General features: G+C 29.0%; 106 protein-coding genes and 2 tRNA genes. 58 read left to right on the top strand and 50 right to left on the bottom strand.

Features of this window, described 5'->3' with window-relative positions; translation table 11 throughout:
* Window positions 1-635: alkaline phosphatase PhoX (locus tag QOR43_RS02810; protein WP_283571418.1), on the bottom strand; the 635-nt coding region annotated here is incomplete at its 3' end.
* 152 nt (window positions 636-787) lie between these two features.
* On the opposite strand from QOR43_RS02810, the gene gspG reads away from it, so the two are divergent.
* From gspG to QOR43_RS02765, 9 genes are all read left to right on the top strand, one after another.
* Window positions 788-1,195 (top strand): type II secretion system major pseudopilin GspG, encoded by a 408-nt coding sequence (gspG, locus tag QOR43_RS02805; protein ID WP_265134341.1) that lies wholly within the window; start codon window positions 788-790, stop codon window positions 1,193-1,195.
* On the top strand, window positions 1,170-1,550 hold the full coding sequence (locus QOR43_RS02800; protein ID WP_283571417.1) for a type II secretion system protein: 381 nt from the start codon (window positions 1,170-1,172) through the stop codon (window positions 1,548-1,550). Before gspG ends, QOR43_RS02800 begins: the two co-directional genes overlap by 26 nt.
* 32 nt (window positions 1,551-1,582) lie before the next feature.
* A complete protein-coding gene (locus QOR43_RS02795) occupies window positions 1,583-3,082 on the top strand; it encodes an RNA-guided endonuclease InsQ/TnpB family protein (protein ID WP_265134343.1) in 1,500 nt (499 codons plus the stop codon).
* On the top strand, window positions 3,079-3,618 hold the full coding sequence (locus tag QOR43_RS02790; RefSeq protein ID WP_265134344.1) for a prepilin-type N-terminal cleavage/methylation domain-containing protein: 540 nt from the start codon (window positions 3,079-3,081) through the stop codon (window positions 3,616-3,618). The genes QOR43_RS02795 and QOR43_RS02790 overlap by 4 nt, the downstream gene beginning before the upstream one ends.
* Window positions 3,615-4,520 carry a type II secretion system minor pseudopilin gene (locus QOR43_RS02785; RefSeq protein WP_265134345.1) on the top strand — a complete coding sequence of 302 codons (906 nt, stop codon included), beginning with the start codon at window positions 3,615-3,617 and terminating at the stop codon, window positions 4,518-4,520. The genes QOR43_RS02790 and QOR43_RS02785 overlap by 4 nt, the downstream gene beginning before the upstream one ends.
* 1 nt (window position 4,521) lies before the next feature.
* Complete coding sequence (locus QOR43_RS02780; protein ID WP_265134346.1) at window positions 4,522-5,640, top strand: hypothetical protein; 1,119 nt, start codon at window positions 4,522-4,524, stop codon at window positions 5,638-5,640.
* Complete coding sequence (locus QOR43_RS02775) at window positions 5,637-6,107, top strand: hypothetical protein (protein WP_265134347.1); 471 nt, start codon at window positions 5,637-5,639, stop codon at window positions 6,105-6,107. The genes QOR43_RS02780 and QOR43_RS02775 overlap by 4 nt, the downstream gene beginning before the upstream one ends.
* Before the next feature lie 86 nt (window positions 6,108-6,193).
* Window positions 6,194-6,778 (top strand): hypothetical protein, encoded by a 585-nt coding sequence (locus QOR43_RS02770; RefSeq protein WP_283571416.1) that lies wholly within the window; start codon window positions 6,194-6,196, stop codon window positions 6,776-6,778.
* A 142-nt stretch (window positions 6,779-6,920) separates the two neighbouring features.
* Window positions 6,921-7,271 carry a CPBP family intramembrane glutamic endopeptidase gene (locus tag QOR43_RS02765; RefSeq protein WP_283571415.1) on the top strand — a complete coding sequence of 117 codons (351 nt, stop codon included), beginning with the start codon at window positions 6,921-6,923 and terminating at the stop codon, window positions 7,269-7,271.
* On the opposite strand, the gene QOR43_RS02760 is transcribed toward QOR43_RS02765, so the two are convergent.
* A complete protein-coding gene (locus QOR43_RS02760) occupies window positions 7,251-9,056 on the bottom strand; it encodes a S8 family serine peptidase (protein WP_283571414.1) in 1,806 nt (601 codons plus the stop codon). The genes QOR43_RS02765 and QOR43_RS02760 overlap by 21 nt on opposite strands.
* Before the next feature lie 120 nt (window positions 9,057-9,176).
* Between QOR43_RS02760 and QOR43_RS02755 the strand changes: the two genes are divergently transcribed.
* Both QOR43_RS02755 and QOR43_RS02750 read left to right on the top strand, forming a co-directional pair.
* A complete protein-coding gene (locus QOR43_RS02755) occupies window positions 9,177-10,328 on the top strand; it encodes a hypothetical protein (RefSeq protein WP_265134450.1) in 1,152 nt (383 codons plus the stop codon).
* Between the two features lie 153 nt (window positions 10,329-10,481).
* A complete protein-coding gene (locus QOR43_RS02750) occupies window positions 10,482-11,327 on the top strand; it encodes a metal ABC transporter substrate-binding protein (protein WP_265134451.1) in 846 nt (281 codons plus the stop codon).
* A gap of 4 nt (window positions 11,328-11,331) precedes the next feature.
* On the opposite strand, the gene leuS is transcribed toward QOR43_RS02750, so the two are convergent.
* Window positions 11,332-13,149 (bottom strand): leucine--tRNA ligase, encoded by a 1,818-nt coding sequence (gene leuS, locus QOR43_RS02745; RefSeq protein ID WP_265134531.1) that lies wholly within the window; start codon window positions 13,147-13,149, stop codon window positions 11,332-11,334.
* A 13-nt stretch (window positions 13,150-13,162) separates the two neighbouring features.
* On the bottom strand, window positions 13,163-14,845 hold the full coding sequence (gene carB / locus QOR43_RS02740; protein ID WP_265134452.1) for a carbamoyl-phosphate synthase large subunit: 1,683 nt from the start codon (window positions 14,843-14,845) through the stop codon (window positions 13,163-13,165).
* 98 nt (window positions 14,846-14,943) lie between these two features.
* On the opposite strand from carB, the gene QOR43_RS02735 reads away from it, so the two are divergent.
* The 25 genes from QOR43_RS02735 to QOR43_RS02615 all read left to right on the top strand — a co-directional run bounded on the left by QOR43_RS02735 (window position 14,944) and on the right by QOR43_RS02615 (window position 31,088).
* Complete coding sequence (locus QOR43_RS02735; RefSeq protein ID WP_265134453.1) at window positions 14,944-15,246, top strand: nucleotidyltransferase domain-containing protein; 303 nt, start codon at window positions 14,944-14,946, stop codon at window positions 15,244-15,246.
* Entirely contained in the window at window positions 15,243-15,695 is a 453-nt protein-coding gene (locus QOR43_RS02730; protein ID WP_265134454.1) for a hypothetical protein, read from the top strand. Before QOR43_RS02735 ends, QOR43_RS02730 begins: the two co-directional genes overlap by 4 nt.
* 12 nt (window positions 15,696-15,707) lie before the next feature.
* A complete protein-coding gene (gene gmhB / locus QOR43_RS02725; RefSeq protein ID WP_265134455.1) occupies window positions 15,708-16,256 on the top strand; it encodes a D-glycero-beta-D-manno-heptose 1,7-bisphosphate 7-phosphatase in 549 nt (182 codons plus the stop codon).
* Window positions 16,257-16,301: 45 nt separating this feature from the next.
* Entirely contained in the window at window positions 16,302-16,691 is a 390-nt protein-coding gene (rplS, locus tag QOR43_RS02720; protein ID WP_265134456.1) for a 50S ribosomal protein L19, read from the top strand.
* Between the two features lie 33 nt (window positions 16,692-16,724).
* Window positions 16,725-17,309, top strand: a complete 585-nt coding sequence (locus QOR43_RS02715) for a ribonuclease HII (RefSeq protein WP_265134457.1) — start codon at window positions 16,725-16,727, stop codon at window positions 17,307-17,309.
* A complete protein-coding gene (locus QOR43_RS02710; protein ID WP_265134458.1) occupies window positions 17,302-17,652 on the top strand; it encodes a YraN family protein in 351 nt (116 codons plus the stop codon). Before QOR43_RS02715 ends, QOR43_RS02710 begins: the two co-directional genes overlap by 8 nt.
* Window positions 17,649-18,509, top strand: a complete 861-nt coding sequence (locus tag QOR43_RS02705) for a polyprenyl synthetase family protein (RefSeq protein ID WP_265134459.1) — start codon at window positions 17,649-17,651, stop codon at window positions 18,507-18,509. The genes QOR43_RS02710 and QOR43_RS02705 overlap by 4 nt, the downstream gene beginning before the upstream one ends.
* A gap of 4 nt (window positions 18,510-18,513) precedes the next feature.
* Window positions 18,514-18,885, top strand: coding sequence for a preQ(1) synthase (gene queF / locus QOR43_RS02700; protein ID WP_265134460.1), 372 nt, complete (start codon window positions 18,514-18,516; stop codon window positions 18,883-18,885).
* Between the two features lie 126 nt (window positions 18,886-19,011).
* Window positions 19,012-19,389, top strand: coding sequence for a HEPN domain-containing protein (locus tag QOR43_RS02695; protein WP_265134461.1), 378 nt, complete (start codon window positions 19,012-19,014; stop codon window positions 19,387-19,389).
* Entirely contained in the window at window positions 19,373-19,612 is a 240-nt protein-coding gene (locus QOR43_RS02690) for a hypothetical protein (RefSeq protein ID WP_265134462.1), read from the top strand. Before QOR43_RS02695 ends, QOR43_RS02690 begins: the two co-directional genes overlap by 17 nt.
* Before the next feature lie 279 nt (window positions 19,613-19,891).
* Window positions 19,892-20,293, top strand: a complete 402-nt coding sequence (gene atpC, locus QOR43_RS02685) for an ATP synthase F1 subunit epsilon (RefSeq protein ID WP_265134463.1) — start codon at window positions 19,892-19,894, stop codon at window positions 20,291-20,293.
* Window positions 20,290-21,024 (top strand): tRNA1(Val) (adenine(37)-N6)-methyltransferase, encoded by a 735-nt coding sequence (locus tag QOR43_RS02680; protein WP_265134464.1) that lies wholly within the window; start codon window positions 20,290-20,292, stop codon window positions 21,022-21,024. Before atpC ends, QOR43_RS02680 begins: the two co-directional genes overlap by 4 nt.
* 252 nt (window positions 21,025-21,276) lie before the next feature.
* Window positions 21,277-21,888 (top strand): 2,3-bisphosphoglycerate-dependent phosphoglycerate mutase, encoded by a 612-nt coding sequence (locus QOR43_RS02675; protein WP_265134465.1) that lies wholly within the window; start codon window positions 21,277-21,279, stop codon window positions 21,886-21,888.
* Window positions 21,888-22,640 (top strand): triose-phosphate isomerase, encoded by a 753-nt coding sequence (tpiA, locus tag QOR43_RS02670; RefSeq protein ID WP_265134466.1) that lies wholly within the window; start codon window positions 21,888-21,890, stop codon window positions 22,638-22,640. The genes QOR43_RS02675 and tpiA overlap by 1 nt, the downstream gene beginning before the upstream one ends.
* A 3-nt stretch (window positions 22,641-22,643) precedes the next feature.
* The gene (secG, locus tag QOR43_RS02665) at window positions 22,644-22,940 is read left to right on the top strand and encodes a preprotein translocase subunit SecG (RefSeq protein WP_265134467.1); all 297 of its coding nucleotides are present in this window, start codon (window positions 22,644-22,646) and stop codon (window positions 22,938-22,940) included.
* Window position 22,941: 1 nt separating this feature from the next.
* Window positions 22,942-23,529: a dephospho-CoA kinase gene (coaE, locus tag QOR43_RS02660; RefSeq protein ID WP_265134468.1), complete on the top strand. Its 588-nt coding sequence runs from the start codon at window positions 22,942-22,944 to the stop codon at window positions 23,527-23,529.
* Complete coding sequence (locus tag QOR43_RS02655) at window positions 23,498-23,887, top strand: cupredoxin domain-containing protein (RefSeq protein WP_265134469.1); 390 nt, start codon at window positions 23,498-23,500, stop codon at window positions 23,885-23,887. The genes coaE and QOR43_RS02655 overlap by 32 nt, the downstream gene beginning before the upstream one ends.
* An 87-nt stretch (window positions 23,888-23,974) precedes the next feature.
* Entirely contained in the window at window positions 23,975-24,526 is a 552-nt protein-coding gene (gene thpR, locus QOR43_RS02650) for an RNA 2',3'-cyclic phosphodiesterase (protein WP_265134470.1), read from the top strand.
* Window positions 24,523-25,356, top strand: coding sequence for a pantoate--beta-alanine ligase (gene panC, locus QOR43_RS02645; RefSeq protein WP_265134471.1), 834 nt, complete (start codon window positions 24,523-24,525; stop codon window positions 25,354-25,356). Before thpR ends, panC begins: the two co-directional genes overlap by 4 nt.
* A complete protein-coding gene (locus tag QOR43_RS02640; protein ID WP_265134472.1) occupies window positions 25,357-26,268 on the top strand; it encodes an AAA family ATPase in 912 nt (303 codons plus the stop codon). It begins immediately after the preceding gene.
* Window positions 26,269-26,384: 116 nt separating this feature from the next.
* Window positions 26,385-27,131: a DUF58 domain-containing protein gene (locus QOR43_RS02635; RefSeq protein WP_283571413.1), complete on the top strand. Its 747-nt coding sequence runs from the start codon at window positions 26,385-26,387 to the stop codon at window positions 27,129-27,131.
* The gene (locus QOR43_RS02630) at window positions 27,118-29,007 is read left to right on the top strand and encodes a transglutaminase TgpA family protein (RefSeq protein WP_265134474.1); all 1,890 of its coding nucleotides are present in this window, start codon (window positions 27,118-27,120) and stop codon (window positions 29,005-29,007) included. Before QOR43_RS02635 ends, QOR43_RS02630 begins: the two co-directional genes overlap by 14 nt.
* 59 nt (window positions 29,008-29,066) lie before the next feature.
* A complete protein-coding gene (locus QOR43_RS02625) occupies window positions 29,067-29,330 on the top strand; it encodes a ribbon-helix-helix protein, CopG family (RefSeq protein WP_265134475.1) in 264 nt (87 codons plus the stop codon).
* Window positions 29,320-29,748 (top strand): type II toxin-antitoxin system VapC family toxin, encoded by a 429-nt coding sequence (locus tag QOR43_RS02620; RefSeq protein WP_265134476.1) that lies wholly within the window; start codon window positions 29,320-29,322, stop codon window positions 29,746-29,748. Before QOR43_RS02625 ends, QOR43_RS02620 begins: the two co-directional genes overlap by 11 nt.
* Window positions 29,749-29,783: 35 nt before the next feature.
* Window positions 29,784-31,088 carry an amidohydrolase gene (locus tag QOR43_RS02615; protein WP_265134477.1) on the top strand — a complete coding sequence of 435 codons (1,305 nt, stop codon included), beginning with the start codon at window positions 29,784-29,786 and terminating at the stop codon, window positions 31,086-31,088.
* 3 nt (window positions 31,089-31,091) lie between these two features.
* Here the strand turns inward: QOR43_RS02615 and QOR43_RS02610 are convergent, their stop codons facing one another.
* The 3 genes from QOR43_RS02610 to metE are packed head-to-tail and all read right to left on the bottom strand — an operon-like array spanning window position 31,092 to window position 34,438.
* Entirely contained in the window at window positions 31,092-31,436 is a 345-nt protein-coding gene (locus tag QOR43_RS02610; RefSeq protein WP_283571412.1) for a helix-turn-helix domain-containing protein, read from the bottom strand.
* 28 nt (window positions 31,437-31,464) lie between these two features.
* Window positions 31,465-32,112, bottom strand: a complete 648-nt coding sequence (locus tag QOR43_RS02605; RefSeq protein WP_265134479.1) for a lytic transglycosylase domain-containing protein — start codon at window positions 32,110-32,112, stop codon at window positions 31,465-31,467.
* Window positions 32,113-32,128: 16 nt separating this feature from the next.
* The gene (metE, locus tag QOR43_RS02600) at window positions 32,129-34,438 is read right to left on the bottom strand and encodes a 5-methyltetrahydropteroyltriglutamate--homocysteine S-methyltransferase (RefSeq protein ID WP_265134480.1); all 2,310 of its coding nucleotides are present in this window, start codon (window positions 34,436-34,438) and stop codon (window positions 32,129-32,131) included.
* A gap of 130 nt (window positions 34,439-34,568) precedes the next feature.
* Here metE and QOR43_RS02595 point away from each other — a divergent pair, with 130 nt between their 5' ends.
* Both QOR43_RS02595 and QOR43_RS02590 read left to right on the top strand, forming a co-directional pair.
* A complete protein-coding gene (locus QOR43_RS02595; RefSeq protein ID WP_265134481.1) occupies window positions 34,569-35,204 on the top strand; it encodes a bacterio-opsin activator in 636 nt (211 codons plus the stop codon).
* Between the two features lies 1 nt (window position 35,205).
* A complete protein-coding gene (locus QOR43_RS02590) occupies window positions 35,206-36,087 on the top strand; it encodes a KaiC domain-containing protein (RefSeq protein WP_265134482.1) in 882 nt (293 codons plus the stop codon).
* Here the strand turns inward: QOR43_RS02590 and thiL are convergent.
* The 7 genes from thiL to QOR43_RS02555 form a co-directional block, all read right to left on the bottom strand.
* Window positions 36,084-37,013, bottom strand: a complete 930-nt coding sequence (gene thiL, locus QOR43_RS02585) for a thiamine-phosphate kinase (RefSeq protein ID WP_265134483.1) — start codon at window positions 37,011-37,013, stop codon at window positions 36,084-36,086. The two genes, QOR43_RS02590 and thiL, sit on opposite strands and share 4 nt — an antisense overlap.
* A 2-nt stretch (window positions 37,014-37,015) precedes the next feature.
* Window positions 37,016-37,984 (bottom strand): Ppx/GppA phosphatase family protein, encoded by a 969-nt coding sequence (locus QOR43_RS02580; protein ID WP_265134484.1) that lies wholly within the window; start codon window positions 37,982-37,984, stop codon window positions 37,016-37,018.
* Between the two features lie 10 nt (window positions 37,985-37,994).
* Window positions 37,995-38,993 (bottom strand): agmatine deiminase family protein, encoded by a 999-nt coding sequence (locus tag QOR43_RS02575; protein ID WP_265134486.1) that lies wholly within the window; start codon window positions 38,991-38,993, stop codon window positions 37,995-37,997.
* Between the two features lie 11 nt (window positions 38,994-39,004).
* Window positions 39,005-39,886: a carbon-nitrogen hydrolase gene (locus QOR43_RS02570; RefSeq protein WP_265134487.1), complete on the bottom strand. Its 882-nt coding sequence runs from the start codon at window positions 39,884-39,886 to the stop codon at window positions 39,005-39,007.
* A gap of 2 nt (window positions 39,887-39,888) precedes the next feature.
* On the bottom strand, window positions 39,889-40,290 hold the full coding sequence (locus tag QOR43_RS02565) for a secondary thiamine-phosphate synthase enzyme YjbQ (RefSeq protein ID WP_265134488.1): 402 nt from the start codon (window positions 40,288-40,290) through the stop codon (window positions 39,889-39,891).
* A 96-nt stretch (window positions 40,291-40,386) separates the two neighbouring features.
* Complete coding sequence (locus QOR43_RS02560; protein ID WP_265134489.1) at window positions 40,387-40,758, bottom strand: hypothetical protein; 372 nt, start codon at window positions 40,756-40,758, stop codon at window positions 40,387-40,389.
* Window positions 40,751-41,785, bottom strand: coding sequence for an AAA family ATPase (locus QOR43_RS02555; RefSeq protein WP_265134490.1), 1,035 nt, complete (start codon window positions 41,783-41,785; stop codon window positions 40,751-40,753). Before QOR43_RS02555 ends, QOR43_RS02560 begins: the two co-directional genes overlap by 8 nt.
* A gap of 72 nt (window positions 41,786-41,857) precedes the next feature.
* Here QOR43_RS02555 and QOR43_RS02550 point away from each other — a divergent pair, with 72 nt between their 5' ends.
* The 6 genes from QOR43_RS02550 to QOR43_RS02525 are packed head-to-tail and all read left to right on the top strand — an operon-like array spanning window position 41,858 to window position 49,039.
* Window positions 41,858-43,855 (top strand): proton-conducting transporter transmembrane domain-containing protein, encoded by a 1,998-nt coding sequence (locus QOR43_RS02550; RefSeq protein ID WP_265134491.1) that lies wholly within the window; start codon window positions 41,858-41,860, stop codon window positions 43,853-43,855.
* Between the two features lie 10 nt (window positions 43,856-43,865).
* Entirely contained in the window at window positions 43,866-44,801 is a 936-nt protein-coding gene (locus QOR43_RS02545; protein ID WP_265134492.1) for a respiratory chain complex I subunit 1 family protein, read from the top strand.
* An 8-nt stretch (window positions 44,802-44,809) separates the two neighbouring features.
* Entirely contained in the window at window positions 44,810-45,460 is a 651-nt protein-coding gene (locus QOR43_RS02540; protein ID WP_265134493.1) for a hydrogenase, read from the top strand.
* A 1-nt stretch (window position 45,461) separates the two neighbouring features.
* Window positions 45,462-46,937, top strand: a complete 1,476-nt coding sequence (locus tag QOR43_RS02535; protein ID WP_265134494.1) for a hydrogenase 4 subunit F — start codon at window positions 45,462-45,464, stop codon at window positions 46,935-46,937.
* Window positions 46,934-48,511, top strand: a complete 1,578-nt coding sequence (locus QOR43_RS02530) for a hydrogenase large subunit (RefSeq protein WP_265134495.1) — start codon at window positions 46,934-46,936, stop codon at window positions 48,509-48,511. Before QOR43_RS02535 ends, QOR43_RS02530 begins: the two co-directional genes overlap by 4 nt.
* Window positions 48,512-48,520: 9 nt before the next feature.
* Entirely contained in the window at window positions 48,521-49,039 is a 519-nt protein-coding gene (locus QOR43_RS02525; protein ID WP_265134496.1) for an NADH-quinone oxidoreductase subunit B family protein, read from the top strand.
* Here QOR43_RS02525 and rdgB read toward each other — a convergent pair.
* Window positions 49,029-49,646, bottom strand: coding sequence for an RdgB/HAM1 family non-canonical purine NTP pyrophosphatase (gene rdgB / locus QOR43_RS02520; RefSeq protein ID WP_265134497.1), 618 nt, complete (start codon window positions 49,644-49,646; stop codon window positions 49,029-49,031). The genes QOR43_RS02525 and rdgB overlap by 11 nt on opposite strands.
* A 114-nt stretch (window positions 49,647-49,760) precedes the next feature.
* On the opposite strand from rdgB, the gene hemH reads away from it, so the two are divergent.
* From hemH to QOR43_RS02500, 4 genes are read left to right on the top strand one after another with little or no spacing between them, the layout of a single operon-like run.
* The gene (gene hemH, locus QOR43_RS02515; protein WP_265134532.1) at window positions 49,761-50,768 is read left to right on the top strand and encodes a ferrochelatase; all 1,008 of its coding nucleotides are present in this window, start codon (window positions 49,761-49,763) and stop codon (window positions 50,766-50,768) included.
* Entirely contained in the window at window positions 50,759-52,000 is a 1,242-nt protein-coding gene (locus QOR43_RS02510; protein WP_265134498.1) for a DNA methyltransferase, read from the top strand. Before hemH ends, QOR43_RS02510 begins: the two co-directional genes overlap by 10 nt.
* Entirely contained in the window at window positions 51,978-52,643 is a 666-nt protein-coding gene (locus QOR43_RS02505; RefSeq protein WP_265134499.1) for an MjaI family restriction endonuclease, read from the top strand. Before QOR43_RS02510 ends, QOR43_RS02505 begins: the two co-directional genes overlap by 23 nt.
* Window positions 52,643-54,466, top strand: a complete 1,824-nt coding sequence (locus QOR43_RS02500; protein WP_265134500.1) for a menaquinone biosynthesis decarboxylase — start codon at window positions 52,643-52,645, stop codon at window positions 54,464-54,466. The genes QOR43_RS02505 and QOR43_RS02500 overlap by 1 nt, the downstream gene beginning before the upstream one ends.
* Here the strand turns inward: QOR43_RS02500 and QOR43_RS02495 are convergent.
* Complete coding sequence (locus QOR43_RS02495; protein WP_283571411.1) at window positions 54,463-54,981, bottom strand: KdsC family phosphatase; 519 nt, start codon at window positions 54,979-54,981, stop codon at window positions 54,463-54,465. The two genes, QOR43_RS02500 and QOR43_RS02495, sit on opposite strands and share 4 nt — an antisense overlap.
* 25 nt (window positions 54,982-55,006) lie before the next feature.
* On the opposite strand from QOR43_RS02495, the gene QOR43_RS02490 reads away from it, so the two are divergent.
* Both QOR43_RS02490 and QOR43_RS02485 read left to right on the top strand, forming a co-directional pair.
* Window positions 55,007-55,300, top strand: a complete 294-nt coding sequence (locus QOR43_RS02490) for a cupin domain-containing protein (RefSeq protein ID WP_265134503.1) — start codon at window positions 55,007-55,009, stop codon at window positions 55,298-55,300.
* A 2-nt stretch (window positions 55,301-55,302) separates the two neighbouring features.
* Complete coding sequence (locus QOR43_RS02485) at window positions 55,303-56,025, top strand: YdcF family protein (protein ID WP_265134504.1); 723 nt, start codon at window positions 55,303-55,305, stop codon at window positions 56,023-56,025.
* Here QOR43_RS02485 and QOR43_RS02480 read toward each other — a convergent pair.
* From QOR43_RS02480 to QOR43_RS02465, 4 genes are all read right to left on the bottom strand, one after another.
* Window positions 56,004-56,324 (bottom strand): nucleotidyltransferase domain-containing protein, encoded by a 321-nt coding sequence (locus tag QOR43_RS02480; protein WP_265134505.1) that lies wholly within the window; start codon window positions 56,322-56,324, stop codon window positions 56,004-56,006. The genes QOR43_RS02485 and QOR43_RS02480 overlap by 22 nt on opposite strands.
* Window positions 56,317-56,736, bottom strand: coding sequence for a nucleotidyltransferase substrate binding protein (locus QOR43_RS02475; RefSeq protein ID WP_265134506.1), 420 nt, complete (start codon window positions 56,734-56,736; stop codon window positions 56,317-56,319). Before QOR43_RS02475 ends, QOR43_RS02480 begins: the two co-directional genes overlap by 8 nt.
* A gap of 16 nt (window positions 56,737-56,752) precedes the next feature.
* Window positions 56,753-56,824, bottom strand: a tRNA-Cys gene (locus QOR43_RS02470).
* 49 nt (window positions 56,825-56,873) lie between these two features.
* Complete coding sequence (locus QOR43_RS02465) at window positions 56,874-57,776, bottom strand: lytic transglycosylase domain-containing protein (protein WP_265134507.1); 903 nt, start codon at window positions 57,774-57,776, stop codon at window positions 56,874-56,876.
* 93 nt (window positions 57,777-57,869) lie between these two features.
* On the opposite strand from QOR43_RS02465, the gene QOR43_RS02460 reads away from it, so the two are divergent.
* A tRNA-Ile gene (locus QOR43_RS02460) sits at window positions 57,870-57,943 on the top strand.
* 31 nt (window positions 57,944-57,974) lie between these two features.
* A complete protein-coding gene (locus tag QOR43_RS02455; protein ID WP_265134508.1) occupies window positions 57,975-58,685 on the top strand; it encodes a zinc ribbon domain-containing protein in 711 nt (236 codons plus the stop codon).
* On the opposite strand, the gene QOR43_RS02450 is transcribed toward QOR43_RS02455, so the two are convergent.
* The 21 genes from QOR43_RS02450 to QOR43_RS02350 all read right to left on the bottom strand — a co-directional run bounded on the left by QOR43_RS02450 (window position 58,670) and on the right by QOR43_RS02350 (window position 79,549).
* Window positions 58,670-58,900 carry an AtpZ/AtpI family protein gene (locus tag QOR43_RS02450; protein WP_265134509.1) on the bottom strand — a complete coding sequence of 77 codons (231 nt, stop codon included), beginning with the start codon at window positions 58,898-58,900 and terminating at the stop codon, window positions 58,670-58,672. The genes QOR43_RS02455 and QOR43_RS02450 overlap by 16 nt on opposite strands.
* On the bottom strand, window positions 58,897-59,700 hold the full coding sequence (dapB, locus tag QOR43_RS02445) for a 4-hydroxy-tetrahydrodipicolinate reductase (RefSeq protein ID WP_265134510.1): 804 nt from the start codon (window positions 59,698-59,700) through the stop codon (window positions 58,897-58,899). The genes QOR43_RS02450 and dapB overlap by 4 nt, the downstream gene beginning before the upstream one ends.
* Before the next feature lie 157 nt (window positions 59,701-59,857).
* The gene (locus QOR43_RS02440; protein WP_265134511.1) at window positions 59,858-60,160 is read right to left on the bottom strand and encodes a hypothetical protein; all 303 of its coding nucleotides are present in this window, start codon (window positions 60,158-60,160) and stop codon (window positions 59,858-59,860) included.
* Between the two features lie 55 nt (window positions 60,161-60,215).
* The gene (elbB, locus tag QOR43_RS02435; protein ID WP_265134512.1) at window positions 60,216-60,872 is read right to left on the bottom strand and encodes an isoprenoid biosynthesis glyoxalase ElbB; all 657 of its coding nucleotides are present in this window, start codon (window positions 60,870-60,872) and stop codon (window positions 60,216-60,218) included.
* 4 nt (window positions 60,873-60,876) lie between these two features.
* Window positions 60,877-63,804, bottom strand: a complete 2,928-nt coding sequence (locus QOR43_RS02430; protein WP_265134513.1) for a valine--tRNA ligase — start codon at window positions 63,802-63,804, stop codon at window positions 60,877-60,879.
* 16 nt (window positions 63,805-63,820) lie between these two features.
* Complete coding sequence (locus tag QOR43_RS02425) at window positions 63,821-65,020, bottom strand: argininosuccinate synthase (RefSeq protein ID WP_265134514.1); 1,200 nt, start codon at window positions 65,018-65,020, stop codon at window positions 63,821-63,823.
* Between the two features lie 519 nt (window positions 65,021-65,539).
* A complete protein-coding gene (locus tag QOR43_RS02420; protein WP_265134515.1) occupies window positions 65,540-65,872 on the bottom strand; it encodes a type II toxin-antitoxin system PemK/MazF family toxin in 333 nt (110 codons plus the stop codon).
* Window positions 65,857-66,054: a hypothetical protein gene (locus QOR43_RS02415; protein WP_265134516.1), complete on the bottom strand. Its 198-nt coding sequence runs from the start codon at window positions 66,052-66,054 to the stop codon at window positions 65,857-65,859. Before QOR43_RS02415 ends, QOR43_RS02420 begins: the two co-directional genes overlap by 16 nt.
* 60 nt (window positions 66,055-66,114) lie before the next feature.
* Entirely contained in the window at window positions 66,115-66,576 is a 462-nt protein-coding gene (gene ybeY, locus QOR43_RS02410) for an rRNA maturation RNase YbeY (RefSeq protein WP_265134517.1), read from the bottom strand.
* On the bottom strand, window positions 66,569-67,543 hold the full coding sequence (locus QOR43_RS02405) for a PhoH family protein (protein ID WP_265134519.1): 975 nt from the start codon (window positions 67,541-67,543) through the stop codon (window positions 66,569-66,571). The genes ybeY and QOR43_RS02405 overlap by 8 nt, the downstream gene beginning before the upstream one ends.
* 34 nt (window positions 67,544-67,577) lie before the next feature.
* The gene (rimM, locus tag QOR43_RS02400; RefSeq protein ID WP_265134520.1) at window positions 67,578-68,060 is read right to left on the bottom strand and encodes a ribosome maturation factor RimM; all 483 of its coding nucleotides are present in this window, start codon (window positions 68,058-68,060) and stop codon (window positions 67,578-67,580) included.
* A gap of 1 nt (window position 68,061) precedes the next feature.
* Entirely contained in the window at window positions 68,062-70,770 is a 2,709-nt protein-coding gene (locus tag QOR43_RS02395) for a tetratricopeptide repeat protein (RefSeq protein WP_265134521.1), read from the bottom strand.
* Entirely contained in the window at window positions 70,754-71,677 is a 924-nt protein-coding gene (locus tag QOR43_RS02390; protein ID WP_265134522.1) for a bifunctional riboflavin kinase/FAD synthetase, read from the bottom strand. Before QOR43_RS02390 ends, QOR43_RS02395 begins: the two co-directional genes overlap by 17 nt.
* Entirely contained in the window at window positions 71,677-72,087 is a 411-nt protein-coding gene (locus QOR43_RS02385) for a regulatory protein RecX (RefSeq protein ID WP_265134523.1), read from the bottom strand. The genes QOR43_RS02390 and QOR43_RS02385 overlap by 1 nt, the downstream gene beginning before the upstream one ends.
* Window positions 72,084-73,199: a type IV pilus twitching motility protein PilT gene (locus QOR43_RS02380; protein WP_265134524.1), complete on the bottom strand. Its 1,116-nt coding sequence runs from the start codon at window positions 73,197-73,199 to the stop codon at window positions 72,084-72,086. Before QOR43_RS02380 ends, QOR43_RS02385 begins: the two co-directional genes overlap by 4 nt.
* Window positions 73,189-74,193 carry a recombinase RecA gene (gene recA / locus QOR43_RS02375; RefSeq protein WP_265134525.1) on the bottom strand — a complete coding sequence of 335 codons (1,005 nt, stop codon included), beginning with the start codon at window positions 74,191-74,193 and terminating at the stop codon, window positions 73,189-73,191. The genes QOR43_RS02380 and recA overlap by 11 nt, the downstream gene beginning before the upstream one ends.
* A gap of 69 nt (window positions 74,194-74,262) precedes the next feature.
* A complete protein-coding gene (gene gatC / locus QOR43_RS02370; RefSeq protein WP_265134526.1) occupies window positions 74,263-74,559 on the bottom strand; it encodes an Asp-tRNA(Asn)/Glu-tRNA(Gln) amidotransferase subunit GatC in 297 nt (98 codons plus the stop codon).
* A 178-nt stretch (window positions 74,560-74,737) separates the two neighbouring features.
* Complete coding sequence (gene topA, locus QOR43_RS02365) at window positions 74,738-76,792, bottom strand: type I DNA topoisomerase (RefSeq protein ID WP_265134527.1); 2,055 nt, start codon at window positions 76,790-76,792, stop codon at window positions 74,738-74,740.
* A complete protein-coding gene (gene queC, locus QOR43_RS02360; protein WP_265134528.1) occupies window positions 76,785-77,459 on the bottom strand; it encodes a 7-cyano-7-deazaguanine synthase QueC in 675 nt (224 codons plus the stop codon). The genes topA and queC overlap by 8 nt, the downstream gene beginning before the upstream one ends.
* On the bottom strand, window positions 77,452-78,555 hold the full coding sequence (prfB, locus tag QOR43_RS02355; protein WP_265134529.1) for a peptide chain release factor 2: 1,104 nt from the start codon (window positions 78,553-78,555) through the stop codon (window positions 77,452-77,454). The genes queC and prfB overlap by 8 nt, the downstream gene beginning before the upstream one ends.
* Before the next feature lie 46 nt (window positions 78,556-78,601).
* Window positions 78,602-79,549: a mechanosensitive ion channel family protein gene (locus QOR43_RS02350; protein ID WP_283571410.1), complete on the bottom strand. Its 948-nt coding sequence runs from the start codon at window positions 79,547-79,549 to the stop codon at window positions 78,602-78,604.
* A 156-nt stretch (window positions 79,550-79,705) separates the two neighbouring features.
* Here QOR43_RS02350 and QOR43_RS02345 point away from each other — a divergent pair, with 156 nt between their 5' ends.
* Together QOR43_RS02345 and tsaD are read left to right on the top strand one after the other, a co-directional pair.
* On the top strand, window positions 79,706-80,932 hold the full coding sequence (locus QOR43_RS02345) for a S41 family peptidase (RefSeq protein ID WP_265134969.1): 1,227 nt from the start codon (window positions 79,706-79,708) through the stop codon (window positions 80,930-80,932).
* Window positions 80,932-81,948, top strand: coding sequence for a tRNA (adenosine(37)-N6)-threonylcarbamoyltransferase complex transferase subunit TsaD (tsaD, locus tag QOR43_RS02340; RefSeq protein ID WP_265134968.1), 1,017 nt, complete (start codon window positions 80,932-80,934; stop codon window positions 81,946-81,948). The genes QOR43_RS02345 and tsaD overlap by 1 nt, the downstream gene beginning before the upstream one ends.
* 35 nt (window positions 81,949-81,983) lie before the next feature.
* Here tsaD and atpD read toward each other — a convergent pair whose 3' ends face one another.
* The 6 genes from atpD to atpF are packed head-to-tail and all read right to left on the bottom strand — an operon-like array spanning window position 81,984 to window position 87,377.
* The gene (atpD, locus tag QOR43_RS02335; RefSeq protein ID WP_265134967.1) at window positions 81,984-83,408 is read right to left on the bottom strand and encodes a F0F1 ATP synthase subunit beta; all 1,425 of its coding nucleotides are present in this window, start codon (window positions 83,406-83,408) and stop codon (window positions 81,984-81,986) included.
* 20 nt (window positions 83,409-83,428) lie between these two features.
* Window positions 83,429-84,304, bottom strand: coding sequence for a F0F1 ATP synthase subunit gamma (locus tag QOR43_RS02330; RefSeq protein WP_265134966.1), 876 nt, complete (start codon window positions 84,302-84,304; stop codon window positions 83,429-83,431).
* An 11-nt stretch (window positions 84,305-84,315) separates the two neighbouring features.
* The gene (atpA, locus tag QOR43_RS02325; protein ID WP_265134965.1) at window positions 84,316-85,830 is read right to left on the bottom strand and encodes a F0F1 ATP synthase subunit alpha; all 1,515 of its coding nucleotides are present in this window, start codon (window positions 85,828-85,830) and stop codon (window positions 84,316-84,318) included.
* A gap of 11 nt (window positions 85,831-85,841) precedes the next feature.
* A complete protein-coding gene (gene atpH, locus QOR43_RS02320) occupies window positions 85,842-86,390 on the bottom strand; it encodes an ATP synthase F1 subunit delta (protein ID WP_265134964.1) in 549 nt (182 codons plus the stop codon).
* A gap of 1 nt (window position 86,391) precedes the next feature.
* Window positions 86,392-86,940 carry a F0F1 ATP synthase subunit B gene (locus tag QOR43_RS02315; RefSeq protein ID WP_265134963.1) on the bottom strand — a complete coding sequence of 183 codons (549 nt, stop codon included), beginning with the start codon at window positions 86,938-86,940 and terminating at the stop codon, window positions 86,392-86,394.
* The gene (gene atpF, locus QOR43_RS02310) at window positions 86,937-87,377 is read right to left on the bottom strand and encodes a F0F1 ATP synthase subunit B (RefSeq protein ID WP_265134962.1); all 441 of its coding nucleotides are present in this window, start codon (window positions 87,375-87,377) and stop codon (window positions 86,937-86,939) included. The genes QOR43_RS02315 and atpF overlap by 4 nt, the downstream gene beginning before the upstream one ends.
* Before the next feature lie 102 nt (window positions 87,378-87,479).
* On the opposite strand from atpF, the gene QOR43_RS02305 reads away from it, so the two are divergent.
* A complete protein-coding gene (locus QOR43_RS02305; protein WP_265134961.1) occupies window positions 87,480-87,689 on the top strand; it encodes a MoaD/ThiS family protein in 210 nt (69 codons plus the stop codon).
* A complete protein-coding gene (locus QOR43_RS02300) occupies window positions 87,686-88,618 on the top strand; it encodes a TIGR00269 family protein (RefSeq protein WP_265134959.1) in 933 nt (310 codons plus the stop codon). Before QOR43_RS02305 ends, QOR43_RS02300 begins: the two co-directional genes overlap by 4 nt.
* On the opposite strand, the gene purN is transcribed toward QOR43_RS02300, so the two are convergent.
* From purN to QOR43_RS02285, 3 genes are read right to left on the bottom strand one after another with little or no spacing between them, the layout of a single operon-like run.
* The gene (gene purN / locus QOR43_RS02295; protein ID WP_265134958.1) at window positions 88,615-89,265 is read right to left on the bottom strand and encodes a phosphoribosylglycinamide formyltransferase; all 651 of its coding nucleotides are present in this window, start codon (window positions 89,263-89,265) and stop codon (window positions 88,615-88,617) included. The genes QOR43_RS02300 and purN overlap by 4 nt on opposite strands.
* A complete protein-coding gene (gene purM, locus QOR43_RS02290) occupies window positions 89,262-90,284 on the bottom strand; it encodes a phosphoribosylformylglycinamidine cyclo-ligase (RefSeq protein WP_265134957.1) in 1,023 nt (340 codons plus the stop codon). The genes purN and purM overlap by 4 nt, the downstream gene beginning before the upstream one ends.
* 10 nt (window positions 90,285-90,294) lie before the next feature.
* Window positions 90,295-90,744 (bottom strand): phosphatidylglycerophosphatase A family protein, encoded by a 450-nt coding sequence (locus QOR43_RS02285; protein WP_265134956.1) that lies wholly within the window; start codon window positions 90,742-90,744, stop codon window positions 90,295-90,297.
* A gap of 55 nt (window positions 90,745-90,799) precedes the next feature.
* Between QOR43_RS02285 and thiE the strand changes: the two genes are divergently transcribed.
* Both thiE and QOR43_RS02275 read left to right on the top strand, forming a co-directional pair.
* Window positions 90,800-91,414, top strand: a complete 615-nt coding sequence (gene thiE, locus QOR43_RS02280; protein WP_265134955.1) for a thiamine phosphate synthase — start codon at window positions 90,800-90,802, stop codon at window positions 91,412-91,414.
* 1 nt (window position 91,415) lies between these two features.
* Entirely contained in the window at window positions 91,416-92,324 is a 909-nt protein-coding gene (locus QOR43_RS02275) for a radical SAM protein (protein ID WP_265134954.1), read from the top strand.
* Window positions 92,325-92,374 lie beyond the last annotated feature (50 nt).

Here is a 92,374-nt window from a genome sequence, read left to right as displayed (position 1 = left end):
CAATCGGTATAATAAGGTGAGTTTTTATCTGCATATCTTGGATTTAAATCATAATCTTCTTCACCACCAAGATGTGTATTCCAAGGAGTTAAAGAACCAGCACAATTAATAATAGTTCCACCTACACTTTTAAAATCAATAGGTTCTGTTTTAACAGCTTTTCCGTTGTTATCAAGCTCCGTTTTATATAATAATCCCGGTGGTTCTTCAAAATGAGTAATTAAATAAGCAGTATTATTTATCTTTATCAGAGAGTTAGCATCAGGATTATTTGAATATGTTTTAGAACCATCATCGGCTAAAATAGGTTGCAGGTCAACATCATAAAACATACCAAATTCTCCATTTCCTATTTTATCTCCTGTTTTTGCTATTACCTCATATGATAGTGGATATTCTTTAGTAGAACCGTCGCTGTAAGTAACAGTCAAAGCCGGACTTACTTTAACTGATTTTAAATCTGCATCTGATGCAGGTAATGGCACTTCTTTGAATGATACTGACTGAACCGTTGGACTGCTTGTACTACCTCCGGTTGTTGTACTTGTACTACCTCCATCATCGCTTCCGCAACCGCTTAATAAGAGAGCAAGCCCTGAAGAAAGGATTGCTGAAACTAAAAATTTTTTACCCATAATGACACCTCCCAAAATAGATTTGAGTTTTATTTTACTTTAAATATGTTTTAATATTTTATTAAGTGAGTTTTAAATTTTCTTAACTGAATATTTAAAATAAACTGTGCTATAATATCGCTTAATTAATTATTTTAGGAGTGGAGAAATTTATGAGAAAAGAGAGAGGATTTACTCTTCTTGAACTACTGGTTGTTATTGTTATTTTATCTATTTTAGCTGCACTTTTGGTTCCTAAGCTTACCGGTAGAGTAGATGAAGCAAAGATAGATACTACAAAAATACAGCTAAAAGAAGTAAAAAGGGCACTTGAAATGTATAAAATAGATAACGGAACATATCCTACTACTGAACAGGGACTAAAAGCTTTGGTGCAAAAACCGGAAACACCACCTGTCCCGAAAAAATGGAGACAGTATTTAGAACAAATACCAAAAGATGCATGGGGTAATGATTTAATATATATATATCCTTCAGATAAACATCCATTTGAGTTAAAATCAGCTGGTCCAGATGGTGAAGCCGGTACAGAAGATGATATATCAGTTTGGAGTGAATAAAAACTTACAAAAAGAAAAAGGCTTCACCCTCTTAGAAGTTTTAGTTGCCATTGTTATGCTTGTAATCTCATTGTCTGTAGTGATAAAAATTTATACAAATTATATAAAAGATTATGACGCCTTTTTACAAGATATTAATGATATACAACAGGTGAAAAAATACATCTATAATATAAAAGAAGGATATGAAGAACTGCCTTCTGTAAAACAAAGTTATGAGTCTGCCGGCTATGGAATAAGGAAAAAAATTTATATCTATAAGGATAAACCGGTAATAATTTATTATATAATTGATACTGTAAAGAACTATACAAAATATACAAAAATTTTATATTTAAAAACAATTATGTTATAATTGTACCATAAAAAATGTAAAATAGTTTGTAAATGCCAATAGAAGATAGAGTACTAGTCTTACATATAAGAAATAAAACAAAGATTGATATATCAAATGATTTTATTAAAACCTGTCAACATTTTAAAAATTTGGTATATCTGATAATCAAAGAAAAAGGATATTTTATTTTAAATATATCTGCCTTTAAAAAATCATTAGTAGAAAATCCAAGAAAACAATTATCAGTTAAAGAAATTGAAATAATTAATAAAATTCAATCATCAAGTTATTTCCCATCTTTAAAAGAAGTATCTAAAAATCTGTCATCAGTCACAGTTCAAAAACTTATAGAACAGGTAATGAATGAATATAAAAGTTATTTTAATGCTTTAAAAGATTACAAAGAAAATCCTCATAAATACAAAAATAAACCCAATCCACCTAAACCAAAGAAATTAAGTAGAATAAATAATTTCTCTGTTAGTTTTGTTAAAAATAATTTTAAGATTAAAAATAATGGATTAATACTAACATTAAATAACTATCTAAAACTAAAATTTAAACTGCCAAAATTTATGTTAAGAAAAGAAATATCATCTATTAGATTGGTAAAACGATTAGATGAATACGAACTGCATATCGTATATAAAGAGAAAATTTTAAAGGAAAATTTACTACTAAATGACAATATTTATGTAAGTATTGATTTAGGATTAGATAATTTAGCAAGTATATTTACCAATAATCCATCTATTGAAAGCCTAATAATAAATGGAAAACAAATAAAATCATTTAACCAATGGTTTAATAAAAAGAAGGCAGAATTACAATCATTGAAAGATAAATCGGATAATATTGGAGAGAAAGAAAAATACGATTATTCAATCAGGAAGTTATTTAGATATAGAAATAAAAAGATAAAGATATGGTTTCATTTAATATCTGCAAGAATAATAGAATATGCATTGTTATCAAAAGCAAAACATATTATTATTTCCAGAGATATTTTAGAATCTAAAAATGGTATTAATTTAGGAAAAACAACTAATCAAAATTTTGTTAGTATACCATTTGGATTGTTAATTGATATGATAAAATACAAAGCAAAGAAATATGGCATTGAAATTAGTGATAAAGAAAAAGAATATTTTACAAGTCAAGCAAATTGTTTGACTAATGATATTAGGAAAGTTATGAAAAATAAAAACATTGAATTATCAGGAAAAAGATTAGAAAGAGGACTATATCAAGATTTTATCTATGGATTAAGATTTAATGCCGATATCAACGGTGCAGTAAACATTGTTAAAAGAGTTAAATTCAAGATAATTGATTTTTATTTTAAAAGTAAGGAATTGTTTAGGGTATTAAAGAGAAAACTATGCAGACCGATTAAATTTAACATTTACCAGTTACAGAATGCAAACCTGTTTCTGAATAGGCTATTGTCTATTCCGACAGGGATTAGTAATAGTTTTAGTGGTTTAAATGCAGAAATATATAAATTTTTGTATATTTTTGATATTTTTATATATTTCTGCATACCATGAAAAAGAATGAAGGTTTTTCATTACTTGAGCTTCTTGTTGTTATCATTTTGATATCCCTTGTATTTTCTATAGGTGGGACTGTATTTATAAATAATATTAAATCAATGGGAGATTTTGAAAATTCTATAAATAATAGCATAAATGAGATTGCTTTTATAAATCAATTAACAGCCGGACTTTACTCAAAATATGAAAAAAGAGATGAAAATATAAAGATAGAAGAAGACAGAATATCATTTTATACCGGTTATCCTGTATTTTATGAAGGTTTTGTAAGGGCAGAATATATTTTAAAAAAAAGTGATGAAGATTACATAGATATTTATTATGAAGAATTTCCTTATGTTGATGGAAATCTTGGTTTTGATGGGATAAAAAAAAGTTATATTGGTAAATTCAAAAATTTAAAAATTTATATATATGACGGGCAAAATTGGCTTGTAAATTACAAAGGAAAAAATTTCCCTCAAATAATTAAGATATCAATAGATGGCTTTGATTATTATATAACCACAAACGCAAAGGTAGTAAAATGATAATTATATTTGTTATATCTATTATAACTACTTTAACATTTCTACTAACATCAATTACGGATGATATATATATTTTTCAATCGTATGTAAATGATTACAAAAATAAAGAACAGCTATATCTAATATCTGATGCATCTTTAAATGCAGTAAAAGATTTTTTGTTATCTGATAGTGATGATATAGATACACTTCAAGATAAATGGGCTACAGAAATGCCTTTAGTTATAGATAATATAAAATTAAAGATTAATATAATAGACCAAGAAAGGTTTTTAAATCCTAATATCTTATTAAATAATGATGGAAAAAATATAAATCAAAGAGTTTTTCCGGTTTTTGAAAGATTGTTTGAAAATATAGGATACAATAAATCTCTATTATTTAATATAATAGATTGGATAGATAAAGATAGTATATCTCAGGGTGGTAAGGAGAATTATACAGAATATCCGGCAAAAAATGGTTTTATAGATAGCTTAGAAGAGATGAAATTGATAGATGGTGTAACAAAAGAGATATATAATGGATATATTATTTCCGGAAAATTTATTCCCGGATTTAGAACTTTATTTTCCCCTTACTCAAACGGAAAAATAAATATAAATACTGCTTCAAAATGGATTTTGCAATCTCTTGACCCTTCTCTAACAGAGCAAATAGTAGCAAATATAATCTCTTATAGAGAAAAAAAACCATTTAAAAATATAAATGATTTATCTCTTGTAGATGGAGTTAATTCAGATATAATATATCGGTTAAAACAGCTTGATATCGTAGATGTAAAAAGTGAAAATTTTTTGGTTGATATTGAGATAAATTTAAACGATAATATATATCATTTAACTGCTCTTTTAGAAAGAAAAAACAAAGATATAAATATAATCTGGAGAAAGATTTATTAAGATGGAGATTTTGGCTTTACAACTTGAAAAGGAAGAAAAAATATATGCAAAAATAAATCCTTTAAATAAGGATATAAAGATATCGGAAAATCTCAAAAATCCAAAAGTAGTTGTATCTATTCCGGTAAATCAGACTACCTTTAGATATTTTAAATTGGATATTAATGATGAAATAAAACTTAAAAAAGCAGTAGAAACATCTTTAAAATTTGATTTTCCGGATTTTGAGAATATAGCATTTGATTTTTATAAGAAAAATAATGATATCTTTTGTGTAATAACAAAAAAGGAAATAGTTGAAAATATAAAAACCCAATATAAATCTATATTTAAAATAGATAGTGATATCTTCGCTATATTGAGAGTTTTAACTCATAATAATATTAAAGATGCAGATATAATACATTTTTATCCGGATTATGCTGTCTATATTAAGGTAGAAAATAGTTTCCCGAAATTTGTTAGGAGTTTGTCAATAAATGAAGCAATAAATTCTGCCAAAGAAAATAATAGTATTATAGTATCAGGATATATACCAAGAGATATAAACAATCCTGTTTTAAACAATCCTTTATCTGACCCAAGGCTAAATATTGCTTTTGGAAATCTGATAGCACCTTTATATGATATAGGAATAGATTTTCTGCATCAAGAAGATTTTTTTAGTTTTAAAAAGCTATCTTTAATAACTTTGTCACTTGTCGGTGTATTTATTATGATAAATCTTTCCCTTTTTATAAAAGTTTTATTTTTAGAGAAAGAACTAAAATTTATAAAAAATAAAGAAAAAATAATCTATACAAAATATTTTAATGAACCTGCATTTGAACCGGTTAATCAGGCAAGAGGAAAGGTTGCAAAATTTCAAGAAGATTCAAAAAACAAAGAAAATATAGCAGATATACTTGAATTTATCGGCAGTAAAAAATCAAAAACAATAGATATACTTTTTCTTGATATTTCACAAAATCAACTAAGTATAAAAGCAGTTGCAAATACCATAGAAGAAGTAGAAAATTTTAGAAAAATTTTAAATGATAAATTTTCCGATGTTAAAATAGAAGAGAGTGTAAAAGAACCGGAAGGCAGAATAAGATTTAAGATAGTTGGGAAAAGATGAAAAAGTTGGAGATATTTTTTAATTCCTTAGAACAAAATGAAAAGAGAACAATATTTATAGCTGTTTTAATTTTTATATTATTTATAGGAATATTTTTTATTTATGAACAATATAAAAAGATAAAAGCAATTGAAACAAAAATTACAAAAGAGATAGCAAATTATAATGAGGTTCTTGAATTAGCCAGTATATATTCTTCAAAAAAAGGAAATTTAAAATCATTGAATCTTTCAGATATAGATAAAATATCACAAATTTCAGGTATAAAATCTAAAGTTAGTTCAATTAAGCCTATAAATTATGAAGGGAAAGAGCTTTTTGAAATAAATCTTGAGAATATAACACCGGTAGAATTAGAAACTTTTATTAATAATCTTCAAAAGGAAAATATAAATATTTATGCAATAACCATAGATAATATTCGTCAAAATAATAATCTTAAAATTTCTGTTATAGCAGGAGCTTAATTGTGAAGAGGTTGGTTTTATATATTTTTATATTTTTGATATCATTCCTTATCTTTTTTATAATTAATTTCCCGATAAGAGAATTTTTGATAAAATTTCTTGCAGAAAATAATTTGAGATTTAAAACAGTTGAGGGCAATATTTTTTCAACGAAGATTGTTGGAATAAGTTATGATAATATCTATATTGAAGATATCAAAGCAAGAAATTACTTTTTGAATATAAACCTACTTATAAATAACTCTCAAAAAGTAAAAATAAACCCTTTAAAAAAAGAAGCAGTTTTGATATTAAAAGATTTAAAATTAGAGGATTATCAGTTAAAGCCTAAATATTATGGTAATTTGAGTACAAATAATTTTATAATAAAAAAACAGGATAAAATGTTGGCTTTAGAAGGACAGGCAGAAATTTTTGTATCAAAAACAGATAATCCTTTTGTAAAAAATTTAAGGATAGATTTAAAGCTAAAACCGGAAAAAGATTATAATATATTAGAGTTTAATCTCAGTAGTGAAAATATAGCCGGAAGTTTTAAAGGTAAGTTATATAGTTCGCAAGATTTAGAAAATTTTATAGTTGATGGAATTTTTATTGGAAATATATATAATACGCCGGTTAATAAGAACATAAAAACTAATCTGGAAGATTTATTAAATTTTAGATTTTGAAATGAGTTTTTTAAATTTATATTTATTATTGGTTATAAGTTTAATTTTATCAAAATTTTATAATGGATTTTATTATTTTTCATTCTTTATTTTAAATTTGCCACTTATATTTTATGATATAAAAAAATTTGGTTTTTTTTCTGTGAAGGGTATTATAGCCAGTTTTTTGCTTTCAGCATTATACTTGCCATTCCTTAATTTTTCTGTTTTTCCGACAAATCAGGTAGTTCAAATATTAGCAGAAGAAATATTTTTCAGAGGATATATACAAAATGAGCTTTTAAAAATATATAATCCTTTTAAATCAATAGTTTTAAGCTCTATTCTTTTTATGGTAGCCCATTTAATATTAAATCCTTCTATTTTTTCCGGTTTAACTATATTTCCTTCTATTATTTTTGGCTATTTATATTTTTATTCAAAATCAGTAATTTCTTCTTTTATTTTTCATCTTTTTTCAAACTGGTTTTTCCTAAGCCAATTTTCTAACTAATCTTCTTCCGGTTATAATGATAACAAGTATCAATAAAGATATTCCTAAGTTTGCAGAGCCACCTAAATTACAACCACCACCTCCACCACCGCTATTTGAAGATGGAGCTTGGGAGGTGCAATTTATCTGAGTGTTTCCGGTTAGTTTTATATTTAAATTGCCATAACTTGTATTTGTTGGAATAGATATTATTGCTTCATTATCACCACAAGGGTATATTTGTATTTGGATATTACATTCTTCAAAACTATTTAAATTTTTATTAGAACAGTTATCTTGAATGATACTAAAATTTTTTGTGTTATTGATGGATATCTTTCCTATATTTAAAACAGCATTTCCACTATTTTTTATATTAAATGATAATGTTAAGGTTTGTCCTGACTGAACCGAGCCATAATCATAATAATAATTTCCGAAACTATCTTGATTTATATGTTTATCTATTGTTATTTTTGGAGAAGGTGTATTTAATAATGCATTATATGCATTTATTCTATTTGCAGTTATACCGTATCCGGATAAACTCATCAAATTATCACCGGTTAAAATTATTCTGTTTTTTATATCTGATATTGTTAAATTAGGATTAGAAGCTTTTAATAATGCTGCTAATCCAGCTACAAGTGGTGCAGCTTGAGATGTCCCAACTGCACAACCATATTTATTATTATTTAATAAACCTATTATTTCTTGAGTTTTATCACAGGTAGATGATGTAGTTATTTCTCCACCCGGTGCATATATATTTACCGTTTTTGTGCCATAATTTGAAAAGGAAGATTTTTCATCATTTGAGTTTGTAGAGCCTACACATATAACATTGTTCAATACGGTAGAATAATTACATGGTAAAAATACAGTTTTATCATTATTTTGTCCATAGTTTCCGGCAGCTACTGAAAATAAAGCACCTATGGATTGAATTAAACATTTTTCTGTATTTTGATAAGAAGGATTAGAGCAGTCAATATTTAATTGAGATTGATTTCCTGTATAGCCATAACTTCCATTTATAGCTACTATATCTATACCTTTTGTTTCTTTTATTGTTTTTATATAGTTAAGACATTGTAATAATTGATTTAAATCTCCAGAACCATCTGAGGAAAGAAATTTACAAGGTATTATTTTTATATTCCAGTTTATTCCTGCAACACCTTTTGCATTATTTCCTATTGCTCCTATTTCTCCTGAAACAAATGTTCCATGCCCATCATCATCAAGAGCACTACCTTTACCTGCAACAGCATTAAATCCATAACAATCATCTATATATCCATTATTGTCGTCATCTATATCATTTTCGCAGCCATCATCTATACCATTATGATTATCATCTTTACCAAGTAGTTCTCCTGTATTAAGCCATATATTATCTTTTATATCTTCATGATTATAATCTATCCCGCTATCAAGAACCGCTACATATACATTATTAGAACCGGTTGAAATATTCCATGCATTTTCCATATTTATTTTTCTTAAATACCATTGGTATGGATAATATGTATCGTTAGGTATTATTTGTTTTGTTATTATATAATTTGGAATAGCATAAACTACATCCTGTCTTGATGTTAATTCTTTTATATATGTATCCATATCTTTATTTTTAGGTAATTTGACAACTGCCATATTATTGTGAGATTTTATAATGCTTAATCCGGTTATTGTTTGAGTTTGTATCTTATTTCTAAAGAAAACTATAACTTCATCTTTATAAGGCTTTGCATAAGAAAAACTATAACAAATCAAAATAAATAAAAAAACTATCTTCCTCATTTTTAGTTAATCTCCTTATAAAATTTTTGTCTATAGAATTTTAATATAAAGTTAAATTCTTGACAAGAAAGAATAAAGGACATTATAATATTCCAAATTTCTTTAAAAGGAGGGTTTCAGATGAAGTACTTAAAAGTTTCAGCTTTAGGTTTAGGGTTAGGTGCAGCATTAATTATGTATTCTTGTGGTGGAGGAGGTGGAGGAACGACCACATCAGCATCTACACCAACTGTTACCCCTGCCACTTCAAGTGATATTCAAAATGCAACATCTTTAAGTGCTGGAAGTGCTGGTTTAGAAACTGTTAGCAATCTTTTAACTGGTGTAGGTAATAACAACAATAATGCAGGAGGTGTTCCTACACCACTTTCTTTAAACCAATCTATTAAAAGTTTAATCTATTCAAAATTAAAAGAGCTTTCAAAAAGTGGAAAAATATTAGCACAGGGAACATCTGAAGGAACTTATAATTGTCAAGATGGTGGTACTGTTACTTTTAAATATTCTTGGACTAATCCTAATTGTACAGACCCATCTAATGATTATGATGCTGCATGTTGGAAAAATAATGAGATAACTTCAACTTTTGTAGCAAATAATTGTAAAGAATATGGTTGGACATATAATGGAAGTGGTTCTTCAGTTGATAAATATGATAATAATGGCTGGTATTATGGAAAAACTCATATAGATAAAGATTGGATTGAAGAAAGTGATTATTATAAGTATACTTACTCTACTGGATTTGATTGGGAATATAACAGAATTAATAATAATACATATAAAATTAGTTTAAATGGAAACTACGAGTATGACGATAAATATCAAAACAAATCATATAAATCAACATTTAAAACAGTTTCTTTTCAAGCAGAATATCTAAAAGAAGATGAATATGGAGATGTTATAGAAGGTAATTATACAGTTAATGGTGGAATAGTATCTTATGTTAATGGTCAATTAGAAGCAGATGTAGCTGCACAAAATTTAACTATATATTCTAAGGTTGGAAATTCAGTTGCCGGAATACCTGATGTATCAAGAATAAATGGATATCTTTATGATGGAAGTTGTACTAAAAAATGGTATAAATTTGAAACTCTTCAAGATATAAAAACACCTGTTGGAAATACTTGTCCTACAGAAGGACAGCTAAAAATAAATAATAGTTTAACATTAACTGCTACTTCTAATGGTGGAATAATTACAAGTGATGGAAAAACTTTTAATAGTTGTAAAGATTTAGAAAGTCAAACATGTAATGTAAAATAAGAATAAATCAATTTTCCTACCTTCTTAAAAGGAGGTAGGTATCTTCTTAATTTCTTTATTTTCTGAGATAATCAATCAAAAATCATTTTTTTTCACAAATATATTTTGTTAGAATATAATCAACGAAAAATCATTTTTTGAGGGTTATTAATTATGGTTAGGTATTTATTTTTATTATTCTTGTTATTTAATTTTTCTTTTGGAAAGGAGATTAATGTTGTTACTACTATAAAGCCTTTGGCTGATATTGTGAAAGCTGTTGGGAAGGAAAAAGTTAAAGTAAATTATATTATTCCTCCTTCTGTAAATTATCATCTTTATGAATATAAAAGTTCTGATATGAAAGCTATATATAATGCTGATTTGTTTGTTTTTATAGGAGCCGGAGAGCCAAATATTGATAAAATTGAGAAAAATGTAAAAAATAAAATGAAAATAATATCTTTAAAAGGATTGTATTTGCTAAAAGAAAGAGATGAGCATGAAGATGAAATCCATCCGGCAGTTTGGCTTGACCCTTTAAATGCAAAAGTAATTGCAAAAAATGTATATCAGTATCTATCTTCAAAAGATATTCAAAATAAAGGTTTTTATCTTAAAAATTATCAAGAGTTTGAAAAAAATATAGATGATGTTGTAAATTATGGCAATGGAAAATTTAAAGATTTGAAAAATAAATATTTTGTTTCTTACCATTATGAATTTCCTTATTTTGTAAATAGATTTGGATTGATATATTTAGCAGAAATAGAAATGGGACACGGTAGGGAGCCAACACCTAAGCATATTCTAAATGTAATATCTTTGATGAAAAAATATAATGTAAAAACAGTATTTACATCTAAGCAGTTTTATAATCCTAAGACTGCTGATATTGTGTTAAAACAAACCGGAGCAAAAGTTATATTTTTAGATTCTCAAGGTGAAACCGGAGATTATATCTCAATGATGAGATTTAATATTGATAAAGTTTACGAAGGTTTGAAAGGCGAGAAGTGAGTAATCACTTCTCATTATTTATTTTTTCAATTAAAATATCTAACTCAACATCTTCATCTAAGCCATAAATTTCAAGTAATTTTTCTATGGAAATCCATTTTTTCAAAACCATTCCCTGTGTTAATAATTTTTCAAAAGGTTCATCTATTTCTATTAATCCTATATCTTTTAAAAATTTTGTAAAAAATCTTGAATAGAGGAGATGTAAAACTGCATGCTCTATGCCACCGATATATAAATCTACCGGCATCCAGTAATCTACTTTTTCTTTTTCAAAAGGTTTTTTATCATTTTTTGCATCACAATATCTGAGGAAATACCAAGAACTATCAAAAAATGTATCCATTGTGTCTGTTTCTCTTTTTGCCGGAGAGCCACATTTTGGACAGGTTGTATTTACGAATTTTTCATGTTTTTCAAGTGGTGAGCCACCTTCTCCGGTTATCTGTACATCTTCTGGAAGTAAAACAGGCAGGTCTTCTTCAGGCACAGGCAGTATACCGCATTTATCACAATATATAATAGGAATAGGTGTTCCCCAATATCTTTGTCTGGATATATTCCAATCTCTTAATCTATAATTTACCGATTTTTTGCCGAGATTTTCTTTTTCAAGATATTCTATTATTTTTTCTTTTGCTTCTTCGGAGTGAAGATTATTAAATATACCGGAATTTATCAATATTCCTTCACCTTCATAAGCAGATTTTGAAAAATCCCAATCTGTGTTTATTGGTTTTATAACAGGTTTTATTGGAAGATTATATTTTTTTGCAAATTCAAAATCCCTTTCATCATGGGCAGGGACTGCCATTATTGCTCCGGTTCCATATCCCCATAATATATAATTTGCTGCATATATCGGAACTTTTTCTTTTGTTAATGGATTTATTGCATATCTACCGGTAAATACCCCTTCTTTTTCTTCTACAATATTTCTATCCTTTGTTGATAATGATTTTATTTTGTTTATAAAAGATAAAACTTCTTCTTTTTGTGGGGTGCCTTCTATAAGTTTTAATAATATCGGATGTTCAGGTGCTACTGCCATAAAGGTGACACCATAGATTGTATCCGGTCTTGTTGTAAATATTTCAAGATATTCATTTAGCCCATCTATTTTAAATTTAATTTCTGCTCCTACCGATTTTCCTATCCAGTTTTCTTGCATTGTAAGAACTTGAGATGGCCATTTTCCTTGTAGCTTTTTTAAATCTTGCAATAATCTTTCTGCATAATCGGTTATTTTTAAAAACCAAGATGGTATCTCTTTTTGAACAACAGGAGTAGAACATCTCCAACATCTTCCATCTATAACCTGCTCATTTGCCAAAACCGTTTGGTCGTGTGGACACCAATTAACTACGGCAGATTTTCTGTAAGCTATTCCTTTTTCATACATTTTTAAAAAAATCCATTGATTCCATTTATAATAATCCGGATTACAGGTAGTTACTTCCCTGTCCCAATCATAAGAAAATCCAAGTCTTTTTAGCTCTTTTTTCATATAATCTATATTTTCATAAGTCCATTTTGCAGGATGAACTCCACTTTTTATTGCTGCATTTTCTGCCGGCATTCCAAAAGCATCCCATCCCATCGGATGAAGTGTATTTTTTCCATTCATTCTAAGGTATCTATTTACCACATCTCCGATTGCATAATTTCTCACATGTCCCATATGTATTCTTCCGGATGGATAAGGAAACATCTCTAAAACATAAAATTTCTCTTTTGATTTATCTTCCTCAGATTTAAATAAATTTTTCTCTTCCCATTCTTTTAATAAGCTTTCTTCTATATTTTTAAAATCGTAATTCATTTTCTCTTCCATTTTACTCCTCGCTATCCCTGTAATAAATTATATTTCCGTTTTCATCTATATATCCCATTAAACTCTCATAAGAAGAGTAATAATAAGGAGTATAGGCTTTAAACTCTGCTGCACAGGTATCTACTACTTTATAAGATACCGGTATTCTTCTTTTTCTTATTTCTTCTTCTGTTGTTTTTAATAATCTTGCAAGTTCTTTATCAGAAAATCCCCATTGTTTAGCTTTTTCAAGCTCTTGCTCTGTAATTTGATTAATATCTTTTTTGGATAAATCTATTTCATAATCTATTATCTCTTTAATTTGGGTTAAAAACCATTTATCAATATGTGATAAATTATGAATATCTTCAACAGAATATCCTCTTCTGAATGCTTCTGCTATATACCATAATCTATCCGGATTTGGTTTTATTATTTTTTGTTTTATTTCTTCATCTTCTGCTTTTTCAAGTCCTATATAAAATCCATATCTGCCGAGTTCTAAACTTCTTAATGCTTTTTGAAGGCTTTCTTTAAATGTTCTTCCTATTGCCATTACTTCACCGACAGATTTCATCATTGTTGTAAGGGTTGTGTCTGCTTCCGGAAATTTTGCAAAATCAAATCTTGGTATTTTTACAACTACATAATCTATCGTAGGCTCAAAAGAAGCCGGTGTTTGTTTTGTTATATCATTAGGTAATTCATCAAGGGTATATCCTACTGCCAATTTTGCAGCGATTTTTGCAATAGGGAAACCGGTAGCTTTGGAAGCCAATGCAGAAGAGCGGGAAACCCTTGGGTTCATCTCTATAACATAAAACTCTCCGGTTTTTGGATTTTGGGCAAACTGGACATTAGAGCCTCCGGTTTCAACCCCTATCTCCCTCATAACTGCTATTGAGTAATCTCTTAAAATCTGATATTCTCTATCTGATAAAGTCATCGCAGGTGCTATGGTTATACTATCTCCTGTATGAACTCCCATAGGGTCTAAATTCTCAATAGAGCAGATTATAACGCAGTTATCATTTTTATCTCTCATAACTTCCATCTCAAACTCTTTCCAACCGATTATTGATTCTTCAAGTAATACTTCATGTATAGGAGATGCTTCAAGACCGGCTTTTACTTTTGGATAAAATTCATCTATATTGTAAGCTATACCTCCACCTGTTCCACCAAGGGTAAAAGAAGGTCTTATTATAACCGGAAAACCTATCCATTTTATAACTTCTTCTGCCTGAGCCAATGAATTTACAACTGCACTTTTTGGCATAGATAAGCCTATTCTTTCCATAGCTTTTTTAAATAAATCTCTATCTTCGGCTTTCTTTATAACTTCATAATTTGCTCCAAGCATTTTTACATTGTATTTGTCAAGGATACCTTTTTCATATAAATCTATTGCAAGATTAAGAGCTGTTTGTCCTCCAAGGGTTGGAAGTATAGCATCCGGTCTTTCTTTTTCTATTATTTTTTCTAAAATAGGTGTTATAAGTGGTTCTATGTATGTTTTATCTGCAATATCAGGGTCTGTCATAATTGTAGCCGGATTAGAATTAACAAGGATTACCCTATAACCTTCTTCTTTTAATGCTTTTGCTCCCTGTGTTCCGGAGTAATCAAACTCAGCAGCCTGTCCTATAATTATTGGCCCTGAGCCTATAAGTAGAATACTTTCAATATCAGTCCTTTTTGGCATAAACCACCTCTGAATAAAAAAATTAGTTATATATTTTACCAACAATTAAGCACAAATTAAAATTTTTGATATAATAAAAAAGATAGCGAGATAGAAAAATGGGAAATATTAGATTAACAGAAGAAGAAATCAACTACATAAGAGAGATAGCAAAGGATGTTTTCGGAGAAGATGTAAAGGTTTGGATTTTTGGTTCAAGGGTTAATCCAAATCTAAAAGGTGGAGATATTGATTTATACATAGAAACTGCCAATATTGAAAATTTGATTGATAAAAAATTAACTTTTTTGGTTAAATTAAAAGATAGAATAGGAGAGCAAAAAATAGATTTGATAATAAAACCTTTGGAATGTAATGAGCCTATCTGTAAAGAGATAAAAAAATCCGGTGTTGAGCTGTGAAAAATATAAATCTAATTTATAACGAGATAGAAAAACACAAAGAAAGATTGGAATATGCAAAAAATAAAATAAGTAGGATAGAGCTAAATGAAGAAATACTGGAAAATCCGGAAATAATTGAAACAATAGATTCTTTTATATTTAGATTTTCAAAAATGCAAGATACTATGGGAGAAAAACTTTTTCCTCTTGTTCTTCAAATGCTTGGAGAAGAAGTGAGAAATAAACCTTTCATTGATATATTAAACAGATTAGAACAGCTTGAATTTATACCATCTGCTGAGGAATGGAAAAAATTAAGAGAGTTAAGAAATAATCTTACCCATACATACCCTTGGGAAAAGGAAATTTTGATAAATGAAATTAAAGAAGCATTAAGATATTCGGAAAAGATGATAAATATTTTCCAACATATAAAAGAAAAGCTACAACTTAGAAAAAATAGATAAGAGGTAGAAAAATTGAAGAAAGCTGTATTTTTGGATAGAGATGGTGTTATCAATGAAGATAAAGGATATGTTCATAAAATAGAAGATTTTAAATTTATACCAAATGTTTTTACAGCTTTGAAAAAATTACAGGATGCCGGATATGAGCTATTTATAGTAACAAATCAATCCGGTATAGCAGTAGGATATTATACAGAAGAAGATTTTAAAAAATTAACAGAATATATGCTTAAAGAGTTTGAAAAAGAAGGTATAAAAATAACAAAAGTTTATTATTGTCCTCACCACGAAAATGGAATAATAGAAGAATATGCTATAAAATGCGATTGCAGGAAACCGGAAAGTGGAATGATAAAACAGGCAATAAAGGAGTTTAATATTGACCCAAACCAATCTTTTTTAATAGGAGATAAAGAAAATGATATAATTGCTGCCCATAAAGAAGGTATAAAAGCAGCACTTGTTAAAACAGGACAGGGATTAAAATATATTCAAAACACAACAGCAGACTACATAGGAGAAGATATATTAGATGTGGTAGAAAATTTTATCTTAAAATGATATAATATTTGTTTCTTAAATCAATATTTTAACGGAGGAAAGAAAATGCATCATTTAATTAGAGAAATTGAACAAAAATATTTACCGGCAGATTTACCTGAATTTAGACCGGGAGATACAGTAAGATTACACCTTAAAGTAAAAGAAGGGGAAAAAGAAAGAACCCAGATTTTTGAAGGTCTTGTTATCAGAGTTAGAGGAAGTGGAACCGGAAAAACATTTACAGTTAGAAAAGTATCTTACGGCGTAGGAATGGAAAGAACATTCCCGATAGCATGCCCTTCCATAGAAAAAATTGAAGTGGTTAAAAGAGGTATCGTTAGAAGAGCTAAACTCTATTATGTTAGAAATCTCAAAGGTAAAGCTGCTAAAATCAAAGAACTTAAAGAGTGGGAAATCCAAAAAAGAGCAAAAGAATCAGCAGAAAGCAAATAATATATATATCGGGCTTTTGCCCGGTTTTATCTTATGATTGAGTTTGAAAAATCTCTACATCAAAAAGGTTATAAATATATAGTAGGAGTAGATGAAGCCGGTAGAGGTAGTTTAGCCGGTCCAGTTATCGTTGCTGCTGTAATATTTCCACCGGATATAGAACCATTTATTCAAAAAGATTCAAAAAAATTAACTCCAAAACAAAGAGAAGAACTTTTCAAACAAATCCAGCAAAAAGCCCTGTCCATCACAATCGGAATAGCAGATAACACCTTAATTGACCGGATAAATGTATTAAATGCTACAAAAGTAGCAATAAAAAGAGCCTTAGATATGATAAAAATAGATTATGATATTGTTATAACAGACCATATAAATCTTGAAGGAATAAAACATATATCTGAGAAAAAAGCAGATGAAAATATCCATTGTGTTGCAGCTGCAAGCATAATAGCAAAAGTTTATAGAGATAATATAATGAAAGAGTTTAAAAATTTATATCCTAATTTTTCATTTGATAAACATAAAGGCTATCCAACCAAAAACCATATATTTGAGATAAAACGATACGGAATAACCCCAATTCATAGAAAAAGTTTCAGGCTTTATTATGAATAATAAAACTAAAATCGGTAAAGAAAAAGAAGATATAGCAGTAGAATATCTAAAAAATAAAGGTTATCAGATAATAGCAAGAAATTTTAAAAGCAGATTTGGAGAAATAGATATAATAGCCAAAGATAAAAACACAATTATTATCGTAGAAGTAAGAAGTAAAAGCTATGATAGTTTTGGTTATCCTCAGGAAACAATAACAAAATCAAAAATAGAAAAGATAATAAAAACAACTTATCAATTTTTAAGCAAAAATGATATATATTTTGAAGAATTAAGATTTGACGTAATAGCAATATTGAAAGATAATATATTACATATAGAAAATGCTTTTGAGATAAGATGATACAAGATTATTTAAAAGGACAAACACAGCTTATAAATATGTATTTAGAGCAATACATTCCAAAAGGTGAGCCAAAGATATTGTTTGATGCTATTGAGTATAGTTTAAAAGCCGGTGGAAAAAGAATTAGACCTATTCTTGTTTTAGAATCTGCAAAAACATTAAAAGAAGATATAGATATAAAAAATTTTATAGATATAGCAATATCTACAGAATTTATCCATACATACTCACTTATCCATGATGATTTACCGGCAATGGATGATGATGATTTAAGAAGAGGAAAACCTACCTGTCATAAACAATTTTCTGAAGCAATAGCAATTCTTGCCGGAGATGGACTTTTAACTTATGCTTTTGAGTTAATCTCTTTAAATAAAAATTTATCTGCAGAAAAATTATTAAAGATAATAAATATTCTTTCCCATAATGTTGGAATTTATGGAATGGTTGGCGGTCAGGCAGGAGATATTTTGGAAGATTTTAAAGATATTGATTTTATCCATCTAAATAAAACTGCAAAATTTATACAGGCATGCTGTCAAATTGGAGCAGTAATAGCAGATGCTACACCGGAAGAAGAAGATAAACTGAAAAATTATGGAAAGCATATAGGGATAGCTTTTCAAATATGGGATGATTTACTTGATGAGATAGGAGACCCATCTAAACTTGGAAAAAAAGTTAATAAAGATAAAGAGAAAAATAAAATAACTTATCCATCAATTTATGGTATAGAAAAATCAAAAGAGATGGCATATAATCATATAAATCAAGCTATAAGCTATATAAAAGATTTAAAAAATCCCCAAATTCTAATACAAATTGCAGAATTTATAGTAAGCAGAGAGGTATAAAAAAATGAAATATGGAGAAAAAGAGATACAAGAAGCAAAACTTGAACCATGGCCAAATCCTTATCCGGATAGAAATTATACCGTAGAGATAACTTTTCCGGAATTTTCTTGTCTTTGTCCAAGGTCAGGATATCCTGATTATGCAACTATTAGAATAAGATATATTCCGGATAAAACGATTGTAGAGCTAAAATCTCTAAAACTTTATCTTAATAAATATAGAAATCAATATATCTCTCACGAAGAAGCTACAAATAAAATATATGAAGATTTATATAATCTTTTAAAGCCAAGATTTTTAGAAGTAATTGGCGATTGGAACCCAAGAGGAAATGTTAAAACTATTATAAAAGTTTCATCAGAAGATAATAAGTAAAAAATAGGTAATTTAAATTTTAATAAAGAAATTTTAAGAAAGAATTTACCAATTATTAAATTAAGGCGTTGATTTTTTCCATAAATTGATTTAGAATTATAAATGTTTATTTAAAAGGATTTTAAGATGAAAGAAATTTATAGAAAGAAATCTTTAGAAAGGTTAGAGATTGCAATTATATCAAAAGAAAAAGGATTATACAATGCTTTAGTTTCTAATCTATATTTTTCTGTTTTCAATTATATGCAATCTATATTAGGAAAAGCTCCTCAAGGAAAATGGAAGCATATAAGTTTAGCCAAAGCGTTTTCTAAAAAATGTTATGAAAAAGAGATTTTAAATCCTCAAATATTAAAGGAATTTGTAGATAAGTATGAGCAATTATACGAATTTAGAGTTTTATCTGACTATAAAGCGTATATATTTACTAATGAGGATAAATTAAAAATTGATTATATTTATGAATTTTTTAAAGAGGTGATAAAAAATGGAAAAGACAATTGAATTATCTAATTACTTGAAGATTTTGGAAGAAGTAAATAATCTTCCGGAAATAGAGAGAGCTGAAATAATAGAACCTCCAGAAGATACTGAAGCTGACATTTCCTTAAGATTAAAACTTAAACCTAATGTAAACAAGTGGGATGTTCAGGAAAAAATACAAAAAATAAGATGGAAGTATAGCAAGGAATATGAACCTATAACTTTGTATCTTGAATTTTGCTAATCGGAAATTTTGAAATTTTTTAAATTTTTATGGTTGGTTTAGTTTTTGATACTTGGTAATTTGGCTTGCATCAATGATTAGCGAGAATATAACAGAAAATATATTTGCACTATTGAAGGTTTGATGCAAAATATAAAAATTTGCGTTTATTCAGTTTTAAACTGATTTTTGCTAAAAATTCTTGACAAAATTAAAATTCTTCATTATATAAATCCTTGTTTTAATCCATTTATTGATTTATAATAATATGAAAATTTATCATTGATTATGGAGGATTTGATGTATAAATTAGAAGTTGTTACACCAACAGGTCATGTATTTAGCGGAGATGTTTATCAAACTGTAATTAATACTGCCGATGGAGAGATAGGTATCCTTGAAAACCACATGCTTTTATTAACAACAATTAAACCCGGAAAACTTAGAATAGAAAAAGCAGATGGAGAAGTGATTGAGTATGCAGTAACATTTGGAACCTTAGATGTTACAGGTCAAAAAGTGATAGCCCTTGTGGAAGAATGTTATGAATTTGATAAAATCAATGTGGAACATGAAAAACAACTTTTAGAAGAAGCAAAAAATGCACTTACTTCCGGTGGTCTTTCTGAAGAAGAAACCAAAAGATATGAAAATCAAAGAGACAGAGCAGAGGCTCTTATAAATCTTTATAAACAACAATGAATTTAAAACCGGATGAAGATATATCTCCGTTTATCAGAGGAAAAATAAAAATAATCCAAAAAAAAGAAGGCTTCAGATTCGGAATAGATAGCCTTCTTCTTTCTGATTTTACGAAAATATACTCAAGAGGAAAAATTCTTGATATTGGCACCGGCTCCGGTATTATTCCTATTTTATTACATCTAAAATATCCAAATCTTGAATATTATGCAGTTGAGATACAGGAAGAACTATATGATATAGCCAAAAGGAATTTTGAGATAAATAATGTAGATGTTAAACTTTTTCTTGAAGATGTAAAAAATATAAAAAATATCTTTAAAGCTGAGCAGTTTGATTATATAATTACAAATCCACCTTATTATAAATCAGGTAAATCAAAAAATATACAAATAGAGATAGCAAAAATAGAAAAAAAAGCAACAATCAAAGATTTTATAGAAGCAAGCAGTTATCTTTTGAAAAATAAAGGTAAATTATTTATGATTAATATTGCTGAAAGATTACCGGAAATTATTTTTTTATTAAAAAAATATAGATTAGAGCCAAAAAGATTAAAATTTATCCATCCATCTAAGGATGAAAAAGCAACCCATTTTTTAGTTCAGGCAGATAAAGCTACAAAAGAAGGTGGCTGTATTATTGAAAATCCGGTAATTATTTATGAAAATCCAAAAGTTAAAAAATATACAGAAGAAGTTTGGAATTTATTAGAAAATTATCCTTTGTGATGGTATGCAGAAATATCTGCATTTAAACCACTACAACTAATACTAATCCCTGTAGGCATAGATAATAACCTATGCAGAAACAGGTTTGCATTCTAAAAATTTTTATAATTACAATCACTCAATTTAACAAATCTTTTAATACAACTAATAAGTTTTATTGCTACTGCAATTGGCTTTTGCATTAATACTATTTATAATATATAATATAATCAAATATTTTTAAATCTCAAATTTTTGTAAAGAGGTGGGAAAATGCCAAAACTTGTTTTAGTTAGACATGGTCAATCCTTATGGAATTTACAAAACAGATTTACCGGATGGATAGATGTGCCTCTTACCGAAAAAGGAAAAGAAGAAGCTTACAAAGCAGGTGAACTTTTGAAGGATATAAGATTTAATGTTGCTTATACTTCTGCTTTGTCAAGGGCACAGGAAACACTTAAAATTATCCTTGAAGTTATCGGATTAAATATACCAGTAATAAAAGACCAAGCATTAAATGAAAGACATTATGGAGATTTACAAGGATTAAATAAAGATAGAGCAAGGGCAAAATATGGAGCAGAAATAGTTCATCTTTGGAGAAGAAGTTATGATATAGCTCCACCGGGAGGAGAATCTTTAAAGGATACTGCAAATAGAACAATACCATTCTTAGAAAGGGCTATTTTGGGAGATATAGCAGAAGGAAATGATGTTTTAGTGGTAGCCCATGGAAACTCAAACAGGTCTATTGTTATGTATCTTGAAAAATTAACTCCGGAAGAAATAATAAAAGTAGAACTTGATACCGGAACACCTATTGTTTATGAACTTGATAAAGATGGAAATATCTTATCAAAAGAAATAAGAAGGTTAGGATAATGGCATACTTAGTAGCTGCAAACTGGAAAATGAATAAAACCATCGCTCAAACTATTGATTATCTTGATATTTTCACAGAGCTTGTTAAGGATATTCAAAAAGTTGATATAATGATATCCCCATCTTTTACTGCTTTATCTTCAGCTTCTTTAAAAGTAGAAAAAACAAATATAAAACTCGGTGCTCAAAATATGTATTATGAAACGGTAGGAGCATTTACCGGTGAAATATCTCCTATAATGTTAAAAGAGCTAAATGTGGAATATGTTATCTTAGGGCATTCTGAGAGAAGGCATATTTTCGGAGAAAAAGATAATTTAATTAATAAAAAAGTCCAATCAGCATTAGAGAATGGAATTAGACCTATTTTGTGTGTAGGAGAAACCCTTGAAGAAAGGGAACTTGGAAAAACATTAAATGTTGTTGAAAAACAAATAAAATCCGGATTAGCCGGTGTATATATGGATATGCCTTTTATTGATATAGCTTATGAACCGGTTTGGGCAATAGGAACCGGTATAAATGCTACACCTGAGCAAGCAGAAGAAGTCCATAGATTTATAAGAAGCTTGATAAATGAGCTTTCAAAAGGCAACGATTCTAAAACCAGAATATTATATGGTGGAAGTGTTAATGAAAAGAATGCAAGAGAATTAATATCTCAAAAACATATAGATGGATTTTTGGTAGGAACAGCTTCCTTAGACCCAAATAGATTTTATAAAATAATCACAGAATGCTTAGAGGAGTGAAAGATGGATTTTATTTATGGAGTTTTATTGGTAGTTCTTATAATTGTATCAATTATTTTAATAGCTCTTATACTTATGCAAAAAACAAAAGGTGCAGAAATAGGGGCAGTTTTTGGCTCAGGAGCGGCAAAGGCAATACTTGGTGCATCAGCTGCTAATATAATAACAAAAATAACTTTCTGGCTTGCCGGAATATTTATGGGTTTAGTATTGCTTCTTTCTTATTTACATCATTATAAAACAAAACAAAATTCTGTAATAGAAACATTACCTACCCAAAACCAAACAGAGAAAAAATAAATTGGTAAAAAAAATAGGATTAACCGGCTCAATAGGCACAGGAAAATCTACGGTTTTAAATATATTTAAATCCCTCGGGGTAAATACAATATCAGCAGATGAGATAGTCCATAAATTATTAGAAGAAGAAAATATAAAAGAAAAAATATTAAAACATTTTGGAAAAGATATACTCCAAGAAGGAAAGATAAATAGAAAGAAATTAGCAAGTATAGTTTTTGAAAATCCGGAAAAAAGAAAGATTTTAGAATCAATTTTACATCCGTTAGTTTTTGAATATATACAAAACTGGTTTGAAAATATAAAAGATGAAAAAATAGCCATTGCAGAAGTTCCTCTTATGATAGAAACCGGTTCATACAAGCATTATGATAAAATCATAGTAGTATATGCACCAAAAGAAATACAGCTAAAAAGATGCTTAAAAAAAGGTTTAACAGAAGAAGAAGCAATCAAAAGGATAAATGCTCAAATGGATATTGAAGAAAAAATAAAATATGCAGATTATATAATAGAAAATACAAAAGATTTGGAGTATTTACAAAAACAGGTAAAAGATGTTTATCAAAAGATTTTATCTGATTGTTAATATATTGGCTTTATTTATTTTGGGATGTTCTAAGGAAAATCAGGATAAACCGGATATAATCGTTGATATAAAAGTATCCAAAAATGGTTATCAGCCATCAAATATAACATTACCTTATGGAAAGGTTGTCTTATTTAGAATTACAGCAATAGATGAAGGTATAGGAGAAGATTATACAGCCCAGTATTATGGTCATTGTTTTTATATATTGCCACCTTATGATGTAGGTGTTTATAATATCAAAAAAAATGAAACAAAAGAGCTAAAAGTTAAACTCATATATCCGGGAAATCATATATTTACTTGTCCTTACTGCTCCGGTATCTTTCCTACAAAAGGAGATTTACATATAAAATAAATTATATTGGAAGGCATATATTATTTTCAGAATCCTTTATTTGAATATTGGCTTAAAAACAAATTTTAGAGGGGATATAATAAAGTTATGAAAAGGATATTTATTGGTAGTTTTGTAAATATTGATAAAAAGATTTATTTATCTTTGAAAAAGGATTTTGGTGGTTTGATTGTTGGAAGATGGAGTCCATTGGAAAATTTACATATTACATTTAAATTTATAGGAAATATTGAAGAAGAAAAGATATTAAAAATTAGAGATTGTATCAGTCCTTTACTGGATAAAAATATAGAACTCAGTATTAGATTTAAAGGATTGGGAGTTTTTCCTACTTTAGAAAGTCCAAAAATTCTTTATATAAAAGTAGAAGACGATGATGGTGTATTGAAAAATATAAATTCTTTTATAGAAAATAGTTTAAATGAGATAGGATTTAAAAAAGAGATAAAGCCCTTTATTCCACATATTACGGTAAATAGAATAAAAGAAACAAAGCTAAACCAATTTATTGAGAAATTAAAAAAGTATCAAAATATATCTTTTGGAGCTGAAAAAAATATAAACGTTGATATTATTGAGAGTTTAACACTTCCAACCGGTGCAGTTTATAAAAAATTAGATTTTGGAGAGATAAGATGAAAGTAATAACAGATATTAAGCAGATGAAAGATACTATAAAATCTTTAAAAAAAGAAGGTAAAAGCGTAGGTTTTGTTCCTACAATGGGATATTTACATCAGGGGCATTTGTCTTTATTGGAATGCTCTAAGAAAGAAAATGATATAACTGTTTTAAGTATATTTGTAAATCCTTTACAATTTGGTAAAAATGAGGATTTAGATAGGTATCCGAGGGATTTTGAAAGAGATAAAAATATGGCAAAAGATGCAGATATTATATTTTATCCAGATTATAAAGATATGTATCCGCAAGATTTTCAAACTTATGTTGAAGTTGTAGAGCTAACTAAGGGACTTTGCGGAGCATATAGACCGGGGCATTTTAGAGGTGTAACAACCGTTGTTATGAAATTATTTAATATAGTTAATCCGGATAGGGCTTATTTTGGAAAAAAAGATTATCAGCAATATATAGTTATAAAACAGATGGTAAAAGATTTGAATATGGATATTGAAATAATAGGTTGCCCTATTGTAAGGGAAGAAGATGGTCTTGCTATGTCTTCAAGAAATAAATATCTATCAGAAGAAGAAAGAAAACAGGCAACCGGTATAAGTAAAGCTTTATTTAAAGCAAAAGAAGAGTTTGAAAAAGGAGAAAGAAATCCGGAAAAACTAAAAGAAATAGCCAAAAACGTATTATATAGCTATCCTTTAATAAATCTTCAATATTTAGAAATAGTAGATGGAGAAACATTAAAACAAAAGCAAATTGTAGAAAAAGGAGATATAATGGCTATTGCCGTATACGTAGGAAATACAAGATTAATAGATAATGTGGAGTTTTAAATGGATATAGAAAATATAATAAAATCATTATCTTATTATCTTCAAGGAAAAGAGAAAGCACTGAGGCTTTCAATTATTACATTATTATCAAAAGGGCATCTACTAATAGAAGATTTACCCGGTATAGGTAAAACAACCCTTGCAATAGCTATTGCTAAATCTTTTGGTCTTGATTTTGGAAGGATACAGGCAACCTCTGATTTATTACCATCAGATATAACAGGACTTTCTATATATAATAAAAATACCGGAGAGTTTGAATTTCATAAAGGCCCTATTTTTAATAATATAGTTTTGGTTGATGAGATAAACAGAGCTACGCCAAAAACCCAGAGTGCTTTACTTGAAGCAATGGGAGAAAAACAGGTAACCATAGAAGGAAAAAGTTATAAATTACCACAGCCATTTTTTGTTATAGCTACACAAAATCCGGTAGAACAATACGGAACATTTCCATTACCGGAAGCCCAGCTTGATAGATTTGTTATGAAAATCTCAATCGGATATCCTTCAAGAGAAGCAGAAAGGGAGATTATAAAAGGTGGAAGTAAAAGAGAAGAGTTATATAAACTAAAGCCATTTATAACAAAAGATGAGTTAATTAAAATCCAAGAAGATATAAAACAGATATATCTATCTGACAAGATAATAGATTATATTTTGGATATAGCAGAGGCAACAAGGAATAGCAAATATATATATGCTGGATTATCAACAAGAGGAGTTTTGGCAATTGTAAATACAGCAAAAGCCAATGCATATCTTAAAAAAAGAGATTATGTTATTCCGGAAGATATAAAAGAACTTTCTGAATATACAATAACCCATAGAGTTATATTTAAAGAAGAGTATGAAGCAACAAAAAAGGAGATTATAAAATCATTAATAGAAAGCATAAAAGTCCCAGCATAATAAAGCTAACCAAAGCAGGTTGGATTTATATTATAATCACAATAGTTATAGGTGTAGCCGGAGTAAATACAGGTAATAATCTTTTATATTTGATAACTTCTTCTTTTTTAAGTTTTATGTTAATAGCCGGTATTTTCGGAAAAAGAAATATAGAAAAAATAGATATACAGATGATATTTCCACAAGAGATTTATAAAAATAAAGAAACATTTATAAAAGTTAAACTATATAATGAGAAAAAATTAATGCCTGCATTTTTAATAAAGATTATACTGCCAGAATATAATATTGAAAAATTAATCCCTTTTTTTGAAAAAGAAAAAGAGATATTTATAAATATAATTCCAGAAAAAAGAGGAATAAATAAAATATCTGAGATTTATATCTCTTCTGTATTTCCTTTTAATTTTTTTATTCGGTCAAGGAAAATAGATAAAGAGTTTGAATTTATAGCTTTTCCTGAGCCAAAAAAATGTAATATTTACCAACTTGGTGGTAAAAAAGATAAAGGAGAAATAACAAATGATAGAATAGGTTTTGAAGGAGATTTTATATCTATTAAAGATTACATAGAAGGGACACCTATGAAATATATAGATTTTAAATCTACTGCTAAAACAGATAAATTAAAAGTAAAAGAGCTGTCTTCCCTTGAAAATCAACCTATTTTTATTGATTTTGATAAACTACAACTAAAAGATATGGAATATAAAATAAACTGTGTTGCTTTTATTGTTATAGAAAGTATAAAAAACAATATTCCGGTAGGAATTAAAATAAACGGCAAATCCTATAAACCGGATATATCTTATAAACATAAAATAAATATTCTTACAGAGTTGGCTTTATATGAAGAGTTATAAAGTTGAAAATATAGTAAAGGTTTTAAGTTATTTTGTAGGCTTTTTAAGTTTTACTATACTTTTTGGTAATATTTCAAATACTTATTTTTTAATATCTTTTTCTTTATTTTTAGTTTCAATATATTTTGAGTATAAAAAATATTATATAAATAGAGTTGTAATAAATATAGCCGGTATATCTGCCATTATTATAATGGCTCTTTCTATGAATTCTGAAAATGTTTTACAACCGGCTCTTGAAACATTATCTTTTTTACTTTCTATTAAATTCTTAGAAGAAAAGAAATTTAGAGATTATATGCAGATATATCTTTTATCGGTTTTAATCTTAGCTGCAAGCAGTCTAATATATTTTGGAATAATCTTTCTTGTTTATCTTTTTATTTATATATTTTTGATAAATATATCCATCGTTTTATTAACTTATCAATCACAGGATAAAGAAATACAACTTACAGAAGAAGAGATAAAAAAAATAGTTATAAAAACCTCTCTAATACCTTTATTATCAATACCACTTACAATATTCTTTTTTATAATTTTGCCAAGGTCTGAAGTTCCTATTTTTAATCTATTTGGTGGACAGGCAAAATCAAGAACCGGATTTTCGGAAGATGTAAAGCTTGGAGATGTTTCTAATATTCAAGAAGATAACACTGTAATATTTAGGGCAAGTATGGAAAAAATACCGGAAAATCAGCTTTATTGGAGAGGTATAGTTTTAACTTATTTTGATGGTATAAATTGGAAAGTTTTAGAAGGAAAAGATGAAAGCAGTAAATCATTAAAAGGAAATATTATAAAACAAACGATATATTTAGAACCTTATGAAAATAAATATCTTTTTGGCTTAGATAAACCGGTTAGAGTAATATCAAAAGAAAATATAAATAGGGAAAATTTTAGCTTTTATCTTAATCATCCTGTTTATTCTACTATTAAATACGAAGTATATTCAGTTATTACAGATATTATCCCATCAGATTATGTAAATAAAACTATATATTTACAACTTCCGAAAATTGATGAAGATATTAAAAAATTGGCAGATAAATTAAAAGGAAAAAATGATTTAGAAACTGCAAATAATATTCTTAAGTTTTTAAAATACGGGGAATATAAATATTCCTTAAAAAATCTCCCAATCTCAAAAAATCCTTTAAAAGATTTCTTAATCAGATATAAATATGGAAATTGTGAATATTTTGCATCTTCAATGGCTGTTTTACTTAGATTAAATAATGTTCCTGCAAGATTAGTAGCCGGATACAAAGGCGGTATTTATAACAATATTGGTAAATATTATATGGTAAAACAGAAAGATGCTCACGTATGGGTAGAAGCTTATATAGACAATATAGGCTGGGTAAGATATGACCCTACTTCTGCTATCTCTATATCAGATAAAATTAAAGAAAATAAAATATCTAAAATCAAGCTATTTTTTGATACGATAAATTATTATTATATTACCTTTGTTATTGGATTTGATTTTAAGAAACAGATGGCTATATTTAGGCAAATTAGCAGTATGATTAAAAAACCGGAAATCAATTTCTCTATAAATAAAAAATATATATTAGTTTTAATTTTGATACTAATCATCGGTTTTTTAGCATATAAATCTAATTTCAAATTTAAGATAAAAACAAAAGAAGAAAAAATTTTAGAGCAATTTTTAAAGAAAATGGAAAAATATGGCTATAAAAAAGATAGAAATGAAGGATTGGAAGAATTTATAAATAAAATAAATGAAAAAGAGTTAAAAGAAAGGGCGTATCTCTTTGTTAGAGCGTTTGAAAATTTATATTATAAAGATAAAAAAATCTCAAAAGAAGATGAAAAAAAATTAAAAGAGTTGATAAAAAATATTTGACATGAAAAAAATTTACATATAAATTTATTTAGGAAAATAAAATTAGGAAGGTATATAAAATGAAAATGAAAGAAAAAAAAGTTAGAAAAAATATTACGATTTCAAAAAAAGCAGAAGAAAAATTAAAAGAACTTGCAAAAATAGAAAATAAATCCCAAAGTGAGCTAATAGAAGAACTTATAGAAAATGTTTATAAAGAAATAGAAAAAAAGAAAAAATTAGAAGCTCTAAAACGAATAATTGAAAACAGAAAGTATTTTAAAGGAATAGACCCAAATCTTAGTATCCAAAAAATCAAGGAGCAAATGGGAAGTGAGCCATAAAAAAGTATTTATAGATGCCAATGTCATTTTAGACCTATTTTTAGATAACAGACCTTATAGTGAATATTCTAAAGAAGCTTTTTTCTATCTACAAAAAAATAATGTAAAACTTTTAACAAGTTGTGATTTAATAACAACGGTTTACTATGTGTTAAGAAAATACGACAAAGAAAAAGCTTTAGAAAACCTTTCATATGCTCTGGAATTATTATACTTAATACCGTTTTCAAATGATGAAACTAAAAAAGCCATAGAATTAATGCAGAAAGATAAAAATTTTAAAGATTTAGAAGATACGCTTCAATATGTTTTAGCAAGAGAAAATAAATGTGATTTGATTTTATCAAATGATGATAACTTTTATTCACCGGATATAAAAAAGATACATACAAAAGATTTTGCAGAGAAGATAATATAAAGTTATAATAATTACAAAAAAAGAAGAGGTAGGAAATGAAGGCTGATTTAGTTATAAAAAATGGATATATACTTACAATGGATGAAAATTTTACAGAATATAAAAATGGTAATATTGCAATAAAAGATGGAAAGATTTTAGATATTGGAGAGAATATAAATTATGAAGCAGATGAGATAATAGATGCCGGTGGAAATGTCGTATTACCCGGATTAATAAATACCCACACACATGCGGCTATGACTTTACTTAGAGGATATGGAAGTGATAATCCTTTAAAAGTTTGGCTTGAGCAATATATATGGCCGGTAGAAAGAAAATTTGTAAGTTATGAATTTGTAAAAGATGGAACAGATATTGCCTGTTATGAGATGCTTAGGAATGGGGTTACTACATTTGTTGATATGTATTTTTATGAAAATGCAGTAGCAGATGCAGTATTGCAAGCTAAAATGAGAGCAGTTCTTTGCACCGGTATTTTAGATTTTCCAACACCGGGAGCAAAAACACCGGATGAAGGTATAGAAAAAACAAAAGATTTTATAAAAGAATATAAAGAAAGCAGATATATTTATCCTTGTATTGGCCCTCATGCACCTTATACCTGTTCGCCACAAACTTTGCAAAAAGCTATGCAAGTAGCAGAAGATTATGATGTTTTATTTCATATCCATTTATCAGAAACGGAGCATGAAGTTCAAGATATATTAAATAGATATAATGCAACACCTGTAAAACATCTTGATAATATAGGTGTTTTAAATGATAGAGTTTTAGCAGCCCATATGGTTCATCCAACAGAAGAAGAAATCTATCTGATGGCAGAAAAAAAAGTAAAGATATCCCACTGCCCTGAAAGTAATTTAAAACTCGCTTCAGGTATAGCTCCGGTGCCTAAGATGATAGAAGCCGGAATAACTGTTTCCATAGGAACAGATGGAACTGCTTCAAATGATGACCTTGATATACTCGGAGAAATTTCAACAGCTGCAAAACTTCATAAAGGTTATAATAAAAATCCGGTTTTATTAAATGCGAAACAGGCATTATCTATGGCAACAAGAGAGGGAGCAAAAGCATTAAGATTACAAGATAAAATTGGAACCCTTGAAAAAGGTAAATATGCAGATATTATAATTATAGATATAAATCAACCTCATATACAACCTATGTTTGACCCTTATATTCAGCTTGTTTATTCTGCAAAAAGCACAGATGTGGATACTGTTATAATAGATGGGAAAATTGTTGTAAGAAATAAAGAAGTTTTAACAATAGATAAATCAGAAATTCTACAAAAAGCTAAAAAGTGGAAAGAAAAAATAATTTGTGGTAATTAAAATTTATTTAACAATTTCTAACGTTTTTTTACTTTTTTGCTTTAACTCTAAATTTTCTCGTTCCTTCTTGGAGTTTATTTGTTCTTTTTCTCTATTAATTAATTTTATGCCGGCATCTATTTCTAAAGCAGATAATATTTTAGATACTGTTTTTAGAGAGATGTTTTGACCGCTAAAAATCTTTGTAATATAAGCCGGAGAAACTCCCATTTTTTCTGCTAATTGTTTTTTATTTAATCCTTTTTCAATCATAAACTCTTTTAGATAGTAGGACAGGTCTAATAATAATCCATAATAAATACGTTCAGTATCATATTTATTTTCTTCCAACCATTCTTTCAAATTCATCTTTAATCTCTTTTTTTTCAATATTTATTTATCTTTTTGCGAATGCACCAATTTGTAAGAGAGCTTTATAAACTTTGAAGGCATAATCTTTTCTGCCGTTATATCTCCATATGGCATCCCAAGTAAGTCCGTATCTATCTACATTTTCTTTAAGAATATAAGCAGAAACATGTATATTTTTACAAGGGTCTAATAAATCTGCATAATTTAATCTAAGTCTTTTTATATTCCATATATTTATCTGTCCTATCCCAACATCAAAATTATATCCGCTATTATATAGATATTCTAAGGTTTTTACTGCTTCTTCATAATTTGAAGGATTTATAACTTTTATTGATTTTCCATTTGAGTTTATATTTATAACATAAGGTCTAAATCCGCTTTCTACTTTTGCTATTGCATAAAGTAAAGCTACCGGAATATTATATCTATTAGCTGCTGATAAAAAGCATTCATTTAATTGCATTGAATTTATGTTGGTTATATTTGTAGTATTACTATTATTTTTTGTAGAATAGTTTGTCTTTTTTACTTTTTTTCCATTCTCAGGTTTATATTCTCTTACGGTATAACAGCTTTTAGCACCTTCTTCTGTCTCTATACATACATAACCGGCAAAAGAAAAAGAAGAGATGACAAGTATGATGTTTAATATTAATAATAACCTTGCCATCTCTTTCTCCTATTTTTTACCAATCGTAATTTTTGCCGTATTTTTCCCTCATAATTTTTGCAACTTGAACCATATTTTTAAGTGCTGGTATTGTTTCTTCATATCCTCTTGTTTTTAATCCACAATCCGGATTTATCCAGATTAGATTTTTATCTATAACCTTTACAGACCTTTCGGCAATTTCAAGCATTTCTTCAACTGAAGGTATTCTTGGAGAGTGAATATCATAAACACCAAGACCTATGCCGTGGTCATAATTGAATTTTTCAAAGGCTTCTAATATTTCCCCTTTACTTCTTGATGCTTCTATTGATATAACATCTGCATCCATTGCATAAATATATTCTATAATCTCGTTAAATTCTGAGTAGCACATATGGGTATGTATCTGGGTTTCTTCCTTAACTGTATCATTTGATAATTTAAATGCTTTTACTGCCCAATCTAAATACTCTTTTTGTTTTGCTTTTTTGAGAGGTAATCCTTCTCTAAATGCCGGTTCATCTATCTGAATAATCTTAATTCCTGCTTTTTCTAAATCTAATACTTCTTCTTTTAGAGCCAATGCTATTTGATATGCTATTTCTTTCTTCGGAATATCTTTTCTGTAAAAAGACCAGTTTAGTATAGTAACCGGACCTGTTAACATTCCTTTCACAGGTTTGTTTGTTAAAGATTGGGCATAAGTAATTTCTTTTACAGTCATTGGCTCTGGTCTTGATACATCGGAATATATTATAGGTGGTCTTACACATCTTGAACCATAAGATTGAACCCATCCATTTTTTGTAAATGCAAAGCCATTCATCTTTTCTCCGAAAAACTCAACCATATCTGTTCTTTCAAACTCTCCATGCACCAATACATCAAGCTCAAGCTCTTCCTGTAATTTTATTACATATTCTATCTGTTTTTTAATAAATTCTTCATACTCTTCTTTTGTAATTCTTCCGGCTCTGTAATCTGCCCTTTTCTTTCTAACTTCTTGAGTTTGAGGAAAACTACCTATTGTTGTGGTTGGAAATCTTGGAAGACCAAGAAGCTGTATCTGTTTTTTATATCTTGTTTTGAAATCTTCTTTTCTTCCTATCTTACTTTCATCTATATTTGATATAGCTTTTCTAACTTCTTCATTTTTAAAGCTATCTCTAAGCTCTTGTAAATTTTGCTCCGGTATTTCTTTATTATTATTGATTATATCTCTTATTGTAGTTAATTCTTCAAGTCTTTCATTAGCAAAAGATAATAATTTAATGAGATTTTCTGGAAGATGTCCTTTTTCAGGCTCTAAGGATACAGGAAGATGGAATAATGGGGCTGCATTTGATATGATTAAATTATCTTCTCCTACTATATTTATAAGCTCTTTTACAAGGGATACTGCTTTTTTATAATCTGTTTTCCAAGGGTCTCTTCCGGATACAATTCCTGCAATTAAGGTTTTACCTTTTGGAAATCCATATTTTCTTATATTTTCCAGATTTTCATCATTTACAACAAAATCAAGTCCTATACCGGATACCGGAAGTTCATTTACTATTTTTTCATAGTTAGATAAAGATTCATAATATGTTTGAACATAAACTTTTAGATTTTTAATATTATGCATCACTATTTGGTAAGCTTCTATTAATGCATTTGTTTCTTCTTCTGTTAAATCTAAAACAAGTGCAGGCTCATCAAGCTGAACTTCTTTTACTCCGGCTTCTTCAAGCTCTGATAAGAGCTCATTATATATAGAAGCTATTTCAAATAAAAATGGTTTAAATTTGATACTTTCATTTGCTTTTACCATATGCATAAGTAATGAGCCTTCTTTTCTTTCATAAACTTTTCCAAGATATATATAGGTAAAAGGCCCTACAAGAACAGGTTTTGTTTCAATATTTAATTTTTCTTTTATATCTTTGTATGATTCAAGAGGTCTATTTTTTAACAATTTAAAATTGCCTGTAAGTTCAGGAACAATATAATGATAATTTGTATCAAACCATTTTGTCATTTCACAGGCTACTGCATCTTTACTGCCTCTTGCCATTGCAAAATATCTATCCAAACCATCTTCTATATTTTTAAATCTTTCAGGGATTACATTAAACATTGTTGATAAATCTAAAATAAAATCATATAAAGAAAAATCATTTGAAGGAATTATATCTATTCCGGCATTTTTTATTGTGTTTATTCTTCCAAGATTTATATTTTCTGCCTGTTTATATAATTCTTCTTTAGAAATCTCTTTTTTCCAGTAGCTTTCTACTGCTTTTTTTAGTTCTCTGTTTGGCCCTATTTTCGGATAATCAAAAACCGTTGTTTTAATTGGCATAAGTTTCCTCCTACAAAGAAATTTTGAAAAAATTATAGCATATTTTAAAAATTTAATTTTATATTGCATTTCACAATTGTTTTTTTTATATTTAAATTTATAAAAAATTTAATTACAGGAGGAATGAGAGATGGTGATTTTACAACCGGTCAATGTAGATGTTGAAACTTTGGTTCTTAGAGTATTTTTAAAATCTATTGATTTAATTGGAGGGCTTCAAAAATTAGCAGAGTATAAGACTTTAACATGGCTTCCATCTCTTGCCAGAGCTTCATTTGCAGTAGTTTTAAGAGAAGAATATCTTAAAACAGAAGAAGAGATTGCAGATTTTGTAGGTCTCACAAAACAAACAGTAAGAAATATATTAAGAGCTGACCCTAATTTAGCCATTGAAAAAATTAAAAGAATAGAAGAACTTACAGAAGAAGAAAAAAAAGAATTAAAAGTTCATACAGCAGGTGGTTTGGCTAAATTGGCTTACAAACTTGTAAAAGAAGGCCATGAAGAATCAAAACTTTTACTAGAATATGCCGGTATTGTAGCAACAGCTCTTGATATTCCTTGGGCATATCTATTATTAAAAAGAATTAAAGGAACAGATTTTCCTATTAACTCTAAGGATGATATTATTCAAAAGGTTGCAGATATCAAAATAAAAGGTAGAGATGCATCAGAAGTTTTAGCAGAGATAGAATATCCTGTTAAAAACCCTGCAGAGCTTTTACATAAAATAAAAGAAAATTTAAAAATGCACGGGGTAGAGTAAGATGGATGAGTTTGAAAAAACTGAAGGATATGAAAAACCAAAGGTTATAGAAGAAGGTATTTGGGTAGCAGGAGAGGCTTTAAAAAAAGCTCCAAAACTTTATGGAGTTCCTACTGGTATAGAAGGATTAGATAATCTTTTTTTCTCTGCTGAAATAAAGGATGGAAAAGTTATAAAAAAATCTCTCGGCGGAATTCCTGCCTATTCTGTAACTAATATAACCGGTGTATCTGACACCGGTAAATCCCTTATGGTTGAGCAATATGCAGTAACACAAGCTTCAAGAGGTGAAGCAGTAGCATTTATAACAGTAGAATCTCCGGCTCCATTTGTTACTGTTGGTTTAAGGGAAAGGGCTACAGCAATGGGAATAAATTTTGAAGAGATTGAAAATAAAATTATCTTAATAGATGCCGCTTCCCATACTTCTTTAAGGGAAAATATACCTAATTTACTTGCTACCCTTGCTTTTGCCATAAAAAATTATAAAGTAAAACATACACTAATAGATTCTGTAACAGGTTTATATGAATCAAAAGAGATGATGGCAAGAACAGTTGTAAGGCAGTTATTTAACTTTATGAAAAAATGGTATCAAACTGCTTTATTTGTTTCCCAGAAAAGAAGCGGACATGAAGAATTAACAGCAGAGGCAGCCGGTGGATATGCCATAAGCCATATAGTAGATTGTTCTATGGTATTGGCAAAAGAGCTAATATTAACACCTACCCAATCTAAACTTTACAAAAAGCCAATCGGAGAGATAGTTAGATTATTCAGAATAGATGGTTGCAGAATGTGCGGACATGATACAAGAACAAGATTTATGGAGATAACAGAACTTGGTCTTGTTAAGATAGGTGAACCTTTAACCGGTGGTTAAAAATGGTTAAATCCTTTCTTGGGAAGTTTGGTGTTATCTAAATAAACACCGCTTCCTTCTTCTATATATCCTATTTTAAGCATATTATTTAACTCTTTATCTGATGTTAAAACTATTTGGTAATCTTCCCCGCCATAAAGTATATAATCATAAATATCCTTATTGTATTTATTACAAAATTCAAGAAGAGATTGGTCTATCGGTAATTTATCTTTTTGCAAAACTATTTTTACATTACTTTTTTCGGAAATATGGTATAAATCTTGCACAAGTCCATCGCTAATATCTATACAGCTATTGGCATATTTTAAAATTGTATCTTTTAAATCTATCCTTGCTACCGGTTTATAATGGTTTAAAATCAGTTTTTCTTCAAAATCTTCTTTAATATCTTGTTTATTTAATATAAGCTCTAAACCTGCCCTTGATAATCCAACAGGTGCAGATAAATAAACAAAATCACCAACTTTTGCAGTATCCCTTCCGACAAATCTTTCCGTTTCTCCTACAAAAAACATATCAAAAGCAAGCTTATCTGAAGAAGAGATATTTCCACCAATTACGGAAAATTTATAATAATCTATTGCTTCTTTTATTCCTTTATAAACGGCTTCTATAAATGATAAATCTGTATCTTTTGATGCTGTAAATGATATTAAACTCCATCTTGGAACGCCACCACAGGCTACTATATCGCTAACGTTTGTTGTTGCAAGCTTCCAACCAAGATATTCCGGATTTATTTTATCTTTAATAAAATGGGTATTTTCTACCTGAATATCAACAGTAAATAATATTAGCTTCCCGTTAATATTAACACAGGCAGTATCATCTCCTATTCCTACAATAACATCTTTATCATCTGTCTTTATAATAGAAGATAACCTATCTATTAATCCAAACTCTCCAATATCTCCAATCTTCAAATCTAAACTCCTAAATCTAAATTTAACTTATCTGCAATATATTTAATTAATCTTCCATGTCTTAAACCATATTCACTGATTTTTATTTTATCTGCATTAAATATCTGCATTGCTGTATGGAATATAACTATTCCGGATATTATTGCTTCTGCTCTTTTATCTTCTATCATTGGAATAGCTTTTCTTTCTTGGATTGTCATTTTTGATAATTTATTAAGCCATCTGTCTATTGCTTCAAATGTAAGTATCTGGTTATGAATTTTGGAAGAATCATAAGGATATATATGTTTTTCAAGAGCCATAACTGTTGTTATAGTTCCACCAAGCCCTATTATTTCTTTTGTATCCTTCATATCTTGGTATGCTATTTTTATTTGTTCTTTGAGATATTTTCTCATTTGGTTTATTTCTTCTTCTTTTGGTGGGTCTGATTTTATATATTTTTCCGTTAGATTAACTATTCCAAAAGGAAAAGATATTGCTTTTATTAGTTTATATTTTTCATCTTCTTTTTTACCATAGGCAAATTCTGTGCTTCCGCCCCCTTGGTCTATTACTACGAAAGAGCTTTCAGGCATAACCCCATAGGCCGTGGCCAAAAATGATAATTTTGCTTCTTCTTCACCGGATATTACGGATACATCTATTCCAAGAGATTTTACTTTAAGTAAAAATTCTGAAGCATTTTTTGCTATTCTGCAAGCTTGGGTTGCAGAGGCTATTATATTTTCTACTTTATACTCTTTGGCCATCATAACATACTCTTTTAAAACTGTAAGTGTTTCAAGCATTGATTCTTGCTGGATATATCCGGTTTCCTGAACTTTTTTTCCAAGAGATGTTATTTTTCCAAGAGATAAAATATCTTTTATTGTTTTTATACTTTCTTCTAAGGTTTCTTTAAGCTGGTAAGATGCTATAAGCATTCTGGTTGAATATGTTCCTATATCTATAACTGCTACTTTATTCATTTTTACCTCTTTATGCCGGAATTTGCTGTGTTAAACAATGAAAAGTTCCAAGTCCTACTACTATATCATTTGCTTCTATACCAATAACTTTCCTATCTTTAAATATTGATTGAAGGGTTTGTAAAGCTATTTTATCTTGCTGGCAATTAAATATAGGCACAATAACTGCATAATTTGATATATAAAAATTTGCATAGCTTGCCGGAAGCCTATCTCCTTTATAATAAACCGGCTCTGGCATAGGTAATGTTATTATATTTTTTATTTCTTTGAAAGATTTTAATCTTTGCAGATTTTCTTTAAGTGGCTCATAATTTTCATCATTTTTATTTTCTTCTACTATGGTTATTACTGTGTCTTTATCTACAAATCTTGTAATATCATCAACATGTCCGTCTGTATCGTCGCCTACAATACCATCTTTTAGCCATAAAATCTTTTCTACACCTAAATATTTTTTAAGATTTTGCTCTATCTCTTCTTTTGATAAATTAGGATTTCTGTTTGGATTTAAAAGACAGCTTTCTGTTGTAAGAAGTAATCCTTCTCCATTTACATCTATTGAGCCACCTTCTAAAACCATATCTATTTTTATGGAAGGTATTTTTAGATATTCTGCCATTTTTTGAGGTATTTGGTCATCTAAATCATGGGGATATTTATTTCCCCAAGCATTAAATTTAAAATCAAGGGCAATAAGATTATTATTTTCATCTTTTACAAAGATTGCTCCGTGGTCTCTACACCATGCATCATTTGTAGGAAATTTATGTATAAATATTTTATTTTTATCTAAATCCGGATATTTTTGTAATCTTCTTTTTAAATCATTTTCCATCTCTTCATCATTAACATTTATATGAACTTCTTCTCCTTTTGATACCCAATAAATCATTTCTACATATTTTTCTCTTACATTATCTATTTTTTCAAAAAATGTATCCGGATTATGAGGATAAGAAAGCCAAGTTCCTCTATGTTTTTCCCATTCTGCCGGCATTCTAAGCATATTTTCTCCTTTTAATCTATAAATCTTTTTGTTATATCTTGATAGCTATCTATTCTTCTATCTCTAAAAAATGGCCATACCGTTCTTACTTCTTCTATCATATCTAAATCTACCGGAACAACTAATATCTCTTCTTTGTCTTCCGATGCTTTTTTTATAATTTCTCCGTAAGGGTTTGCAACAAAGCTCTGTCCCCAAAATTGTATTCCTTCATTTTTATCCGGTGATTCCTCAAATCCTGTTCTATTTACTGCCACAACATAAACACCATTTGCTACTGCATGCCCTTTCTGGACTGTTTCCCAAGCATTATACTGGGATTTTCCAAACTGCTCTTTTTCTGAAGGTAGCCATCCTATTGCAGTTGGGTAAAAAATTATTTTAGCTCCTGATAAAGCCGTTAATCTTGCTGCTTCCGGATACCATTGGTCCCAGCAAATCAAAACTCCAATATCTGCATATTTTGTTTTAAATGTTTTATATCCTAAATCTCCCGGTGTAAAATAAAATTTTTCATAAAAATGTGGGTCATCCGGAATATGCATTTTTCTGTATTTCCCGAGATATTCTCCATCTGCATCAATAACCACTGCTGTATTATGATAAATTCCGGCTGTTCTTTTTTCAAATAATGAAGCAATTATTACCACTTTATATTGTTTTGCAATCTCTGATAATATTTTTATTGTTTGATTTTCAGGATTTATTTCTTCTGCCAATTTAAAATTTTCCCAATCTTCTGTTTGGCAAAAATATAAAGATTTAAAAAGTTCTTGGGTGCATATTATATTTGCACCATCTTTCGCTGCTTTTATTATATATTCAACAGTTTTTTCAAAATTTTCTTTTGTATTGCTACTATTTTTTGTCTGTATCAATCCTACATTTACCAATTTTAAACTCCTTCAAGGATTTTTATATAAACTTTTCTTGTTCTTCCACCATCAAACTCTGCAAAAAATATACCCTGCCATCTTCCAAGGGTTAATTTTCCATCTTTTATAGGTATAGCTACATTATTTCCGGTTAAAACCGATTTAATATGTGCTGCAGCATTACCTTCTATATGTTTATATCCATTTATCCATGGAATCAATTTTTCAAGGGTATTTTTTATATCAGTAGCAACATCTTCATCAGCATTTTCATTTATAAAAACTCCGGCTGTCGTATGAGGCACATATATAAAACAAACACCATCTTTTACCTTACTTTTTTCTACAATATCTTTTACCGGCTCTGTAATCTCAACAAACTCAGTTCTTTGAGCTGTTATAACTTTAATCTCTGCAAACATCTTATCTCCCTGTGTGCTTTTGCTATAATTAATTTTATCATAATAAAATCAATAAAATGGATGGAATAAAAGATAAATTACCTGTTTATTTATGGATTAAATGATAAATTTTATATCAGAATAAGCTCCATTTTTAAATCTTCTTATTTCCCTGTTTAATTTGCCTAAAATCTTTGAAAATCTTGGGTCAACTTTTGCTTTTAAAATAAAAATTTTCTTTTTTCTAAATGTATCCGGTTCTAAATACCAAACTAAAATGGAATGAGTTCCCCACATTTTTTTAACAATTTCAACTACTTCGTTATTATAAATATTATTATCAAGCAAATTTTTATTAATGTATACCGTTTCCTCTATTAAAAGAATATTATTCCCATCTAACTTTAAAATATCACAATGGCTAATAGTATCTATTCTGAAAAATTCTTGAAAAATTTTACTTATTTCTTCAAAAGAAAACTCATTCATATCCAAATCCTTCTTTTAATATGTTTAGATAAACTTCTGTTAAAGGTGAATTATCTATAAGATTATCCTTATCAGCTTCATAGCAACTATAGACAGCTCCATCTTCTTTTAAAACTCCTTCCCAAACATCAATTTTAAAATTGTTTTTAGAGATAAGTTTGTTAAAACTTTCTATTAAATAGTCTGAATGAGTCGCTATAAATAATTTTCTTCCTTTAGACAGTTTATATAAAAACTCAGCCAATTTGTCTATATAAATCGGGTGAAGGTTTACTTCTGGTTCATCAATGAATAATATATTTCCCATAAGATTGTATTTTAAAATCAAATAATACAAGCTTAAAGCTTTTAAACCTGAAGCTGTTTTTTCAATTCCATATTTTTTACCTTTTTCCTGTATATATATTCTTTCATCCTGTATGTAAAATTTTGAGTTAAAAAGTTTTTCAAATAAATTTAAAAGTTCTTGATTTTCTTTCTCTATATTAGTTTCTACCTTTTCAGAAGAAATTATAAATAAATCTGAAAGTAAATCGGTTATAGCCTCTGAAATCAGTTTCCAGTGAGGATAGTATTTTTTTAAAGAGTATATACCTTTATAGTAATCTCCCAATCCGGATAGTTGCATATATAAAGGGCTTATTTGTAAAAATTCAAAAAATTTAAAATCTTCGATACTAAATTCTTGTAATTTGAAAGGTTCTCCAAAAAAAGAGATGGTTGTATATTGAGAATTTAATTCTATGTTATATGTTTTTTTGTCCCAAGCTTTAAGTTCATCTATATTTTTTAATAAAAATACATCTTTTATTTTTCTTTTTAATATATTCTCAAAATCTTTATTATTTTTTTCTAAATTTTCTTTAGAAATCTTCCAATAGCTCCAAAAAATAGAATAAAGTAAAAGCATTATTTGTGTTTTACCGGCTCTGTTTGGTGCAATTAAAATGGTTATATTATTTTTACTTCTTAAATCTGCCTCTCTTATTGATAAAAAGTTTTTTAGTTTAAGCTTTAAATCTAACATAACACTCCTTGCATGCTTAATATAAAACTGCTATAATAAATTTTATCATAATAAAATTAAGGAGTAGTTGTATTGGAAGATGTAGAAGGAAGTTATATATTAATCTCAATTCTTTTACTTTCAATTTTACCTATCACTCTATCTTTTAAACCTAAATTATCTTTTTTAGCTTCGGCGATATCCGGATTAACTATTATTGTTTTATCTATTTTATCCTTTAATAAAGAAATTATTTTAAATATTCCTTCTTCAATTGATTATTTAACATTTTCATTTAGATTGGATAACCTTTCTGCTTTTTTTGTTAGTGTAGTATCATTAATATCTTTTGCAACATCTATCTATTCTATAAATTATGTAGAAGAATTTAAAAATAAAAGTTTGCTTGCATTTTTATATAACTTTTTTATTTCTTCAATTGTGTTTGTTATTTTGTCTTCCAATGCTTTTTCATTTTTGATATTTTGGGAGATAATGTCTGTTATATCTTATTTTTTGGTTATATTTAATTATAAAGATGAAGAAAATAAAAATGCCGGTATTTATTATATCTTTATGACTCACTTTGGAACCGGTTTTATAATTCTTGCTTTTATCTTTATGTTTCTATCTACAAATAGTTTAGATTTTACAGTTTGGGCAAAAAGTAATCTTGATGAAAATACAAAAATTCTTGTATTTATCCTTAGTTTGATAGGTTTTGGAACAAAGGCTGGAATATTTCCTCTGCATATTTGGCTTCCAAAAGCTCATCCGGTTGCTCCTTCCAATGTTTCTGCGATTATGTCAGGTGTTATGATAAAAATAGCAGTTTATATGCTTGTTAGATTTTATTTTGAATTTTTAAAAGATTATTCTTTTTATCTTGGCATTATTGTGCTTGCTATTGGTGCTTTATCTGCTATTTATGGCATTATGTATGCATATATCAATAATGATATAAAAAGAATGCTTGCATACTCTTCTATGGAGAATATAGGTATTATCTTTATTGGAATGGGTCTTTCTATAATGTTTTTATCACAGGGCAATTTTCTATTAGCCGGAATATCTTTTATAGCATTTTTGTATCATACTTTAAATCATGCAGTATTTAAATCTTTGTTATTTATGAGTGCAGGAACAATTTTATTTAATACCCATAAAAAAAATATAGAAGAACTCGGTGGTCTTGTTAAATTTATGCCTAAAACTGCTGTTATTACATTAATAGGTATTTTAGGTATTATTGCATTACCACCTTTTAATGGATTTGTAAGTGAATGGTTAATTTATCAATCTTTATTGTTTAGTAATAATATTGATAATGATGTTATTCAGATTTTTACTCCTATATTTGCTTCTTTGCTTGCATTGACCGGAGCTTTTGCTCTTGGCACATTTAGTAAAATGTTTGGTTTAACATTTCTTGGTAAACCAAGAACAGAATATCATGCAAAAGAATCAAAAATATTTATGCTTACTGGTATGTTTTTATTGTCTATTTTAGTTGTAATTCTTGGTATTTTCCCTATGATTCCGATTTACATCATAGATGATATTTTTAAAAATTTTACCCAAATACCAATTTTTAATATTATTAGTTATAAATACGGATTTATAATAGTTCCTGTTGATTATGAATTTGGAAGATTATCTCCTATGGGTTTATTTTTGGCAGGAGTTGTTGCTTTTATTATAGTTTATCTATCTATCAGATTGGTTTCTAATGCAAAAACAAGATATTATGAAACATGGGCTTGTGGCTTAACGGAAGATAATCTAACAAATAAAGCCCAATATTCTGCAACCGGATTTTCTGCAGCACTTAGGAGAATTTTCTCTTTTGTTTATGGTTATAAAGAAGAGTTAAAACAATCTTCCGGAAAATTAAAATATTTTTATCCGGAAAAAAGATATATCCTGCAGATTTATGATGTTATAGAAAAGATATATAATCAAATTTTAAATGTGTTTATCAACATATTCTTAAAAGTTAGATATTATTTTCAAGCTGGAATTATTCATGTATATATAGCATACATCGTTATAACATTAATCGGGCTTCTTATTTTTGTTTTATGGTTTTAGGGGTGTAAAGATGGAAAATATCTTAATTGGAATTTTTCAGCTTATAGTTATTGTGGTTGTTGCTCCTTTTCTTAAGGCTTTTATTCATAAGATAAAGGCTATACTCAGAGGACAGAAAGGGCATTCTCTTTTTCAACCGTATAGAGATATATATAAATTATTGCAAAAAGAGGCTGTAATATCTAAGGATGCTTCTTTTATTTCAAGGACTGCACCATATATGATTTTTCTTTCTACAATCTGGGCTGTATTGTTTTTACCGGTTATCAATAGTTATACATTGCTTAGTTTTACCGGAGATATTATAGCAGTTGTTTATATCTTAGCTTTTGGAACATTTTTTTTTGTTTTGTATGGTATGGATCAGGCTTCTGCATTCGGTGGACTTGGTAGTAGTAGAGAAATAACAATATCTTCTTTGGCTGAACCGGCTTTGATGTTAATTATATTTACATTTGCCATTCAAACAGGAAGCACGAATATTAGCGAGATTTTTAGCAAAATACATCAAACCGGAATAGCAACATTTCCTGTGTCTTATATATTTGCATTGATGGCTCTTTTTATTATTGCCCTTGCAGAAAATGGAAGAATTCCGATAGATAATCCGGAAACCCATCTTGAATTAACTATGGTGCATGAGGCTATGATTTTAGAAGCTTCCGGAAGACATCTTGCCCTGATAGAGATGGCTTCATATATAAAACTTGCCGTTTTTATTACAATTGCTTCAAATATTTTTATACCTATTGGATTTTATAATGAGGCTACAATTACTGCTATATTGATTGGTGTAATTTTTTATATTATAAAACTTTTAATATTTGCAATTCCTATTGCTGTTGTTGAGATGAGTATTGCTAAATTTAGATTTTTCAGAGTTCCGGAAATTATTATGCTTGGATTTGTGTTATCTGTTATTTCCTTGATACTCCATTATTTGTGAGGGAGATTATGAATATTACTACTTTTATTGAACTGCTTGGTAGTTTGGTTTTATTTTTTGCAATTTTTCAGGTAGCAACAGATAGATTAAATCTATCTGTAAAAATATACAGGGTTCAATCATTTTTCTTAGCATTTTCTATATTAAGCATAGGTATATATAGCAATTATATAGATTTGTATATTACTGCTTTTCTTACATTTCTGATAAAAGTAATAGCAATACCTTATTTTTTAAATAAAGTTATGGAAAAAGTTAAAATAGAAAGAGAAAGCAAACCATTTATAAATATTACAAACTCGCTTATAATTACAGCTTTTATCGTCATATTTTCTTTTTTTATTACAAGAAAAGTGCAGATAGTTGGAGAAATTATAGCAAAAAATATTTTTGATATTTCAATTGCAATTATTCTTGTCGGTGCTTTTATAATGATAACAAGGAAAAAGGCATTAAATCAGATTATAGGTTTTTTAACTATTGAAAACGGTATAATGCTTGCAGGGACTTCTATAACAAAAGGAATGCCACTTATAGTAGAAATAGGTATATTTTTTGATGTATTTGTAGGGGCTTTAATGTCCGGAATACTTATATATCAGATTAGAGGAACCATAGAATCCATAGATACAACAAAATTATCTAATTTAAGGGAGTAAAATGATAGAGATTTTGTTATTACAGCTTGTATGGAGTATTGTTTCTTATTTTGTATCTGTTAGGACTGCTATGCGAATGCAGATAGTTATATCTTCTTTAAATCTATTGATAGGTTTATCTTTAATTTATAGGTTGATAGAGTTATTAAAATATTCCAATGGATATAAAGCAATTTATGAGTTATCCGGATTTTTATTTTTAGATGCTTTAAATGCAGTTATTTTTATTGTTATTCTTATACTTGCTTTACTTTCTTCTATTTATTCTATTGGATATATGAGTAAAGAGATAAATGCCGGCTTACCGGAGAAAAAGGTAAATGAATTTTATTTTTGGATGAATTTATTTATTTTTGCAATGTTTATTGTGGCTTTATCAAATAATTTTGGAATATTATGGATAGCAATAGAAGGCACAACCCTTGCAACTGCATTTTTAATATCTTTTTATAGAAATAAAGAAGCAGTAGAAGCCGGATGGAAATATATTATTCTATGTTCCATAGGAATATCTTTTGCTTTATTTGGAATTATAGTTATATATTTTGCTTCATTTCATTTGCTCGGTGAAGGTATTCAGGCATTGCAAATATCAAATATATTTGATGTAGCAGATAAATTTGATAAAAGATTATTAACAATAGCTTTTATATTTATTGTTGTTGGTTTTGGAACAAAAGTAGGATTTGCTCCTTTACATTTTTGGCTTCCGGATGCCCACTCCCAAGCTCCTACACCTATTAGTGCTCTAATGTCCGGTGTTTTATTAAATTGTGCATTTTATGCTATTTTGAGAGTAGATTCTTTTATGAATAAAGCATCTATTGGATATTTATCTTCTAACTTTCTTTTGTTTTTCGGATTATTTACAGTTTTTGTGGCAATGATGTTTATAATAAGACAGGTAGATTATAAAAGATTACTTGCTTATTCTTCTATGGAGCATATGGGTATTATAGCTATTGCTTTTGGAATAAATACAAAATTATCAATTTTTGCAGGTATATTACATACTTTAAGCCATGCATTTATTAAAGGTTCTATATTTTATTCTGTTGGCTCTATATTAGTAAATTACCATACAAAAGAGATTTTTAATATTAAAGGATTATTTGGTAAAATGCCAATTACAGCATCTATTTTGTTATTATCTGTATTAGCAATTACCGGAATGCCACCATTTAGTTTATTTATAACAGAGTTTTTAATAACCCTTGAAGCTATTAGAAATAATTTTATCTGGCAGGCAGTATTGTTATTATCATTATTAGTGGCTATTTTCGGTGGCTTTATATATCATTTTTCCCAAATGTTAATGGGTGAAGATGAAAGCAATCATAAAAAAGAAGAGAATTTATATTTAATAATTCCATCTATTATAGGTTTGCTTATTGCAGTTATATTTACATTTTATATACCGAAAAGTTTAAATATCTTAATTAAAAATATCAACTTTATAATCGGAGTTAAAGCATGAGTATTGAGGAAGTTAAAGAACTTTTAGCTCCAGTTCTTGATAAAATTACAGATTTTTCTTTAAATAGTGAGAATGAAGTTGTAATTCATCTTATAGATTTTAATCTTGCTCTTGTTTCTCAATATCTTTTTAAAGATTTAGATTGTGAAGTTGCAACAGTGGTAGCAACAGATGATAGAGAAAAAGAAGGCTGTTTTACAATTAGATATGTTTATTCTTATCATAAGAAAAATGTATTTTTTATTATTGAGATAAAAGTTAAGGAAAGATTTAACTCCCTTGCAAATATAATCCCTGCACTTAACTGGTATGAAAGGGAAATAAATGATATGTTTGGTATAACTCCTTTAAATCATCCGGATTTAAGACCACTTATTTTATTTCCTGAAAATTTTCCACAAAATGTCCATCCATTAAGAAAAGATTTTCCTTATAATACAAAGTTAGAGTTTAAAAAATATGGAAAGTATGAGTATAAAGAAGTGAAGGGAGAAGGTGTATTTAATATATTGGTAGGGCCTATACATGCAGGTATTATAGAGCCGGGACATTTTAGATTTTCATTAGCAGGAGAGCATATTTTACAACTTGAAATAAGATTATTTTTTAAACATAGAGGTATAGAAAAATTAGCAGAAGGGAAAAAACCGGAAGAACTTTTAAATTTTACAGATAAAATATCCGGAGACCATTCTTTTGCCCATACATTAGCTTATATTCAGGCAATAGAAAAATTATCTGATACCAAAATACCGGAAAGGGCAAAATACCTCAGGGTTTTATTTGCAGAACTTGAGAGATTGATGTGTAATATAAATGATTTTGGTTGGTTATTTCAAGATGTTGCCTATACCTTTGGTGCAATGAATATGTTTGCATTAAAAGAAGATATTATGCGATTAAATAAAAGATTATCCGGAAGCAGATTTAATAAAGGAGTGTTATCTTTTGGTGGTGTAAATGTAGATTTAAATGATGAAAAAATAAAAGATATAATAGAAACCGTAGATAAAGTATATATAAAATATGAAGAATTTAAAAAGATATTATTCAGCTCAGCTTCAATACTTGATAGGCTGGAAACAACAGGAAGAATAAGATATGAAACAATAAAAGATTTATCAGCAGTTGGATATACGGCAAGGGCTTCCGGATTATATTCAGATATAAGAAAAGAGCATCCTTATCTTATATATGATAGATTAACTTTTGAAAGCAAAATTTTTGAAGAAGGAGATGTTTTAGCCCGTTTAAAATGTAGATTAAGCGATATTGAAGATAGTATCTCCATAATAAAGCAAGTATTGGCAGATTTACCGGAAGGCGATATAAAAACAAATTTAAATGAAATAAAGAAAAATAGCTGGACTCTTGGATATGCAGAAAGCCAAAGAGGAAATATTATACATTTTGTAAAAATAGATGAGGAAGGTAAAATTGAAAGATGGAAAATAAGAGACCCATCTTTTAATAACTGGCAAACTATCCAATTTGCAGTGCTTGGAGATATAGTTGCAGACTTTCCAATAGTAAATAAAAGTTTAAATCTAAGTTATGCAGGAAATGATTTGTGAGGTAGTAAAATGTTTAAATTAGTAAAATATCTTTTTAAAGAAGGAATAAAAGCAGAAGATATAGAAATAAGAGATGAAAATGTTGAGATACTTGGTAAAGAATTAAAAGAAATTATTGATAAATATTTTGATGGTAGTTTTGCAATAAGAGAAGTAGATAGTGGCTCCTGTAATGCCTGCGAATATGAAATATCTGCTTTAACAAATCCTTATTATGATATTGAAAGATTTGGAATAAAATTTGTTGCTTCTCCAAAACATGCAGATGCAATTATGATAACCGGCTGTTTAACAAGAAATATGTATGAGGCAGTTTTAAAAGCATACGAAAATGTTCCATCTCCAAAATTTGTTATAGCAGTAGGTGATTGTGTAATAGATGGTGGCATTTTTAAGGGAAGTTATGCAATAATGGATGGAATAAAAGATAAATTACCTGTTGATTTATGGATTAAAGGATGTCCACCGGAACCAATAGATATTATCTCCGGCTTACTGATTTTATTAAAAGGAAAAGTTAATGGATAACTTTTTCTAAAATATTTATTAATTTCCTGACTGCAATGCCTCTATGGGATATTTTATTTTTTTCTTCCGGTGAAAGTTGAGCCATTGTTTTATCATATCCTTGTGGTATAAAGATAGGGTCATATCCAAAGCCACCTTCTCCGATTGGCTTTTCTGCTATCTTTCCATAACAAAATCCTTCTGTCCATATTCCAAAATCTTCCGGATTATAAAACACAACAACACTCACATATCTCGCATCTCTGTTTTCTTTGCCTTGTAATAATCTAAGTAATTTTTTTATATTAGCTTTATCTTTATTTTCCGTAATATCTTCCTTACCGCCAAAATCTATCTCATAAAATCTTGCAGAATAAACTCCGGGATAACCATTTAGCTCCTGAACTTCCAATCCGGCATCTTCTGCTATAACCGGCATATTATAAAATTTTGCATACTCTTTTGCTTTTTTTATAGCATTTTCTAAAAAAGTTTCCTTATCTTCCTCTACTTCAATTTTATTTTCCATATCTTCAAGGGATAAAACTTCAATATTTAAACCGGATAATAAATCCCTGAACTCTCTCAACTTTCCTTTGTTAGTAGTTGCAATTAATATTCTTTTCATCACTGCTCCTTTTTAAAATGACATTTTTTTAATCTAAATTAAAATTTAAACTATTTTATATAAATTTAGCATAATTTATTTTATAATATAAAAAATTTTTTGAGGTTAAGTTTAGTGGGAAAAACAGCAGTTGTGCTTTTAAATATGGGAGGACCTGATAGCTTAGATGCAATACAGCCTTTTTTGTATAATCTGTTTTCAGACCATGATATTATCCGGATACCAAAAATTATACAAAAACCGGTAGCATGGATTATCTCTAAAACAAGAGCAAAAAAAACAAAGATATATTATGAAATAATGGGTGGAAAATCTCCCCAAAGAGAACAGACAGAGGAGCAGGCAAAAGCTTTGCAAGAAGCTCTCGGAGAAAATTATAAAGTTGTAGTGGCTATGAGATATTGGCATCCATTTACAGAAGAAGCATTATCACAGCTAAAAAATGAAAATATAAAAAAAATTATACTTCTTCCTCTTTATCCACAATATAGCAGAACTACCACCGGCTCATCTTTTAATGAGTTTGACAGGGTATATAGAAAAATCTTTAAAAAAGGTAAAAATTTTGTTTTAACAACATTGCAAGGACAGGAAAAACCATATTTTTATCCATCAGATACTAAGATAAAAAAGATAAATTGTTATTTTAATCATCCAACATATATAAAAGCAATGGTAGAAAACATAAAAGAAAATTTACCGGAGTATAAAGATTATTACTTTTTATTTTCAGCCCATAGTCTGCCGGTAAAAATTATACAGGAAGGAGACCCTTATCAAAAACAAGTAGAAGAAACAGTTAGGCTTATAATGGAGCATTTTCCGGAAAACAAATACTCTCTTGCATATCAAAGTAAAGTTGGACCGGTTAAATGGCTTGAACCATTTACAGATGAGGAGATACAAAGGCTTGCAAAAGAAGGAATAAAAAAGCTTGCAGTTATACCGGTTGCATTTGTTTCAGAACATTCAGAAACCCTTTATGAACTTGATTATCAATATGGAAATCTTGCAAAAGAAGTAGGTATTGAAGATTATAAAAGAATACCTACATTAAAAACCCATCCAATTTTTATACAGGCATTGAAAGAGCTTATATTGGAGACAGAAAAATGTTATTAGATAAGGGATTACTAATAATTGGCGATAGCCGTAAGATGATAGAAATTGAAGACGAATCTATAGATGTTATTATTACTTCACCACCATATTGGCATATAAAAGATTATGGAGTAGATAAACAAATAGGCTACGGACAAACTTTACACGGATATTTGAAGGATTTATATAGTGTCTGGAAAGAGTGTTATAGAGTTTTAAAACCGGGAAAAAGATTATGTATTAATATTGGAGACCAATTTGCCCGTTCTGTCGTTTATGGTAGATATAAAGTAATACCTTTGCATTCGGAAATTATATCTCAATGTGAAGAGATAGGTTTTGACTATATGGGAGCTATAATTTGGCAAAAGAAAACTACAATGAATACAACCGGTGGAGCAAATATAATGGGTTCTTATCCTTATCCGCCAAATGGGATATTGGAAATAGATTATGAATATATTCTTATATTTAAAAAACCCGGTAAAACAAAAATAAAAGTTTCAAAAGAAATTAAAGAAAAATCAAAATTATCAAAAGAAGAATGGAAAGAATATTTCTCAGGACATTGGAATTTTCCGGGTGTTAAGCAGTTAGAACATGAAGCTATGTTTCCGGAAGAATTACCAAGAAGATTAATAAAAATGTTTTCTTTCGTAGGTGATAAAGTTTTAGACCCATTCGTAGGAAGCGGAACAACAATGAAAGTTGCTTTGGAATTAGAAAGAATACCGATAGGTTATGAAATTAATGAAAATTTCTTACAAATTATAAAAAATAAAGTAAATAATAATATCAAAGTTATAAAAAGAGAAAATACTCCAAATATAGAAGCTATAGACTATATTCCGAGAATTAAAGACGCAAAACCACAAATAGAACAAAGTAAATTAAAATTCGGAAAAGATCATCTTTATAAAGTAGTGGAAATAATAGATGAAGAAACTTTAAAATTAAATACAGATTTAAATGTAAAATTCTTAGGAGTAAAAATAATAGATAAAGACAAAGCCTTAGATTATTTTAAAAAGTATCTTCTAAAAAAAGAAGTTTTTTTGAAATTTGATAGTAATAATGTTATAAATCAAAATACGGTAGAAGCTTATGTATATTTAAAAAATAAAATATTTATAAATGCTTATCTTATTAAATCAGGTATTGCAAAAGCAGAAAGAATAAAAGAGCATAAATATAAGAATAAATTTATTGAAATAGAAGGAGATATTTATAATGGCAAAAGAATGGATACTTAATTCAGCAACAAGTAGATGGGGACTTAATAAAAAAAATAGTGTTGGTACGGTTTCAGAGTGGATAAGAGAATGTAGCCCAAAAAATAAAGAAGATTGGAAAGAATGTTATAAGAAAAAACTTTCAGAATTTTTAAATAATAAAGGAATAAAAATATCTCCCGATGAATATCTTGAAGAACTCGGTAAAAAGTTATATATAAAAATTACAGAGGTTATGCAATCAGAAATTAATGAGGTTAAAGAAGAAGATTGTATTGAATATATTTATAAGCTTGTAATAGATAGAACTTATGAAGGATATGACACGGAAATAAAAACAATTTACGGTCAATTAGAAAAAGAAATTGGCTTAAAAATTGAACCTGCACCTGATGAATGGGATAGGAAATATAATGTAGATTTTTTTATAAAAATAGGAGATAAATACATAGGAATACAAATAAAACCAATTACATATAAACAAATAAATCAGAATATACAAAATTTCATAGAAGAAGCCCATAAAAAGTTTCAAAAGAAATATGGTGGAAAAGTTTTTATTATATTTTCCATAAAAGAAGAAGATGGGAAGAAAAAGATTTTTAATAAAGAAGTAATAGAAGATATAAAAAAAGAAATAGAAAGATTAAAAGGAAATGAATAATGTTATTAGAATATTTTCTTCAAAAGCTAAAAGAAAGAGATTGGTTAAAGGTTATTGATGAGCCTTTGGATGTAAATTTAGAGATACCACATATAGCTTATATAGAAGTTAAAAAACAAAACTCAAAAGTATTGCTTTTTACAAATCCGGTAGATAAAAAAGAAAACATAAAATATAATATTCCGGTTTTAATGAATACATTTGCAAATTTTGAGATAACGGAATTTATATTCGGCAAACATCCGGATGAAATAGCAAAAGAAATAGAAGAAATTATTCATATAAAGCCACCGGAAGGTATATTTGAAAAACTATCTTCATTATCTAAACTTTTTAAAATAAAAAATATCTTTCCAAAAAGATTAAAAAAAGAAGGTATATGTCAAGAAATTAAATATATCGGAGAAGATGTAAATTTAGATATTATACCGATATTAAAAACTTGGGAAAAAGATGCAGATAAATTTATAACAGCAGGACAGATTTATACAAAATCCTTAGATGGAAAATTTCAAAATCTCGGGCTTTACAGAATACAAAAATTATCAAAGGATAAAGTTATAATACATTGGCAAATACATAAAGATGGTAATCATTTTTTCCATCAATATAAAAAAGCCGGTAAAAAAATGCCTGTATCAATAGCTATCGGTGGAGACCCTCTTTATTTTTGGTGTGGGCAGGCACCCCTTCCACCTAATATGTTTGAACTCCTTCTTTATGGATTTATCAGAAATGAAAATCTAAAACTTGTAAAATCCATAACAAATGATATATATATTCCTTATGATGTGGATATTGTAATAGAAGGAGAAATTGAGCCGGAAAATTTAGCACCTGAAGGACCTTTTGGAGACCATACCGGATATTATACGCCGGTGGAGCTTTTTCCGGTGCTAAATATAAAAGCAATAACAATGAAAAAAAATCCTGTATATATGGCAACAGTGGTGGGAAAACCACCCCTTGAAGATAAATATATGGGCTGGGCAACAGAAAGAATATTTTTACCACTTTTAAAAACAACATCACCGGATTTAATAGATTACCATATGCCGGAAAATGGCTGTTTTCATAATTTATTAATTGCAAAAATAAAACCCTTATATAAAGGACATGCAAAACAAATTATGCATGCATTATGGGGCGTCGGACAGATGAGCTTTTTAAGAAATGCAATCTTTGTAAATGAAGATGCTCCGGCTCTTACAGATTATCAGGCTTTAACAAAATATATATTAAACAGATTGACAGAAAAATCATTTTTAATAACAGAAGGAATTGTAGACCAGCTTGACCATTCAAGTTATGAGCCACTTGTAGGTGGAAAACTCGGAATAGATGCAACCGGAAATCCGATAAAAACCGACATTAATATCTTACCTGACAATATTCTTTTAGAAAAAGTAAAACAGATAGATAACGATATAACCAATTTAAAGCAGTTTTTTACAGATACACCAAACCCGATAACTATAATAAAAATAAATAAAACAAAACCGGTTAAAAAAATATTTGATAAATTAAAACAATTAAAACAGCATTTAAAAATAGTTATTTTTATTGATGATTATATGAATGATTTAGATAATCCTTATATGCTTGTTTGGAGAATATCTGGAAATTTTGACCCTTTATATGATGTATGGATAGAAGAGATATGGGGTATAGATGCTACTGCAAAAAATAAAGAAGATGGTTATAATAGAGAATGGCCGGAAGATTTGTTTTGTAATAAAGATATTATCCAATCTTTACGGGAAAGGAAAATAATAGATGTGGATGATGATTTTCTCAAAAAATATCAGATAATAGATTTTTAAATCAGATATAACTTTTTAATTAGCTCTTCCAATTTACCTTGATAATCTAAAATAAGTTCAACCACTTCTCTAACTGCCCCATTTCCACCTTCTTTTTTGGTTATATATATGCAATGCCTTTTTACAATATCCGGTGCAGATGGGACAGATACCGGAAAGCCTACCCTTCTCAAAATTGGTAAATCTATGTAATCATCACCTATGAATAAAATCTCTTCGTCTTTTATATTATATTTCTCTTTAAAACTGATATAAGCAGGAAGTTTTTCTTTGGCACCCTGTATAATTTCTGTTATATGTAGCTCTTTTGCTCTTCTTTCTACTGTTATAGAATTTCTTCCGGTGATGATTGCAGTATTTATTCCGGCTTGATATAAAAGATATATTCCAAGACCATCTTTTACACAGAAATTTTTCAGTTCTCTTCCTTCACTATCATAAATAATTTTCCCATCTGTTAAAACACCATCAACATCAAAAACAAACCATTTAATATTTTTTGCTTTCTCTTTCATCATACAATTATTATATAATATTTTTATGGAGTTATTGAGAAAAACTAATATAACAGATGAAAAGGAAATAAGAAAAATATTACAAAAAGAAGGGTATAAAAATATATATATCTGGGAAGATTTTGCCAGCACATTTTATAATTGGCATATCCATAATTTTGATGAAGTAAGATGGATAATAAAAGGAGAAATAATTATCGGAACAGAAGATAAAGAATATCATCTAAAAGCCGGAGATATGCTTATTGTTCCGGCTAAAAGTAGACACTGGGCTAAAACAGAAAAAGGCGTAAAATATATCTGTGCTTCTAAGGATTAGATATGTTTTTTATAAAAAAATTAATAACATTCTTTATATTGCCACCGGGATTATTTATATCTGTTTTATTGATTATTGCTTATCTTGGAAGAAAGGTTAAATCTGTATTCTATATATCCTTAGCTTCAGCAATATTACTTTATCTTATATCTATTGAACCGGTAAAAGATAAACTTTTAGAGCCGTTAGAAAGTTCTTATACTCAACTTAAGGTTGTAGATGGAGATGTTATTGTAGTTCTTGGTGGTGGAGCTTATAATACCGGTATATTAACAGAAGATTCTATGAAAAGATTGCTAACCGGATTTATTCTTCACAAAAAATTAAATAAACCAATAATACTATCAGGTGGTTCAGCAATCTCTGTATTGCCAGAAGCAGAAGTTATGAAACAGATGCTTATAGAACTTGGTGTAGATAAAAATATGATTTATACAGATAAAAATAGTAGGGATACAAATGAAAATGCCTTTTTTGTAAAAAAAATATGTGAGGAAAAAGGATTTAAAAAGATTATCTTGGTAACATCTGCATATCATATGAAAAGAGCAGTATATCTGTTTAGATTTACCGGATTAGACATAACACCATATCCTACCGATTTTAAAATGGATAAAAAATATAATATCTACAGCTACTTTCCTAAAATGAATGTAATGCAAGACTCCACAAAAGCAATTAGAGAGTATATAGGCTATATTTTTTATAAATTATCTTTAAGATAAATTATTTTTCCAACTCTTTTTATATGCTCTTTTATATTATCATCTAACAATTCATATTTAGTTATATCAAGTTTATAAGGAATATCTAAATCTTCTAACTCTGCCAATACTGATAAATACTCAGAAAAACTCATTTTTGGAGCAACTAATGCTATATCTATATCTGAGCCGGTGGTAAAATTCCCTTTTGCTCTTGAACCATAAAGTATAGCTTTTTCTATCTTAGGATATTTACTGAATATTTCTTTGAAAATCTCTAAATATTTATCTGGAATGCCAAAATTATCTTTCTTAATCATTTGCATTATATAAATACGAAAATCTTTCTAATAAATCTTCAAATAATTTAAAATAAATATTTACTATATCTTCAATTAATTCTTCAATAATATTTTCGTTATAAGTATGTGAAGTTAAATTTCTTGCTGTAATCATCTTTATCCAATTTTCACCATCTTGAATTAATCCATACTTAAAAGCTGTTTTAATAGCATCTCTGGAACCTCTTATATCTGTGATGCCTTGATATATTAAATAATCTCTTAATAAATTCCATCCAAGTTCAAATGTATATTCAAAAGATTGAATTAACCCCTGTTTTTCAAGTTCATTTAGACCGACAGATTTATATTGATTGATTGCATTTTTTAATTGATTAAAAGCTTTTTTGAAATTTTCAAATCTTTGTTTCCATCTTATATCTTCTTTCATATAATTTAACCTGAAAAGGCGGGGGTGGGAATCGAACCCACGTATAAGGGATTTGCAGTCCCCTGCCTTACCACTTGGCTACCCCGCCATAAATTCATATATATTATAGATTAGTTAGTATCAAATTGCAAATTGATTTAATCAACCATTACCTTTGTTAAAAAATCAGTAGTATATCCTTTCGGTAAATATAAATTATAAACCCTATTATCATCCGGTATTACACCTTTTAATATATGAGGATTTAAAGATTTTATCTTTTCAAATGATATATCAAGCTTTTTTGCTACTTCTTTAAGATTTAATCCTCTATCTACCTTAACTACTTCTATATCTGTATCTTTATATAGATATCCTTTCTTTTCTGCTAACTCTTTTGCTACTTCAATTAATGCAATAAATGAAGGAACATAACTTTTTGTTTGAGAAGGTAGATAATTTTTAATATCTGTATAACTTGAACCATGTAAGCTAACCTTTCTAATTATTTTATTTTCTCCACTATTATAACTTGCTATTACCAATACCCAGTCTGAAAATATTCTGTAAAGGGATTTAAGATGTTTAGCTGCTGCTATGGTTGATTTTATCGGGTCAAGTCTTTCATCTATATATTTATTAACAACAAGACCGTAATTTCTTGCAGTTTGTGGCATAAACTGCCATATTCCGGCTGCTCCTTTTGGGGATTTTGCCTGCATTATAAATTTACTTTCTACTATAGGTAAAAACATGAATTCTTGAGGAATGCCTTCTTTTTCAAATATTGCTTTTATAAATGGAATGTATGATTTACCTCTTTCTAAGGATATTTCTACTTCTTTTTTACCTCTTGTGTTGTAATATTCTTGCCATTTTTTTAGTTCTTTATCTTTAAACTCTACCTCGTTTAAAAATGATTCAAGTTCTTTGAGTTCTTTTAAAGATGATATTTTTTCTTCTACCTTTGTATTAATTTCTTTTTCTTCAATAAAATCTTTTGCAAAAATTTGTGTCGTTATTAAAATTAATGTTATTATCAATAACTTAATCCTTATCATTTTAATCCTCCTTTAAAGGTTTAACCCATTATAAACTAATTTTTTCATCTTGACAAGTTGCAAAAAAAATATTATATTATTTAAGCTGAAATTGGGCCCGTAGCTCAGTTGGTTAGAGCAGACGGCTCATAACCGTCCGGCCGGGGGTTCGAGTCCCTCCGGGCCCATCTAAATCATCTCTTAATCAATGGAGAAAAAATGAATGAAGAGTTAAAAGAGTTGCTATTATTGGAAGAAATAGAATCAAAAATTTCTCAAATTGAAAAAAAATTAACAGAAATTCCTGCACAAATAGAAAAATTAAACCAAGAAAAAGAAAATATTTTATCTAAACTTTATAATATAGACAGGGAAATTAAGAATTTAGAACTTACTAAAAAGGAAAGAGAAATAGATATTCAAACATTCCAAGAAAAAATAAAAAAAATAGAATCAATATTAGAAAAAGTTAGAACTAATGAAGAATATAAAATGTATCTTAGGGAAAAAGCTCAGGCAGAAGAAGCCATTTTGGAACTTGAAGATGAGATACTAAAAATTATGGAAGATTTAGAAAATCTAAAAAAAGAAAGAGAAATATTAGCAGTTCAGGTTGAAAAAGAAAAAGAAGAGATTGATAAAAATATAAAAGAACTTCAAGAAGAGATACCAAAATTGGAAGAAGAATTAAAAAAATTAAAAGAAGAAGAAAAATCCTTAAGAAATAGAATAGCTCCGGAAGTTTTAGCTAAATATGAAACAATTAAACAAAGAGTAAAAAATAAAAAAGTTATAGCAAAAGTGGAAAATACTACATGCACCGGTTGTTATACATTGATACCACCTAAAGTATATAGTCAATTATTAAAAGGAGAACAACTTTTAACCTGTCCTAATTGTGGTAGATATTTACATTATGAACCAGAATGATTCTTCTCTTCTTCATTTATATATTTAGAAACATCTTTATACATATTCCAGAAACCGGCTATTATTCCAAGAAAGAAAAATATTATTGTTAACCAAGGTGAAGTATTGAAAAATTTATCAAGAAAATATCCAATTAGCACTCCTACTATAATGCCGGAAACTAAATGAAGCCCAACTGAACCTATAGAAATATATTTGGTTATATTTTTTCTCATCTTAAATTTAAAACATCTAACATATCATAAAGACCTGCTTGTTTATCTTTAACCCATTTTGCTGCCTCAATTGCACCTTTTGCAAATATATCTCTTGAAGAAGCTTTATGGCTAATTTCAATTCTTTCTCCCATACCGGCAAATATTACCGTATGGTCTCCGACAACATCTCCACCTCTTAATGCAAAAACACCTATCTCTTTATTATCTCTTTCTCCGGTTATACCTTCTCTTCCATATACTACTTTTTCTATGCCGGTAGCATTTTTCAAAATTTCAACTATTTTTGTTGCTGTGCCTGATGGAGCATCTTTTTTAAATCTATGGTGCATCTCAACAACTTCTATATCATATCCTTTGTCTTTGAGAGTTTTTGCTGCCTCTTCTATTAATTTAAATAAAAGATTTACTCCTATGCTCATATTTGGAGCTAAAACAATAGGAATATCTTTACTTAACTGCTTTATTTCATCTAATTCCTTTTGACTAAATCCGGTAGTTCCTATTACTGCTGCTTTTTTATTTTTGTCAGCAGCAAGCAATCTTAAATGTCCTAATACTGCCTCTGTATTTGAAGCAAACTCTATTAAAACATCTATTAAATCTATTACTTTTGATAAATCTGAAGTGATAGGAGCATCTATATTTTTGTTTATTATTTCTCCAACTGTGCTATGGTAAACTGCACAATCAGGTCTTCCTATCCCGGCAGCTATAATAATATCTTTATCGTCAGATGCAAGTTCTGCAATTTTTCTTCCCATTCTTCCCATTATACCGGATATTCCGATATTAACCATTTTCTCCACCTTGAAAAATTATTTTTCCAAACTCATTTAAAAGTTCATTAGCTTGATTTGGCGGGACAATATTTGATTTAATGCAACTTTCTTAACTAAAAATTAAAAAAGGGGCTTTAAAGCCCCTTCTTGTAAAGAAATAAGATTGTTTACTAAATTATTTTCCAGCTGGTTGTTGTGCTGGAGCTTGCTCTTGTCCTGCTGGAGCAGCTTGTTGTTCTTGTCCAGCTGGAGCTTGTTGCTCTTGTCCTGCTGGAGCAGCTTGTTGTTCTTGACCTGCTGCTGGAGCTTGTTGCTCTTGACCTGCTGGAGCAGCTTGCTGTTCAGCTGGTTGTTGCTGTGCTGGAGCTTGTTGCTCAGCTGGAGCTGGTTGCTCAGCTGGTTGCTCTTCTTTCTTTTGGCAGCTAAATAATACTGCAGAAGATAAAACTAAAGCAGATGCTAAAACTAATTTTTTCATAAAACATACCTCCTTAAAAAAATTGATTATAATGAATTTATTATATCATAAATTTTTATTTTTTTGCCAATTTTATAACTTCTTTAACTAATTTTTCTATTCCTTCTGCTACATCTTTTATAGATTTGCCAAGCATATAAGCCGGTGTAGTAACTATTTTATGTTCTTCATCAACAACCATTTCATTTACTGGGCAGGTTAAATGTTTTGCTCCCATTGCTTCTATTGTTTTTGCTACATCTATATCTGTTCCGATTGTTACTGTTGGTTTTGCTTCTCTTAAGGCAGATGCTACAATTACCGGTGATATACATATTGCCCCTATTGGCTTTCCTGCTTTAAATAAATCTACGAGTAATCTTTTAACCTGAGGTATAACTTCTGCATCAGCTCCTTTTTCAAGGAAATTTGAAAAATTTTTTGCTACTCCGTATCCTCCCGGCATAATTAAAGCATCTATATCATCTACAGAAACTTCATCTATATCTTTTATATTTCCTCTGGCTATTCTTGCTGCCTCTATTAGCACATTTCTTTTTTCATCCATCGGCTGGCCGGTTAGATGGTTGATAACATCTTTTTGAGGTATATTTGGAGCCATACAAACAATCTCTACTCCTTCTTTATCTAAAAAGTACAATGTCAAAGTTGCCTCATGAATTTCTGCCCCATCAAAAACGCCACATCCTGCAAGTAAAACTCCTACTTTCATTTTTCTAACCTCCCACAGATTTTAAATTTTCAATAATACTAATAATTTTGTTATATTTTTCTTTTAATTCATTATATAACTCTTTTTCTTTTTCTACAACTTCAGCTGGAGCTTTTTTTATAAAGTTTTCATTTGATAATTTATTTTCTGATATTTTTATAGATTTTTCAATATCTTTTAATATTTTTTCCTGTCTTTCTATTTCTTTATTTATATCTATTATACCGGCTATATCTATATAGATTTCTGCTATTTTGGATATTGCTGTTAATGTTTTTTCCGGTTTCTCCATATCTGTTTCTATCTCTAATAGCTCAACTTTTGAAAGGTTTTCTATTACATCTTTTTCTGTCTGTATGAATTTTTTATTTTCTTCATTAGTAGGTTTTATAAAAATAGATAACTTTCTTGATGGTTCTATATTAAAATCTGCTCTTGCTGTTCTTATAGCTGTTATTACTTCTTTTAGTTCTTCTATTTTTTGTGTTTCGTATAGATAGATTAGATTTTCATCTACATCAGGGAATTTAGAAATTGCTATAAAATCATTTTCTTTATTTGGAAGATGGCTATATATCTCCTCTGTTATAAATGGCATTATAGGATGTAATAGTTTTAATGATTCTCTTAAAATATAAACGAGAACGGAAGATGCTACTAATTTTTCTTCTTCATTTCCTTTATACAATTTTGTTTTAGAGATTTCTATATACCAGTCGCAATATTCATGCCAGAAAAAATCATAAATTAAGGAAGCATAATCATTAAATTTATAACTTGAAATGCTTTCTTTTATTTTTTGGATTGTTTCTTGAAATTTTGTTAATATCCATTTTTCTTCATAACCTATATTTAGCTCTTTTATATTTTCTTTATAATTTTCAACATTCATTAAAACAAATTTAGAAGCATTAAATATTTTATTTACAAAATGTTTGTATCCTTCAATTCTTCTTTCTGATAATCTTATATCTCTTCCTTGGGCGGCAAGGGCTGTAAGGGTAAATCTTAATGCATCTGCTCCGTATTTTTCTATCATTTCAAGGGGGTCTATAACATTTCCCTTTGTTTTTGACATTTTTTCGCCTTTTTCATCTCTTACAAGGGCATGGATATATACATCTTCAAATGGAATATCATTCATAAATTTAGTTCCCATCATTATCATTCTGGCAACCCAGAAAAAGATAATATCAAATCCGGTGACTAATAAAGAAGTTGGATAAAATGTTTGTAGGTCTTCTGTTTTTTCAGGCCATCCGAGAGTTCCAAAAGGCCATAATGCAGAAGAAAACCATGTGTCTAATACATCTTCTTCTTGTTTTAAATTTTCGCTACCACATTTTTTACATTTTAAAGTTAGTTGATATCTTTCATCATATAACTTTTTAAAATATTTGCTATTTTGTAGTATTTTTTCAAGCTCTGTTTTGGATTTTAATCCGGTTATCTCTTTATGGAATACAACTTTTTCATAAAATTCAAGATTTGTTTTGTCTTGTTGTGAGAAATTTGGTTTATTTAAAATATCTATTACATCATCTATGCAAAATATCTGATTTAATTTCCCATCTGCATATAGATTGAATATAACTTGTTCTTCTAAGGTATCAAAAATTTCATCGCTAAATGCATTTGTGTTTTTACAATCTTGGCAATACCAAACAGGAATTCTATGTCCCCACCATATCTGTCTGGATATGCACCATTCTCTTATATCATACATCCAGTTTAGATATGTTTTTGTCCAGTTTTCAGGATAGAATTTTATCTGTTTTTCTTCCACAACTTCAATGGCTTTTTTGGCAAGCTCTTTTGTATTTACAAACCATTGAGTTGATAGATATGGTTCTATAACTTCCTTAGACCTTTGGGAATGTCCTACATTATGGATATGTTCTTCTATTTTTTCAACAAGTCCAAGTTTTTCTAAATCTTCTATAATCTTTTTTCTTGCTTCGTATCTGTATAATCCTTTGTAAATTCCACCATTTTCATTGATTGTGGCTGATTCATCCATTACCACAACCATAGGGAGATTATGTCTTTTTCCTACTTCAAAATCGTTTGGGTCGTGTGCCGGTGTTATTTTTACTGCTCCTGTTCCAAATGCAGGGTCAACATAATCATCTGCTATTATTGGTATTAGATTTGATACCGGATTATTGTTAAAATCTTTTCTTATCTCCGGTGCAAGTGGTAGTTTTACTCTTTTGCCGATTAGATGTTTATATCTTTCATCTTCCGGATTTACTGCTACTGCTGTATCGCCAAGCATTGTTTCCGGTCTTGTTGTTGCCACTACTATATATCCGGAATTATCTTCAAGGGGATATTTTAGATAATATATTTTTCCTTTTTCTTCCTGATACTCTACTTCTAAATCTGAAATAGCTGTTCTTTCTTTTGGGTCCCAATTTACTATATAAGGTGCTTTAAATATTAATCCTTCTTCATAAAGTTTTATGAATGCTTCTCTTACTGCCCTCGCAAATCCTTCATCTAAGGTAAATCTTTGTCTTGTCCAATCGCAAGATGCTCCGATTCTTTCAATCTGTTTTTTAATTGTGTCTCTTGATATTGGCACCCATTCCCATACTTTTTTTAAGAAGTTTTCTCTTCCAAGCTCAAATCTGCTTATTCCTTTTTCTTGAAGCTGTCTTACTACAACCCATTGGGTAGCAATACCTGCATGGTCAAATCCTGGTAGCCATAATGTATTAAATCCTTCCATTCTTTTGTATCTTACTATTATATCTTGCAGGGTCATATTTAAAGCATGCCCTATATGGAGGCTTCCGGTTACATTGGGTGGTGGCATAACTACGCTGAAATATGGCTTTTTTCCGGATATAGCTGTAAATAGATTACTATTTTTATATTTCTCTACCCATTTTTCTTCTATCTGTAAATGATTGTATTCTGTAAGCAACAGGAAAACCTCCTGATTATTTTTTATTTGCTCTTGCAAATACTTTAAGTGGTAATCCCCAAACTTTTGTAAATGCTCCACCGGCTTTGTGGTCAAAGGCATCTTGTGGGCTGTATGTTGCAAGTTCTTCTGAGTATAATGAGTTTGGAGATTTTCTTCCAACAATATAGAAGTTTCCTTTATAAAGTTTTATTCTGACTGTTCCATTAACTATTTTTGCAATTTCGTTATTGAAAGCATCTAAGGATTCTCTTAATTTTGAAAACCATAATCCTTCATAAACTAATTTTGCATAAGGTGCTTTAATATGTTCTAATTTATAATGGTATGTAAATCTATCTAAAACAAGACTTTCTATTTCGTCATAACTTCTTATTAATATTACTCCTGCCGGAGATTCATAAACTTCTCTTGTTTTAATTCCAACTAATCTGTTTTCTACCATATCTATTCTTCCAACGCCGTGTTTACCTGCTATTATGTTTAAATCCCATATTAATTTCCAAAGCTCCGGATATTCTTTTCCGTTTAGTTTATAAGGTGTTCCTTCTTTAAATTCTATTTCTATATATTCCGGTGTATCCGGTGCTTTTTCAGGAGATACTGTTAATTCAAAGGCATCTTCCGGTGGCTCTTTCCAAGGGTCTTCTAAATCTCCGGCTTCTATTGCTACTCCCCATAGATTTTTGTCATAAGAGTAAGGTTTTTCCTTTGTGGCTTTAACCGGTATTCCATGTTTTAAAGCATATTCTATTTCTTCTTCTCTTGATTTGAACTCCCATTCTCTAACCGGTGCTAAAACTTCTATATCAGGGTCAAGTGCCCAAACAGAAACTTCAAATCTAACTTGGTCGTTTCCTTTTCCTGTTGAACCGTGGGCTACATAATGGGCATTTTCTTTATGGGCAAGTTCTACGAGTTTTTTAGATATTAATGGTCTTGATAAGGAAGATAATAATGTATATTTTCCTTCATATAATGCTCCGGCTCTTATGAGTGGAAGGATATATTCTCTTGCGAACTCTTCTTTTATATCATCTATAATGGCTTTTACTGCTCCGGCTTTTAATGCCTTTTCTTCTATTTCTGATAGTTCTTCTCCCTGTCCTACATCTGCTGTATAGGTGATAACTTCAAATCCTCTGTCTGTTAGCCATCTAACAATAACCGATGTATCAAGCCCACCAGAATAAGCTAATATAACTCTTTTAGACATAAATATATACCTCCATCTGTTTAAAAATGTAGATAAATATTTTATCAGAAAAACGATTCCTCAGATTTGAGCAAAAGATAAAGAAGAGAAAGTTTGAAAAAATAGATTGAATTTTTAAGAAAAAACCAATCCTCATAGGCACGCTACAAACCAAAAAATCCCTTGTGGATTAAGCATTGAAGAAAGATAGTTTCAACTCCTAATAGGCACGCTACAAACTTTACAAATAGCCTTAACTGCTGTAAAGACTCTATAGTTTCAACTCCTAATAGGCACGCTACAAACAAATTCCGCAAGAAGAAAACACTTACATATACAAAAGTTTCAACTCCTAATAGGCACGCTACAAACAAGCTATGATAAAAATTTTGAAGAAATCAAAAATCAAAGTTTCAACTCCTCATAGGCACGCTACAAACCCAGAAATTTTATATCATATTCAGTTGCTAAGTAATGCTTACAATTAATTATCTATATTATATCATAATACAAAAATTTATTTTCTGTCAAAGTTTTTATTTAGCTTTTTAAAATTTCCTCTAATTTTTCTAAAACTTCATATATTTTTTCTTCTTTTATATGTCCTACTTTATAGAGAATTAAATCTTTATGAGTTGTAAAAATTTTATTTGGTCTAATGTAGCTATCAACTTTTAGGTTTCCTTCTGTAAAATCTGATTGGGTTAAATTTATAGCATATTTATCCTTTTTATATTTACTGGTTATTTGACATAAAATTAAATCTTCCCCTTCTAAATTTGCAATTACAAGAGCCGGTCTCTTTTTAAATTGAGTTAAATCTGAAAATGGGAAAGGAACTACAACTATATCTCCTTTTATAAATCTTTCCAAGCTTCATCTTCCTCCGGAGATAGCCAATCGTTTTTTAATGCTGTTTCGCTTAAAATGGCAGTTTCTAATTTTGCTTTTGATAGTTCATTTAGCTTGATTAACTTCTCAATCTCTTCCGCAGATAAAGAGGTAGAAATAATTATTTCTTCTTGATTTTCGGGTTTTATTATTACTTGTGTCATCTTTTATACCTCTATTTTAAAATCTCATATCTAAATATTTAACTATAGATGCTATTTGTTTCAACTCTTCATAGGCACCCTACAAACTGAAACTACCTTTTCAAAGATTTTATCCTGTAAATCAAACATTATTTTTGCATCTTCTTCCGAAGTTTCGTGGTCATAGCCAAGAAGATGAAGTATTCCATGGGTTAATAATCTTATTATCTCCTCTTCTATTGTATATCCTATTTCTTTTGCTTGTTTTTCTGCATATGGTAAAGATATAATAACATCACCCAGTAATCTGTATTTTGATATACCAAACTCATCTTCCATAGGAAAAGAAAGAACATCGGTGGTTTTATCTTTTCCTCTCCATTCTCTATTTAGATTTCGCATTGTTTCATCATCTACCAATGATATACTTATCTCTACATTGTCAAGATTTAGATTTTGTAAAATAAGAAATACTGCTTCTTTTATAAATTTTTTTGTGATTTTTCTATCTTTTATCTCTTTATTAATCAATATTTTATTCATTTTTACCTGCTTTGGTTTGTTCGTATCTATCATAAGCCTGTATTATTCTTTGGACAATTGGGTGTCTTACTACATCTTTATCTGAAAATTGGACAAATCCTATTCCTTTTACATTTTGTAAAACTTTTATGGCTTCTATTAATCCGGATTCGGCTGTTTTAGGTAAATCTATCTGGGTTATATCTCCGGTAATAACTACTTTTGAGCCAAAGCCTATTCTTGTAAGAAGCATTTTCATCTGTTCTTTTGTTGTGTTTTGGGCTTCATCAAGGATTATAAATGCATCGTTTAATGTTCTTCCTCTCATAAATGCAAGCGGTGCTACTTCTACAACCTTTTTTTCAATCATACTGACAACCTTATCAGGGTCAACCATATCATATAAAGCATCATATAAAGGTCTTAAATATGGGTCAACTTTTTCTTCCAATGAACCGGGTAAAAATCCAAGTTTTTCTCCGGCTTCTACTGCCGGTCTTGTAAGGATTATTCTATTTACTTTTTGCTGTTTTAGATAAGCTACTGCTACTGCCATTGCAAGATATGTTTTTCCTGTTCCGGCAGGTCCTACTCCAAAGGTTATATCATTTTCTTTTATTGTTTGGACATATAATTTTTGTGTTGGTGTTTTTGCCATTATAGGCTTTTTTCTGTAAGAAAATAAAATAACATCTCCTGTTTCCGGATATTTTTCTTCTTTTTCTACCTTAAAGCCTACTGCAAGATTTCTAACATCCTGTGGTGATAATACATGCCCTACTTCAAAATAAGAAGAGATTTTTTGCATAAATTCTTCAAATCGTTCTAAATTTTTTTCTTCACCGGATGCAATAATAGATGTTCCTCTTGCAAAAATATCCAAATTAAAAATCTCAGAAAAATATTTTAGATTTTCATCTTTTGAACCTACAACATTAAAAAATGCTTCAACCGGAATTTCAATTTCTAACTTTAAAATATTCAGCACCTCCTACGAAAATTTTTTGATAATTTATCCAAATTTATAAATTTATCCAATCTTCCGGTGGAGTTATATATATTTTTTTATTTTTTATATCTATCTCTTTTACAAACTCCTTTATAAAAGGAAGTATTCTTTCTTTTTCTCCATCTTTTATTATCAAAAGTGGCTGGGCTGTTCTATCATCTATATTTTCAACCTTTCCGATAATCTTATCATCTAATACCACATAACAATCTATAAGCTGAAAATGGTAAAACTCATCTTTTTTTAGTTTTGGAAGTTTATCTTCTTCTATGTATATATATTTTTGATTTAACTCTTTTGCCTTTTCCGGTGTGTCTATATTTTTAAATTTTACAAGATTAGTTTTCCTATCTAAGAATTCTATCTGCAAAGGTTTAAACTCATTATCTTCTTTTATATAAACAATATCAGGTAAGCGAAAATTCTGCAGGTATATCTCAATCTTTATATTTCCTTTTATACCGTGAGCTTTATGTAATTTACCTATTATTACCATATCAGTAGCACGCCGGAAGATTTTCTAACCTTTCTTTTACTTGATTTAATATATTTATATCATTTTCTTGCAATAATGGTTTTAAAATACAAGATGCATCCTTTTTCTTTCCTTTTTCTTTTAAAATATCAGATGCTTCAATTCTTGCTTTTGCTACTACTTCTTTTGCCTGTGGATAAAGATAAATAAGGTTTAAGAAAGCATTTAATGCTTTATTTTTATCACTTTCTTTATAAATCATCCCTTCTAAATAATAGCTTTCTGCTGCCGTTAAATAATCTTGTGATTGTTTTGCTTCATCTATATATTTTAATGCTTCATCATAATTTTTCAACATATAATTAATATTTGCAAGATAATATGCTATATCCTTTCTTTTTTCCGGATATTTATCATAAAGATAGCTAAATATCTCTTTTGCTTTTTCATAATCTCCTTTTTTAAGTAGTATATTTGCTATTTTAAATTTGTTTTCATCTGTATCTTCCATACTATTATAAATCTCTAAGGCTTTATCTAGATTTCCTTCTTCTTCATAAATTTTTGCAACTAAATCTTTTACTTCATTTATATAATCTTTTCCACCGGATTTTATATAATCTTCAAGTATACTTTTAGCATCTTCTTTTTTACCTTCATTATAATAAAGCTGAGCCAATTTAAGAGAAGCAAGTTCTGAATAGTTGTTATTTAGATTTATAACTTCTTTTAGTATATTTTCTGCTTGGTTATAATCCCCTTCTTCTGTATAAATTTGGGCAAGCTGAATTTTTAAAATCGGAGTAAGTGGATAATCCGGATATTTTTGGATGAAGTCCTCAATCTGTTTTTTTGCATCGCCTGTGGCTTCTTTTGTTTCAAGTATAACAAGCTGATATGCTGCATCTATACTTTCTTTTGTATTGCTGTATTTTTTTATAAAATCATTATAAATTTGACGGGCTTTTTCCACTTCTCCAATATTATAATAGCTATCTGCTATTCTTAAAATAGCTTTTTTTGTATATTCATTATCTTTATTTTTATATTTTTTCAAAAATTTATTAAACTCAGAGATAGCTGTTTCATAATCTCCATTTGCAAAATATGTATAAGCATAAAGATAATCTGCCTTTATTTTTATATCTTTATCCTTAATTTTAGCTAAGGTTTCCCTTGCTTTATCTATTTCTCCTTTTCTTAAATAGATATAACTTAAAAAGAATAATGTTTTATCATCCGACATATTTTTTATTAAATCTTCAGCAGTTTTTAAATCTCCTGTATTGTAAGCAGAAACTGCTTTCATATAATTATCCTGAAATGCTTTAAATGCATTTTTATAATCTTTATTTTTAAAGAAAAACCATCCAAGCAGATTAAGGGCTTCTTTTTCATCATAATCTCTTAATTTTGATACTACATCAACATAATTATTATCCTCATTTCTTAGATAATATATATCGGCAAGATATAAGAGAGCTTCTTTTTGTATATCTTTATCCGTAGAGATTTGATAAAGTTTTGAAAAATATTTTTCTGCAGATTTTAAATCATTTCTATTTATTGCACTGTATCCGGCATATAAAAGCATCTTCGGATTTTCTTCCATAGATTCAAATATCTTTTGTGAATAATCATAATTTTTCATATTATAAGCAATAATACCTATATTTTGTTTTATTATCTCTTTAAAATCTCCTTGCAAAGATATAGCTTTTTGGTAATAATAAAATGCCTCTTCCATATTATTTAGTTTATAAGCATACTGAATATACAAATACTGAGACAGTTCTTCATCCCTTGTTTCCAAAATTTGAGCTTTTTCTTTTAGGCTTTCTAAATCATTTTTATTTAAATCTATCAATCCAAGACCATATATTGCTAAATTAGAATATCCATTTATGTATCCATAAGTATTTAAATAATCTTTGAATTCTTTCTCTGCCAAGTTAAACTCAGAAAGATAAAGATAAGAAAATCCTCTTATTATATAGCCTTCTTCAGTAGATTTGCTTATTTGTAAAGCATTTTTATAATCTTTCTGTAAGAATGCATAATAACTTTGCATATCTTTACAATAATCTATAAATGATAAATCAACATCTTCACAATTTGGTTTTTTGTTTTCTGCTATTGTTTTGAAAAATTTTATATTAGCATCATCTATATCTATATTTTTGATTTTATCAAAATCTCCATTGTAAATATGCATAAATACAGCATTTATACAGGCTTCTTTTTTAAATCCAAGATTACAGGAAATTTCAAAATATTCTGCTGATTTTTTATATTCTTTTAATTTAAAGGAGTTCAGTCCAAGTAAAAAGTAGGCATAAGGAATATTTTTATCATCTTTATATTTTGATATAAAATTTTGCAGGCTTACTTTGCTGAATATATAATCTCCTTTTAGATAATAATCTATAGCATCTGAAAGTAATGCATTAGATAAAGGTAGTCCTAAAATTACCTTTGGTTTTTCAAAGGTTATTATCATCGGGGAAGCGTTTATAGGTTTTGGTTTATTTATTTTTTTTGATATATCTAAATTTTGGTTTAAAGGTATCAAATTAAGAGTAGATGGCGGATTTAGCCTTGGTTTTTCCTCATATTTTTCCGAGATAATCTCAATAGGTATATAAGTTGAAGGTAGATTTACCACTTCTTCTGCAAAAATCTTAAATACTACTATTAATGTAAAAAAGATAAATCTATTTAACCAATACATCTTTTTTCTCCAAAATATTTTTTGCAGTTTTTATATCTTCCGATATTTGTTTTTTTAGCTCTTCTAAATCTTTAAATTTTTTTTCTTCTCTTATGAATTTTTCAAACTGTATTGCTATTTCTTTTGGTAGTTTCTCTATATTATAATCTTCTATAATATGGGCTTCCATAACAAGATTTTTTCCATCTACGGTAGGTCTGTATCCGTAATTTATCACAGATTTATATTTATTTCCATTTATTATGCTATATCCGGCATAAACACCTTTTTTAAGGCAAAGCTCAGTTTCTGCTTTTAAATTTATTGTTGGAAAGCCAATTTTGCTACCGATATTATTTCCTTTTATAACTTCCTCTATAATAAAATATTCATGCCCCAAAAGTTCCACTGCTTTTTCTATATCTCCTTCTGATAGATACTCCCTTATTTGTGAACTACTTATTTTATGATTATCCGTCAAGATAGGTTTAACAACATCTAAATCAAAATATTTTTTAGCAAACTCTATATCTCCTTCTTTTTTATATCCAAATCTCCAATCTTCCCCTATAACTATTTTTGCAGGATTTAGATTTTGTTTTAAAAACTCCATAAATTGTTTTGCAGTTTGCTGATAAAACTGTTTTCTAAACTCAATGACTAATATATAATCAATATCAAAATTTTTTATCAATTTTAGTTTGGTTTTTAAATTTGTGATTGCACATATCTTTTTATCTTTGTAAATAACATTTCTTGGATGAGGGTAAAATGTTATTACAACAGACTTTGCATTTATTATTTTTGCATCTTCTTTTAACTTTTTTAAAATCTCTGCATGTCCCTTATGGACACCATCAAAATTACCTATGGTGCATACAGTTATCTCTTTTAGTGGTAAATCTTTCTCAAATATAATCTTTGTCATTATTCTCCATCTAAAAATTTTTTTACTGCCTTTTGTATTGTATTCCAGCTAAAACCTCTATTCTTTAAAAATTTTACTACATTTATAAAATTTTTTTCTTTTTTAAATGATTTTTCTAAAAGATTTAAGGCAGATAATAACTCCTCTTCTTCAGATAAATTTTGAGTGATTTCAGTTTTTTGATATAACTTTTTTTTCAGTTTCAGGGTACTGTATCCTTTTTGTAAAGATAACTCTTTATATCTATTTAATAATTTTTCATCATTTATATATCCTTCTTCTTTTAGCTCTTTTATAACATTATCTATCTCTTCTTTGCTGTATCCTTTTTTGTATAATTTTTCTTTTAACTCTTTCTCAAAATAATCTCTTTTAGAAAGAAGAATAATTGCATATTTTTTTATATTCATATGCTTCCAAAGAATATATCTTCTTCGCTACTTGCTGTTTCAACACCTTTAATTTTAAGCTCAACATCAGAAGGATTGGTAGCATATGTTAAAGCCGTTTCATAACTTATTAGACCTTGATTGTATAAATCTAAAATAGCCTGGTCAAAGGTTTGCATACCATATTGTTTTCTTCCTTTTTCCATTAAATCCTGTATCATAAAGAACTTATCAGGGTCTTTGATTGCTTCAAATACAGCTCCTGTATTTATTAATATCTCTACAGCAGGAACAACTCCTTTCCCATCTTTCCTTGGGAGAAGTCTCTGGGATATAACTGCTTTTAAAACTGCTGCAAGGAGTATTCTTAAATGATTTTGTTCACCTGGTGGAAACATATTAATTATTCTGCTTAAAGTATCTTTTGCATCCTGTGTATGAAGGGTAGATAAAACAAAATGCCCTGTTTCTGCTGCTCTAAGAGCTGTTTCTATTGTTTCTAAATCCCTCATCTCTCCAACAAGTATAACATCAGGATCTTCCCTTAAAGCTGCCCTTAAACCGGTATAAAAACTCTTTGTATCAAGTCCAACTTCCCTCTGGGCAATATAACACATTTTATCTTGAAAAACATACTCTATTGGATCTTCAATTGTTATTATAGTTTCTTTTTCTTTTTGGTTTCTATAATCAAGCATTGCTGCTAATGTGGTTGATTTTCCTGACCCTGTAGGACCGGTTACAAGGACAAGACCTCTTGATTCTAATGCTATCTCTTTTAATTTTTCTGGTAGCATCAATTCTTCAAAAGATGGTATTTTGGTTTTTAAAACCCTTAAATTTATAGCAAATGTTCCCCTTTGCTTATATATATTAACCCTAAATCTACTCACTTTTGGTATAGCGTAAGATATATCTACTTCTCCATTTTCTAATAATTCTTGTTTTTTAGTTTCACTTTTAGAGATAATTTTAGTTACAAATTTAGCTATATCCTCCGGTGTAATAATACCAAATTCTTCCAGTGTCTCTAAAATAGTATTTATCCTTACCTTTGGTTTTGAACCTATTTTTAGATGAATATCTGATGCTTTTTTATTTACAGCAGTTATAAGTATCTCATCAAGCTCCATTTTTCAATAGTTCCTCTCTGATTTTTTCTTCTATTTCTAATGCTATCTGTGGGTTTTGTTTTAAAAACTCTCTTGCTTTTTCTCTTCCCTGTCCTATCTTTTCATCTTTATAAGAATACCAAGCTCCGCTTTTTTTAATTATTCCAAGGCTTTCTCCTAAATCTAATATCTCACCTTCTTTTGATATGCCTTCTCCATAAATAACATCAAATTCTGCTTCTTTAAATGGTGGTGCTAATTTGTTTTTTACTACCTTTACTTTTACCCTGCTTCCTACCTTTTCTCCGGCATCTTTTATATCGCTTTTTCTTACTTCCATTCTCATATCTGCAAAGAATTTTATAGCTCTTCCACCGGTTGTTGTTTCAGGGTTTCCAAACATTACCCCTACCTTTTCTCTAACTTGGTTTATCAGGATTAAGGCTGTATTGCTTTTATTTACTGCTCCTTTTAAAACTCTCATTGCCTTAGACATTAATCTTGCATGTAATCCTACATTGGAATCCTCTATATCTCCTTCAAGCTCTGCTTTTGGGACAAGGGCTGCTACAGAGTCAATAACAACTACATCTATAACACCACTTCTTATCAATGTTTCTGCTATTTCAAGGGCTTGCTCTCCATAATCAGGCTGGGATATTATCAAATCATCAAGATTTACACCGATAGATTTTGCATATTTTGGGTCAAAAGCATGTTCTGCATCTATAAAAACAGCCTTTCCTCCTCTTTTTTGTGCTTCTGCTATAATATGAAGGGTTAATGTTGTTTTCCCTGAGCTTTCCGGTCCATATATTTCCGTTACCCTTCCTTTTGGTATTCCACCTATACCTGTCGCTATATCTAAGGAAATTGAGCCGGATGGAATTGTATCAACATTTTTTATAGCCTCGGATGAAAAGGTCATAATAGAGCCTTTACCGTATCTTTTCTCTATCTGGGATATCGCAGTTTCAAGTGCTTTTTTCTTAACTTCTAAGTCCAAATTATCCATTTATAAAAAACCTCCTTCTTAATAAATACCATATAAATTTATTTCTAAAAATAGATTATTGCAAAAATTTTAACTTTCTCCTACAATCCTTGGAACTTTGAAAAATCCTCCTTCTTTATCCGGTGCATTTTTCAATGCTTCTTCATTTGATAAGGATACATGTGGAATATCTTCCCTCATAAAGCTTTCTGTGGTAGTTAATTCATAAAATGGTTTTATATCCCCTGTATCAACTTCATTTAATTTCTCAATAAAAGAAACTATATCTGCAAACTGTTTTGAAAAAAGCTCTATCTCTTCCTGTTTTAAACTTAATTTTGCAAGCTTAGCAATAGCTATTACATCTTCCTTTTTAATCTCTTTCATCCTTTTACTCTCCTTTTTTATTATTATATCAAATTTATGATGAAAATCATTTTATTTCTAATACTTATATCTTATATTAGTTATAACTTAATTTAGTTTGTTTCTCAATTTAGGCATCCCCCCTCCCTCCCCCTCCATATCTGGGTGGGTCGCCAAAGACCCACCCCTTTTTAATTTATCATTTTTTCTTATACTTTTTCAAATAACTGTTTAACCATTTTAATGCTTTTTCCGGATTTTGGAGCAAATCTTCTTTTCCTGCTTTTATCAATATATTTTTTTGTTTTTCTGATAAATTATAATTTTTCATAGCTTCCTTTTTTGCTTTATCTATCCATTTTTTTATTGCTTTTTTGTCCTGTAATATTTTATCATCAAGTTTTAATCCGGTTTTTTCTGCAAGAGATTTAGCATATGCTATCTGTTTTTCAGAAGGTTTATTATCTGCATATTGGTTTATAAACTCTTTAATTTTTTCTGGATGCTCTAATATATCAGTTATATCTATATTATGTTTTTTTGCCAAATCTAACGCATAATCAAGCATCTTTTTGGAAACTCCATTTATTTTGGTTGGTTTTGATTTTTCATATAGCTGTTTAACAAAATCCTTCCAATTTTTCTTATTTTCTTCTACTTCATCAAGAAAATCTTCCATCTTTTTTGTGAATTCATAATCTATAACCCAATGATATTTTTGATTAAGATAATCTATAAGATGAAAAGCATTTTCTGTTGGTTTTAATGAATTTCCTTCCTTTATTACATATCCTCTATCTTTTATCGTTTTAATAATTGTTGCATAAGTTGAAGGTCTTCCTATTCCAAGCTCTTCAAGTTTTTTTATCAGGCTTCCTTCTGTGTATCTTGCCGGTGGTTTAGTCCATTTTTCTTCAATTTTAATATCTTTGATCTCTACCTTTTCTCCTTTTTCCAAAGATGGAAGTTTTATTGTTTCTTCTTTTTCTTCATCTTCATATATTGCTTTATATCCACTAAATCTTAGAATTGAGCCGGAAGTTCCAAATGTATAATCTCCTATTTTTAGCCATACATTAGTTCTATCAAATATTGCATCTGCCATCTGGCAAGCTAAGGTTCTTTCATATATAAGTTTTAATAATTTAAAATGGTCATTTGTTAATCCTTTTTCTTTTATAAGATTTTCCTGCTCTTTTATATCTACGAAATTTGTTATTCTTATTGCTTCATGGGCATCTGCCTGTGTATTTTTAGATTTATACTGTCTTGGGTTTTTTGGAAGATAATTTTCAGAAAATAACTGTTTTATTAACTCTCTTATTCCTATGATAGCTTTTTCTGATATTCTTGTGCTATCTGTTCTATGGTATGTGATAAGTCCTGCTTCAAATAAATCCTGTGCAAGTTGCATAGTTTTTTCTGGCGAAAATCCAAGCTGTGAGTTTGCGGTTTGTTGCAATGTAGATGTTGTAAATGGTGCTTTTGGTGATTTTTTTATCTCTTTTTTTTCTATTTTTTCTACGATTGCAAATTTTTCTTCTTTTATCTGATTATATATCTTTTCTGCAACTTCTTTATCTTCTATTTTAGAACTTTCTATACTCTTTTTATTTTCTGTATAAAAAGCATTAAAATCTATGTTGGATTTTGTTAAAGTTGTATTTATAAGATAGTAAGCCTTTGGTATAAATGATTGGATTTCTCTTTCTCTTTCTATTATTAATCTAACTGCTGGAGATTGGACTCTTCCAACGCTGTATCTTCCGCCTATTTCTCTTGATGCTACTGGTGATATAATATATCCAACAATTCTATCTCCTACCCGTCTGCCAAGAAAAGCATTAAATAATCCAAAATTTGTTTTTTCAAAGGGCAGTGCATTTTTTATATTTTCTTGAATATGTTCTTTTGTTATTTCGTGAAATTCTGCTCTTTTTATATCTTTTGTTTTCTTTTTTAACTCTTCAAACATAAAATATCCTATTGCATATCCTTCTCTATCAGGGTCTGTTGCTATTATAACCTCAGAATTTTCTGCAATTTTTTTTATTTTTGATAATATATCTTTATGTTTTTTAGATTTTATAACAAATTTTGGTTCAAAACTTTCTAAATCTACTGCAAGCTCATCTTCCGGTAAATCTTTAAAATGTCCTATGGTAGCTTCTACTATAAAATCTTTTCCGAGAAATTTTTGTATCTCTTTTGCTTTTTTTGGTGATTCTACGATAACTATTTTATTTTTACTCATCATTTACCTCTATATAATCTTTTAATCCAACCGATTCAAAAGCTTCTTTTCTTTGTAAGCAGGTAGCACATTCACCACAAGGTGGTATTGTTCCTTTGTAGCAAGAATATGTTTTTTCATAAGGCACTCCAAGTTCTAAGCCTAATTTTAGTATATCAGTTTTTGTTTTACCTAAGAATGGTGTATATACCCTGATTCTGTTTTTCTTTTTTGCAACCATTATAGATGATGCATTAATAGCAGCTTCAACAGCAGATGCAAACTCTGCCCTACAATCTGGATATGGCGAATCAACAGAATGAATGCCTATACCTATATTCTCAATCTCATATGTATCTGCAAATGCTGCTGCTATTGATAAAAAAGTTAGATTTCTCATTGGCACTGTGGTTATAGGTGGGTCATCCGGATAATTTTCTGACGGAATTTCTAAATTTTTATCTGTTAATGCATTCCCTTCTAAATTTTTAAGATGTGGAATTTCTACTATAAAATGTTTTTCTACTTTGGCTAACTCAGATAACTCTTTTGCAAATTTAAGCTCTATATTATGCTTTTGTCCATAATCAAATGATATTGTGTATATTTTTTTAAACTCTTTTTTTGCAAGCCATAATAATGTTGCACTATCCATTCCACCAGATAGCAAAATAATTATATTATCCATTGCTTTTTGCACTCCATTTTAGATAACTATTTATAAATTCATCAATTTCTCCATCCATAACTGCTTCTATATTTCCTGTTTCATATCCGGTTCTTAAATCTTTTACAAGCTGGTAAGGTTGAAATACATAAGACCTTATCTGGCTACCCCAAGTTATATCTTTTTTTTCTCCTTCAAGCTCTTTCTGTTTTTCTTTTTGTTTTTGAAGTTCAAGCTGATATAATTTTGCTTTTAACATCTGCATTGCTTTTAATTTGTTTTGAAGTTGAGACCTTTCACTTTGACACGCTACAACTATGCCTGTTGGAATATGGGTTATTCTTACAGCTGAATCTGTTTTATTTACATGCTGTCCACCTGCTCCGCTTGCTCTATATGTGTCTATTCTTAAATCTTCTTCTTTTATCTCAATATTTATATCTTCATCTATTTCCGGTATTACAGAAACTGCTGCAAAAGAAGTATGTCTTCTTTTGTTTGCATCAAATGGAGATATTCTAACTAATCTATGAACCCCTTGTTCTCCCTTTAAATATCCGTAAGCATATAATCCTTTTATTAAAATTGTTGTGCTTTTTACACCTGCTACATCATCCGGTTGATAATCTATTATCTCTATATCAAAACCTTTTTTCTCTGCCCATCTTAGATACATTCTCATAAGCATCTGTGTCCAGTCGCAAGCTTCTACACCACCTGAACCGGCTTGTAAGGTTAAGATTGCATTTTTACTATCAAACTCTCCTGATAATAAACTATTTAACTCAAATTTTTCTATCTCTTTTTCAACTTCTGATAACTGATTTGAAAACTCATCCATAAGTTCCGGTTCTTCTTCTATCAGTTGTAATAACTCATTTATATCTTCTACTTTTTTTATTAAAGAGTTAATCTCTTGTAGTTGCTCTGCAACCATTGTTCTTTTTGCAGAGATTTCCTTTGCTTTTTTGGTATCATTCCAAAAATCCGGATTTCCCATCTCTTCATCAAGTTTTTTTAGCTCTTCCTGCAATTTCTCAGGTTTTAAAATCTCTTTAATCAAATTAAATTTCTCATTTATATTTTCTATCTTTAATTTAATATCTTCTAAAAGCATAAATCACCACCTCTTTTTATTATAAATTTTAGCACAAGAAATATAGTTAATTTTCAATATTTTTCAACAAAACTGTTCTGGTTGGATAAGGAATTTCAATTTTCTCTTTGTTGTATTCTTCAAATAGCTTCATTATAAATTTATCCCTAAGCTCTGGTCTTACAGTTCTATCTTTCACCCTTAAAACTACATTAAATTCTATACCTGAATCTCCAAAATTTGTAAAAAAGATTTTCGGCTGGTAATTTTTTACGGCTTCTTCTTCATTTTCCTGTATATATTTTGCCACTTTTAATGTTATATCTTTAACTTTATTCAAATCGCTATTATAGCTAACTGATACAGGTATGATTTCTAAAATTTCTGGTTCAGGCATAAAATAATTTAAAATAATAGAGCTTGCAAGTTTTGAGTTTGGAACTATCAAAAAATTATTCTGCAATGTTTTTATAACAGTATTCATCCATGTTATATCATGGACATAACCCTCTTCTCCTGTTTCTAATTTAACAAAATCACCTATTTTTATTTGTTTTGAAGCTATTATATTTAATCCGGAAAAAAAGTTAGATAAAACAGGCTGTAAAGCCAAAGAAACTGCCAATCCACCTATACCAAGTGCTGTAATAAAATGATTAACCGGAATGCCCCATATATCAAAAATAGTGATTATTCCAAGAAGTATAACTAAACTTTTTATAAGAAAATTTATGATACCGGTCGGTGCAGATAATAAATTATTCTTTCTTACATAAAATTTAAACAACTCGCTGAGTATGTTTGCAATAATAACAGAAATAGTAAATATTAATACCGATGAAAATAATTTATCTATTATCTTTGAGTGGTGTTCCGGAAGCTCTAAAAATTTAGAGGCAATATATAATGTAATTAATATAATAACCAATATTGATGATTTTTTAAAAATATTAAAGATTACATCATCAATCTCTATTTGGTTTTTTTCAACTATTTTACCTAAAAATTTTAACAAAATTTCCCGAATGATAAATAACCCGATAAAAACAGATATTAAAATGATTATTTTAATTTCTACACTCATAATTATTTATTATATCAAATTTCATGCAATAAAACAAAAATTGGATTAAAATATATCCTACATAAAAATTTTAAAAAGGAGTTGTTGATGAGAAACAAATTACTTACAATTATCGGTGTTTTGTCTATATTTATTGCAGGTGTAAGTTTTGGTTTAAATACTAAAACCGAGAAAAAAGATTATAGTGATGAATTGCAGATAATCAGCACTTATACAGATGTTTTAAAATTGGTAGAAGAAAATTATCCTGACCCTGTAAAACCAAAGGATTTACTTTATGGCTCTTTAAGAGGTATGTTATCAGCATTAGACCCATACTCTACATTCTTTACACCGGAAGAGTTTAAAGAATTTACTACCGAAACCCAAGGAGAGTTTGGTGGACTCGGTATAGAGATAACCATGGAAAACAACAGATTGATGGTAGTATCTCCTATTGAAGATACACCGGCTTATAAAGCAGGTATAAAAGCCGGAGATGTAATCTTAGAAATAGATGGACAACCTACCGATAAAATGAGCTTGCCTCAGGCAGTTAAACTTATGAGAGGAAAACCTGGAACAAAAGTAACTTTAACAATTTTCAGAAAAGGTGTAGATAAACCTTTTAAGGTTGAAATAGTTAGGGATATTATTAAAGTTAAAAGTGTAAAAACAAAAGAACTTGAAAATGGAAAAATAGGATATATAAGACTTGCCCAATTTCAAGAAAATTCAGCAGAAGAATTTGAAAAAGCATTAAAGCAGTTTAAAGATAAAGAAGGATTGATTATTGATTTAAGAAATGACCCTGGTGGATTATTAACGGTAGCTATATCAATAGCAGACCAACTTCTTCCAAAAGGAAAATTAATTGTTTATACCCAAGGAAAAGACCCAAAAAGTAGAGAAGATTATTTTTCAACATCAGACCCTATTATTCCAACTTCTATGCCTATTGTTGTGCTTGTAAATAAAGGCTCTGCAAGTGCATCTGAGATATTAACAGGAGCTTTAAAAGATAATAAAAGAGCAATTATTGTTGGAGATACAACTTTTGGAAAGGCTTCTGTTCAAACTTTAATACCACTTCCTGATGGTTCCGGTATAAAATTAACAACAGCCCATTATTACACACCAAGTGGTGCTCTTATTATGAATAAAGGAATAGTTCCTGATATAATCGTAAAAGTAAGTGAAGAAGAAGAGATAAACAGAATGAAAGCAGAAAGAGATGCTAAGCTAAACGGAAAAGAAGTAGAAATAAAAGACCCTCAACTTGAAGCTGCTATAAATGCTGTTAAAATACTTAATTTTGCTAAAAAATTAAACTGATGGTAATTCTCGGAATAGAAACATCTTGTGATGATACAGCAGTAGCCCTTTATGATGAAAAGAAGGGGCTACTATCCAATGTAGTTTCTTCCCAAACCAAGATACATCAAGAATGGGGTGGAGTATTTCCTGAGCTTGCAGCAAGGGAACATACAAAGAATATATTTCCTGTTTTAGATAAAGCATTAAAAGATGCAGATTTAACTTTAAAAGATATAGATGCAGTAGCAATAACCGTTTCTCCAGGATTGATAGTATCCTTGGTTATAGGAGTATCTGTTGGAAAAAGTTTGTCTGTTTTATTAAATAAACCACTTATACCGGTTCATCATATAGAAGCCCATATATTCTCAATATTTTTAACTCAAAAAGTAGAATACCCATTTTTAGCCTTGGTTGTATCTGGTGGTCATACAGAGATGTATATTATTAATGATTTTGGAAATTATCAATTCGTAGGAAGCACCTTAGATGATGCAGTAGGAGAAGCATACGATAAAGTAGCAAGAGCATTAAATCTTGGTTATCCTGGGGGACCAATAATAGATAAACTTTCAAAAGAAGGAAATGAAGTTATTAAATTACCAAGACCTTTACTTAATGAGAAAGGAAAAAATAGGTTTAACTTCTCATTTAGTGGTTTAAAAAGTGCAACAATTAGAGAGATAGAAAAAGGTATTTATAAAAAAGAAGATATTGCCTGTTCTTTTCAAAATGCAGCTGTTGATGTTTTAGTCTTTAAAGCATTAGATGCCTGTAATGAATTTAATTTAAAAAATATAGTTGTAGCCGGTGGAGTTTCTGCAAACTCAAGATTAAGGGAAAAGTTAAAAGAGGAAGCAGAAAAACAAGGCATAAATGTTTATTTTCCACCTTTATATCTTTGCACAGATAATGCAGCAATGGTAGCATATACAGGTTATAAAAGATTTAAAGAAAAAGGAGAAACGATTACAGTAGATTTCCAACCTATGGCTAAATGTAGAATGGATAGATTTAAAGAATATTTAAAATAAAAAAGGCAGGCAAATAACCTGCCTTGTATATATATTTATACTTTTGCTCCGAGTTTAGCAGCTTTTTCTTTGGCTTCTTCTATACCACCAACCATATAGAATGCTTGCTCAGGTAAATGGTCCCATTTTCCTTCAACAACTTCTTTGAAAGATTGGATTGTTTCTTCTTTTTTAACATAAGAACCTGGCTGACCTGTAAATTGTTCTGCAACGTGGAATCTTTGAGCTAAAAATCTTTGTAATCTTCTTGCTCTTCCAACGATTGCCTTATCTTCTTCTGAAAGCTCTTCCATACCAAGAATTGCTATTATCTCTTGAAGCTCTTTATATCTTTGTAATATTCTTTGGGTTTCCCTTGCAACATAATAATGCTCTTCACCAACATATTCAGGAGCCAATGCTCTTGAAGTAGATTCAAGTGGGTCAACAGCCGGATATATTCCAAGTTCTGTTAATCTTCTTTGTAACACAACCGTTGCATCAAGGTGAGCAAATATAGAAGCAGGAGCAGGGTCTGTAATATCGTCAGCAGGCACATATACAGCCTGAATAGATGTAATAGAACCATTTTTAGTTGATGCAATTCTTTCTTGAACTTCACCAACGTCTGTTCCAAGAGTTGGCTGATAACCAACGGCAGATGGTAATCTTCCAAGCAATGTAGAAACTTCTGCACCTGCCTGAACAAATCTAAATATGTTATCTATAAATATAAGAACATCTTTTTTCTCAACATCTCTAAAATATTCTGCTATTGTCAAACCTGTTTGAGCTACTCTAAATCTTACTCCCGGTGGCTCGTTCATCTGTCCATAAACCATTGCAGTATATGGTAAAACTCCGGATTCTTTCATCTCCATCCAGAGGTCGTTTCCTTCTCTTGTTCTTTCTCCAACACCAACGACAACAGAATATCCGGAGTGGAATTTAGCAATATTGTGAATTAATTCTTGCATAAGAACTGTTTTACCAACACCGGCACCACCGAATAATCCTACTTTTCCACCTTTTATAAGAGGAACCAATAAATCTAATACTTTAATACCGGTTTCAAACTGTTCTACTTTTGTAGATTGCTCTTCAAAAGAAGGAGCTTCTCTAAATATTGGCCAATATTCTTCTGCATTTACAGGGCCGGCTTCATCAATTGGTTGACCTACTACATTAAATATCCTTCCAAGAGCAGGTTTCCCAACAGGAACTTTAACAGGAGAACCCAAATCTTCAACTTCTGTTCCTCTAACAAGTCCATCTGTTGGCCCATAAGCAACAGTTCTAACCCTTTGTTCTCCAATATGCTGTGCAACTTCAAGATATAAATCTTCAATGTACTCTTTACCTGTATCGTCTATTGCCTTTCTTTGAACTTTTAAAGCATTTCTTATGGCCGGCAGTTGTCCATCTGCAAATTCTACGTCAACTACCGGTCCGATTACCTGAACTATTCTTCCTTTAGCCATTTATACTCCTCCTAAATTCTTTACTTAATAGCTTCTGCAGCATTAATAATATCAATAAGTTCTGTTGTAATTGCTTCTTGTCTTGCTTTATTAAATATAATCGTCCATTTTCTGATAGCTTCACCGGCATTTTTGGTTGCATTATCCATAGCTATCATTCTTGCAAAATGTTCTGCTGTGTTTGATTCTACCAATGCTCTATAAAGCTGGAAGTTAATATATCTTTTAAGTAATTCTTCTAAAACTTCTTCTTTAGAAGGCTCTATATTGTATAGAGCAATTGTATCTAATTTTTCTACATCTATAGAAGGTTCTATCGGGAATAATTTTCTTACTTTTGTTTCATAAGAAGCAGAAGTTATCATTTCATTGTTTACAAGATAGATTGCATCTGTATTTGCTTCTTTATATCTATTTGCCAATATAGCTCCAACTTTTGAACTAAATGATAAATTAAGATTATCTCTGTATATATCTTCATAAGATGCAACTATGTTAAAGCCTTTATTTTTAAAGAAATTAACTGCTTTTCTACCAATGAGTATAAGATTTATTTGTTTATTTTTTTCTTGTAAATCTAATAAATTTCTGTATGCAGTTTTTAAAACATTAGAGTTAAACGCTCCTGCCAGTCCTCTATCTGCAGTTATAATAACATAATCTACTTTATTTTCTTCCCTTAAAGCCAAGAGGGGATGGGCTTCCCTATCTATAGCAGAAGCCAAATCATTTATTAGGTCATATAACTTTTCAGAATAAGGTCTTGTTGATTGAAGTAAATACTGTGCTTTTCTTAACTTGGCTGCAGAAACAGCCTTCATAGCCTTAGTAATTCTTTGGGTGTTTTTTATACCGTTTATCTTTCTTTTAATATCTCTGGGAGATAATTTAGCCATTTTTCATCCCCTTAGAAAGCAACTTTTTTCTTAAACTCTTTAACAGCGTCGTCTAATTTAGCTTTTATAGAGTCTGTCATAGCCTTTTCTCTTCTTATATCTTCAAGTATATCCGGTCTTTCTGTATCTAAATATGTATAAAACTCTTTTTCAAATTTTTGTATAGCATTAACAGGAACATCATCTAAATATCCTTGACCTGCTATATATATTATTGCAACTTGTTTTTCTACCGGAACAGGTTGGTTTGGTGGTTGTTTTAATAACTCAACCATTCTTTGTCCTCTTGCAATTTGTTCCTGAGTAGCTTTATCAAGTTCTGAAGCAAACTGAACAAATGCTTCCAACTCTCTAAATTGTGCAAGGTCAAGTCTTAATGTACCTGCTACCTGTTTCATAGCTTTTATTTGAGCTGCACCACCAACCCTTGATACAGATATACCAACGTTAATAGCCGGTCTTATACCTTTATTAAATAAGTCTGTTTCAAGGAAAATCTGTCCATCTGTAATAGATATAACGTTTGTTGGAATATAAGCAGCAACGTCTCCAGCCTGAGTTTCAATAATAGGTAATGCTGTTAAAGAACCTGCACCGAGTTCATCATTTAATTTAGCTGCTCTTTCAAGAAGTCTTGAATGTAAGTAAAAAACGTCTCCTGGATATGCTTCCCTTCCAGGTGGTCTTCTAAGGAGAAGAGATAGCTGTCTGTAAGCATAAGCATGTTTTGTTAAATCATCATATATAACAAGGGCATGCATTCCATTATCTCTGAAATACTCACCTATGGTACAACCAACAAATGGAGCTATATATTGCATTGTAGCAGGGTCAGAAGAGGTAGCGGCTACAACAGTTGTATATTCCATTGCACCGTATCTTTGCAATGTTTCAACAATATGAACTACATTAGCTCTTTTTTGACCGATAGCTACATATATACAATAAACTCCTTGTCCTTTTTGATTTAAAATTGTATCTATTGCAACTGTTGTTTTACCTGTTGCTCTATCACCGATGATTAACTCCCTTTGTCCTCTTCCGATAGGTATCATTGCATCTATTGCTTTAATACCTGTTTGAAGAGGTTCATGGACAGATTTTCTTTTTACTACACCCGGAGCAATTTTTTCAACCGGTGAATAATAAGCTATATCTGTTAATGGTCCTTTTCCATCTATTGGATTTCCAAGACCATCAACAACTCTACCAAGTAATCCTTTACCAACTGGAACTGATAAAATTTTTCCTGTTCTTTTTACGGTAGAGCCTTCAGACACACCAACTTCAGAACCAAGTAAAACAGCACCTACGTTATCCTCTTCCAAGTTAAATACAACACCGACTATTCCATTCTCAAATTCAAGCATTTCTCCCATCATTGCTTTTTCAAGTCCGAATATACGGGCAACACCATCACCAACCTGAATAACTGTTCCTACTTCTTCCAATTTTACAGCTGCTTCAAATTCAGATAGCTGTGATTTTAAATTTTCTACCACTTCATCAGCTCTTATTACAGACATCTAAAACCTCCTTAAATTTTTGTCAAAGTAGTTTCAAGTTGTTTTATATAATTTTTTATTGAGCTATCTATTATATAACTACCGGCTTTTATAATAACTCCTCCAATAATTGAGTTATCTACTTTTGTTTCAAACTCTATTTTTTTACCAATTTTATTTTCAACAACTTCTTTTATTTCATTTAAAAGTTCTTCATCTATAGGATAAGCTGTAATTACTTCTCCTTTAACAGTAGCAAAGAATTTTTCAACCTCAAATCTAAATACTTTTGATATCTCTTTAAGAACATTTGCTTTTTTATTTTCAATGATTTTATTTAGGCTCAGTTTTACTACTTCGTCTAATCCAAGCTCAGATGATAGCTTATTTATGAACTCCAATTTCTTTTGATTTTCCAATTTTGGATTTGATAATAAATTTCTAAAATATGGAATTCTTTTATATAGATAAGAAAGTGTTTCAAACTGGTCTGCAACTTTCACCAATCTCTCTTCTTCCTTTGGTAAAATGGATATAGCTTCCTTTACTATTTTTTTCAGGAACTTTTTATCTATCTTCAATTTAAGCTCCTCCTTCTTTAAGTTTCTTTATGCTGTTTTTTACAACTGCTTTATTAAGATTGTCATTCATATTTTCTGCAATTATTTTGTTTGCAATTTCTATGGCTTTCTCAGTTGCATATTTTTTTAGATAACTTTCTGCTTTTTTGATTTCTATATTTATTGTTTCCTTAGCTTGTTTTTTTATTCTTTCTGCAATTTCATTTGCCTGAGCTATTGCATGCTCTCTTTCCATTTTAGCTCTTTCTTGGGCTATTCTCTTTCCTTCTTCAAGTTTATACTGGGCTTCTTTTAATTTTTCTTCTGCTTCTTTTATTGCTTTTATGCTATCTTCCCTTGCTTTTTTTGCTTCTTCTACCATAGATATAACAGCTTCTCTTCTATCATTTAATGCTTTCTTTATATATTTGCCACCAAAAAATGCTATTATTCCAAGAAGTATAATTGTATTTACAGTTTCCCAGAAAAGCTCAGAAGAATGTGAAGCTTCTTCACCGGCGAATGCGAAAGCTACAACAAATAATGAAAAAATTAAACTTTTCTTTATCATGCCGCCTCTCCTAAGGATAGTATCTTTTTAGCTATATCTTGTGAAACTATTTCAATAGCTTTATCTAATGCTTTTAATTCTATTTCAACAACTTTTTCTATATCTTTTTTAGCTTCTTCTATCTCTTTTTCTGCTTCTTCTGAGGCTTTTTTGAGTATATCAGCCACTATTTGATTTGTCTCTTTTCTTGATTGTTCCAGGATATTTTTAGATTCTTCTTTTGCTTTTGTTAATAATATATCTACTTCTTTTAAGATTTCTTTTGCTTTTTTATTATTTTCTTCTGCTTCTTTGAGCATTTTTTCTATGTTTTGTTCTCTTTCTTCTAATGCTTCAAGATAAGGGTCAAAATATATTTTTTTCATTATAAACATAAAACCTAAGAACAAAATAAGTTGAATAAATAATGTTTGATTTAGCTCTATACCTACATGCACTTTTTTTGCCTCCTTATTTATATTTAAAGCTATATTATAATAACATAAAATTTTGTCTGTTGTAAAATAATTTAATTATGAAATACACAAAAGGAAGGTAAAATGGAGATAAAAATTAAATATAGAGGTAAAGAGCAGATAATTAAATTTGATAAAGAAAAAATTACTGCAAAAGATATTTTAAAATATTTAGGGTTATCTTCAACTTATGCTTTTGTAGCCAAAAATGGAGAGATAGTTTCAGAAGATGAAATAATAAATCCGGAAGATGAAATAAAAGTAATAAATGCTATATCAGGTGGAAAAATATGAATGAATTAAAAAAAGGAACAAGATGCACTATCTGTAAGGCAAAAAATTTAAATAATAAGGCTATTGTATTTTTACCTCATCATAGATTAGCTTTATGTAAAGAACATTTTATAGAATGGTTTGAAAAAAGAGTAGATAAAACTATAAAAGAGTTTAAAATGTTTGATAAAAATGATAATATTCTTGTTGCAGTATCCGGTGGAAAAGATAGTTTATCTTTATGGAATGCTTTATATAAACTTGGATATAATGCCGATGGATTTTATATTAATCTTGGTATCAATGAATATTCTGAAGATTCTAAGATATTAGCACAAAAATTTGCAGATAAAATTGGTAAAAAGCTTCATATCATTTCTTTAAAAGAAGAAATTGCATCAATTCCCGAGATAAAAGAAAAAACAAATAGACCTACCTGCTCAGCGTGTGGAACTATAAAAAGGTATTATATAAATAAATACGCAAAAGAACTTGGATATAACATTATAGCAACCGGACATAATCTTGATGATGAGGCAGCAGTTTTATTTTCAAATACATTAAATTGGGAAATAGATTTTTTAAAAAAACAATATCCGGTATTAAAAGAAGAAGATGGATTTATAAAGAAAGTAAAACCCCTTTGTAAAATAACAGAAAAAGAAAGTGCTTTATATGCTTTTTTAAATAATATAGATTATATTGAGTATGAATGCCCTTTTGCTGAAGGAGCATCTTCCATTGAGTATAAAATATTTTTAAATGAACTTGAAAATAAGCATCCCGGAACAAAATTAAAATTTTATACCCAATTTTTAAAAAAGATGTATCCAATATTAAATTCCGTAGAAAAAGAAGAAAAAAGTTTAAAACATTGTATTATATGTGGTGAGCCTTCCTTTAATGATATATGTTCTGTATGCAGATTAAAACAACTTGTTAAAAATTAAAAATCTTCAAGGGCAGGATTAACAGGTAAAGTTCCATATTTAGCATTTTTTATAACTACCTTCCTGCCTTCAATAATAACTCTATCTTCTAAAATCCATTTTATAGCCTGAGGATATATTTTATGTTCGTAAAATAATATTCTTTCTGATAACTCTTTTTCTGTATCTTCCGGAAGAACCGGCACAACAGCCTGTATAATAATTGGACCATTATCTAACTCTTTTGTAACAAAATGAACGGTGCATCCGGAAAATTTAGCTCCATACTCAACAGCTTTTTTTTGTGCCTTTAAACCTTGAAAAGCAGGTATTAAAGAAGGATGAATATTTATTAATTTACCTTCAAAACTATCTATAAATTTATCAGTTAATATTCTCATATAACCAGCTAAAACAACTAAATCAGGATTTTCCTTTTTTATCAGTTCTGCAATATATATATCATAACCTTCCCGTGAAGCAAAAAAAGATGGGTCTATAAATTTTGATTTTATATTATTTTCTGAAGCTATTTTTAAAGCATTTGCTTCTTTTTTATCCGATAGGACAAGGGATATTTTAGCATTTATCTTCTTTTCTTTTATAGCATTTATTATAGCTTGAAGGTTAGAACCTCTACCTGATGCAAGAACTACAATATTTTTCATAAAATCTCTACCGCCTTTTCTCCTTTTGTAAGATAGCCAATTATATAAGGTTTTTCTCCAATATCTTCTAAAATCTTAATTGTTTCTTTTTCATCTTTTTTATCAATAGCTATTATCAATCCTATACCCATATTAAATGTTTTATACATATCTTCTTTTGGGACATTTCCTTCTTTTTCTATCCATTTAAATATAGGTAGTATTTCCCAAGAGCCTTCTTCTATAACAGCTTTCAAACCATCATTTATAACTCTGATAAGATTTCCCGGGATGCCTCCTCCTGTAATATGGGCTATTGCTTTTATATCTATTTTTTCTGCAAGGGTCAATACCGCATCCACATATATTTTTGTTGGTGTTAATAATTCTTCTCCAAGGGTTTTACCGAATTTATCATAATACTCTTTTAAATCATGATTTTTTAGTTCAATTATCTTTCTAACAAGAGAATAACCATTGCTATGGACACCGGAAGAAGCTAAGCCTATTAATATATTTCCATCTTCTGTTTTAGAGCCATCAACCATCTTTGATTTTTCAACAACACCAACAGCAAAACCTGCCAAATCATATTCTCCTTCTTTATACATTCCCGGCATCTCTGCTGTTTCTCCACCAACAAGGGCACATCTTGCAATTTCACATCCTTTTGCAATGCCTTTTATTACGGTAGCTGCCGTTTCAGGTTCTAATTTTCCGGTAGCAAAATAATCAAGGAAAAATAAAGGCTTTGATGTTGTTGTTATTAAATCATTTACACACATTGCCACTAAATCTATACCTATGGTATCGTGTTTATTAAGTTGCTGTGCTATCTTTAATTTTGTCCCAACCCCATCTGTTGATGAAGTTATAACCGGCTCTTTGTAATTTACAATATCAAGTAAATAAGCAGAAGCAAATCCACCTATTGGCGTTATTACATTTTTATTAAATGTTTTTTGAACAAAACCTTTTATCTGGGAAACAAATTTATCAGCTTTTTCAATATCTACACCGGCATCTTTGTAAGTAAGCATCTTTCTACTCCTAAATAAATTTTGTAATAATATGCATTAAAATAAGAACATAAATACCTGACGCAATATCATCTGCCATAATACCAAGACCTGCTTCCAATTTTTCAAATCTTTTTATAGGAAAAGGTTTTAATATATCAAAAATCCTAAAAAGTATAAAAGCTATCAAAATATATTCCCAAGTTGGTTTTATACCTATCATACTTACCATCAAACCTGCTATCTCATCTATAACAACAAAATCCGGGTCATCATTTGAAAAATTTTGTGAAACGACTGTAGAAGCCCATATTCCTACAAAAAATACAGCCAAACTAATTGATATTTGAGCTAAAATACCTTTATCCCAATAAATTAGTATAAGAGGAATAGCAACTAATGTGCCAAAAGTTCCCGGAGCTATTGGTAATTTACCAACATAAAACCCTGTTGATAACAAATAAGCAATTTTATCTCTCATACAAATCTCCAAATTTTGATATATCTTATTATAACATCAACAAGGAGGATAAGTGATGTTAAAAGGTTTATATGTTATTACCGATGAAAAATTAACACCTTATGATAAGATTTTATCTATGGTAGAAAAAGCTTTAATAGGAGGTGCTAAAATAGTTCAGCTTCGGGATAAAAATAATAAAGATGAAGATATACAGGATTATGCAATCCAATTAAAAAATTTATGTAAAAAATATGATGCAATATTTATAATAAATGATAGGATAGATTTAGCAAAAAAGGTTGATGCAGATGGAGTTCATGTAGGAGAAGAGTATGATGATATAAAAGATTTAAGAAAATATTTACCGGATAAAATAATAGGAGTATCTTGTTATGGAAGTATTGAAAGAGCTAAAAAGATGGAAGAAGATGGAGCAGATTATGTAGCATTTGGCTCATTTTTTCCATCTCCTACAAAACCAAAACCAAACTTAGTTCAAAAAGAGATAATAAAAGAAGCAAAAAAAACCCTTAAAATCCCTATATGTGCTATCGGTGGAATAAACATAGAAAATGCAAAAGAATTAATTAATCTTGGAGCAGATATGATAGCAGTTGTAAGTGATATATGGAAACAAGAAAATATAACAAAAAGAGCATTAGAATATAAAAAATTATTTGAGGATTAAGATGATATATATATTTGGACCGGTTAAATCAAGAAGATTTGGTATTTCTCTTGGAATAGATTTATCTCCAGATAAAAAAAGTTGTAATTTTGATTGTTTATATTGTGAGCTTGAAAAAGCAAAACCTGTTTCTAAAATAGAAAATGAACCTCCTGTGGAAGATATAATAAAAGAGGTAAAAGAATTTCTATCTAAAAATCCTTACCCTGATGTTATAACAGTTACAGCAAATGGAGAACCAACTTTATATTCAAAATTAGAAGAGCTTATAGATAAATTAAATCAAATAAAAAACGGTTCAAAAACATTAATATTATCAAATGGTTCAACTATCAATAATCCAAATGTGAGAAAAGCTTTAAAAAAATTTGATATAGTAAAATTATCCTTAGATGCAGCAGATGAAAAAACATTTAGAAAAGTAGATAAACCTTTAAAAGGTATTTCAATAGCAGATATAATAAAAGGTATGGAAGAATTCAGAAAAGAATATAACGGATTATTAATAATAGAGATATTAGTTGTTAAAAATGTAAATGACACAGAAGAAAACATAAAAAATATATCAGAAGTTTTAAAAAGAATAAAACCGGATAGAGTAGATATAGGAACTATAGATAGACCTCCTGCTTATAGAGTTTATCCTGTATCAAATGAAGAATTATATCATTTAGCTTCTTTAATAGAAGGTCAAAATGTAGTAGTAGTATCAAGAAAAAATGAGTCTGTGCCGAAATTTTCTTTAACAAAAGAGGATATTATAAACACTTTAAAAAAAAGAGCTTATACAAAAGATGATATAGAAGGATTATTAGATGAAAATAGCAAGAAAAATTTTTTAGAACTACTTAAAGAAGGGGAAATAAAAGAGGAAGAGGAAATGGGGGTGATATTTTACAGGGTGAAGTAGGGATAAAGGCCCCGGCATCGACCTACTTTTCCGACCGCTCTCGCAGCCAG

The organism is Venenivibrio stagnispumantis, assembly GCF_900182795.1.
GTDB lineage: Bacteria > Aquificota > Aquificia > Aquificales > Hydrogenothermaceae > Venenivibrio > Venenivibrio stagnispumantis.
The sequence above is the reverse complement of the archived record's forward strand: the minus strand, read 5'-3'. Positions and strand labels throughout refer to the sequence as shown.

Coding starts and splice junctions, on each gene's coding strand:
- gspG (WP_265134341.1), top strand. CDS start 788: ATGAGAAAAGAGAGAGGATTTACTCTTCTTGAACTACTGGTTGTTATT.
- QOR43_RS02800 (WP_283571417.1), top strand. CDS start 1,170: ATGATATATCAGTTTGGAGTGAATAAAAACTTACAAAAAGAAAAAGGC.
- QOR43_RS02795 (WP_265134343.1), top strand. CDS start 1,583: ATGCCAATAGAAGATAGAGTACTAGTCTTACATATAAGAAATAAAACA.
- QOR43_RS02790 (WP_265134344.1), top strand. CDS start 3,079: ATGAAAAAGAATGAAGGTTTTTCATTACTTGAGCTTCTTGTTGTTATC.
- QOR43_RS02785 (WP_265134345.1), top strand. CDS start 3,615: ATGATAATTATATTTGTTATATCTATTATAACTACTTTAACATTTCTA.
- QOR43_RS02780 (WP_265134346.1), top strand. CDS start 4,522: ATGGAGATTTTGGCTTTACAACTTGAAAAGGAAGAAAAAATATATGCA.
- QOR43_RS02775 (WP_265134347.1), top strand. CDS start 5,637: ATGAAAAAGTTGGAGATATTTTTTAATTCCTTAGAACAAAATGAAAAG.
- QOR43_RS02760 (WP_283571414.1), bottom strand. CDS start 9,056: ATGAGGAAGATAGTTTTTTTATTTATTTTGATTTGTTATAGTTTTTCT.
- QOR43_RS02755 (WP_265134450.1), top strand. CDS start 9,177: ATGAAGTACTTAAAAGTTTCAGCTTTAGGTTTAGGGTTAGGTGCAGCA.
- QOR43_RS02750 (WP_265134451.1), top strand. CDS start 10,482: ATGGTTAGGTATTTATTTTTATTATTCTTGTTATTTAATTTTTCTTTT.
- leuS (WP_265134531.1), bottom strand. CDS start 13,149: ATGAATTACGATTTTAAAAATATAGAAGAAAGCTTATTAAAAGAATGG.
- carB (WP_265134452.1), bottom strand. CDS start 14,845: ATGCCAAAAAGGACTGATATTGAAAGTATTCTACTTATAGGCTCAGGG.
- QOR43_RS02735 (WP_265134453.1), top strand. CDS start 14,944: ATGGGAAATATTAGATTAACAGAAGAAGAAATCAACTACATAAGAGAG.
- rplS (WP_265134456.1), top strand. CDS start 16,302: ATGCATCATTTAATTAGAGAAATTGAACAAAAATATTTACCGGCAGAT.
- QOR43_RS02715 (WP_265134457.1), top strand. CDS start 16,725: ATGATTGAGTTTGAAAAATCTCTACATCAAAAAGGTTATAAATATATA.
- QOR43_RS02710 (WP_265134458.1), top strand. CDS start 17,302: ATGAATAATAAAACTAAAATCGGTAAAGAAAAAGAAGATATAGCAGTA.
- QOR43_RS02705 (WP_265134459.1), top strand. CDS start 17,649: ATGATACAAGATTATTTAAAAGGACAAACACAGCTTATAAATATGTAT.
- queF (WP_265134460.1), top strand. CDS start 18,514: ATGAAATATGGAGAAAAAGAGATACAAGAAGCAAAACTTGAACCATGG.
- QOR43_RS02695 (WP_265134461.1), top strand. CDS start 19,012: ATGAAAGAAATTTATAGAAAGAAATCTTTAGAAAGGTTAGAGATTGCA.
- QOR43_RS02690 (WP_265134462.1), top strand. CDS start 19,373: ATGGAAAAGACAATTGAATTATCTAATTACTTGAAGATTTTGGAAGAA.
- atpC (WP_265134463.1), top strand. CDS start 19,892: ATGTATAAATTAGAAGTTGTTACACCAACAGGTCATGTATTTAGCGGA.
- QOR43_RS02680 (WP_265134464.1), top strand. CDS start 20,290: ATGAATTTAAAACCGGATGAAGATATATCTCCGTTTATCAGAGGAAAA.
- QOR43_RS02675 (WP_265134465.1), top strand. CDS start 21,277: ATGCCAAAACTTGTTTTAGTTAGACATGGTCAATCCTTATGGAATTTA.
- tpiA (WP_265134466.1), top strand. CDS start 21,888: ATGGCATACTTAGTAGCTGCAAACTGGAAAATGAATAAAACCATCGCT.
- secG (WP_265134467.1), top strand. CDS start 22,644: ATGGATTTTATTTATGGAGTTTTATTGGTAGTTCTTATAATTGTATCA.
- QOR43_RS02655 (WP_265134469.1), top strand. CDS start 23,498: ATGTTTATCAAAAGATTTTATCTGATTGTTAATATATTGGCTTTATTT.
- thpR (WP_265134470.1), top strand. CDS start 23,975: ATGAAAAGGATATTTATTGGTAGTTTTGTAAATATTGATAAAAAGATT.
- panC (WP_265134471.1), top strand. CDS start 24,523: ATGAAAGTAATAACAGATATTAAGCAGATGAAAGATACTATAAAATCT.
- QOR43_RS02640 (WP_265134472.1), top strand. CDS start 25,357: ATGGATATAGAAAATATAATAAAATCATTATCTTATTATCTTCAAGGA.
- QOR43_RS02635 (WP_283571413.1), top strand. CDS start 26,385: ATGTTAATAGCCGGTATTTTCGGAAAAAGAAATATAGAAAAAATAGAT.
- QOR43_RS02630 (WP_265134474.1), top strand. CDS start 27,118: ATGAAGAGTTATAAAGTTGAAAATATAGTAAAGGTTTTAAGTTATTTT.
- QOR43_RS02625 (WP_265134475.1), top strand. CDS start 29,067: ATGAAAATGAAAGAAAAAAAAGTTAGAAAAAATATTACGATTTCAAAA.
- QOR43_RS02615 (WP_265134477.1), top strand. CDS start 29,784: ATGAAGGCTGATTTAGTTATAAAAAATGGATATATACTTACAATGGAT.
- QOR43_RS02610 (WP_283571412.1), bottom strand. CDS start 31,436: ATGAATTTGAAAGAATGGTTGGAAGAAAATAAATATGATACTGAACGT.
- QOR43_RS02605 (WP_265134479.1), bottom strand. CDS start 32,112: ATGGCAAGGTTATTATTAATATTAAACATCATACTTGTCATCTCTTCT.
- metE (WP_265134480.1), bottom strand. CDS start 34,438: ATGCCAATTAAAACAACGGTTTTTGATTATCCGAAAATAGGGCCAAAC.
- QOR43_RS02595 (WP_265134481.1), top strand. CDS start 34,569: ATGGTGATTTTACAACCGGTCAATGTAGATGTTGAAACTTTGGTTCTT.
- QOR43_RS02590 (WP_265134482.1), top strand. CDS start 35,206: ATGGATGAGTTTGAAAAAACTGAAGGATATGAAAAACCAAAGGTTATA.
- QOR43_RS02580 (WP_265134484.1), bottom strand. CDS start 37,984: ATGAATAAAGTAGCAGTTATAGATATAGGAACATATTCAACCAGAATG.
- QOR43_RS02575 (WP_265134486.1), bottom strand. CDS start 38,993: ATGCTTAGAATGCCGGCAGAATGGGAAAAACATAGAGGAACTTGGCTT.
- QOR43_RS02565 (WP_265134488.1), bottom strand. CDS start 40,290: ATGTTTGCAGAGATTAAAGTTATAACAGCTCAAAGAACTGAGTTTGTT.
- QOR43_RS02560 (WP_265134489.1), bottom strand. CDS start 40,758: ATGAATGAGTTTTCTTTTGAAGAAATAAGTAAAATTTTTCAAGAATTT.
- QOR43_RS02555 (WP_265134490.1), bottom strand. CDS start 41,785: ATGTTAGATTTAAAGCTTAAACTAAAAAACTTTTTATCAATAAGAGAG.
- QOR43_RS02545 (WP_265134492.1), top strand. CDS start 43,866: ATGGAAAATATCTTAATTGGAATTTTTCAGCTTATAGTTATTGTGGTT.
- QOR43_RS02540 (WP_265134493.1), top strand. CDS start 44,810: ATGAATATTACTACTTTTATTGAACTGCTTGGTAGTTTGGTTTTATTT.
- QOR43_RS02535 (WP_265134494.1), top strand. CDS start 45,462: ATGATAGAGATTTTGTTATTACAGCTTGTATGGAGTATTGTTTCTTAT.
- QOR43_RS02530 (WP_265134495.1), top strand. CDS start 46,934: ATGAGTATTGAGGAAGTTAAAGAACTTTTAGCTCCAGTTCTTGATAAA.
- QOR43_RS02525 (WP_265134496.1), top strand. CDS start 48,521: ATGTTTAAATTAGTAAAATATCTTTTTAAAGAAGGAATAAAAGCAGAA.
- rdgB (WP_265134497.1), bottom strand. CDS start 49,646: ATGAAAAGAATATTAATTGCAACTACTAACAAAGGAAAGTTGAGAGAG.
- QOR43_RS02510 (WP_265134498.1), top strand. CDS start 50,759: ATGTTATTAGATAAGGGATTACTAATAATTGGCGATAGCCGTAAGATG.
- QOR43_RS02505 (WP_265134499.1), top strand. CDS start 51,978: ATGGCAAAAGAATGGATACTTAATTCAGCAACAAGTAGATGGGGACTT.
- QOR43_RS02500 (WP_265134500.1), top strand. CDS start 52,643: ATGTTATTAGAATATTTTCTTCAAAAGCTAAAAGAAAGAGATTGGTTA.
- QOR43_RS02495 (WP_283571411.1), bottom strand. CDS start 54,981: ATGAAAGAGAAAGCAAAAAATATTAAATGGTTTGTTTTTGATGTTGAT.
- QOR43_RS02490 (WP_265134503.1), top strand. CDS start 55,007: ATGGAGTTATTGAGAAAAACTAATATAACAGATGAAAAGGAAATAAGA.
- QOR43_RS02485 (WP_265134504.1), top strand. CDS start 55,303: ATGTTTTTTATAAAAAAATTAATAACATTCTTTATATTGCCACCGGGA.
- QOR43_RS02480 (WP_265134505.1), bottom strand. CDS start 56,324: ATGATTAAGAAAGATAATTTTGGCATTCCAGATAAATATTTAGAGATT.
- QOR43_RS02475 (WP_265134506.1), bottom strand. CDS start 56,736: ATGAAAGAAGATATAAGATGGAAACAAAGATTTGAAAATTTCAAAAAA.
- QOR43_RS02465 (WP_265134507.1), bottom strand. CDS start 57,776: ATGATAAGGATTAAGTTATTGATAATAACATTAATTTTAATAACGACA.
- QOR43_RS02455 (WP_265134508.1), top strand. CDS start 57,975: ATGAATGAAGAGTTAAAAGAGTTGCTATTATTGGAAGAAATAGAATCA.
- QOR43_RS02450 (WP_265134509.1), bottom strand. CDS start 58,900: ATGAGAAAAAATATAACCAAATATATTTCTATAGGTTCAGTTGGGCTT.
- dapB (WP_265134510.1), bottom strand. CDS start 59,700: ATGGTTAATATCGGAATATCCGGTATAATGGGAAGAATGGGAAGAAAA.
- QOR43_RS02440 (WP_265134511.1), bottom strand. CDS start 60,160: ATGAAAAAATTAGTTTTAGCATCTGCTTTAGTTTTATCTTCTGCAGTA.
- elbB (WP_265134512.1), bottom strand. CDS start 60,872: ATGAAAGTAGGAGTTTTACTTGCAGGATGTGGCGTTTTTGATGGGGCA.
- QOR43_RS02425 (WP_265134514.1), bottom strand. CDS start 65,020: ATGTCTAAAAGAGTTATATTAGCTTATTCTGGTGGGCTTGATACATCG.
- QOR43_RS02415 (WP_265134516.1), bottom strand. CDS start 66,054: ATGACACAAGTAATAATAAAACCCGAAAATCAAGAAGAAATAATTATT.
- ybeY (WP_265134517.1), bottom strand. CDS start 66,576: ATGAATAAAATATTGATTAATAAAGAGATAAAAGATAGAAAAATCACA.
- rimM (WP_265134520.1), bottom strand. CDS start 68,060: ATGGTAATAATAGGTAAATTACATAAAGCTCACGGTATAAAAGGAAAT.
- QOR43_RS02395 (WP_265134521.1), bottom strand. CDS start 70,770: ATGTATTGGTTAAATAGATTTATCTTTTTTACATTAATAGTAGTATTT.
- QOR43_RS02390 (WP_265134522.1), bottom strand. CDS start 71,677: ATGACAAAGATTATATTTGAGAAAGATTTACCACTAAAAGAGATAACT.
- QOR43_RS02385 (WP_265134523.1), bottom strand. CDS start 72,087: ATGAATATAAAAAAATATGCAATTATTCTTCTTTCTAAAAGAGATTAT.
- QOR43_RS02380 (WP_265134524.1), bottom strand. CDS start 73,199: ATGGAGCTTGATGAGATACTTATAACTGCTGTAAATAAAAAAGCATCA.
- recA (WP_265134525.1), bottom strand. CDS start 74,193: ATGGATAATTTGGACTTAGAAGTTAAGAAAAAAGCACTTGAAACTGCG.
- gatC (WP_265134526.1), bottom strand. CDS start 74,559: ATGAAAGAGATTAAAAAGGAAGATGTAATAGCTATTGCTAAGCTTGCA.
- topA (WP_265134527.1), bottom strand. CDS start 76,792: ATGAGTAAAAATAAAATAGTTATCGTAGAATCACCAAAAAAAGCAAAA.
- queC (WP_265134528.1), bottom strand. CDS start 77,459: ATGGATAATATAATTATTTTGCTATCTGGTGGAATGGATAGTGCAACA.
- prfB (WP_265134529.1), bottom strand. CDS start 78,555: ATGCTTTTAGAAGATATTAAATTAAAGATAGAAAATATAAATGAGAAA.
- QOR43_RS02345 (WP_265134969.1), top strand. CDS start 79,706: ATGAGAAACAAATTACTTACAATTATCGGTGTTTTGTCTATATTTATT.
- tsaD (WP_265134968.1), top strand. CDS start 80,932: ATGGTAATTCTCGGAATAGAAACATCTTGTGATGATACAGCAGTAGCC.
- atpD (WP_265134967.1), bottom strand. CDS start 83,408: ATGGCTAAAGGAAGAATAGTTCAGGTAATCGGACCGGTAGTTGACGTA.
- QOR43_RS02330 (WP_265134966.1), bottom strand. CDS start 84,304: ATGGCTAAATTATCTCCCAGAGATATTAAAAGAAAGATAAACGGTATA.
- atpA (WP_265134965.1), bottom strand. CDS start 85,830: ATGTCTGTAATAAGAGCTGATGAAGTGGTAGAAAATTTAAAATCACAG.
- QOR43_RS02315 (WP_265134963.1), bottom strand. CDS start 86,940: ATGATAAAGAAAAGTTTAATTTTTTCATTATTTGTTGTAGCTTTCGCA.
- QOR43_RS02305 (WP_265134961.1), top strand. CDS start 87,480: ATGGAGATAAAAATTAAATATAGAGGTAAAGAGCAGATAATTAAATTT.
- QOR43_RS02300 (WP_265134959.1), top strand. CDS start 87,686: ATGAATGAATTAAAAAAAGGAACAAGATGCACTATCTGTAAGGCAAAA.
- purN (WP_265134958.1), bottom strand. CDS start 89,265: ATGAAAAATATTGTAGTTCTTGCATCAGGTAGAGGTTCTAACCTTCAA.
- purM (WP_265134957.1), bottom strand. CDS start 90,284: ATGCTTACTTACAAAGATGCCGGTGTAGATATTGAAAAAGCTGATAAA.
- QOR43_RS02285 (WP_265134956.1), bottom strand. CDS start 90,744: ATGAGAGATAAAATTGCTTATTTGTTATCAACAGGGTTTTATGTTGGT.
- thiE (WP_265134955.1), top strand. CDS start 90,800: ATGTTAAAAGGTTTATATGTTATTACCGATGAAAAATTAACACCTTAT.
- QOR43_RS02275 (WP_265134954.1), top strand. CDS start 91,416: ATGATATATATATTTGGACCGGTTAAATCAAGAAGATTTGGTATTTCT.